General features: G+C 70.9%; 92 protein-coding genes and 3 pseudogenes (2 of these 95 cut by a window edge). 40 read left to right on the top strand and 55 right to left on the bottom strand.

Annotation, left to right across the window (positions count from 1 at the left end; genetic code table 11):
* Positions 1 to 1212: the 3' portion of a TIM-barrel domain-containing protein gene (locus tag AB0M63_RS19100; RefSeq protein WP_366020170.1), read on the top strand. Its footprint begins 804 nt before the window's first position; only the last 1212 of its 2016 coding nucleotides appear in the window; the start codon falls outside the window, past its left edge; the stop codon is at positions 1210 to 1212.
* Between the two features lie 109 nt (positions 1213 to 1321).
* A complete protein-coding gene (locus AB0M63_RS19095; protein WP_366020169.1) occupies positions 1322 to 2797 on the top strand; it encodes a glutamate--cysteine ligase in 1476 nt (491 codons plus the stop codon).
* On the opposite strand, the pseudogene AB0M63_RS19090 reads toward AB0M63_RS19095, so the two are convergent.
* The 10 genes and pseudogenes from AB0M63_RS19090 to xylB all read right to left on the bottom strand — a co-directional run.
* Positions 2763 to 3157, bottom strand: a pseudogene (locus AB0M63_RS19090) (transposase family protein); the annotation flags it as partial. The gene AB0M63_RS19095 and the pseudogene AB0M63_RS19090 sit on opposite strands and share 35 nt — an antisense overlap.
* Positions 3158 to 3394: 237 nt before the next feature.
* The gene (locus AB0M63_RS19085) at positions 3395 to 3913 is read right to left on the bottom strand and encodes a GNAT family N-acetyltransferase (RefSeq protein WP_366020168.1); all 519 of its coding nucleotides are present in this window, start codon (positions 3911 to 3913) and stop codon (positions 3395 to 3397) included.
* A pseudogene (locus AB0M63_RS19080) lies at positions 3910 to 4107 on the bottom strand (IS256 family transposase); the annotation flags it as partial. The gene AB0M63_RS19085 and the pseudogene AB0M63_RS19080, both read right to left, overlap by 4 nt.
* 248 nt (positions 4108 to 4355) lie before the next feature.
* A complete protein-coding gene (locus tag AB0M63_RS19075; protein WP_366020167.1) occupies positions 4356 to 5879 on the bottom strand; it encodes an aldehyde dehydrogenase family protein in 1524 nt (507 codons plus the stop codon).
* A 56-nt stretch (positions 5880 to 5935) separates the two neighbouring features.
* Positions 5936 to 7243, bottom strand: coding sequence for a GAF domain-containing protein (locus tag AB0M63_RS19070; protein WP_366020386.1), 1308 nt, complete (start codon positions 7241 to 7243; stop codon positions 5936 to 5938).
* A gap of 172 nt (positions 7244 to 7415) precedes the next feature.
* Positions 7416 to 8015, bottom strand: coding sequence for an N-acetylmuramoyl-L-alanine amidase (locus AB0M63_RS19065; RefSeq protein WP_355923934.1), 600 nt, complete (start codon positions 8013 to 8015; stop codon positions 7416 to 7418).
* A gap of 18 nt (positions 8016 to 8033) precedes the next feature.
* Positions 8034 to 9047 (bottom strand): acetamidase/formamidase family protein, encoded by a 1014-nt coding sequence (locus tag AB0M63_RS19060; protein ID WP_366020166.1) that lies wholly within the window; start codon positions 9045 to 9047, stop codon positions 8034 to 8036.
* Positions 9044 to 10528 (bottom strand): APC family permease, encoded by a 1485-nt coding sequence (locus AB0M63_RS19055; RefSeq protein WP_366020165.1) that lies wholly within the window; start codon positions 10526 to 10528, stop codon positions 9044 to 9046. Before AB0M63_RS19055 ends, AB0M63_RS19060 begins: the two co-directional genes overlap by 4 nt.
* A gap of 178 nt (positions 10529 to 10706) precedes the next feature.
* Entirely contained in the window at positions 10707 to 11939 is a 1233-nt protein-coding gene (locus AB0M63_RS19050) for an ROK family transcriptional regulator (RefSeq protein WP_366020164.1), read from the bottom strand.
* Between the two features lie 48 nt (positions 11940 to 11987).
* Positions 11988 to 13433, bottom strand: a complete 1446-nt coding sequence (xylB, locus tag AB0M63_RS19045; protein WP_366020163.1) for a xylulokinase — start codon at positions 13431 to 13433, stop codon at positions 11988 to 11990.
* 132 nt (positions 13434 to 13565) lie between these two features.
* Between xylB and xylA the strand changes: the two genes are divergently transcribed.
* Together xylA and AB0M63_RS19035 are read left to right on the top strand one after the other, a co-directional pair.
* Complete coding sequence (gene xylA, locus AB0M63_RS19040; protein ID WP_366020162.1) at positions 13566 to 14732, top strand: xylose isomerase; 1167 nt, start codon at positions 13566 to 13568, stop codon at positions 14730 to 14732.
* 147 nt (positions 14733 to 14879) lie between these two features.
* Positions 14880 to 15314: a hypothetical protein gene (locus AB0M63_RS19035; protein ID WP_355923945.1), complete on the top strand. Its 435-nt coding sequence runs from the start codon at positions 14880 to 14882 to the stop codon at positions 15312 to 15314.
* A 31-nt stretch (positions 15315 to 15345) separates the two neighbouring features.
* On the opposite strand, the gene AB0M63_RS19030 is transcribed toward AB0M63_RS19035, so the two are convergent.
* Together AB0M63_RS19030 and rox are read right to left on the bottom strand one after the other, a co-directional pair.
* Positions 15346 to 16692 carry an esterase-like activity of phytase family protein gene (locus tag AB0M63_RS19030; protein ID WP_366020161.1) on the bottom strand — a complete coding sequence of 449 codons (1347 nt, stop codon included), beginning with the start codon at positions 16690 to 16692 and terminating at the stop codon, positions 15346 to 15348.
* Positions 16693 to 16903: 211 nt separating this feature from the next.
* Positions 16904 to 18328, bottom strand: coding sequence for a rifampin monooxygenase (gene rox / locus AB0M63_RS19025; protein WP_366020385.1), 1425 nt, complete (start codon positions 18326 to 18328; stop codon positions 16904 to 16906).
* 405 nt (positions 18329 to 18733) lie between these two features.
* Here rox and AB0M63_RS19020 point away from each other — a divergent pair, with 405 nt between their 5' ends.
* Complete coding sequence (locus AB0M63_RS19020; RefSeq protein ID WP_366020160.1) at positions 18734 to 19789, top strand: acyl-CoA desaturase; 1056 nt, start codon at positions 18734 to 18736, stop codon at positions 19787 to 19789.
* A 172-nt stretch (positions 19790 to 19961) separates the two neighbouring features.
* A complete protein-coding gene (locus tag AB0M63_RS19015; protein ID WP_355923951.1) occupies positions 19962 to 20144 on the top strand; it encodes a hypothetical protein in 183 nt (60 codons plus the stop codon).
* Positions 20145 to 20255: 111 nt separating this feature from the next.
* Here the strand turns inward: AB0M63_RS19015 and AB0M63_RS19010 are convergent, their stop codons facing one another.
* The 3 genes from AB0M63_RS19010 to AB0M63_RS19000 form a co-directional block, all read right to left on the bottom strand.
* Positions 20256 to 21227, bottom strand: coding sequence for a hypothetical protein (locus tag AB0M63_RS19010; protein WP_355923953.1), 972 nt, complete (start codon positions 21225 to 21227; stop codon positions 20256 to 20258).
* Positions 21228 to 21362: 135 nt separating this feature from the next.
* Positions 21363 to 21659, bottom strand: coding sequence for a hypothetical protein (locus tag AB0M63_RS19005; RefSeq protein ID WP_355923955.1), 297 nt, complete (start codon positions 21657 to 21659; stop codon positions 21363 to 21365).
* 134 nt (positions 21660 to 21793) lie between these two features.
* Positions 21794 to 22318 (bottom strand): PadR family transcriptional regulator, encoded by a 525-nt coding sequence (locus AB0M63_RS19000; protein ID WP_355923957.1) that lies wholly within the window; start codon positions 22316 to 22318, stop codon positions 21794 to 21796.
* 122 nt (positions 22319 to 22440) lie between these two features.
* On the opposite strand from AB0M63_RS19000, the gene AB0M63_RS18995 reads away from it, so the two are divergent.
* The gene (locus tag AB0M63_RS18995) at positions 22441 to 23196 is read left to right on the top strand and encodes an alpha/beta hydrolase (protein ID WP_366020159.1); all 756 of its coding nucleotides are present in this window, start codon (positions 22441 to 22443) and stop codon (positions 23194 to 23196) included.
* 13 nt (positions 23197 to 23209) lie between these two features.
* On the opposite strand, the gene AB0M63_RS18990 is transcribed toward AB0M63_RS18995, so the two are convergent.
* Complete coding sequence (locus AB0M63_RS18990; protein WP_366020158.1) at positions 23210 to 23809, bottom strand: class I SAM-dependent methyltransferase; 600 nt, start codon at positions 23807 to 23809, stop codon at positions 23210 to 23212.
* Positions 23810 to 23961: 152 nt separating this feature from the next.
* Between AB0M63_RS18990 and AB0M63_RS18985 the strand changes: the two genes are divergently transcribed.
* The 5 genes from AB0M63_RS18985 to AB0M63_RS18965 all read left to right on the top strand — a co-directional run bounded on the left by AB0M63_RS18985 (position 23962) and on the right by AB0M63_RS18965 (position 28984).
* Positions 23962 to 24735, top strand: coding sequence for an MHYT domain-containing protein (locus AB0M63_RS18985; protein ID WP_355923963.1), 774 nt, complete (start codon positions 23962 to 23964; stop codon positions 24733 to 24735).
* A 65-nt stretch (positions 24736 to 24800) separates the two neighbouring features.
* Positions 24801 to 27326, top strand: a complete 2526-nt coding sequence (locus tag AB0M63_RS18980) for a nitrate- and nitrite sensing domain-containing protein (RefSeq protein WP_366020157.1) — start codon at positions 24801 to 24803, stop codon at positions 27324 to 27326.
* A complete protein-coding gene (locus tag AB0M63_RS18975) occupies positions 27323 to 27760 on the top strand; it encodes a roadblock/LC7 domain-containing protein (protein WP_355923967.1) in 438 nt (145 codons plus the stop codon). The genes AB0M63_RS18980 and AB0M63_RS18975 overlap by 4 nt, the downstream gene beginning before the upstream one ends.
* A 22-nt stretch (positions 27761 to 27782) precedes the next feature.
* Complete coding sequence (locus AB0M63_RS18970) at positions 27783 to 28196, top strand: DUF742 domain-containing protein (protein ID WP_355923969.1); 414 nt, start codon at positions 27783 to 27785, stop codon at positions 28194 to 28196.
* 182 nt (positions 28197 to 28378) lie between these two features.
* On the top strand, positions 28379 to 28984 hold the full coding sequence (locus tag AB0M63_RS18965; protein WP_355923971.1) for an ATP/GTP-binding protein: 606 nt from the start codon (positions 28379 to 28381) through the stop codon (positions 28982 to 28984).
* A gap of 11 nt (positions 28985 to 28995) precedes the next feature.
* Here the strand turns inward: AB0M63_RS18965 and AB0M63_RS18960 are convergent.
* Positions 28996 to 29206, bottom strand: a pseudogene (locus AB0M63_RS18960) (pyridoxamine 5'-phosphate oxidase family protein); the annotation flags it as partial.
* Positions 29207 to 29298: 92 nt separating this feature from the next.
* Here AB0M63_RS18960 and AB0M63_RS18955 point away from each other — a divergent pair.
* A complete protein-coding gene (locus tag AB0M63_RS18955; protein ID WP_019062680.1) occupies positions 29299 to 29712 on the top strand; it encodes a roadblock/LC7 domain-containing protein in 414 nt (137 codons plus the stop codon).
* 126 nt (positions 29713 to 29838) lie between these two features.
* Complete coding sequence (locus AB0M63_RS18950) at positions 29839 to 30732, top strand: DUF6397 family protein (RefSeq protein WP_366020156.1); 894 nt, start codon at positions 29839 to 29841, stop codon at positions 30730 to 30732.
* 36 nt (positions 30733 to 30768) lie between these two features.
* Here AB0M63_RS18950 and AB0M63_RS18945 read toward each other — a convergent pair whose 3' ends face one another.
* Positions 30769 to 31635 carry an acyl-CoA thioesterase II gene (locus AB0M63_RS18945; protein WP_355923976.1) on the bottom strand — a complete coding sequence of 289 codons (867 nt, stop codon included), beginning with the start codon at positions 31633 to 31635 and terminating at the stop codon, positions 30769 to 30771.
* Positions 31636 to 31654: 19 nt separating this feature from the next.
* Positions 31655 to 34168 carry a DUF3516 domain-containing protein gene (locus AB0M63_RS18940; RefSeq protein WP_366020155.1) on the bottom strand — a complete coding sequence of 838 codons (2514 nt, stop codon included), beginning with the start codon at positions 34166 to 34168 and terminating at the stop codon, positions 31655 to 31657.
* A gap of 145 nt (positions 34169 to 34313) precedes the next feature.
* On the opposite strand from AB0M63_RS18940, the gene AB0M63_RS18935 reads away from it, so the two are divergent.
* Entirely contained in the window at positions 34314 to 35105 is a 792-nt protein-coding gene (locus AB0M63_RS18935; RefSeq protein WP_355923979.1) for a metal-dependent hydrolase, read from the top strand.
* Positions 35106 to 35143: 38 nt separating this feature from the next.
* Here the strand turns inward: AB0M63_RS18935 and AB0M63_RS18930 are convergent, their stop codons facing one another.
* From AB0M63_RS18930 to AB0M63_RS18915, 4 genes are all read right to left on the bottom strand, one after another.
* Entirely contained in the window at positions 35144 to 35413 is a 270-nt protein-coding gene (locus tag AB0M63_RS18930) for a type B 50S ribosomal protein L31 (RefSeq protein ID WP_366020154.1), read from the bottom strand.
* 51 nt (positions 35414 to 35464) lie between these two features.
* Complete coding sequence (locus tag AB0M63_RS18925) at positions 35465 to 35941, bottom strand: DUF5709 domain-containing protein (protein WP_355923983.1); 477 nt, start codon at positions 35939 to 35941, stop codon at positions 35465 to 35467.
* Between the two features lie 450 nt (positions 35942 to 36391).
* Entirely contained in the window at positions 36392 to 38173 is a 1782-nt protein-coding gene (locus tag AB0M63_RS18920; RefSeq protein ID WP_355923985.1) for an ABC transporter ATP-binding protein, read from the bottom strand.
* Complete coding sequence (locus AB0M63_RS18915) at positions 38170 to 40014, bottom strand: ABC transporter ATP-binding protein (RefSeq protein WP_366020153.1); 1845 nt, start codon at positions 40012 to 40014, stop codon at positions 38170 to 38172. Before AB0M63_RS18915 ends, AB0M63_RS18920 begins: the two co-directional genes overlap by 4 nt.
* Positions 40015 to 40208: 194 nt before the next feature.
* Between AB0M63_RS18915 and AB0M63_RS18910 the strand changes: the two genes are divergently transcribed.
* The 3 genes from AB0M63_RS18910 (at position 40209) to AB0M63_RS18900 (ending at position 44149) form a co-directional block, all read left to right on the top strand.
* Positions 40209 to 40964: a L,D-transpeptidase family protein gene (locus AB0M63_RS18910; protein WP_366020152.1), complete on the top strand. Its 756-nt coding sequence runs from the start codon at positions 40209 to 40211 to the stop codon at positions 40962 to 40964.
* Between the two features lie 10 nt (positions 40965 to 40974).
* On the top strand, positions 40975 to 42594 hold the full coding sequence (locus tag AB0M63_RS18905; protein ID WP_366020151.1) for a peptide-N4-asparagine amidase: 1620 nt from the start codon (positions 40975 to 40977) through the stop codon (positions 42592 to 42594).
* Between the two features lie 172 nt (positions 42595 to 42766).
* Positions 42767 to 44149: a cation:dicarboxylase symporter family transporter gene (locus AB0M63_RS18900; RefSeq protein WP_366020150.1), complete on the top strand. Its 1383-nt coding sequence runs from the start codon at positions 42767 to 42769 to the stop codon at positions 44147 to 44149.
* A gap of 65 nt (positions 44150 to 44214) precedes the next feature.
* On the opposite strand, the gene AB0M63_RS18895 is transcribed toward AB0M63_RS18900, so the two are convergent.
* Positions 44215 to 45075, bottom strand: a complete 861-nt coding sequence (locus tag AB0M63_RS18895; protein WP_366020149.1) for an SDR family NAD(P)-dependent oxidoreductase — start codon at positions 45073 to 45075, stop codon at positions 44215 to 44217.
* 59 nt (positions 45076 to 45134) lie between these two features.
* On the opposite strand from AB0M63_RS18895, the gene AB0M63_RS18890 reads away from it, so the two are divergent.
* Positions 45135 to 45794, top strand: coding sequence for a TetR family transcriptional regulator (locus tag AB0M63_RS18890; protein WP_366020148.1), 660 nt, complete (start codon positions 45135 to 45137; stop codon positions 45792 to 45794).
* Between the two features lie 3 nt (positions 45795 to 45797).
* Here AB0M63_RS18890 and AB0M63_RS18885 read toward each other — a convergent pair whose 3' ends face one another.
* Positions 45798 to 46217, bottom strand: coding sequence for a helix-turn-helix domain-containing protein (locus tag AB0M63_RS18885; protein WP_366020147.1), 420 nt, complete (start codon positions 46215 to 46217; stop codon positions 45798 to 45800).
* A 44-nt stretch (positions 46218 to 46261) separates the two neighbouring features.
* Between AB0M63_RS18885 and AB0M63_RS18880 the strand changes: the two genes are divergently transcribed.
* Complete coding sequence (locus tag AB0M63_RS18880; RefSeq protein ID WP_366020146.1) at positions 46262 to 46534, top strand: hypothetical protein; 273 nt, start codon at positions 46262 to 46264, stop codon at positions 46532 to 46534.
* Positions 46535 to 46582: 48 nt separating this feature from the next.
* Here the strand turns inward: AB0M63_RS18880 and AB0M63_RS18875 are convergent, their stop codons facing one another.
* Positions 46583 to 47050, bottom strand: a complete 468-nt coding sequence (locus AB0M63_RS18875; protein WP_355924000.1) for a MarR family transcriptional regulator — start codon at positions 47048 to 47050, stop codon at positions 46583 to 46585.
* Between the two features lie 130 nt (positions 47051 to 47180).
* On the opposite strand from AB0M63_RS18875, the gene AB0M63_RS18870 reads away from it, so the two are divergent.
* Together AB0M63_RS18870 and mltG are read left to right on the top strand one after the other, a co-directional pair.
* Positions 47181 to 48983: an ABC transporter ATP-binding protein gene (locus AB0M63_RS18870; RefSeq protein ID WP_366020145.1), complete on the top strand. Its 1803-nt coding sequence runs from the start codon at positions 47181 to 47183 to the stop codon at positions 48981 to 48983.
* Between the two features lie 43 nt (positions 48984 to 49026).
* Complete coding sequence (gene mltG / locus AB0M63_RS18865) at positions 49027 to 49869, top strand: endolytic transglycosylase MltG (RefSeq protein WP_355924004.1); 843 nt, start codon at positions 49027 to 49029, stop codon at positions 49867 to 49869.
* Between the two features lie 25 nt (positions 49870 to 49894).
* On the opposite strand, the gene AB0M63_RS18860 is transcribed toward mltG, so the two are convergent.
* Entirely contained in the window at positions 49895 to 50971 is a 1077-nt protein-coding gene (locus tag AB0M63_RS18860) for an NAD(P)-binding domain-containing protein (RefSeq protein WP_355924006.1), read from the bottom strand.
* 163 nt (positions 50972 to 51134) lie between these two features.
* Here AB0M63_RS18860 and AB0M63_RS18855 point away from each other — a divergent pair, with 163 nt between their 5' ends.
* Positions 51135 to 51563, top strand: a complete 429-nt coding sequence (locus tag AB0M63_RS18855; RefSeq protein ID WP_355924008.1) for a secondary thiamine-phosphate synthase enzyme YjbQ — start codon at positions 51135 to 51137, stop codon at positions 51561 to 51563.
* A gap of 142 nt (positions 51564 to 51705) precedes the next feature.
* On the opposite strand, the gene AB0M63_RS18850 is transcribed toward AB0M63_RS18855, so the two are convergent.
* Positions 51706 to 52173, bottom strand: coding sequence for a ricin-type beta-trefoil lectin domain protein (locus AB0M63_RS18850; RefSeq protein ID WP_366020144.1), 468 nt, complete (start codon positions 52171 to 52173; stop codon positions 51706 to 51708).
* Between the two features lie 148 nt (positions 52174 to 52321).
* Between AB0M63_RS18850 and AB0M63_RS18845 the strand changes: the two genes are divergently transcribed.
* Positions 52322 to 56101: a hypothetical protein gene (locus AB0M63_RS18845; protein WP_366020143.1), complete on the top strand. Its 3780-nt coding sequence runs from the start codon at positions 52322 to 52324 to the stop codon at positions 56099 to 56101.
* Positions 56102 to 56178: 77 nt separating this feature from the next.
* Here the strand turns inward: AB0M63_RS18845 and AB0M63_RS18840 are convergent, their stop codons facing one another.
* Positions 56179 to 60450 carry a discoidin domain-containing protein gene (locus tag AB0M63_RS18840; protein ID WP_366020142.1) on the bottom strand — a complete coding sequence of 1424 codons (4272 nt, stop codon included), beginning with the start codon at positions 60448 to 60450 and terminating at the stop codon, positions 56179 to 56181.
* A gap of 585 nt (positions 60451 to 61035) precedes the next feature.
* Between AB0M63_RS18840 and AB0M63_RS18835 the strand changes: the two genes are divergently transcribed.
* The 3 genes from AB0M63_RS18835 to AB0M63_RS18825 all read left to right on the top strand — a co-directional run bounded on the left by AB0M63_RS18835 (position 61036) and on the right by AB0M63_RS18825 (position 65296).
* Positions 61036 to 62928: a peptidoglycan recognition family protein gene (locus AB0M63_RS18835; protein WP_366020384.1), complete on the top strand. Its 1893-nt coding sequence runs from the start codon at positions 61036 to 61038 to the stop codon at positions 62926 to 62928.
* A gap of 87 nt (positions 62929 to 63015) precedes the next feature.
* A complete protein-coding gene (locus AB0M63_RS18830) occupies positions 63016 to 63450 on the top strand; it encodes an OsmC family protein (RefSeq protein WP_355901812.1) in 435 nt (144 codons plus the stop codon).
* 106 nt (positions 63451 to 63556) lie between these two features.
* Complete coding sequence (locus tag AB0M63_RS18825; protein WP_366020141.1) at positions 63557 to 65296, top strand: hypothetical protein; 1740 nt, start codon at positions 63557 to 63559, stop codon at positions 65294 to 65296.
* A 70-nt stretch (positions 65297 to 65366) separates the two neighbouring features.
* Here the strand turns inward: AB0M63_RS18825 and AB0M63_RS18820 are convergent, their stop codons facing one another.
* From AB0M63_RS18820 to AB0M63_RS18795, 6 genes are all read right to left on the bottom strand, one after another.
* Complete coding sequence (locus tag AB0M63_RS18820; RefSeq protein WP_355901808.1) at positions 65367 to 66008, bottom strand: cutinase family protein; 642 nt, start codon at positions 66006 to 66008, stop codon at positions 65367 to 65369.
* Between the two features lie 164 nt (positions 66009 to 66172).
* Positions 66173 to 67399, bottom strand: coding sequence for a helix-turn-helix domain-containing protein (locus AB0M63_RS18815; protein WP_355901806.1), 1227 nt, complete (start codon positions 67397 to 67399; stop codon positions 66173 to 66175).
* Positions 67400 to 67521: 122 nt separating this feature from the next.
* Entirely contained in the window at positions 67522 to 68511 is a 990-nt protein-coding gene (locus AB0M63_RS18810; RefSeq protein WP_355901804.1) for an alpha/beta hydrolase family protein, read from the bottom strand.
* Between the two features lie 9 nt (positions 68512 to 68520).
* Positions 68521 to 72459 (bottom strand): acyltransferase domain-containing protein, encoded by a 3939-nt coding sequence (locus AB0M63_RS18805; RefSeq protein ID WP_355901802.1) that lies wholly within the window; start codon positions 72457 to 72459, stop codon positions 68521 to 68523.
* Positions 72456 to 74198, bottom strand: coding sequence for a fatty acyl-AMP ligase (locus AB0M63_RS18800; protein ID WP_355901800.1), 1743 nt, complete (start codon positions 74196 to 74198; stop codon positions 72456 to 72458). Before AB0M63_RS18800 ends, AB0M63_RS18805 begins: the two co-directional genes overlap by 4 nt.
* Before the next feature lie 79 nt (positions 74199 to 74277).
* A complete protein-coding gene (locus tag AB0M63_RS18795; RefSeq protein WP_355901862.1) occupies positions 74278 to 75813 on the bottom strand; it encodes an acyl-CoA carboxylase subunit beta in 1536 nt (511 codons plus the stop codon).
* Between the two features lie 251 nt (positions 75814 to 76064).
* Here AB0M63_RS18795 and AB0M63_RS18790 point away from each other — a divergent pair, with 251 nt between their 5' ends.
* The 4 genes from AB0M63_RS18790 (at position 76065) to AB0M63_RS18775 (ending at position 82075) form a co-directional block, all read left to right on the top strand.
* A complete protein-coding gene (locus tag AB0M63_RS18790) occupies positions 76065 to 77699 on the top strand; it encodes a glycosyl hydrolase family 28 protein (RefSeq protein WP_355901798.1) in 1635 nt (544 codons plus the stop codon).
* A gap of 86 nt (positions 77700 to 77785) precedes the next feature.
* On the top strand, positions 77786 to 78817 hold the full coding sequence (locus AB0M63_RS18785) for a LacI family DNA-binding transcriptional regulator (RefSeq protein ID WP_355901796.1): 1032 nt from the start codon (positions 77786 to 77788) through the stop codon (positions 78815 to 78817).
* 152 nt (positions 78818 to 78969) lie between these two features.
* On the top strand, positions 78970 to 80583 hold the full coding sequence (locus AB0M63_RS18780; protein ID WP_355901794.1) for an alpha-galactosidase: 1614 nt from the start codon (positions 78970 to 78972) through the stop codon (positions 80581 to 80583).
* A gap of 31 nt (positions 80584 to 80614) precedes the next feature.
* Positions 80615 to 82075, top strand: coding sequence for a glycoside hydrolase family 76 protein (locus AB0M63_RS18775; RefSeq protein WP_355901792.1), 1461 nt, complete (start codon positions 80615 to 80617; stop codon positions 82073 to 82075).
* A gap of 7 nt (positions 82076 to 82082) precedes the next feature.
* On the opposite strand, the gene AB0M63_RS18770 is transcribed toward AB0M63_RS18775, so the two are convergent.
* Together AB0M63_RS18770 and AB0M63_RS18765 are read right to left on the bottom strand one after the other, a co-directional pair.
* Positions 82083 to 82982 (bottom strand): amidohydrolase, encoded by a 900-nt coding sequence (locus AB0M63_RS18770; RefSeq protein WP_355901790.1) that lies wholly within the window; start codon positions 82980 to 82982, stop codon positions 82083 to 82085.
* Entirely contained in the window at positions 82979 to 84505 is a 1527-nt protein-coding gene (locus AB0M63_RS18765; protein ID WP_355901789.1) for an aromatic amino acid ammonia-lyase, read from the bottom strand. Before AB0M63_RS18765 ends, AB0M63_RS18770 begins: the two co-directional genes overlap by 4 nt.
* Positions 84506 to 84728: 223 nt before the next feature.
* Between AB0M63_RS18765 and AB0M63_RS18760 the strand changes: the two genes are divergently transcribed.
* On the top strand, positions 84729 to 86213 hold the full coding sequence (locus tag AB0M63_RS18760) for an MFS transporter (RefSeq protein WP_355901860.1): 1485 nt from the start codon (positions 84729 to 84731) through the stop codon (positions 86211 to 86213).
* A 17-nt stretch (positions 86214 to 86230) separates the two neighbouring features.
* Here AB0M63_RS18760 and AB0M63_RS18755 read toward each other — a convergent pair whose 3' ends face one another.
* From AB0M63_RS18755 to AB0M63_RS18735, 5 genes are all read right to left on the bottom strand, one after another.
* Complete coding sequence (locus AB0M63_RS18755; protein ID WP_355901858.1) at positions 86231 to 87874, bottom strand: SpoIIE family protein phosphatase; 1644 nt, start codon at positions 87872 to 87874, stop codon at positions 86231 to 86233.
* Between the two features lie 209 nt (positions 87875 to 88083).
* Positions 88084 to 88764 carry a methyltransferase domain-containing protein gene (locus AB0M63_RS18750; protein ID WP_355901787.1) on the bottom strand — a complete coding sequence of 227 codons (681 nt, stop codon included), beginning with the start codon at positions 88762 to 88764 and terminating at the stop codon, positions 88084 to 88086.
* A 206-nt stretch (positions 88765 to 88970) separates the two neighbouring features.
* Complete coding sequence (locus tag AB0M63_RS18745) at positions 88971 to 91142, bottom strand: hypothetical protein (RefSeq protein ID WP_366020140.1); 2172 nt, start codon at positions 91140 to 91142, stop codon at positions 88971 to 88973.
* A gap of 62 nt (positions 91143 to 91204) precedes the next feature.
* Positions 91205 to 91885, bottom strand: a complete 681-nt coding sequence (locus tag AB0M63_RS18740; protein WP_366020139.1) for an HAD family phosphatase — start codon at positions 91883 to 91885, stop codon at positions 91205 to 91207.
* Between the two features lie 19 nt (positions 91886 to 91904).
* Positions 91905 to 92381, bottom strand: a complete 477-nt coding sequence (locus AB0M63_RS18735) for an Lrp/AsnC family transcriptional regulator (protein WP_366020138.1) — start codon at positions 92379 to 92381, stop codon at positions 91905 to 91907.
* 169 nt (positions 92382 to 92550) lie between these two features.
* Between AB0M63_RS18735 and AB0M63_RS18730 the strand changes: the two genes are divergently transcribed.
* Complete coding sequence (locus tag AB0M63_RS18730; protein WP_366020137.1) at positions 92551 to 94044, top strand: FUSC family protein; 1494 nt, start codon at positions 92551 to 92553, stop codon at positions 94042 to 94044.
* A gap of 199 nt (positions 94045 to 94243) precedes the next feature.
* A complete protein-coding gene (locus tag AB0M63_RS18725) occupies positions 94244 to 95281 on the top strand; it encodes a lactonase family protein (RefSeq protein ID WP_366020136.1) in 1038 nt (345 codons plus the stop codon).
* Between the two features lie 82 nt (positions 95282 to 95363).
* On the opposite strand, the gene AB0M63_RS18720 is transcribed toward AB0M63_RS18725, so the two are convergent.
* The 4 genes from AB0M63_RS18720 to AB0M63_RS18705 form a co-directional block, all read right to left on the bottom strand.
* On the bottom strand, positions 95364 to 96287 hold the full coding sequence (locus tag AB0M63_RS18720; RefSeq protein ID WP_366020135.1) for a hypothetical protein: 924 nt from the start codon (positions 96285 to 96287) through the stop codon (positions 95364 to 95366).
* Positions 96288 to 96382: 95 nt separating this feature from the next.
* The gene (locus AB0M63_RS18715; protein ID WP_366020134.1) at positions 96383 to 97405 is read right to left on the bottom strand and encodes a BadF/BadG/BcrA/BcrD ATPase family protein; all 1023 of its coding nucleotides are present in this window, start codon (positions 97403 to 97405) and stop codon (positions 96383 to 96385) included.
* Entirely contained in the window at positions 97402 to 98079 is a 678-nt protein-coding gene (locus AB0M63_RS18710; protein WP_033278364.1) for a uracil-DNA glycosylase, read from the bottom strand. The genes AB0M63_RS18715 and AB0M63_RS18710 overlap by 4 nt, the downstream gene beginning before the upstream one ends.
* Positions 98080 to 98212: 133 nt before the next feature.
* A complete protein-coding gene (locus tag AB0M63_RS18705; RefSeq protein WP_355901761.1) occupies positions 98213 to 99364 on the bottom strand; it encodes an exo-alpha-sialidase in 1152 nt (383 codons plus the stop codon).
* Positions 99365 to 99579: 215 nt separating this feature from the next.
* Here AB0M63_RS18705 and AB0M63_RS18700 point away from each other — a divergent pair, with 215 nt between their 5' ends.
* Complete coding sequence (locus AB0M63_RS18700) at positions 99580 to 100164, top strand: hypothetical protein (protein ID WP_366020132.1); 585 nt, start codon at positions 99580 to 99582, stop codon at positions 100162 to 100164.
* A gap of 399 nt (positions 100165 to 100563) precedes the next feature.
* On the opposite strand, the gene AB0M63_RS18695 is transcribed toward AB0M63_RS18700, so the two are convergent.
* Complete coding sequence (locus tag AB0M63_RS18695; RefSeq protein ID WP_366020383.1) at positions 100564 to 102549, bottom strand: HEAT repeat domain-containing protein; 1986 nt, start codon at positions 102547 to 102549, stop codon at positions 100564 to 100566.
* Positions 102550 to 102635: 86 nt separating this feature from the next.
* On the bottom strand, positions 102636 to 104303 hold the full coding sequence (locus AB0M63_RS18690; RefSeq protein ID WP_366020131.1) for an acyl-CoA dehydrogenase family protein: 1668 nt from the start codon (positions 104301 to 104303) through the stop codon (positions 102636 to 102638).
* A gap of 74 nt (positions 104304 to 104377) precedes the next feature.
* On the opposite strand from AB0M63_RS18690, the gene AB0M63_RS18685 reads away from it, so the two are divergent.
* The gene (locus AB0M63_RS18685; RefSeq protein ID WP_366020130.1) at positions 104378 to 105133 is read left to right on the top strand and encodes a PaaX family transcriptional regulator C-terminal domain-containing protein; all 756 of its coding nucleotides are present in this window, start codon (positions 104378 to 104380) and stop codon (positions 105131 to 105133) included.
* Positions 105134 to 105173: 40 nt separating this feature from the next.
* Here the strand turns inward: AB0M63_RS18685 and AB0M63_RS18680 are convergent, their stop codons facing one another.
* Positions 105174 to 105968, bottom strand: a complete 795-nt coding sequence (locus tag AB0M63_RS18680) for a pectate lyase (RefSeq protein ID WP_355901757.1) — start codon at positions 105966 to 105968, stop codon at positions 105174 to 105176.
* 253 nt (positions 105969 to 106221) lie between these two features.
* Between AB0M63_RS18680 and AB0M63_RS18675 the strand changes: the two genes are divergently transcribed.
* Together AB0M63_RS18675 and AB0M63_RS18670 are read left to right on the top strand one after the other, a co-directional pair.
* Complete coding sequence (locus AB0M63_RS18675; protein WP_366020129.1) at positions 106222 to 107547, top strand: PHB depolymerase family esterase; 1326 nt, start codon at positions 106222 to 106224, stop codon at positions 107545 to 107547.
* A 130-nt stretch (positions 107548 to 107677) separates the two neighbouring features.
* Positions 107678 to 108904 carry an SGNH/GDSL hydrolase family protein gene (locus AB0M63_RS18670; protein ID WP_366020382.1) on the top strand — a complete coding sequence of 409 codons (1227 nt, stop codon included), beginning with the start codon at positions 107678 to 107680 and terminating at the stop codon, positions 108902 to 108904.
* A 328-nt stretch (positions 108905 to 109232) separates the two neighbouring features.
* Here the strand turns inward: AB0M63_RS18670 and AB0M63_RS18665 are convergent, their stop codons facing one another.
* Both AB0M63_RS18665 and AB0M63_RS18660 read right to left on the bottom strand, forming a co-directional pair.
* Positions 109233 to 110582 (bottom strand): nucleobase:cation symporter-2 family protein, encoded by a 1350-nt coding sequence (locus tag AB0M63_RS18665; RefSeq protein WP_366020128.1) that lies wholly within the window; start codon positions 110580 to 110582, stop codon positions 109233 to 109235.
* A 112-nt stretch (positions 110583 to 110694) separates the two neighbouring features.
* Positions 110695 to 112047, bottom strand: a complete 1353-nt coding sequence (locus tag AB0M63_RS18660; RefSeq protein ID WP_366020127.1) for an FAD-dependent oxidoreductase — start codon at positions 112045 to 112047, stop codon at positions 110695 to 110697.
* 225 nt (positions 112048 to 112272) lie between these two features.
* Here AB0M63_RS18660 and AB0M63_RS18655 point away from each other — a divergent pair, with 225 nt between their 5' ends.
* Positions 112273 to 112746: a DUF6214 family protein gene (locus AB0M63_RS18655; RefSeq protein WP_366020126.1), complete on the top strand. Its 474-nt coding sequence runs from the start codon at positions 112273 to 112275 to the stop codon at positions 112744 to 112746.
* A 33-nt stretch (positions 112747 to 112779) separates the two neighbouring features.
* Here the strand turns inward: AB0M63_RS18655 and AB0M63_RS18650 are convergent, their stop codons facing one another.
* On the bottom strand, positions 112780 to 113526 hold the full coding sequence (locus AB0M63_RS18650; protein WP_366020125.1) for a helix-turn-helix domain-containing protein: 747 nt from the start codon (positions 113524 to 113526) through the stop codon (positions 112780 to 112782).
* Positions 113527 to 113788: 262 nt separating this feature from the next.
* On the opposite strand from AB0M63_RS18650, the gene AB0M63_RS18645 reads away from it, so the two are divergent.
* Positions 113789 to 114037, top strand: coding sequence for a DUF2630 family protein (locus AB0M63_RS18645; protein ID WP_355901750.1), 249 nt, complete (start codon positions 113789 to 113791; stop codon positions 114035 to 114037).
* A gap of 109 nt (positions 114038 to 114146) precedes the next feature.
* Here the strand turns inward: AB0M63_RS18645 and AB0M63_RS18640 are convergent, their stop codons facing one another.
* The 3 genes in view from AB0M63_RS18640 to AB0M63_RS18630 are tightly spaced (at most 49 nt apart) and all read right to left on the bottom strand, a layout consistent with a single transcriptional unit that may run on beyond the window.
* The gene (locus tag AB0M63_RS18640; RefSeq protein WP_366020124.1) at positions 114147 to 114860 is read right to left on the bottom strand and encodes an HAD-IA family hydrolase; all 714 of its coding nucleotides are present in this window, start codon (positions 114858 to 114860) and stop codon (positions 114147 to 114149) included.
* Positions 114857 to 115063 carry a hypothetical protein gene (locus AB0M63_RS18635; protein ID WP_366020399.1) on the bottom strand — a complete coding sequence of 69 codons (207 nt, stop codon included), beginning with the start codon at positions 115061 to 115063 and terminating at the stop codon, positions 114857 to 114859. Before AB0M63_RS18635 ends, AB0M63_RS18640 begins: the two co-directional genes overlap by 4 nt.
* A gap of 49 nt (positions 115064 to 115112) precedes the next feature.
* Positions 115113 to 115343 carry the 3' end of a M56 family metallopeptidase gene (locus AB0M63_RS18630; protein ID WP_355901747.1) on the bottom strand. 705 nt of this gene lie beyond the right edge of the window, so the window shows 231 of its 936 coding nt (coding positions 706-936); its start codon lies beyond the right edge, outside the window; it ends in the stop codon at positions 115113 to 115115.

Raw genomic sequence — 115343 nt, 5'->3', positions numbered from 1 at the left:
GCCTTCGGACCCTGGATCTCCGGCGGCTTCCGCCGGGACAGCGCGGACGAGGTACGCGAGCGGGCCCGCCGTATCCGCGAACTCGACTTTCCCTGCGAGGTGTTGCACATCGACACCTACTGGCAGCGACCCGGCTGCTGGTCGGACATGGAGTGGGACAACGAGGCGTTCCCGGACCCCCGCGGTCTGCTGGCCGAGCTGGCGGCACAGGGCTTCCACGTCTCGCTCTGGATGAACCCGTATCTCAGTGTCGAGAGCCCACACTTCGCCGAGATCGACCGCAACGGCTGGTTCCTGCAAGTCCCTTCGGGAACCACGTGGATCGGGCGGGTGTGGAACGGCGCGCACCCGGACTCGGCCGTCCTCGACCTGACCCATCCCGGCGCCGCCGACTGGTTCCGCGCCCGGGTCCGCCAAGTACTGGCCACCGGGGTGTCGGTCCTGAAGACCGACTTCGGTGAGGCCGTCCCCGTGGCAGCGGTGGCCCACAACGGCATGACCGGCGACCGACTGCACAACCTCTATCCGCTCCTCTTCAACGACCTGGTCGCCGAGGTCACCCAGGAGGTCGCCGGCCACGGCCTGACCTGGGGCCGCTCCACCTGGACCGGCGGCCAGCGACACGGCGCCAAGTGGACCGGAGACCCCAACGCGAGCTGGCAGGACCTGGCCTCGACCCTGCGCGCGGGCCTCTCGCTCTCCTTCTCCGGTCACCCCTTCTGGAGCCATGACATCGGCGGCTTCCACGGCACACCGGACCCCGAACTCTTCGTCCGCTGGGCGCAGTTCGGACTGCTGTCACCCCTCAGCCGGTTCCACGGCATGACGTCCCGGCTGCCCTGGGACTTCGGCGAGGAGGTGTACGCGGCCGTCCTGCACGCGGCCCGGCTGCGTACCGGCCTGCTGCCGTACCTCCACCGGTCCGCCGCCGACGCGGTCCGCACCGGCGAGCCCCTCGCCCGCCCCATGGCTCTGGACCACCCCGACCGCCCGGACGCCCACGCGGCCGACCTCCAGTACCTGCTGGGCCCGGATCTGCTGGTCGCCCCGGTGTACGCGCCCGGTGGCCGCAGGCAGGTGTGGTTCCCGCCGGGGGAGTGGCTGCCGTACGCGGGCTCCGGAGGTCCGATCGACGGCCCCGCCTGGCGTCGGGTCCGCATCCCCCTCACCGCGGCCCCGCTCTGGCTGCGGGCCGCGGCGCACGTTCTGTGAGCGGGGCGTCGCACGCCGGCCCGGGGCTGTGCGCCGACTGTCCGGGGCGCTTCGGAGGTGGGACTCTGGGACGGGAGAGGTATCCGCCGAGGGGACTCGGGAGGGCCAAATGGGACGTGACGTGCCGGCCCTGGTGTTCACGCGGGAGGACCGCCGACGGTTCCGGGACAAGATGCACACCTGCCTCGACGTCCTGGCGCAGATGCTGCGCGAGTCCGGCTTCGAGAGCGAGCGGCCGCAGGTCGGGCTGGAGATCGAGCTCAACCTGGTGGGCGAGGACGGGCTCCCGGTCATGCGGAACACCGAGGTGCTCCAGGCGATCGCCGATCCCGCCTGGTCGAGCGAGCTGGGCCGTTTCAACCTGGAGATCAACATCCCGCCCCGCCGCCTCCTGTCCGGCGGCCCCGGCTCCTGGGAGCAGGAGATCCGCGACGCCCTCAACCACGCCGAGGAACGCGCCTCGGCGGTCGGCGCGCATCTGATCATGGTGGGCATCCTGCCGACGCTGGGCGAGGCGGACGTCGGCGAGACCGCCCTGTCCGGCGATCCGCGCTACCGGCTGCTCAACGAGCAGATCTTCGCGGCCCGCGGCGAGGACCTGCGCATCAAGCTGGACGGCGTGGACCGGCTCGCGATGTACGCCGACGCCATCACCCCCGAGGCCGCCTGCACCAGCACGCAATTCCATCTCCAGGTCGCCCCCAAGGAGTTCGCGGACTACTGGAACGCGGCACAGGCCGTCGCGGGCGTACAGATCGCCCTCGCGGTCAACTCGCCGTTCCTCTTCGGCAGGGAGCTGTGGCGCGAGACCCGTATCCCCCTCTTCGAACAGGCCACCGACTCCCGGCCCCAGGAGATCAAGGCACAAGGGGTACGGCCCCGGGTGTGGTTCGGGGAGCGCTGGATCACCAGCGTCTTCGACCTGTTCGAGGAGAACGTGCGCTATTTCCCCGCGCTCCTGCCGATCTGCGACGAGGAGGACCCGCAGGAGGCGCTCGACGGCGGGGGCGTTCCGGAACTCGGCGAACTGACGCTGCACAACGGCACGATCTACCGCTGGAACCGCCCGATCTACGCCGTCACCGACAGTGGCCCGCACCTGCGCATCGAGAACCGGGTGCTGCCCGCCGGGCCCACAGTGGCCGACATCATCGCCAACGGCGCCTTCTACTACGGCCTGACCCGCGCCCTCGTCGACGAGGACCGCCCCGTGTGGACGCGGATGTCCTTCTCGGTCGCCGAGGAGAACCTGCACACCGCCGCCCATGACGGCATCGACGCCCGCCTGTACTGGCCGGGGGTGGGCGAAGTGCCGGTCACGGAACTGGTGTTGCGGCGGCTGCTGCCCCTCGCCCATCGTGGCCTGGAGCTGGCCGGGATGGACACGGAATGGCGCGAGCCCCTGCTGGGCGTCATCGAGCAGCGGTGTGTCACCGCCCGCAACGGCGCCCTGTGGCAGACGGAGACGGTCCACCACCTGGAGAAGGCGGGCTGCGACCGCCAGGAGGCGCTGCGCCGGATGACGCTGACGTACATGGACTACATGCACCTCAACGCACCCGCGCACACCTGGCCCGTGGACTGATCACCGCCAGGTTGCGTCCAGGGAAGTGGTGTACGGGTTCGACGATCGCGGTGATGCGGTTGGTACTGCAGCAGCTTGCTCAGGAGGCGCCAGCCCTTGAACGTGGCCATGGCCTGCTCGCCAACGCAGCGGATCTTGGCGTTGGTGGTGTCGTGACGTCAATGCCACCGCTTGAGGCGGCGCCCCTTGAAGGGAACTCGGATGTTCCGGGCCGCGCCTTGGTATGCCTTATCGGCGTCAGCCTTGAGGCTGGCCTCGCCGAGGGCCTCGATGATGCCGTGCTCGCGGGCCGCCGCCTTCAGATCGTGCCATCGCACCAGGTAGTGCGGGCGAGGCCCACAGCAATCTCCCGATCGCGTCCCTTGGACTGGTGGGCGGTAAGCCCAGGTATCACCCGGTCGTTTGCGAGCCGGAGTTGTAGACGATTCAGGGCGCGAAGTGGCTTGCGTGTGAGTTGGGTTGTAGCGATTGCTTGAAGAACTGCCTGCATGCCCAGCGCAATCTGCACGATCTCATTGAGGAGCAACGTGCAGATCGCCTCTTGAACCTGACCGACACCTGGCTTGAGTAATAGTCAAGACCTGTGGATCGGTGAAGTTATCGTCTGATGCTCCGGTGCCATCGGATCTCGCTTTCGTGCCATTCGTCGGTCGGCGTGAGCCCGGCGGCAGCGGCGACGGCAGCGGATGCCCGATGCTCGGGGTGGATGTGGGCGATGACGGTGTGCACCGGCTGCCGGCTGAGCCAGTCGACGAGTCCTTGGGCAGCTTCGGTAGCGATGCCTCTTCCCTGCCACGGGGTCCCCACCACCCAGGCGATCTCGGCGATGGGGCCGTGGCCGGAGGGGCTGACCGTCGCCTGGACGGTGCCTGCCAGACAGGATGTCTCACGCAGCAGGATCACCCAGTTCAGCCAGGACACGGCAGGATCGGGCGAGCCTGCCGTCATGCGCTGGTAGCGCGAGCGCAGGGCTTGCGGGGTGTCCGGAGCGCCGCCGATGAAGGTGTGCAGGGCCGAATCGGCCAGCACGGCAGCCATCTCCTCGGCGTGCTCGACGTGCAGCGGCGGCAGGTCCAGCCGCCTGGTGCTGATGGCCTGGGCCGCGAGGGTGCTCACGCCGCGACCGCCTCGGGGCGTTCGACGAGCTGGCCGCGTTCGAAGCGGGCTCCGGCGCGGACGAGGGCGACAAGGTGGGGTGCGTTCACGCCCCGCCACCGATGCTGGGCGGACTCGACGAGCTTGAAGACCATGGCCAGGGCGGCGGTGCGGGAGCCGGCGCCGCGGGTGACCTTGGTCCGCAGCCGGACGGTGCGCAGGCACTGACAGTCCGCCGGGTAACCGGTCCCCTCCACTCTGGGGTGAGCGCGTCGTGCCACCACACGTGTCAGAGGGTTGTCGCCTGCCTCACCCCGGGCGGGAGTCTGGTCCGTGACTGGTCCGGGGGCGGTCCTCGTGCAGGTCGACCATCGACTTGAGGCAGCTTTTTGCTTACCTAGAGTGACTCCGGTGTCGGGTTGCCTGGAGCGCATCGGCGCTTCCAGGCAACCGACTTGAGACTCTAGAAGAACCCAAGTTTCTTCGGACTGTATGAAACAAGAACGTTCTTCGTCTGCTGGTAGTGCTCCAGCATCATCTTGTGGTTCTCCCGGCCGATGCCGGACTGCTTGTAGCCGCCGAACGCCGCGTGCGCGGGGTACGCGTGGTAGCAGTTCGTCCACACCCGGCCCGCCTGGATCGCGCGGCCCGCGCGGTACGCAGTGTTGATGTCCCGGGTCCACACGCCGGCGCCGAGACCGTACAGCGTGTCGTTGGCGACCTTGATCGCGTCGTCGAAGTCGTCGAACGACGTCACCGAGACCACCGGCCCGAAGATCTCCTCCTGGAAGATGCGCATCCGGTTGTCGCCCTCGAAGATCGTCGGCTGGACGTAGTAGCCGCCCTTCAACTCGCCGGCGTAGTCGATGCGTTCGCCGCCCGTGAGGACCTTCGCACCCTCCTGCCGGCCGATGTCCAGATAGGAGAGGATCTTCTCCAACTGGTCGTTGGAGGCCTGGGCGCCGATCATCGTGTCGGTGTCGAGGGGGTGCCCCGGCTTGATCAACTCTGTGCGGGCGACGGCCGCCTGGAGGAAGTCGGAGTAGTGGCCGCGCTGGACGAGCGCCCGGGACGGGCAGGTGCACACCTCGCCCTGGTTGAGCGCGAACATCGTGAAGCCTTCGAGCGCCTTGTCCAGGAAGTCGTCGCGTGCCGCCGACACGTCGTCGAAGAAGATGTTCGGCGACTTGCCGCCCAGTTCCAGCGTGACCGGCTTGATGTTCTCGGAGGCGTACTGCATGATCAACCGCCCCGTGGTGGTCTCGCCGGTGAAGGCGACCTTCGCCACGCGGGGGCTGGACGCCAGCGGCTTGCCCGCCTCCACGCCGAAGCCGTTGACGATGTTCACCACGCCCGGCGGCAGCAGGTCCGCGATCAGGCTCATCCAGTAGTGGATGGACGCCGGGGTCTGCTCGGCGGGCTTGATGACGACCGCGTTGCCCGCCGCGAGAGCCGGGGCCAGCTTCCAAGTCGCCATCAGGATGGGGAAGTTCCACGGGATGATCTGTGCCACGACCCCGAGCGGCTCGTGGAAGTGGTACGCCACCGTGTCGTCGTCCACCTCGCCCAGCGAACCCTCCTGCGCGCGGATCGCCCCCGCGAAGTAGCGGAAGTGGTCGATGGCGAGCGGGATGTCGGCGGCCAGGGTCTCGCGGATCGGCTTGCCGTTCTCCCAGCTCTCCGCGACCGCGAGCGGTTCGAGGTTCGCCTCCATCCGGTCGGCGATCTTGAGCAGGATGTCGGACCGCTCGGTCACCGACGAACGGCCCCAGCCCGGCGCGGCCGCGTGCGCCGCGTCCAGCGCCCGCTCCACGTCCTCCGCGGTGCCGCGCGCGATCTCCGTGAACGGCAGCCCGTTCACCGGGGACGGGTTCTCGAAGTACTGCCCGCGAGCCGGCGGCACGTACTCGCCGCCGATGAAGTGGTCGTAGCGCGACTGGTAGGAGACGATCGCGCCCTCGGTGCCGGGTGCCGTGTAACGGGTCATCCTGGTCTGCCTCCCGGAACAGCGCTGCCCGCCGTTGGACAGCTCTCGGCGCGAGGCTAAGGAGCGGGACGTTGCATCCACGTTGCGTCGCGCCGCGTGTAGTGGAGCGGGGTCCCCGGTGCCGCCAACTCGGACTCCAACGCGGCGAGGCGGGAGCGTACCGGTGCCGTCGGCCGTATCGCCGCGAGCGCCCGCCATACGTCGAGGTCGTCCTCGCCCCACGGCGCGTGCGCCCAGTCCGCCAGCAGGTCTGGATCACGGCGGGCGATCAGCGCCGTACGGAGGCCGTCCGCGAGGCGGGCCCGGAGCCTGATCACCGCCGGGGCCTGCGAACCGGGCAGCAACGGACCCTGGTACGCCGTCGCCGCTCCCGTGATCGCACCCCCTTCCAGCCGCCGCTCGACGATCGCCACATCGGACTCCACCGGCAACGTGAGCCGGTAGGGACGCGAGGCGAGCAGATCGGGCCCCAACAGCCTGCGCAGCCGGGCCAGTTCGGCCCGCAGTGTCACCGGCGGAACCGACTCGTCCTCGTACAGCGCGCACAGCAGCTCGTCGCCGGTCAGCCCTTCGGGATGCCGGGCCAACAGCACCATGATCTCGCTGTGCCGACGGCTCAGCCTCAACTTGCGCCCGTCGAGGCACAGTTGGGCCTCGTCCCGGCCCAGCGCGGTCAGTTCGGGACCGTCGGCGGGTGTCGACTCCGGCGCGAGCAGAGCCAGTTGGGACTCGGCGGCGCGCGCCACCGCCTGGACGAAGCCCAGGCTGTGCGGATGCGCCAGCCCGTCCCCACCGGTGATGTCCACGGCACCGAGCACCCGCCCGGTGCGCGGATCGTGCACCGGAGCCGCCGCGCACGTCCACGGCTGCACCCGCCGGATGAAGTGCTCGGCCGCGAACACCTGCACCGGACGGTCCACCGCGACCGCCGTGCCCGGCGCGTTCGTCCCGACCGCGCTCTCCGCCCAGCGCGCACCCGGCACGAAGTTCATCCGGCCTGCCTTCCGCCGGGTCGCCGGATGCCCCTCGACCCACAACAGCCTGCCCTGCGCGTCGCACACCGCCAGCAGATGCTCGCCGTCCGCCGCGAACGTGCCCACCAACTCCCTGATCAGCGGCATCACCCGGGCCAGCGGATGCGCCGCGCGATGGACACCCAGGTCGCCGTCCGTCAACTCCACGTTCGCCGTGCCCTCGGGGCCGACGCCGGCCCGCGCGGAACGCCGCCAGGAATCGGCCACCACCGACCTCACTGGTCGCGGCACCGTGCCGGCCACGGCGAACGTCTCGTGCGCCCGGCGCAGCACCCGCACCCGCTCGGCAGGGTCGGCCCCCGGCTCCAGGGCCACCCATGGATCGGTCAACTCGGCCTCCCGGAAGGCGATACAGCGGCGCGAGTACCGCGGCACAGCGGTGGCACACCCGCGGTACGGCGGTGAAACGCCTGCGGACATCGTCACTCCGGCGAAGGGTACGGACAACCGTTTCGACCGGGGCGGACCCGAACGATGCCCATCGCGCCCGGGCGGCCCCGGATCAGGCGAAATTGACCATCCTTATGTAGCGAGTCCAGTCCCAGTTCGGCCCGGGATCGGTGTGGTCGGTACCCGGCACCTCGTAGTGCCCGATGATGTGCGCCCGGTCCTTGGGGAGCCCGTACTTCGTGCAGAGCGCCGCCGTGAGTCTGGCCGACTGCTCGTAGAGGGCGTCGGTGAAGTACGCGGGCTGATCCACCCAGCCCTCGTGCTCGATACCGACGCTGCGGGTGTTGTAGTCCCAGTTCCCCGCGTGCCAGGCGATATTGGCCTCCCGGACGCACTGGGCCACATGCCCGTCGGCCGAGCGCACGAGGTAGTGCGCGGAGACCTTCTTCTTCGGGTTCTGGAAGATGGACAGGGTGTCGGCGTACGTCTCCTGGGTGACGTGGATGACCACGTAGTCGACGGGATAGGCGGTGGGGCGGTTGGACGCCGTGTAGTTGGAGGCGCTCGCCGGCTGCCACTCCGCCGACGGGTAGTCGACGGCCTGGGCCTGAGCGTCGGCCTGCGGGGCGGGGAGTAACGCGTAGGGGACGGCGGCGAGGGCGGCGCCCTTCAGCAGCCATCGCCTGCTCGGGAGCGGTCTTGCCCGTTCCATGGTCGGTTGCCTTTCGGTTCAGTGGAGGAGTGCCGCCGCGGTCTCACGCAGACGCGCGTGCAGCCCACGGTGAGTCTCGCGCGCGGGCAGCCACTCTTTGCGGATCTTGGCCACGCAGGTGTAGTTGGTGTCGCACACGTTGGCCAACGGCGATTCCACGGCCTGGGTCGCGAACTGGTAGGCGTCCAGCTCGCTGAACCCGTAGTCGCGCACCAGCCACCGCACCAGATCGAGCTGGGAGATCCGGAACGCGTCCTCCAAGGGGCGCGCCGAACCCGTAGAGATGATGTGCGTGTCCGACTCGATGCGCGGCCAGGGCGTGGCGACGCCCTTGAGCAGCTCCACGATCACCACGGTGTTCATCGCGCACTCGACGGCGACTCCACACGTCTCGCCCTCGCCCTGCCGGGCGTGTCCGTCGCCGAGGCTGAGCAGCGCGCCCTCCACGTTCACCCCGAGATAGCAGGTGACCCCGGCCCGCATCTCGGGCGTGTCCATGTTCCCGCCGTGCGCGTCGGGCACCAGCGCGGAACGCACCTCCAGGTTGGCCGGGGCCACGCCCACGGTGCCGTGCATCGGGTCGAGGGGCAGCTCGACCTCGATGTCACTGTCCCGGGCGCGGAACAACGCCGTGCGGCGGGTCCGGTCCAACTGCCAGATCCACACGGTCTCCGGGAGCGGCGGCTGCAGCGTCGCCGTGGTGTGCGTCGAGGTGAGCGAGCCGAAGAGGGGGACGGTCGTGGAGGCGGCCCAGTCCCGGGCCGGTTCGATCGACACGAAGTGCACGGCGACCGTGTCGCCCGGCTCGGCGCCCTCCACATGGAAGGGGCCGGTCTGCGGGTTGAGGAACGGGAACTCGCACACCTCGGACACCAGGTCCTTCTCGGACCGCACCCGCCCGGCGAAGCAGTCCTCCGTGTACAGGTCGAGAACCGTGCCGGGCGCGATCCGCGCCACGGGCGGGGCACCGCCGAACGTCCAGGCGTACTCGCCCGGTTCGGGCCGCACCGTCAGGATCCGGGGGTCGTTCATGGCTGTGCTGCTCCGTTCTGCGCAAGGCCGGTGGAGGCGGATTCGTCGAGATGGACACGGGCGGTCTCGGCTATTCGCTCGGGGTGGCGGCGTAGCAGAACGAGCAGGACCACGACCCCGGCCGCCATCCAGACGCCGACGACCGGTCCGGCGTACGACACGGGAGCGGTCAGCTCGGTCACGAAGTCGAAGACCGGGAGGCCCGCCGCGGTGAGCAGGGCGGGGACGAACGCGACGATCCCGAGCAGCGGGACCAGCAGGTGGCGTACCGGCTTCAGCAAGTCCCGCCTGCGGCGCAGGAAGTAGCCCGCACAGGCCAGGTTCACGACGATGTAGACGCCGATGACGACTGTGACGATCACCGTGGCCAGCAGGAGGAACGCGGTCACCGGGTCGTAGCCGAAGCCGAGCCCCAGCACGGTCCCGACCGCGACGACGGTCTGCACGGCGATTCCGGCCATGGGGGAGCGGTGGCGCGGGTGAAGGGTGGCGAGTACGCGGGGGAGCACCCGGATGCGGGCCAGGGCGAAGGCCGTGCGTGTCGAGACGGTGGCGCACGCGTTGGCGTTGGCGATCGTCGAGTTGACCACGGCCAGAAACACCAGCACCCAGAACAGTCCGAACGACGCGCGTGCCACCCCCTCCCAGGACGCCGCGCCGGAGGCCCCGAATCCGCTGAAGCGGTCCGGCCCGAAGTACACCGTCATGGCGTACGTCGTCAGCACGTAGAACAGGCCGATCCCCAGGGCCGCGCCGAGCACCGCGCGGTGCATCGTCCGGCGCGGGTCGCGGGTCTCCTCGGCGAGTGGTGCGGCGGCCTCGAACCCGGCGAACGCGAGCACCGTGTACACCGAGCCGGCGAAGACGCCACCGAGACCCGAGTAGTCCTTGGCCGTGTGCGAAGTGCCGAACACCGAGAGGGTGTTGTGCCCACCCGCCTTGCCGATCAGCCACACGGCGAAGACCAGGAAGACCAGGATCTCGAAGACTCCGAGGACCGTGCCGAAGCGGGCCGAGGCGCGCACTCCGAACCAGCCCGCCACGGCGATGACCGCGGCGCCCGCGAGTGCCCACGGCCACCACAGGTTCTCCGGGTACGAGGACCACTCCTGATGCAGGGTGCCCGCCGTGGTGAAGCCGAGTTGCAGGAGCAGCAGCGGCGGGACCAGGGCCTCCACGAAGACATAGCCCCAGCCCACCAGGAAACCGACGGCCGGATGCAGGCCCTGTGCCGCGTAGGTGGCGACCGAGCCGGCGGCGGGCAGTTCCCTGGCCAACTCGGCGACGCACGACGCGGTGAAGAGACAGGCCACCAGCGCGATCAGCACCGACAGCGGCAGGCTGCCGCCCGCGAAGGCCGCGCCCGACGGGATCGACGCGGCGACCGCGGCGGCCGGCGCCATCGCCGTGATGCTCTGGAACAGCACCTCACGCAGCCCGACGGCATCCTGCCGCAGTCCCTGAACCGTCTCCCCCGACACGTGAATCCCCCCTTGTCCACCCGTCCACGCCCGCCCGTCTTCACGACACGACGGCTGCGCCTCGCGTGAATCACGGTACGGCGCTTGCGGGTTGGGCAGTAGAGCGTGGCGTGCTTCCGTGGACTACGGCGAAACTGTGGACAACCCGGCCACTCGGACGAGTGAAGTCGGCTGTGTCTCAGGCCTGTTCGGCCACGATGTCCACAGCACGCTCGGCCACCGAAGCCGGGTCGTCGAGCACGGCCCGCACCACCGAGTGCGCGGCGCCCAGCAGCGGGCCCTCGGGCCCCAGCCGCGACACCGACACCGGACAGGCGGGTCCCGCTGTGCGACGCGCCAACTCGGCTTCCAGCGACGGCAGAAGCCAGGGCGCGAGTCCGGACAGCGCGCCGCCCAGCACCACCAGTCGGGGATCCAGCAGGTTGACCGCGCCGGTCAGCGCGATGCCGAGCGCCGTACCGGCGTCGTACAGGGCACGTCGTACCGCCTCGTCGCCGTCGGCCGCACGGGTCGCGAGCAGCCCGACCCGGTCCGCGCCGGGCTCCAGACCGGCGGCCCGCAGCACCGCCTCTTCACCCGCGTACTGTTCGAGACAGCCGCGCCCGCCGCAGGCGCACTCCGGTCCGTCCGGACGCACCGGCACATGCCCCAACTCGCCCGCGAATCCCCGGGTTCCGCGCAGCAGACCCCCGTCCACCACAACTGCGGCGCCGATGCCGATCTCGGCCGACACATGCAGGAAGTCACGCGGGGTCGTTTCGCCCAGCCAGAGTTCGGCGAGACCGCCGAAGTTGGCCTCGTTGTCGACAGTGGGCGGGAGTTCGGCGGGCAGCAGGGCGCCGAGATCCGTGTCGTGCCAGTCGAGGTTCGGGGCGCGGACGACGGTGCGGCCGTCGCGGGCCACCAGACCGGGCACGGCGACCGCGAGCCCCGCCGGCCACAGGCCTTCCGCGTCCGCTTCGGCGACGACCTGCCGTACCAGCGCGGTGAGTTCGGCGAGTACGGGTTCGGGGGAGCGGCCGCGGTTCACGCCGTGCCGCACCGCCCGGGCCCGTATCTCGCCGCGCAGATCGACCGCGCAGACCGCGAGATGGTCGACCCCGACCTCCGCGCCGATCCCGGCCGGACCGCGCCCGCTGACGGCGAGCGCCGATCCGGGCCGGCCCACCCGGCCGGGCCGCTCGGGGCCCAGCTCTTCGAGGAGGCCCGACCGGATCAGCTCGTCCACCAGTGTCGACACCGCCGCCCGGGTCAGCCCGATGCGCGAGGCGACGGCCGCACGCGAGAGCGGACCCTCGGCGCTCACCGTGTGCATCACCCGGGCGAGGTTGCGGCGGCGCATGCCCTGCTGGGTGTCGGGCAGGGCACGCCCGGGCCCGGCGGGGTGCGCCTCGTGCAGCGGTGCGGTCATGCCTCCCTCAGCCCTCGATCGGTGTGCGTCCGTTCCCCCGGGTGTGTGTCAACGGCTGTCCGTCCCCCGTTCGAGCAGCGGAGCCGCGTCGGAGAGTACCCCGGAGATCCTGGCGAACGTCGTCTCGTCCCGCTCCACGGCGTCCAGCACCGGCCCGGCGGCCGTGTTCCAGCGGCGGGCCACCGCGGCCGGGTCCTCGCCGGTCAGCAGGCCCGCGGCCTGCGCGGCGGCGCCGAGCGCGACCAGTTCCTTCGCCTCGGGCACCTGGACCGGACGCCCCGACAGCCTCCGTACCGTCTCCTGCCAGGCCGTGCCCCGGGCACCCCCGCCGATCAGCAGGAGAGGCGTGGTGCGGTCCGCGTCCGCGTCGAGGACCAGGTCGAGCGCGCCCAGCAGGGCGTGCACGGCACCGTCGTAGGCGGCCTGGAGGAGCTGGCCGCCGGTGGTGTCGTGGCGCAGGCCGTGCAGCAGGCCCGAGGCGTTGGGCAGGTTCGGGGTGCGCTCGCCGTCCAGGTACGGGAGCAGGGTGACCGAGGTGCCCGGTTCCACCGCTTCCCGGTCCAGGCCCAGCAGGGCCGCGATCCGGTCCACGGCGAGGGTGCAGTTCAGGGTGCAGGCCAGGGGCAGCCAGTCGCCGTGCGCGTCGGCGAAGCCCGCCACCGTGCCGGACGGGTCGGCGGGGCGGTGCTTCGACACCGCGTACACCGTGCCCGAGGTGCCGAGGCTGAGCACGGGCGCGCCGGGGCGCAGCCCGAGACCCAGTGCGGCCGCCGCGTTGTCGCCGGTGCCGGGAGCGACCAGGGTGCCCTTGGAGAACGGCAGATCGTGGCAGTCCCGCACGGTCCCGGCCACCTCGCCGGGCCGCACCACCCGGGGCAGCAGCGCCGGGTCGAGCCCGACGTGCCGGAGGATCTCCTCGTCGTACGACTCGGTCGCCGAGGCCCACCAGCCGGTGCCGGAGGCGTCGCCGCGATCGGTGGTGCCCTGCCCGGTGAGCCGCCCGGTGAGGTAGTCGTGGGGGAGACGTACGGCCGCTGTGGCCCGCACCGCCTCCGGCTCGTGCTCGGTGAGCCAGGCCCACTTCGTGACCGTGAAGGAGGCTCCGGGCACGCTGCCGGTGCGCTCCGCCCAGGCCTTCGGGCCGCCCAGTTCCTCGATCAGACGGCGGGCCTGCGGCGCCGAGCGCACGTCGTTCCACAGCAGGGCCGGGCGGACCGGCTCGCCCTGCGCGTCCAGGGTGACCAGGCCGTGCTGCTGACCGCCGATCGACACGGCGGCCGCCTCGTGGGCCGCGTCCCCGCACTGGCGCAGGGCCTCGCACAGGGCGTCCCACCACTGGCGGGGATCGCTCTCCCGGCCCGCCCCCGAGGAGACGGTGTGCGGCGCCTGGCCACTCGCGACGATCCGTCCGGTGGACACGTCGACGACCAGTGCCTTGGTGGACTGGGTGGACGAATCCACGCCGACGACGAGCGGACCCTCGGCTGCTGACATCGGGTTTCTCCCTTGTGTGCGGCATGCGTCTCCGCCCGGAGACACATTGTCCCTTCCCAGAGACGCTCCGGCATACTAATTTGTAAACCGCCATGACGAAATAGTCGGAGCGAAGCAACAAGGAGCCGCGTCATGAACTACCAGCCCACCCCCGAGGACAGGTTCACCTTCGGCCTGTGGACCGTCGGCTGGCAGGGAAGGGACCCGTTCGGCGACGCCACCCGCCGTGCCCTCGACCCCGTCGAGACGGTGCAGCGCCTGTCCGAGCTGGGCGCCCACGGTGTGACCTTCCACGACGACGACCTGATCCCCTTCGGGTCCTCGGACACCGAGCGCGAGTCGCACATCAAGCGCTTCCGCGAGGCCCTCGACGCGACCGGCATGAAGGTGCCGATGGCGACCACCAACCTCTTCACGCACCCGGTCTTCAAGGACGGCGCGTTCACCGCCAACGACCGCGACGTGCGCCGCTACGCCCTGCGCAAGACGATCCGCAACATCGATCTCGCGGTCGAGCTGGGCGCCGAGACCTACGTGGCCTGGGGCGGCCGCGAGGGCGCCGAGTCCGGCGCCGCCAAGGACGTACGCGTTGCTCTCGACCGCATGAAGGAGGCCTTCGACCTCCTCGGTGAGTACGTCACCGAACAGGGCTACAACCTGAAGTTCGCGATCGAGCCCAAGCCGAACGAGCCGCGCGGCGACATCCTGCTCCCCACCGTCGGCCACGCCCTGGCGTTCATCGAGCGCCTGGAGCGCCCGGAGCTCTACGGCGTCAACCCCGAGGTCGGCCACGAGCAGATGGCCGGGCTCAACTTCCCGCACGGCATCGCCCAGGCCCTGTGGGCGGGCAAGCTCTTCCACATCGACCTCAACGGCCAGTCCGGCATCAAGTACGACCAGGACCTGCGCTTCGGCAACGGCGACCTGCGTGCCGCCTTCTGGCTGGTCGACCTCCTGGAGAGCGCCGGTTACGCCGGCCCGAAGCACTTCGACTTCAAGCCCCCGCGCACCGAGGACCTCGACGGCGTGTGGGCGTCGGCAGCCGGCTGCATGCGCAACTACCTGATCCTGAAGGAGCGTTCGGCGGCGTTCCGTGCCGACCCGGTGGTCCAGGAGGCGCTGCGCGCCTCGCGTCTGGACGAACTGGCGCAGCAGACCGCGGCCGACGGCCTCAAGGCGCTGCTCGCCGACCGCTCGGCGTTCGAGGACTTCGACGTGGAGGCGGCCGCCAAGCGAGGGATGGCCTTCGAGCAGCTCGACCAGCTCGCCATGGACCACCTCCTGGGGGCCCGCGGCTGACCGCACGCACGCGTGCGTCACTCAGGTTCCCGACTGTGACCGACTTCCGCGCGGAATGCTCCGGAACCATGCGATCCATGGCATGAGTCCGCATCAACCACCGCGCGGGGGTCGCGTCATGACCGCTACGAGGCGACTCTGGACGGTATGGCCATGCCGCCCGTACCGCCCCGACCGCCCGGCCCACCGGGCGCCACTCCGCCTCAGGGAGGCGGCTTCGGACCACCTCCCGAAGGTTTCGGCCACGCGTCGGGAGGGGGCTACGGGGACTCGGGAGGCGGCTACGGGGAGCATGGACCGCCTCCGCGCAGGCGCCCCCGCCCGCTGTTCGTGCTGCTCGCCGTGATCGTGCTCGCCGGGGCCGTCGTCGCCGTCGCGCTGATGGCCTCCGGGGGACACGACTCACCGGACAAGAAGGCGCCCGCCGGGAGCAGTTCGAGCACGAGCCGGAGCCCGTCCCTCACCCTCCCGACGAAACTCCCCAGCAGCCTGCCGACCAAGCTCCCGACCGCGCTTCCGTCGAACCTGCCGAGCGAGGTGCCCAGCGACATCGAGTCACTGCTCCCCTCCCTGTTCGGCTAGCTGCCCCAGGCGTCGACGGGGCGACGGGCCCTCAGATGCCGTGCGGCAGCTTCAGGTACACCAGGGTCGTCTTGATGCCGCTGTCGATCAGCCGCCCCTGGGCGTCGAACGCGCCCGCGCCGTCCGTCATTCCGAAGTCGTTGTCATTGATCAGGGCGAGCGTGTCGTGGTCCACGCGCGCGACGCCCTCGATCTTCTGCGGCACCCCGGAGACGGTCCCCAGGTCGACGACCAGCTTCTTGGCCAGTACCGGCACACCCGAGGCCGCCGGGTCGTCGAGCTGCTCCAGCGACGGGGACGTCGTGTCGTCGTCGTAGGGGCCGCCGAGGATGTTCGACCTGCGCCCCAGCTCGACCAGTTGGAGCCGGGCCGCCTTGTCGGTCCGCTCCTCGACGAGCAGTCGGTCGCCGCCCACGGCGACCACCGAGGAGATCTTGAGTTCGGAGGTGTCGTCCTCGCTGGGGTCGACCACGTTCACCGGGTCGAACCGGTACGCGTACTCCGCCGTGACCGCCCGCTTCTTCGTCGAGAAGCGCAGCAGACGGGTGTTGAGCGACGCGTCCCCGGCATCCCCGTCCGGCAGCGACAGCGGGCTCTGCAGGGCCATCACCAGGTCACCGCCGGGTAGTTGGGCGAGCCCCTCGAAGCCTCGGTTGATCTTCCGGTGCAGCAGGACGGCCGGCAGCGCCTCCACCACCGGGTAGTCGGTCCCGGTCAGGTGCAGCCCCTTGGGCACGTACCGCGTGAGCACCTTCCCGCGCGCGGAGACGTGCACCAGGCTGGGCCCGTACTCGTCGACGAGCCAGAACGACCCGTCCCCGGCGCGCACGATGCCCTCCGTGTCCAGCCCGTTCGGGTTGTACGACAGCGCCGTCTGCGCGTCGTAGGAGTACGGCGCCTCGTCGCGTCCCTGCTGGTTCGACAGCCCGGTGACGCCCTTCCCGGAGGTCGTGGTGATCGGGATGGCGTCAAGGACCTTGATCGTGTCCCCGGAGACGCGGATTTTCACGATCGCCGGGTCGAAACCGGGCACCGGGAACGTACGGCGCTTCGTCCCGCTCACCTTGATCTGGCCGTTGGGCCCGCGGTCGGTGACGGTCCAGTACTCACCCTTGCGGCCGGCCGGGTAGATGTCGCTGCCGATGCCGCCGAGATCCACTCCCCGGTCGTTGTCCACCGTCCCGGGCAGCAGCGCGTCGCTGAACGCGCCGAGCGGGATGTCGCCGAGCGTCGCCGTGCGCGTGACCTGAGCGGCCTGGCTCCCGGCGGGGGCTCCGGCGGCCGTACCGGACGCCATGAGTGCGACCACCACGGCCAGCGGAACACCTACCGCGACGGGGCGACGGACACGGCGCCGGAAGGGGGCGTGCGGGGACATCGGGCCTCCTGAGGACAAATTCGTTGACAGCGGCCAGAGTTGGGCCCTGTAGGGAACTCCGGTCGACTGCCAGGTGAAGTGAGAGTGTCGGCCGCTCATCGGGAAGGCGCGGCATCTTCGGTCACTCAGGGAGCTCTGCTCCGCTGCGAGAAGCGACGGCCTTCACTTCCGCTCCGCGACCGATCGACTCCCCAGGAAGGCTGTTCGGCGCTCAGCGTGAGGCACCGAACCACTTGGGCAACTGTCCGAGCAGGTCCGCCTGGTCGTCACCGACCCACGCCACGTGGCCGTCCGGCCGTAGGAGCACCGCGGGTACGTCCAACTCCTCGCCGGCGTCTACGACATGGTCGACGCGATCCGCCCAGCCCAACACCGAGAGCCGGCCGGTGTGGTCGAGCAGCAGTCCGCGGCCGCCGTGCATCAGCTCGTAGAGGCGACCTTCTTTCAGCTTCACGTCCCGCAGGCGTCGGCCCAGGAGCTCGTGCCCCTCGCCGAAGTCGTAGCGGATCCCGACCGCGGTGATCATCCCCGTCACGTACCGGTTCACCTCCTCGAAGTCCATCAGCGTGGAGAACAGTTCCCGTAGTGCGGTCGCGCCGGGATCGGTCCCCAGGAGCGTGATCTGCGCGCGCGTGTTGTCGATGACGCGGGCGCCCACCGGATGCCGTTCGGTGTGATAGCTGTCCAACAGCCCTTCCGGAGCCCAGCCGTTGACCGCGGCGGCCAGCTTCCAGCCGAGGTTGAACGCGTCCTGCACGCCGAGGTTGAGCCCCTGCCCGCCGGTCGGCGGATGGATGTGGGCCGCGTCGCCGGCCAGCAGGACCCGGTCGACGCGGTAGCGCTCGGCCTGCCGGGTGGCGTCGCCGAACCGCGACAGCCAGCGCGGCGAGTGCACACCGAAGTCGGTGCCCGCGACGGCCCACAACCGCTGCTTGAAGTCGTCGAGGGTCGGTGCGGCCGCCCGGTCCTCGGCCACGCCGTCGGCGGGCACGACAACGCGATACACGCCGTCCTCGCCGGGGCTGACGCCGAACCGCAGTTGGGTCCTGCGGACCTCCTCGACGACCGCGGCGATCGCCGCGGGATCCTCGGCCACCTCCATTTCCCCGAGCAGTGTCTCGACAGTCGCGGGCTCACCGGGGAAGCCGACGCCGATCAGCTTGCGCACCGCGCTGCGGCCGCCGTCGCAGCCGACGAGGTAGCGGGAGCGCAGGTGCGTGCCGTCCGCGAGTTCCACGGTGACGCCGTCGCCGGTCTGGCTCAGCCCGACAACTTCGCATCCGCGCCGGATCTCGGCCCCGAGTTCGACCGCGCGCTCGTCTAGCAGTCGCTCGGTGACCGGTTGCGGGGTGGCGACGCCGTACGGATGAGCCGTGTCCAACCCGTCCGGCCACGGCTTCATGATGCCGCCGAAGAGACCGCCGGCCTGGAACTTCTCGCTGACCGCGATGAACCGGTCGAGCAGGCCGCGCTGGTCCATGATCTCGACACTCCGCGCGTGCAGACCCTGACCGCGGGACTCCCCGGTCGGTTCGGTCAGCTTCTCCAGCACGACCACGCGCACGTCGTGCAGCCGCAACTCGCAAGCGAGCATCAAACCGGTCGGTCCGCCGCCGACCACGATCACGTCAATCATCAGAACGCCCATCCAACGAGATTGGTTTACGACCACCGACCACCGACCACCGACCACCGACCGGCCGCTCCGCGTGGCCGCGCTTCGCGAAGTTCGCGTTTCCGCAGGTCCTGGCCTCGGTCGGCCATTTTGGAGGACGACCCGGGCCTTGCCGCAAGTCCCCCGCTGCGCTATACGTTGGGTGTGGCAAGGAGTGGACGACCTCCTTGCCATCGTCTTTTCCGGGTGCTTCCCCTCCTCAGGTCGACGCTCCGGGACTGGGTTCGCGACGGTGTCGTCAACCCCCCTGTGAGGGCCCGGCTGACCCCCGTACGGACACGGGGGGTGCCGCCATGGTCGCGACCGGTCACCGATTCGTACGTTTGCTCAGGTCACCCCGTTACCTGAGAGAGCCGGAGACCGGACATGTCCCAGATCACCGCAGTCGTCGGCGCACCTGACCCTGGAGACGCCGTCGTGGCGCCCCCAGGAAGCGAGTTCGCGCCCCTCCTGCGCACGGTCAAGGGCAGAGGACTGCTGGAGCGGCGACGGGCCTGGTACGCACTCTGCGTTTCCGTCAACGCCCTCGCGCTGGCCGGTATCGTCACCGGCGTCGTCCTGATCGGAGACTCCTGGCTGAGCCTGCTCCTCGCCCCGTTGCTGGCCGTGTTCGGCGCCCGGACGGCCTTCATAGGCCATGACGCCGGCCACGCGCAGATCGCGGGCAACCGGGCCGTCAACCGCGTCATCGGCCTGATCCACGGCAACCTGCTCCTGGGGATGAGCTACTCCTGGTGGAACGACAAGCACAACCGCCACCACGCCAACCCCAACCACATCGACAAGGACCCGGACGTGGTCGCCGACATCCTCGTCTTCACCGGCGAGCAGGCCAAGGTCCGTTCGGGATTCCGGCGCTGGCTCACCCGCAACCAGGCCTGGCTGTTCTTCCCGCTCACCCTGCTCGAAGGCATCGCCCTCAAGGTGCACGGTTTTCAGGATCTGCGTCGGCAGCCCCGTCGGGAGCGGGCCGTCGAAGGCGCGCTTCTGGTGAGCCACGTCGTGGCCTACGCGACGCTGCTGCTGACCTCGATGTCCCCGGGGAAGGCCCTCGCGTTCGCCGCGCTGCACCAGGCGCTGTTCGGCCTGCACCTCGGCCTGGCCTTCGCGCCCAACCACAAGGGCATGGAGATGCCCGACCCCGACGGTGAGCGATGGGGTCACCTCCGCCGCCAGGTGCTCACCTCGCGCAACATCCGTGGCGGCGCCCTGACCGACTGGTTCCTCGGCGGCCTCAACTACCAGATCGAACACCACCTCTTCCCGAGCATGCCGCGGCCCAATCTGCGGCTCGCGCAGCCGCTGGTGCGCGCCCACTGTCAGGATGTGGGTATCCCCTTCGTGGAGACCGGCCTCGTCGACTCCTACCGGCAGGCCCTGCGACACCTCCACGAGGTGGGAGAGCCGCTGAGGACGGAGTGACGGAGCAGGCGGAGTATGGCGCGTGACGGACCGGCCGACGGCCGGGTAGCGGTGCTCGGGTACCAGTAGGGGAAGCGCCTCAGGGATGTCTCAGGGTCGCGATCCGGAACCGTGGGAAGCGCGGACCCGTTTTCAGATCAGAGAGCGGCTGCGGCCGCGGAGGAGGCGACATATGTCGAAGAACGCGAAGATCGCCGTAGGAGGTGTGGCAGTCGGACTGATCCTGTTGTTCTGGCTGCCCTGGTGGGTCTCATTCCTGATCGTCGTGGGAGTGCCGACGGCCGCGTATCTCACGCTGGACCCCTCGCAGCGGCGTCGGCTGCGCCGTGTCGCGGGCAAGGAGATCGGCCGCTGACGCACTGACGACCGCTGCGTTCCCGTCCGCCACACAGGAGCAGAGCAGAGCACAGCGCCGTCCGCAGGACTGCCGACGACAGGCCCGCGGACGGCGTCCGACGTCCGGCGCTCAACTCGGCCGTACGGCCATCTTGTCGAGCGCTTCGAGGAGACCGGGCAACTCCGGGCCCCGGCCGACCGGCAGCACCTCGCCGGGCTCCTCGTCGAGCAGGACGAACGCGATGTCGTCGGTCCGGGCCACCATCGACCAACCGGGGCCGTCGGCGCGCAGCGTCCGCGCCTCGCCCGGCGCGAAGGATGATCGGACGCGGCCGAGGGGCGGCGGGCTGTCCACATACGCGCGGAGCTCCGTCAGTACCCGCCGGATCCCGCTGTGGCCCGCCTGCGTGCCTTCCGCGGTGCTGTCCGACGAGGTGTCGCCCGACGACGATCCGTCCGCCTCGCTCTGCACGTCCGCCGCGGTCTCCGAGTCCACCTCGGTCTCCGTGTCGGCGGCGGTCCCTTCGTCGTCGCCGGTGTCGCCGTCGGAGGTGGCCTTGTCCGTCTCGGACGTGTCGCCCGCCCCGTCCTGAGCCGCGAAGACCGAGTCGTCGATCTGCTCCCGCCACAGAGCCCACTGCAGCGCGATCTCGTCGGCACCCAGCCGCCGCTGTGCCGGACCCCAGGTGGTGGTGTCCGGCGGGGCCAGCGGCGGCCGGTCCACGAGATCGGGGTCCGGATCGTGCGGCGCGGGCACATTGGGGGCCGCGACGGCGACCGCGAGCGGCCAGCCCGGCAGGGCCGCGACCACCGTGCGCTCGCTCGGCGACAGGTCGTACTCCATGCCGCAGTCCCAGGACGCAATGGCCACCGCGACCAGCGACACGTCGTCGATGACGACCGTCCACCGCGAACCGTCACCGTCCTGGCCGAGCACCAGGCCGTACCCGTCGGCGAGCGGCGCCATACCGAGCGCCGCGCAGGCCTCCGAATAGTCGTCGCCCAGCACACTCGGGAACTTCGCCGGCGTCAGCAGCACCGCCGTGAGCACATAGAGCGCGTCGTCCTCGGCGGCGACGGCCTCTTCGTCCGTGTCGGCCATCCCAGCCTCCCCATCGTTCATCCAACCGCGCGCACCCTAGTGTGCGCGGAAGCCGCTTGTCACGACTCCCAAGTACACCCGGAGCTGCAGTTTTCCGTCTGGACAGGGCGAAATGACCGCCGGTAACCCGAAGTGTCAGGCCGCGGGGAGCCCGAGAAGGGCGCGGGCCACCGTCCGCGGCGACTCGTCACGCTCCCTGGCGAGCGCCACGACGGCCCGGCACGCCAACTCGCTCACCCCGAAGGACAGCGCCTCCGGCGACACCCATCCCGAGGCTTCCTCGATCCGGTCCTGGTCGTCCTCCGCGCGGGCCGAGACATAGACGGCCGCGGCCTCGAACAAATTGTGCGGGCGTCGTTCCGGGCGGGTGTCCGCCTCCGCGCGCGTGGAGGTGAGAAATCTGGCGAAGGTCTTGCGGGGCCTGTCGAACATGCTGACCACCTTCCCCCTGCGTGGTTTTCTGTCGCCGACCGTCCATCTACTGCTACCCAACGTAGAGTTGGAGTTGCGGCGACATAAGGGGGGCGGCGCGGTGAAGCGCCTCCAGCGACCCGCGCGGGGGTGGGTCAGCCGTCGAGTGAGTCGATCGTGGCCCGAAGCCAGCTCAGTTCGGCCCGGGTCGTGGCCCGCGCGATCGTGAGGATGCCGCGCCGGAAGGGATCGTCCAACTCCTCGGCGCGCAGCGGTCGGTCACCGTCGTAGAAGAAGCTCGCGGGTTCCTCCAGGAAGGCCAGCCGACGCCGTAGCACGGCAGCCTGGGCGCTGGGGTCGTCGAGGTGCCTGAGGAAGGCCAGGACGGTGAACCAGCGGTTCTCATCGGTGATATCGCGCTGAACCGGCTCCGTGAGGCGGTGCCGCAGTTCGCGCCTTCCCTCATCGGTGAGCGTGAGGACGTGACGTGGGGCGGCGACGGCGCCGGGCTCGGTGGTCCGCGCCAGAAGCCCCGCCTTCTCCAGCCGCTTGATCGCGGGATACAGCGTGCCCTCGGCGACGGGCCGCACGTGCCCCGCCAGCGCGGCGATGCGTTTGCGCAGCTCATAGCCGTGCAGCGGGGTGTCGTACAGGAAACCGAGGATGGCGAGCTCCAGCATGCCCGCATTCTGTCGCATCAGCGTTGTACATCAATCCCTTGGTGCATCGTGCACGCAATACATCGGCAGCGATGTACTCTCTTGCGGGTGCTGATCACGGGAACGGCGCCAAGGAGGGTGCAATGAAGCAGGCCGAGTTCGACGACAAGGGGAGCTGCATCCGGTGGACGGAGGTGCCAGGGGTGCAACCCGCGCGTGTGTATGTGCACGGACTGGGATCCATGTCGGCCGTCTACCATGCGCACATCGCGGCCCGCCCCGAACTCGCGGGCCGGCGCAGTCTGTTCGTCGATCTGCCGGGCCACGGCATCAGCGACCGGCCCGAAGGCTTCGGTTACGCCCTTGAAGACCATGCCGACGCCCTGGCAGCCGCTCTGGATGCGGCAGATGTCACTGGTGCGGAGTTGATCGCGCACAGCATGGGTGGCGCCGTCGCCATCGTGCTCGCCCATCGAAGGCCCGACCTCGTCGCCCGGCTGGTCCTCACGGAGGCCAACCTGGACGCCTTTCCGCCTGCTGCGGCGGGCAGCAGTGGAATCGCCTCCTACGAAGAGGAGGAATTCGTCGACGGTGGATACACGCGCGTGCTGGAGAAGGTCGGCCCTCTGTGGGCGGCGACCATGCGATTGGCCGATGCGCGCGCCCTGCACCGCACCGCCGTAGGGCTCCGGCGCGGATCGGAACCCGTGATGCGCGCGATCCTCGAAGGGCTCGCGATCGACCGCGTGTATCTCCAGGGCGAGTCGAGCGGTGAACTCGCGGGCGGCGATGGCCTGGAGGCGGCGGGCGTGCGCGTGGTGACCGTGCGCGGCGCCGGTCACAACGTCATGTTCGACAACCCCGACGCCTTCGTGGCGGCGGTCGAGGGAAACATGTGACCCGCGCGCGGACTCACCCCTGACGCACAGCCAGCGCCAGGAAGCGGGCGTCCTCGTCCGCGTACGACGTCATGCGCCACCCCGAATTGGCCAGCAGGGGACGGAGGTTGGCCTCCGCGCGCAGGTCGTCCGGGGTGAGCTGCCGTCCCTGACGTGCCGCGAGCGCGGCCCGGCCGATCGGGTGGAACAGGGCCAGCGTGCCGCCGGGACGGACTACGCGAGCCAACTCCCGCAGATTCGGCTCCGGTTGGGGCAGGTGTGCGATCAGGCCCGCCGCGAACACGGCGTCGAGCGACTCCGAACGCAACGGCAGCGCGGCGACATCGGCGAGCAGCAGGTACCCCTCACGGTCCCGTCCTGCCCTTACGGCGGCCTCCAGCATGGCCGGGGTCAGATCGGCCCCGACCACCACTCCCGACGGCCCCACGGCGGCATGGAGCGGCGGCAGGGCGCGCCCTGTCCCGCAGCCCGCGTCGAGCACACGGTCTCCCGCGCGCAACGCGAGTTCGGCGACCGCGGCGGCGTAGGCGGGGCCGTCGTCCGGGAAGCGGCTGTCCCAGTCGGCGGCGCGCGCGCCGAAGAACTCCTGGACGTGCGTGTGGTCGTCGCTCATGCTCCGCATGATCCCGCACCGACACGGACGACGTCTCGGCGCACACGTTCGAACGTGACGCGGTCGTTCACGTACCTCTCTGTGTCATATTTCAACACCTTTCGAAATGCGCCCCCTTTGTACGCCCATGCCCCCACTAGCGTCCCCTGGTCATGGGACACCTGGACCACGCCACCTTCGGCTGGCTGACCCCCGTGCTGTCATACGTGATGGCCTGTATGGGCGCCGCACTCGGACTGCGCTGCACCGTCCGCGCGCTCGGTGCCACCGGACGGTCGCGCCGCAACTGGCTCATCACCGCGGCCTCCGCGATCGGCACCGGCATCTGGACCATGCACTTCGTGGCCATGCTCGGCTTCGGAGTCACCGGCACCGACATCCGCTACGACGTGCCGCTCACCGTGCTCAGCCTCCTCGTCGCCATGGTCGTCGTCTGCGCGGGCGTCTTCGCGGTCGGCTACGGCCGCGACCGGACCCGCGCACTCCTCCTCGGCGGCCTCACGACCGGACTGGGCGTCGCGAGCATGCACTACCTGGGCATGGCGGCGATGCACCTGCACGGTGCCGTGAGCTACGACCCGTTGCTGGTCGGACTCTCCGTCCTCATCGCCGTCGTCGCGGCGACCGCGGCCCTGTGGGCGGGCCTCAACATCAAGTCGCCCATCGCGGTGACCGTCGCCTCGCTCGTCATGGGGGCGGCCGTCACCAGCATGCACTACACCGGCATGTTCGCCGTGCGCGTGCACGTCACCCCGTCCGGCGCGGCCCTGCCCGGGGCCACCGCGATGCAGTTCATCTTCCCCCTCGCCGTCGGCCTCGGGTCCTACCTGTTCCTGACCTCGGCGTACGTCGCACTGTCACCGACGACGGGAGAACGCGAGGCGACCGCCTCGGCCCAGCGGCCGGTCGAGAGCGTCGCCCGCTAGCGGTCTGCACCGGACCAGTCACGGTCCGCACGACATGCCCCGAACCACTTCCGAGCGAGGAGGCCATGCGTACCCCCCGTAGGACCCCGAGAGCCGGCGCCGAGACGCCGCCCGTGCGCGGTCGTCGCGCGCACGCCGGACCACCCGCCGAGGAACTCTTCGACGAGCCCCTCGACCCGTCGCCGGACGACATACCCCCGCGCGCGGGGCGATGGCGTATACGTCCGCGCACCGTACGAGCCAAGATCGTCTGCCTGTTGATGGTGCCGGTCGTCTCCCTGCTCGCCCTGTGGGCGTACGCCACCGTCAGCACCGCCCAGGACGTCGCCCGGCTACGGCAGTTGCAGCGGGTGGACTCCGCGGTGCGCACCCCCGTCGCGGCGGCCGTCGCAGCGCTGCAGGCCGAGAGGTCGGCCGCCGTGCGCCATGCCGTCGATCCCGGTGCCGAGCCGAGCGGCGACCTGAAGCAGTTGGCGGCGAACACGGACCGGGCGGTCGCCCGGTTGCGGCTCGGTGACGACAGCACGATCGCCGACGGCGAGGAACTGCCGGCCGGAGTCGCCGGACGCCTGGAGACCTTCGTCACCGGAGTCGAGCAACTGCGGTCGCTGCGGGCCGATGTGCTCGGCCACCGCGCGGGCTGGGACGAGACGTACGGGCAGTACACGAAGGCCATCTCGTCGGCCTTCGCCGTCGGCGGGGCGCTCACCGGCATCCAGGACGCCGAACTCGGATCCGACGCGCGCGTGCTGCTCGAATTCTCCCGGGCCGGCGAGTCGCTGTCCCAGGAGGACGTGGTTCTCGCCGCCGCCCGTCTCGACGGCAGCCTCGACGGGGAGCGGCTGAGGCTGTTCACCGGCGCCGTCGACACCCGCCGTACCCTCACCGACGCCGCGGTCGCCGATCTGCGCGGCTCCGAACACGACGCCTGGCGGAAACTCGCCGACACCAGCGCCTACGCGGCGGTCGGCGCCGTCGAGGACAGGGCCCTCGCCGCGGGCTCCGGTTCCCGGGCGATCTCCGCGGCTCCGGAGACCACCTGGAACAGCGCCCACGCACGCGTGCAGGACGGGATGCGCGCCATCGAGGCCGACGCGGGCAGCGGCGTCGCGGACCGTGCCGATCCGTTCACCCGCGGGCTGCTCACTCCGGCCGGTGCGGCGGTCCTGCTCGGTCTCGCCGCCGTCGTGGCGTCGCTCGTCATCTCGGTCCGTATCGGACGAGGTCTCGTCGTCGAACTGGTGGGTCTGCGCAACGACGCCTTGGGGATCGCCCGCCACAAACTCCCCGAAGCGATGCGGAGACTGCGCGCGGGGGAGGCCATCGACATCAGGGCGGAGGCTCCGCCGGGACCGCCGGCGGAGGACGAGACCGGACAGGTCGCGGAGGCCCTGGGCACCGTGCACCGCGCCGCCCTGCGGGCCGCCGTCGAACGCGCCGAACTCGCCAGCGGCATCTCAGGGGTCTTCGTCAACCTCGCCCGCCGCAGCCAGGTCCTGGTGCACCGTCAACTCAGCCTTCTGGACAGCATGGAGCGCCGCTCCGAGGACCCGAACGAACTGAGCGACCTGTTCCGCCTCGACCACCTCACCACCCGGATGCGACGGCACGCCGAGAGCCTGATCATTCTCTCCGGAGCGGCACCGGGCCGGGCCTGGCGCATGCCTGTCTCCCTGACCAACGTCGTCCGCGCCGCCGTCTCCGAGGTCGAGGACTACGCGCGCGTGGAGGTACGCCAACTCCCCGAGGCCTCCGTGGTCGGCACGGCCGTCGCCGACCTCACGCATCTGCTCGCCGAGATCGTGGAGAACGCCGCCCAGTTCTCGCCGCCGCACACGCGCGTGCGGGTCACCGGCGAACCCGTCGGCAACGGCTATGCCGTCGAGGTCGAGGACCGGGGACTGGGCATGGGCAAGGAGTCCCTGGGCGAAGCGAACCGCCGCATCGAACAGTCCGAGGCCCTCGACCTCTTCGACAGCGACCGGCTCGGCCTCTTCGTGGTCAGCAGGCTCGCGGCCCGCCACGGCATCAAGGTGCACCTGCGGACCTCGCCCTACGGGGGTACGACCGCGGTCGTACTGCTGCCGAAGACACTGCTGCACGGCGGTGCGTCGGAACGTGCTCCCCGCGCGGCGGTGGAGGACGGGGAGCGGGCCGTGGAACGCGAGTACGCGCGTGTGCCCTCCGCCCCCCAGCACCAGGAGTCCGTCCCGTCCTCGGTCGACCGGCCCGCCCTGGCGGCCACTGCACAGGCCGCGGCGGAACGGACGGACGAGACCCCGCCCCCCGGAGTGACCACCTTGCGACTGCACCGCCCTCCCGAGGACACCGAAGGGACCGAAGACAGCGACGACCTCCCGCGCCGGGTACGCCAGGCGAACCTCGCCCCCCAGCTCCGCGAACAGCCCGCCCCGGTACGGGAACAGGCACCGGCCGCCCCACGCGGCGAACACCGCACCCCGGAGGTCGTAAGGGACCGGATGGCGGCCTACCGCGAAGGCTGGACGCGCGGCGGCGGCAGGCACCCAGGCCGTAGTGCCACCCCAGGGCCCGCAACGGGCAGCGACAGCAGCGAAGGAGACCCCGCGTGATCCAGGACCCGAGCATGAGGGCCGCCCAACGGTCCGGTGAACTCGACTGGCTGCTGGACGACTTGGTGCTGCGCGTGGGCGAAGTACGGCATGCCGTGGTGCTGTCCAACGACGGTCTCGCCATCGGTGCGTCGACCGACCTCGAACGCGAGGACGCGGAACACCTCGCCGCCGTCGCCTCCGGATTCAACAGCCTTGCCAAGGGCGCCGGGCGGCACTTCGGCGCCGGGGGAGTCCGGCAGACCATGGTCGAGATGGACGACGGATTCCTCTTCGTGGCAGCCGCCGGAGACGGCTCCTGCCTGGCCGTCCTCACCGCCGTGACCGCCGACATAGGCCTGGTGGCGTACGAGATGGCACGGCTGGTCAAGCGCGTCGGCGAGCACCTCTACACGCCGCCGCGCGTCGGTGCGCGGCCGCCCGCCGCCGGATGAGGCGAGAAAGCGGTCCACCCAGATGACCGAAGACATGACCGGCGCCCAGCACGAGCAGGGCAGCCAGTGGTACGACCAGGAAGCCGGGCCACTCGTCCGCCCCTACGCCATGACGGGCGGACGTACCAAACCAGGCCCTACGGGAGTGCGTTTCGACCTGATCGCGCTCGTCACGCTGGACGCGGGCGCGCCCGGTTTCGACGACGACACCGGGCTCGGGCCGGAACATCGGGCCCTTGTCGACCTGTGCCGCACGGAAACGCAGTCCGTCGCCGAACTCGCCGCCGGAGCGGACCTGCCACTGGGAGTGGTCAGGGTGCTCCTCGGCGACCTCCTGGAACTCGGCTGCGTCACCGTCAGCCGACCGGTGCCGCCCGCGCAGCTACCCGACGAACGGATTCTGCGCGAGGTGATCGAAGGGCTTCGAGCACTGTGACGAAACTTCAGAACCACTCGAACGGCTACGGCACCGCCTTGTGCACCCTTTCGCGCACCGAACGGGCGCGAGGCGGTCACATCGGGCAAATACCGGTACAACTGCCCAGGGCTAGGCCGCACTTGCCAGGATGCACACCTACGGACGTCGAGCGTTGCCGGCACTCCCGAGAGAAGTGATCGATGGTCTCCGAGCACTCCGATGCCGAAGGCGGCGAGACGACCGCCCTGGCATTGAAGATCCTGGTAGCCGGTGGATTCGGCGTGGGCAAGACCACCATGGTGGGCGCGGTCAGCGAGATCAGGCCGCTGCGCACCGAGGAACTGCTGAGCGAGGCCGGTCAGTTGGTGGACGACACCGACGGCGTGGACCAGAAGGTCACGACGACCGTCGCCATGGACTTCGGCCGAATCACCATCAGGTCCGGCCTCTCCCTCTATCTGTTCGGCACACCGGGCCAGGACCGCTTCTGGTTCCTGTGGGACGAACTCTCGCAGGGCGCCCTGGGAGCCGTGGTCCTCGCGGACACCCGGCGGCTTGAGGACTGCTTCCCCGCGGTCGACTACTTCGAGCACCGGCACATCCCTTTCGTGGTGGCCGTCAACTGCTTCGCGGGTGCCCGGAGTTACGGCGCCCGCGACGTCTCCCGCGCGCTGGACCTCGACCAGGGAACGCCGGTGGTTCTCTGCGACGCCCGGGACCGCGACTCGGGGAAGGAGGTGCTGATCCGGCTCGTCGAGTACGCCGGGCGGATGCACACCGCCCGGATGCTCGACTCCGTGGGCTGAGACGCAGTCCTCACTCCGAGGTCGACTCTCCCATCACGGGCCGGATTGCGATCTTTTGGCCGTTTCCTTCGCGGTGTTGTACACCACGTCGTCCCCGTCCGGCAGGAACCGGACCGGGGCGGCACGAGGGCTCCCATCGGTGCGGACGGTCGACAGCGCGCCGGTGCGCGTGCCGTGCGGGACGAACGCCCGCAGTTGTTCGTCGGTCAACTTCTGCGCCATGTCCCTGTCCTCCTTGCCCCCGGCGACCGAGGTGGTGAAGTCTGACGGGAGATCCTCCGGCCAGGGGGAGACGCGACACGGGGAGGCGGAACATGGCGCAGAACCAGGGGCTGAGCTGGCTGCTGGACGATCTGACCGAGCGTGTCGAGCATGTACGGCACGCTCTGGTCCTGTCCAACGACGGCCTGGTGACGGGCGCGAGCACGGGACTGCGCCGTGAGGACGCGGAGCATCTCGCCGCCGTCTCGTCCGGCCTGCACAGCCTGGCCAAGGGCTCGGGACGCCACTTCGGCGCGGGCGGGGTGCGACAGACGATGATCGAGTTCGACGACGCCGTCCTGTTCGTCACCGCTGCCGGCAGCGGTAGCTGTCTGTGCGTCCTCAGCGGCGCGGACGCCGACATCGGCCAGATCGCCTACGAGATGACGCTCCTCGTCAACCGCGTCGGCGAGCACCTCGGCGTGGACGCCCGACAGCCCGAGCGGACCCCTGTCACAGACCTCTGACCTGCGAGTTCTCCTGCCTCCGTGGAGTTATCCACAGGCTTGCCGCGAGATCCGCCGAACCGGCTACGGTTTGTTCATCGCAAGCGCACACAGCGTGAGCAATGAACTCCGCGGGGGAGATCGACCATGGCAGGCAACACCATCACCAAACCGTCCGACGTCTCGTGCACGCCGAGTCGTGCGGCTCGGGAACTGGGGCTCAAGCGAGGCGAGTTCGACCTCGCCGTACACCTCGGACGCATCCGCACCGTGCCGGACGAAGGGGGTGGCGGCCGAAGCGTCGCCCGCGCCGAGATCGACCGGCTGCGCTCCGCGGAGCGGTTCCCGGAATCACTCAGGGAGAGCGTCAGGACCGTGGGCACCACGGACGGCGCGGCCCTCATGGAGGTCACCTCCGCCAGGTTCACCCGCCTCGCCCGGCTGGGACTGGTGGTGCCGGTCAAGTTCTATCTGAACCGCTACCGGGCCGTTGTCTGGCTCTATCTCGCCGAAGAGCTACGGCAGTTCGCCACCGACAAGAACCACACCCGACTGCTCAACGGCCGTACACCCGAAGGGCTGCGGGACCAACTCCAAGCGGGCCTGGACCTGCGGCCCCGCAACTGGCGCGGACGCCATCTGGGATTCCTGCTGCGCGAGGCCGACGGCCCGTGGGAGCGCGCCGGTGCCCTGTCCGCTCTGCTCGACCCGGTCCAGATCGCGGAAATCGTCCAGGACCCCTACGAGCGCGCCCACTTGAACCGCTTCCGGCCCGCGCCGCCCGCCCACGGCGCGCCGGGCTCGCCCGCCGCCCACCTCGCCGAGCGGATCATGACGGCGGACGACCCGGACGAGATCTGCTGGCTGCGGGCGGATCTGACCCAGGTGCTGGACGAGGCGCGCCGCCACCGCCCCGCACCACGACCCGCCTCCGAACCGGCCGTACCACCGCCGGCTCCGAGCGAACACCAGCCGGAGCCGGTGCGGGAGCCCGAGCGATCACGCCGTGTGCTGGGCTGGCTGCGCCGCAGAAACGCGTGAGGTACGGCGGCTCACGCGTCGGCAGCGGTGCCATGACTACAGCGCTCTGAACAGCCCTTCCTGGACGACCGAGACGAGCAGGCGTCCCTCGAGATCGAAGATGCGGCCACGGGCCAGACCGAGGCCGCCGGTCGCGACGGGGGACTCCTGGTCGTACAGGAACCACTCGTCCGCGCGGAACGGCCGGTGGAACCACATGGCGTGGTCCAGCGACGCCATGTCGAAGCTCCTCGGTCCCCACAAGGGCTCGACGGGGATGCGGACGGCGTCCAGGAGCGTCATGTCGCTGGCGTACGTCAGCGCGCAGGTGTGCACCAGCGGATCGTCGCCGAGCGGCCCGACCGCGCGCATCCACACCGCGCTGCGCGGCTCGGCGCCCTTGATCTCCTCGGCGCTCCAGCGCAGCCCGTCGGCGTATCGGATGTCGAAGGGCTGACGGCGTGCCATCCGCTCCAACTGTTCGGGCAGCGCGCCCAGATGGGCCCGGACCTCCTCCGACACCGTCGGCAGGGACTCCGGGTCCGGGACCTCACGCGCCGGCGGCAGTTGGTGCTCGAAAGGACCTTGCTCAGGCTTGTGGAAGGAGGCGGTCAGATTGAAGATCGTGCGGCCCTGCTGCACGGCGGTGACCCGGCGGGTGGTGAACGACCGCCCGTCCCGTACCCGCTCGACCTGGTACACGATCGGCACGCCCGGTCGCCCCGGGCGCAGGAAGTACGCGTGCAGCGAGTGCACCGGCCGGTCGTCCTCCACGGTGCGTCCCGCGGCGACCAGCGCCTGGCCCGCGACCTGGCCGCCGAAGACCCGCTGCAGGGACTCCTGCGGGCTGCGGCCGCGGAAGATGTTGACCTCGATCTGCTCCAGGTCGAGCAGGTCGACGAGCCGCTCCGCCGGGTTCGTCATGGGTGGGTTTCTCCTGTGCTCAGAGCTGGCCGACGTCGGTGACACGGACGACCGCACGGCCCTCCGCGTCGGAGGCCGCGAGATCGATCTCCGCGCTGATGCCCCAGTCATGATCGCCGTTCGGGTCGGCGAAAATCTGCCGAACGCGCCACAGGTTGTGCTGCGGCTCCTCCTCGATGAGCAGCAGCTTGGGCCCGCGGGCGTCGGGTCCGGTGCCGAGGTCCTCGTACTCGTCCCAGTACTTGTCCATCGCCTCGCCCCAGGCATCCGCGTCCCAGCCCGCCTCGGCGTCCAGCTCGCCCAACTCCTCGACATGGTCGAGCGCGGCGAGTTCCACGCGGCGGAACATCGCGTTGCGCACCAGGACCCGGAAGGCACGCGCGTTCGCGGTGACCGGCTTGACCTGGTCGGCCTTCTCCTGGGCCTCCTCGGCGGTCATCTCCGCCGGGTTGGCCAACTGCTCCCACTCGTCCAGCAGACTGGAGTCGACCTGGCGCACCATCTCGCCGAGCCAGGCGATCAGATCCTCCAGGTCCTCGGACTTGAGGTCGTCCGGGACGGTGTGGTCGAGGGCCTTGTAGGCGCCGGCGAGGTAGCGCAGCACGATGCCCTCGGTGCGGGCCAGCTCGTAGTACGAGGTCAACTCCGTGAAGGACATGGCCCGTTCGTACATGTCACGGATCACGGACTTCGGCGACAGCGGGTGGTCGCCGACCCACGGGTGGCTCTTGCGGTACGTGTTGTACGCGTGGAAGAGCAACTCCTCCAGCGGCTTGGGGTAGCTGACGTCCTGGAGGCGCTCCATGCGGTCCTCGTACTCGACGCCGTCCGCCTTCATCGCGGCCACGGCCTCACCGCGCGCCTTGTTCTGCTGGGCGGCCAGGATCTGCCGCGGGTCGTCCAGCGTGGACTCGACGACGGACACCATGTCCAGCGCGTACGACGGCGATTCGGGATCCAGCAGCTCGAACGCGGCGAGCGCGAACGTCGACAGCGGCTGGTTGAGGGCGAAGTCCTGCTGCAGGTCGACCGTGAGACGCACGATGCGGCCCTCGGCGTCCGGAGTGTCGAGCTTCTCGACGATGCCGCCGTCCAGGAGCGAGCGGTAGATGGCGATCGCGCGCCGGATGTGCCGCAACTGCTGCTTGCGCGGCTCGTGGTTGTCCTCCAGGAGATGCCGCATCGCGTCGAAGGCGTTGCCGGGACGCGCGATCACCGACAGCAGCATCGTGTGCGTGACCCGGAAGCGCGAGGTCAAGGGCTCCGGCTCGGAGCCGATGAGCTTCTCGAAGGTGCTGTCCGACCACCCGACGAACCCCTCGGGCGCCTTCTTGCGGACTACCTTCCGGCGCTTCTTCGGGTCGTCGCCCGCCTTGGCGAGCGCCTTCTCGTTCTCCACGACATGTTCCGGGGCCTGGGCGACCACCAGTCCCGCGGTGTCGAAGCCGGCGCGCCCGGCGCGGCCCGCGATCTGGTGGAACTCACGGGCGCGCAGTGTGCGCACTCGGATGCCGTCGTACTTGGCCAGGGCGGTGAACAGCACCGTGCGGATGGGCACGTTGACGCCCACGCCGAGCGTGTCCGTACCGCAGATGACCTTCAACAGGCCCGCCTGCGCGAGCTTCTCCACCAGACGCCGGTACTTGGGCAGCATGCCGGCGTGGTGCACACCGATGCCGTGCCGCACGTAACGGGAGAGATTGCGGCCGAACTTGGTGGTGAAGCGGAAGTTGCCGATCAGATCGGCGATCTGGTCCTTCTCCTCGCGCGAGCACATGTTGATGCTCATCAGCGCCTGCGCCCGCTCCACCGCCTGCGCCTGCGTGAAGTGCACGATGTAGACCGGTGCCTGTTTGGTCTCCAGCAGCTCGGTCAGCGTCTCGGTGAGCGGGGTCAGCTTGTACTCGTAGGACAGCGGCACCGGCCGGGTCGCCGAGCGGACCACCGAAGTGGGGCGCCCAGTGCGCCGGGTGAGGTCCTTCTCGAACATCGCGACATCGCCGAGCGTGGCCGACATCAGGATGAACTGCGCCTGCGGCAGCTCCAGGATCGGGATCTGCCAGGCCCAGCCGCGGTCCGCCTCCGCGTAGAAGTGGAACTCGTCCATCACCACCTGGCCGACGTCCGCGTGCTTGCCGTCGCGCAGCGCGATCGACGCGAGGACCTCCGCGGTGCAGCAGATGATGGGCGCGTCCGAGTTGACGGACGCGTCGCCGGTCAGCATGCCGACGTTCTCGGTGCCGAACATCTTGCACAGCTCGAAGAACTTCTCCGACACCAGCGCCTTGATCGGGGCGGTGTAGAAGGTGACCTCGTCCCGGGCCAGCGCGGCGAAGTGCGCACCGGCGGCGATCATGCTCTTGCCGGAGCCGGTGGGCGTCGACACGATCACGTTGGCACCGGAGACCACCTCGATCAGCGCCTCCTCCTGATGGGGGTAGAGCGTGAGACCGCGCTCCTGGGCCCACGACTCGAAGGCTTCGTAGAGGGCGTCGGGATCTGCGGTCGGCGGCAACTGGTCGATGAGGGTCACGACCCCATCTTGCCTGGCGTCCCGGCCGATGGGGGAATCGGCTGCGGGGACGAAGATCGCTACCGATACGCTGTGCCGCCGACGCGGTGTCAGAGCGAACGGGCAACTGACCGGCGGCACAAGAGGAATGGGGCGGAGAACGGCCATGATGGGACCAGCACACTCACTGTCGGGAGCGGCGGCCTGGCTCGGCGTCGGAGCGGCGACCGCCGCGGCCGGGCATCCGATGCCCTGGCCGGTGGTCCTGGTCGGCGCCCTGATCTGCGCCGGCGCCGCGCTCGCCCCGGACCTCGACCACAAGGCGGCGACCATCTCCCGGGCCTTCGGACCCGTCTCCCGGACCGTGTGCGAGGTCGTCGACAAGCTCTCGTACGCCGTCTACAAGGGGACCAGGAAGCAGGGCGACCCGCGCCGCTCCGGCGGGCACCGGACCCTCACCCACACCTGGCTGTGGGCGGTTCTGATCGGCGCGGGGAGTGCGGGCGTGGCGATCCTGGGCGGTCGCTGGGGAGTGCTGGCGATCCTCTTCGTGCACATGGTGCTGGCCATCGAGGGTCTGCTGTGGCGGGCGGCCCGCGGCTCCAGCAGCGACATCCTGGTGTGGCTGCTGGCGGCGACCAGCGCGTGGATCCTGGCCGGAGTGCTGGACAAGCCGGGCAACGGTTCGGACTGGCTGTTCACGGAGCAGCACCAGTACCTGTGGCTGGGCCTGCCGGTCGTGCTGGGCGCACTGGTGCACGACATCGGGGACGCGCTGACCGTCTCCGGCTGCCCGATCCTGTGGCCGATCCCGTTGGGCCGGAAGCGCTGGTACCCGATCGGGCCGCCGAAGGTGATGCGGTTCCGCGCGGGCAGTTGGATCGAGCTCAAGGTGCTGATGCCGGTGTTCATACTGCTCGGCGGCGTGGGCTGCGCGGCGGCGCTCAACGTGATCTGAGGCCGGGCGTCAGTACCGGCGTCGGCGTGGGCGGCGGCTCACGCCCCGCCGGAACCCTGGCCCGCCCCGCCGCCGAAACGCCGCTCGAACTGGGCGACGCGGCCCTCCGAGTCCACCGTCCGGGCCTTGCCGGTGTAGAAGGGGTGGCTCTCCGAGGAGATCTCCACGTCCACGACCGGGTAGGTCTCGCCGTCGTCCCACTCGATGGTCCGGTCGCTGGTCGCGGTGGACCGGGTCAGGAAGGCGTATCCGGCGGCGCGGTCCCGGAAGACCACGGGGTGGTAGTCGGGCTGCTTGTCCTGCTGCATGGCTGCTCCTTGCGCGGCGGGGGTGTCGGTGACGGCGAGGGGACGGCGAGGTCAGCCGTAGAGGGAGTCCTCGTCCTCGCCGACGATGTGCATCGCGGCCTCCTCGGCGGAGGCGGCGGCACCGTCGATGCCGACGTCCGTGGCGATCAGGGCGCTCTCCTCGTCCTCGTGCGCCCCTTCGTCGGGTGCCACGAGCCGGCCGGAGCGAAGGTCACCGACCTCGATGTCCAGGAGTTCGCCGTCGGTGTCCTCGGAGTCGCCGAGGCCGTCGCCGTCGAACGCGGCGAGATCCGGGTTCTCCTCGGCGAGGCGCTGGTCGAGCGTCTCACCGTGCCGGCGCTCGGCGGCCGTGACATCGGCCCGTTCCACCGCCCAGGGGCGGTCCGGCGGGGACCAGCCGCGGTCGAGGGGGTCCTCGACGCCGTCGGCCACCAGGGTGTCCTCCGCGTCGAGCAGACCCGCGTCGTCCTGCACCTCGGATCCGTCGGGCTGGTAGACGTCGTCTCCCCATCCGTCGACGCTGTTCACGGGTACCTCCAGGTGGTGGGGACCGGCCCGTTCTCACCGCGGTCGGCGGCGGGTCGCCGCTGTGCGGGGCACAGGCGGCGCCCGGCACGAACCTCGTGGTTCCCGGGCACTCCCCGAACCGGTGCCGCTCCCCAGCCTTCCACCCCTTTTCCCCACCGCGCAACGGCACGGGCCCGGGCCGGGGGCGACACGGCCCCGGCCCACCGGCAGTCATCGCCCGCACATCCGCCTCGGCCGGCCGTGCCCCGACAGGGGCGCGGGGAACCGCGCACCGGCCCGCGGGCCGGACACTTCCCTCCCCGGCAAGCCCCCACCGACCCGCGGGCCGATCAGCTGCCTTTCCGATCAGCCCCCACCGGCTTGGAGCCCAGTCACCTCCTCCCGGACCTCCCCCTCACCAGCCCCCAACCAACCCCCGGGCCAGTCACCGCCCCACCGGCGGAGCCCCCCTCACCCGTGCCAGGACCGCCACAGCGCCGCGTACGCGCCCTCCGCCGCGACCAACTCGTCGTGGCTGCCCAGTTCGCTGATGCGGCCGTTCTCGACGACGGCGATGACGTCCGCGTCGTGGGCGGTGTGCAGGCGGTGGGCGATCGCGACGACGGTGCGGCCGTCGAGGACGCGGGCCAGAGAGCGTTCCAGGTGACGGGCCGCGCGGGGGTCGAGGAGCGAGGTCGCCTCGTCCAGGACCAGGGTGTGCGGGTCGGCCAGCACCAGCCGGGCCAGCGCGATCTGCTGGGCCTGGGCCGGGGTGAGCGCGAGCCCGCCCGAGCCGACCTCGGTGTCCAGACCGTCCTCCAGCGCCTGTGCCCACCCGTCCGCGTCGACCGCGCCCAGCGCCGCCCACAGCTCGGCGTCCGCCGCGTCGGTCCGGGCGAGCAGGAGGTTGTCGCGCAGCGAGCCCACGAAGACGTGGTGCTCCTGGTTGACAAGGGCCACATGGGAGCGGACGTGTTCCGCGGTCATCCGGGACAGTTCGGCGCCGCCGAGCGTGATCCGGCCGTCCCGGGGCGCGTAGATACCGGCGAGCAGCCTGCCCAGGGTGGACTTGCCCGCACCCGAAGGGCCGACCAGCGCCAGCCGGGTGCCGGGCGCGACCTCCAGGGACACCTTGCGCAGCACGTCGACGCCCTCGCGGTAGCCGAAGTGCACCCGGTCCGCGTGCACGTCCCGGCCGTCCGGGGACAGGGCGCCGTCCCCGGCGTCGGGCTCGATGTCACGGACGCCGACCAGCCGGGCCAGCGAGACCTGCGCGACCTGGAGCTCGTCGTACCAGCGCAGGATCAGGTTCACCGGGTCGACGAGCATCTGCGCGATGAGCGCGCCCGTCGTCAGCTCACCCACCCCGATCCAGCCCTGGAGGACGAAGACCCCGCCGAGCATCAGGACCGAGCAGAGCACGGTGACATGAGTGACGTTGATGACCGGGAAGAGGACCGACCGCAGCCAGAGCGTGTAGTTCTCCCAGGCGGTCCACTCCTTGACGCGGCGCTCGGAGAGGGCGATGCGCCGGTCGCCGAGGCGGTGGGACTCGACGGTGCGGCCTGCGTCCACGGTCTCGGCGAGGGCCGCGGCCACGGCGGCGTATCCGGCGGCCTCGGAGCGGTAGCCGGCGGGGGCCCGCTTGAAGTACCACCTGCAGCCGACCACCAGCACCGGCACCGCGACCAGCACGGCGGGTGCCAACGGCGGCACGGTCACGACCAGACCGCCGAGCAGCAGCACCGCCCACACCACACCGATCGCCAGTTGCGGTACGGCCTCGCGCATCGCGTTGGCGAGGCGATCGATGTCGGTGGTGATGCGGGAGAGGAGGTCACCGGTGCCCGCCCGTTCGAGGACGCCGGGGGGCAGCCCGACCGACCGTACGAGGAAGTCCTCGCGCAGATCGGCCAGCATCCGCTCGCCGAGCATCGCGCCGCGCAGCCGCACCTGCCGGATGAAGACGGCCTGGACGGCGAGCGCGACCGTGAACACCCCGATGGTCAGGCCGAGATGGAGTTCCCGTGCCCCGTCCGACACCCGCTCGACAAGGTCGCCGAGCAGATAGGGGCCCACCATCGAGGCGATCACGGCGACCGTGTTCACCCCGACGAGGAGGAGGAAGGCGCGGCGATGCCGCTGGAACAGTTCGGACACGTAGGCCCGTACGGTCGCGGGGGCGCCGACCGGCAGGGTGTTGGCCGTGGTCGGGGCCGCCGGGTCGTAGGCCGGGGGCGCCACGCCGATCATGCGCTTTCCTCGATTTCTTCCAGTGCGCTCCGCAGAGCGGCTTCGTCGTCGTCCAGGCCACCTCGGAGAGGAGCCTTGTCGTGATCCGACGAGTCCCGCGGTGCGGACTCGTCCTCCGTCTCGCGGGTCACCACGGCGCGGTAGCGGGGCTCGCCGTGCAGCAGGTCGCGATGGGTGCCGACCGCCACGACCTCGCCCTCGTGCACCAGCACGACCCGGTCCGCGTGGTCCAGGAGCAGGGGCGAGCTGGTGAACACCACCGTGGTCCGGCCCGTCCTCAACTCCCTTACGCCGTCGGCGATCCGGGCCTCGGTGTGGGAGTCGACGGCGGAGGTCGGCTCGTCCAGGACGAGCACCTCCGGGTCCGTGATCAGGGACCGCGCCAGAGCGAGCCGCTGGCGCTGGCCGCCGGAGAGGGAGCGTCCGCGTTCGGTGATGCGGGCGTCCATCGGGTCCTCGGTGTCGAGCGACCCCTGGGCGAGCGCGACCAGCACGTCCCCGCACTGCGCGGCGGCCAGGGCCTCCGCCGCGCCGACCGCGCCCGAGGCGGGCACGTCGAGCAGCTCACGCAGCGAACCGGACAGCAGTACCGGGTCCTTGTCCTGGACGAGGACGGCGGTGCGCGCCGAGTCGAGGGGGAGTTCGTCGAGCGGTACGCCGTCGAGGAGCACGGAGGTGCCCTCCTCGGCGGGGTGTCCGCCGAGGCGTTCCGCCAGCCGCCCGGCCGCGTCCGGGTCACCGCAGACCACTGCGGTGAGCCGGCCGGAGGGAGCGAGCAGACCGGTGTCCGGGTCGTACAGATCCCCGGAGGGCGCCTCGGCGGCGCGCGTCCCCACGGTGTCGGTGACCCGTTCAAGGGAGAGCACGCGGGCGGCGCGTTTCGCCGAGGGACGGGAGAAGGAGTACGCCATGGCGATCTCCTCGAAGTGCCGCAGCGGGTAGGACATGACCATCACCGCGCTGTAGACGGTGACCAGTTCGCCGACGGTGATCCGGCCCTGGCGGGCCAGTTGTACGCCGTGCCAGACGATCGCGATCAGCAGCAGTCCCGGCATCAGCACCTGGACCGCGGAGATGATCGCCCACATCCGGGCACTGCGGACGGCCGCGTGGCGGACCTCCTGCGAGGCACGGCGGTAGCGGTCGAGGAACAGTTCCTCGCCGCCGATGCCGCGCAGCACCCGCAGCCCGGCCACGGTGTCGGAGGCCAGCTCGGTGGCGCGGCCCGCCTTCTCCCGCTGCACATCGGCACGCCGGGTGGCGCGGGGCAGCAGCGGCAGCACGGAGACCGCCAGCAGTGGCACTCCCACGGCGACGACGACACCGAGCGCGGGCTGGTACACGAACAGGCCGACGCACACGATGACGATGGTCAGCGCGGCGGCCAGGAAGCGGGACAGCGCCTCCACGAACCAGCCGATCTTCTCGACGTCGCCCGTGGACACGGCCACGACCTCACCGGCGGCGACCCGCCGGGTCAGCGCCGAGCCGAGGTGGGATGCCTGGCGGGCCAGCAGTTGCTGGACGCGGGCGGCGGCCGTGATCCAGTTGGTGACGGCGGCGCGGTGCAGGAAGGTGTCGCCCACGGCGATGCCCGCCCCGCACAGCGCCATCAGCCCGCCGGTCAGGGCCAGTCGGCTGCCGGAGCGGTCCACCACGGCCTGCACGGCGAACCCCACACAGAACGGCAGCGCGGAGACGGACACGAAGTGCAGCAGCCCCCAGGCCAGGGACTTGAACTGGCCGCCGAGCTGGTTCCGGCCGAGCCACCACAGGAAGCGGGGTCCCGAGCGGGCGTCGGGCACACCCGGGTCGGGATACGGAAGGTCTTGAATCTGCATGACGTCCCAGTGGCTCTTGTCAGGGGGCGGAAGGAACCGCGGAGTGCGGCAACAAACCGTGAAAGGTTCGCGTCGCAGCGTGGTCGGAAGCAAGCGGTTTTCCCTGCCGGGGGCCGGATCCGGCGTTCACCCATCCGTGGTGAGATGTCCGTGACCTCACGTAATGTCATCGAACGTGATGTGAGCATGGGCCGATGCAGAGTGGCGGCACACGACGTGCGATGGTCGCGATGGCGGCTCTTGGTTCCCTCCTGACGATGACGACCCTGTCCGCGTGCGGAGGCGCGCACACAGGACACACCGGTGGCCGCGAGGGGAGGCCGGGACCCTCGGCGACCCACCCGAGAAAGGCCGTCGCCACCCCGGCCCCGACCCGCATCCCGGACGTCGGCGACCGGCTGCACCGCGACATCCCCGCCGACACCCACCAGGTTCTCGCGGTCTACGGCGACGGCAAGGACTCCCCGTACTCCACCGCCGTGCTGTTCACCAAACACGGCTCCACCTGGGACCGGACCCGCAGTTGGCCCGCGCACAACGGCAAGCGGGGCTGGACCCTCGACCACCACCTCGGCGACGAGCGCAGCCCCGTCGGCGTGTTCACACTGACCGCCGCGGGGGGCGTGCTCGACGACCCGGGCGCGGCACTCCCGTACAGCCAGGACGAGTCGTACGAGGCGCCGCGCGACTGGGACGAGTCGCACTGGCACGACTTCGACTATGTCATCGCCATCGACTACAACCGCGTCAAGGGCACTCCGCCCGACGACGCGGAGCAGCCCGAGGGCGAGGAGAAGGGTGGCGGGATCTGGCTGCACCTGGACCACGGCAGCGGTACGTCGGCCTGCGTCAGCCTGCCCAAGGAGGCGATGGAGTACCTGCTGCGCACGCTCGACCCGGCGCGGCATCCGGTGGTGCTGATGGGGGACAGGGCGGATCTCAAGGGGTAGAACACCGCCCATGAGAAGCCGGATAGTCATGTCCATGCTCGCCGGAGCGACCCTCCTGGCGAGCACCCTCCTCGGAGCGAGCCCCGCTCAGGCCACGGACAACTCGGCCCAACGGGCAGACGTCCCAGTCGAGTTCGGCACCGACTGGCACGACCCCCTCACCGCCGCCCCGCCGATCGCCGAACCCACCACCAAGTCCTGCCGAGTCACCCTCGCCGAGGCGCAGTTCAGCGACTTCACCCCGTACCGGGGGACATACACGCCACCCAGGGGCTGCGGGGACCACTGGAGCAAGGTCGTGCTGCGCCTCGACGGCACCGTCAAGGGACGGCAGTACGACCGGCTCGGCTACCTGCACGTCGGAGGGGTCGAGATCCTGCGCACCTCCACACCGGAGCCCTCGCCCGACGGCATCGCCTGGTCCGTCGAGAAGGACGTCACGCGCTACAGCGCCACCTTCCGCGCCGCCCAGGACGTCGAGATGCTCATCGGCAACGTCGTCGACGACACCTACACCGGAGTCATCGGCGTCAAGGCCACGCTGACCTTCTACGAGGGGAGACCCGCGGCGGCGCAGACCCCCGACAGCGTCCTCACCCCCGCCGCCGACTCGACCGTCACCACCCCGCGCAACAGCGAACGCATCGTCGCGGAGGTGTACGCCACCGGATCCGGCGGCGGCTGCGAGGAGTTCTGGTATCTCGCCGTGCCCGACTCGGCGCCGTACTCCTGCCAGGCGGACAAGGGTCCCTACCGCGAGGTGCAGATCAAGGTCGACGGTCAACTCGCGGGAATCGCCGCGCCGTTCCCCAACGTGTGGACCGGCGGCTGGTCCAACCCCTTTCTCTGGTACGTGATTCCGGGCCCCCGTGCCTTCGACGTCAAGCCGATCGAATACGACCTCACGCCGTTCGCCGGGCTCCTCAACGACGGCCGCCCGCACCACATCGACGTCTCCGTCGTGGGTGTGCCCGAGGGGCAGAGCGGTTGGAGCGCGCCGGTGAACGTGCTCGTCTGGCAGGACGCGAAGCGCGCCCACGTCACCGGGAAGCTCACCACCGACCGGGTGGGCGAGGTCGCCAACTCCTCGACGTACACGCCTGGTTCGGAGGAACGCGTGGACACCGACGCGGGCCACCGGCTGACCGTCGCCGGGTACGTCGACACCTCGCACGGGCGGGTGGCCACCACCGTCGACCGCAGGCTCGCGAACACATCCGCGCACCGCTGGACCGACGGCGAGAACATGGACGCGCTCGACGCGAGCTGGACGGACGACGAGTCGGTGACCGTGGACGGGCGCGGGCCGGCCCGGACGACGGCCACGCATCGGACGTACACGATGAAGGGCTCGACGACGATCGGGACGGACGATCGGCTGCGTACCGTTCTCGCGCTGGGCGATCGAGCGGCGGCCCTCGATACGAGGGGCGGGCGGCGGACCGGGTGGTCGCGGCTCGACGACACCTATACCGGGGACGCCACCTACTCGATCAACGTGCCCCGTGATCAGCGGCACGCGGTCGGGACGACGGGCGAGCGCTATCGGCTCCACGGCTCGGGCGGTTGCTACGACCGCGCCCTGACGACCGTGCAGGGAGTGCTCACCGAGGACCGCAGCGGCTGCTGAACTGTCGTGCGTGCGATGCGTCACTGGGTTCGTGATTTACACGGCTGTCACACGGAGGTTTTCCGGGGGATCAACAACGGCTCCAAAGTGATCCACACGGAAGCCGTTTTCCGTATCGCAGAAGTCACCCCACTCGACTCCCGCGATCGACCGTCCCCCTCAAGGAGTGCCCGTGCCGCCGTCCGTCCCGCCCCTGCCGCGACGTGTCGCACGCATACTGCGTACCTCTCTCTTCGCGCAGGTCGCCTGCGCACTCGTCCTCGGAATCCTCGTCGGAAAGCTGTGGCCGGACGTGGCCACGGACCTTCAGCCCCTCGGTGACGGATTCACCCGGCTCATCAAGACGATCATCTCGCCGCTCGTGTTCTGCGTGGTCGTCGTCGGCATCGCCAAGGCCGGTGACCTCAAGGCCTTCGGCCGGATCGGTCTCAAGGCGCTGCTCTGGTTCGAGATCGCCAGCACCGCGGCGCTGATCATCGGCCTCGTCCTCGCCAATGTCGTCCAGCCCGGCTCGGGGATGCATGTCGACCCGTCGACGCTGAGCACCTCGGCGGTGGACGCGAAGACGGGCGGCGGCTCACTGCCGTCGACGACCGAGTTCATCGTCAACGCGCTGCCCACCAGTTTCATCGGCGCCTTCGCCGAGAACTCCCTGCTCCAAGTCCTCATCCTGGCCTGCCTGGTGGGCGCCGCGCTGCTCCACCTCGGCCACACCAAGGTGCCCCAGGTACTGCCCGCGATCGAACAGGCACAGGAGATCATCTTCGCGATCGTCGGCTTCGTCATGCGGCTCGCCCCGCTCGCCGTGTTCGGCGCGATGGCCGTCCTGATCGGCCAGTACGGGCTCGGCGTGATCAAGACCTACGCCAAGCTGATCATCCTCTGCTATGTCGCCGCCGCGCTCTTCGTCGCCCTCCTCGCCGTCGCGCTCCGCATGGTCACCGGGCTCAGCCTCTGGAAGTTCCTCCGCTACATCCGCGAGGAGATGCTCCTCGCCCTCGGCACCGCCTCCACCGAGTCCGTCATGCCGCGCGTGATGCAGAAGCTGCGCAACGCCGGTGCCCGGGACGACGCGGTGGGCCTGGTGCTGCCCACCGGCTACTCCTTCAACCTCGACGGCGCCTCGCTCTACCTCTCCATCGGCACGTTGTTCATCGCCCAGGCCGTCGGCGTCGACCTCAGCCTCGGCCAGCAGATCACCGTGGTCCTGGTGCTGATGCTCACCAGCAAGGGCATGGCCGGCATCCCCGGCTCGGCCTTCCTCGCCCTGTCCGCGACCGCGTCCTCGCTCGGCGCGATCCCGGCCGGAGCGGTGGCCCTGCTCCTCGGCGTGGACCGCATCATGGACTCGATGCGGGTGGTCACCAACCTCCTCGGCAACTGCGTCGCCGTCTTCGCGGTGTCCCGCTGGGAGGGCGCGCTCGACATCGAGCGGGCCAGGAGGGTCCTCGACGGTGAGACCACGGTCGTAGAAGACGATGTGCAGGTGGACGCGGAGGCGGACGCTGAGATCCCCGCACAGCTCGTCAAGGAACCGGCTTCCGAGGCCAGTTGACGTCGGCCCGGGTGGGCCGTGGCTCCTGATCCGTCGGTGCGGTGGGGGAGTCGCGGCCCGATTCGCTATATGTGGTCGACGAGGTCGACCGGGTAGGGCTGGTCGAAGTCGGCCGAGCGGCTGACCCGCTCCCAGGCCGCCGCCTCGTCGAGTTGGGCGCGTGAATAGTCCTGCGCCAGCTCCACGGCGGCGACACCCAGGAGGAGATGGGAGGGCAGCTTCGGCTGCTTGACGATCCGGACCAGGATCTCCCCGGCGCGCCTCGGGTCGCCCGCGGCGGTCACGGTGCTGTCGAAGTGGCGGATCAGCGCGCCCACGGTCTTGTCGTACTCCGGCGCGACGTCGGGGATCCGCATGGAGGGTCCGGCCCAGTCGGTCGCGAAGCCGCTCGGTTCCACGACGAGGTACCGGATGCCGAACGGCGCGGTCTCGGCCGCGAGTACTCGGGTGAAGCCGTCGACCGCGAACTTGGCCGCCTGGTACGACCCGAGTCCGGGATTCCCGCCGACCCGGCCGCCGATGGACGAGAACTGCACGACCGTGCCCGCGCCCTGTGCCTTGAGGAGCGGGAGCGCGGCGGTGGAGACGTTGTAGACGCCCCAGAAGTTGGTGTCGAACTGTCGGCGGAAGTCGTCCTCGGGGGTCGTCTCGACCGGGGAGAGGTTGGCGTACCCGGCGTTGTTGACCACCACGTCGATCCTGCCGAAACGGTCGACTCCCGCCCGCAGGGCCGCTGTCGCGGCCGCGCGGTCGGTGACGTCGAGTGCGAGGGGCAGGACGCGGTCGCCGTACCGCTCCACGAGGTCGTCCAACTGCTCCGGCTTGCGTGCGGTGGCGACGACCTGGTCGTCGGCCTCCAGGGCCGCGACGGTGAGGTCGCGGCCGAAACCGCGGGACGAACCGGTGATGAACCATGTCTGAGTCATGGAGCTAGCAAAACACTGTTTCGTTATTAATGCAACCGCGTTGCGCTATGCTCTGCGTCATGACCACGCCCAGCCCCAGCCCGCAGCGCGCCCGCAGCGCGGCGGCCAAACAGCAGCGCGAGCGGGCGATCCTCGACGCCGCCCGGTCCCTCGGCACCGAACGCAGCGTGCGCGAGGTCACTCTCACGGACATCGCCGCCGCCGTGGGCATGCACAAGTCCGCCATGCTCCGGTACTTCGAGACCCGCGAGCAGATCTTCCTGGCGCTGACCGCAGAAGGCTGGGAGGAGTGGTCGGTGGTGCTCCGTCGGCGGCTGGGTGACCTCGCCGACGGAGACCCCGGCGCGGTCGCGGCCGTCGTCGCGTCGTCGCTCGTCGCGCGGCCGTTCTTCTGCGACCTGCTCGCTCAGGCGCCGTTGAACCTGGAACGCAATGTCTCGCTGGAGACCGTGTACGAGTTCAAGACGGTCGTCCTCGGTGAAGTCGCCGCCGTGGCAGCCGAGTTGTGCCGCCTGCTCGCGATCACCGAGCGTGCGGCCGTGGACGTGATCGCCACGGCCACGAGCATGGCCGGGGCGCTCCTGCAGATGGCCGCCCCGGGTACGCGCCTGCGCACGTTCTACGAGTCCCGTCCCGAGTTGGCGCATGCCCTGGTCGACGTCGAGCCCCAACTGACGCGCATCCTCGCAGCGTTGCTGAACGGGATGCGGTCGCCGTAGGCGTCAACTCCCGGCGGCGGCTGAGTCCATGTGCGCCTGGCCGCGCGTGCTCGCGAAACGGCTGCGGTAGTGCGTCGGCGTGGTGTCCAGCTGGCGGGCGAAGGCGCGGCGGAGGGTCTCGTCGGTGCCGAGCCCGCTGTGGTGCGCCGCGGAGGTGACGCTGTGACCTTCGAGGAGGAGTTGCTGGGCGCGGTCGAGACGGACCCGTTCGACCCAACGGGCCGGTGTGGTGCCGAGTTCGGTGCGGAAGAGCCGCGTCAGGTGCCGCGGACTGACGGCCGCGGTGGCCGCCATCGTGGGCAGGCTGTGGTCGGCGGCCGGGTCGGCCGGCACGGACGCGATCAGCGACCGTAGCGGATCCGTGCGCGGCGGCCGGGTCGAGGTCGCGGCGGAGAACTGCGACTGGCCGCCCGGGCGTTGCATGAAGAGACCAGCTCGCGCGCGATGTCCCTGGCCGCATCGGCGCCATGGCCGTCCTCCATGAGCGCGAGGGCCGGATCGATTCCGGCGCTGATGCCGGCCGAGGTGACGAAGCAGCCGTCGCGGATGTGGAGGGCGTCCGGTTCGACGCGCACCCGGGGGTAGCGGCGGGCCAGGGTCTCCGCCTGCCGCCCGTGGATCGTGGCCGAACGGCCGTCGAGCAGACCGAGTTCGGCGCGGGCGAAGGCACCCGTGCAGACGGACGTGACCCGTGCCGCCCGGTCGGCGAGGGCGCGAAGAACTCGGACTGGCCGGGGTGACGGCTCACGCCTGTCGGTGGTCGGCGCTCATGCGCCCCGGGCCGGACGTCAGCAGGAGTGCCCGTGCGCCTCGTGCGGGCTGGGCGTCCCGTCCACCAGGGTGTCCAGCAAGGTCCGCAGCACCTCGCGCTCCACGTCGGTGAGCGGTGCCAGGATCTCGTCCGCCGCGCTCCGCCGTGCTCCCCGGAGCTCGCTCAGCGCCTTGCGGCCGTCGTCCGTGATCTCGATCCGGATCACCCGCCGGTTGGACGGGTCGGGCACCCGCCGCACCTTTCCGCTCGCCTCCAGGCCGTCGACCAGGGTCGTCACGGCCCGGGGCACCACCTCAAGGCGTTCGGCGAGGTCGGCCATCCTTGGCGGGGAACCGAAGTGCGCGAGGGTGCGCAGCAGGCGGGACTGGGCCGGGGTGATGCCGAGGTCGCGCTGCTCCAGATGGCGCTTCTGGATGCGGTGCACCCTGCGGGTGAGCCGCAGTAGCTGCTCCGCGAGCAGGCCGTCGGAATCGGGGGTGGTCATGCGGGAACAATATCAGGACCTGGTTCATTGTGAGTATAGGTAACAATGAGCTATGCTCCACCAGTCTTCATCGCTCCACGAGTCATCACCGCTCCAACCGTCCTGATCGCCTCACCATCCGTAGGAGACCATGCCCCGCGACGACATCAAATGGACCCCGTCCCCCGGCACCTCGACCGACCAGCCCCGGCAGGTGCGCCGCATCCTCAAGCTCTTCAAGCCCTACCGTGCCCGGCTCACGGTCGTCGGCCTCCTGGTCGGCGCCGCGTCCCTGGTCACCGTGGCGACCCCGTTCCTCCTGAAGGAGACGCTGGATGTCGCCATCCCGCAGGGCCGCACCGGTCTGCTGAGCCTGCTGGCGCTCGGCATGATCCTGAGCGCCGTTCTGACCAGCATCTTCGGTGTACTGCAGACCCTGATCTCCACGACGGTCGGCCAGCGTGTCATGCACGACCTGCGGACGGCGGTCTACGGCCGGCTGCAGCGCATGTCGCTCGCCTTCTTCACCCGGACCCGCACCGGCGAGGTCCAGTCCCGCATAGCCAACGACATCGGCGGCATGCAGGCCACCGTCACCTCCACGGCCACCTCCCTGGTCTCCAACCTGACCAGCGTGGTCGCCACGATCATCGCGATGATCGCCCTGGACTGGCGGCTGACCGTCGTCTCGCTGCTGCTGCTCCCGGTCTTCGTCTGGATCAGCCGCCGGGTCGGCAACGAACGCAAGAAGATCGCCACCCAACGCCAGAAGCAGATGGCCTCGATGGCCGCCACCGTCACCGAGTCGCTGTCCGTCAGCGGCATCCTGCTCGGCCGCACCATGGGCCGCTCCGACTCGCTCACCCGGTCCTTCGCCGAGGAGTCCGAGGGGCTGGTCGACCTGGAGGTCAGGTCGAACATGGCCGGGCGCTGGCGCATGGCCGTCATCTCGATCGTCATGGCGGCGATGCCCGCGGTCATCTACTGGACCGCCGGAATCGCCCTCCAGATGGGCGGCCCGGACGTCTCGATCGGCACCATCGTCGCCTTCGTCTCACTCCAGCAGGGCCTGTTCCGCCCGGCCGTGAGCCTGCTGTCGACCGGCGTCCAGATCCAGACCTCGCTGGCGCTCTTCGCGCGCATCTTCGAGTACCTCGACCTCCCGATCGACATCACCGAGCGCGAGAACGCGGTCCACCTCGACAGCATCAAGGGCGAAGTCGCCTTCCAGGACGTCGAGTTCCACTACGACACCAAGAGCGGCCCCATCCTCGACGGCATCGACATCACCGTCCCGGCCGGCAACAGCCTCGCGATCGTCGGCCCGACCGGCGCCGGAAAGTCGACCCTCGGCTATCTCGTTCCCCGGCTCTACGACGTGACGGGCGGCCGGGTCACCCTCGACGGGGTCGACGTCCGCGACCTGGACTTCGACACGCTCGCGCGTGCCGTCGGCGTGGTCTCCCAGGAGACGTACCTCTTCCACGCCTCGGTCGCCGACAACCTCCGCTTCGCCAAGCCGGACGCCACCGACGAGGAGCTGTACGCCGCGGCGCGGGCGGCGCAGATCCACGAGCACATCGCGGGCCTGCCCGACGGCTACGACACGGTCGTGGGCGAGCGCGGCCACCGGTTCTCCGGAGGCGAGAAGCAGCGGCTGGCCATCGCCCGCACCATCCTGCGCGATCCGCCGGTCCTCATCCTGGACGAGGCGACCAGTGCCCTCGACAACCGCACCGAAGCGGCCGTCCAGGACGCGATCGACGCCCTGTCGGCCAACCGCACCACGGTCACGATCGCCCACCGGCTGTCCACGATCCGCAGCGCGGACCAGATCGTCGTCCTCGATTCGGGGAAGGTGGCGGAGCGCGGCACGCACGAGGAACTGCTCGACCAGGACGGGCGGTACGCGGCCCTCGTACGCCGGGATGCCCAACTGGAACCGACAAGCTGAAGATATGCCGGGTTTGTGACGTTATGCGGGTTACCGTGCCCGCATGCAGATGAACACTCCGCCACGGAGCACGATTCGACTGACCCGCCGGGGCCGGGTCGCCCTCATCGCGACCGGGGCCGTCGTGGCCGGCACCGCCGTGGCGGTGCCGCTGCTGAGCCTGGGGAGCGAGGGGGACACTCGACCCACGTCACTGGTCATCCCGGAGGGCTGGCGTTCCGGACAGATCTACGAAGCTGTCGACAAGGTCCTCGCGCTGCCGGTCGGCACCACGAAGAAGTCGATCGCGAAAGCCGGCCTGAAGCTGCCCAACGACGCGGAGGGCAACCCCGAGGGGTATCTCTTCCCGGCGACGTATCCGCTGAAGGGGAAGGCGACACCCGAGTCGCTGCTGTCCTTCATGGTCAACACCGCGAACCGGAAGTTCAACGGCGCCCCGGTCGCCGCGGGCGCCCAGCGCAACGCGATGAACGTCTACCAGGCGGTCACCATCGCGAGCATCGTGCAGGCCGAGGCAGCGTCCAAGGCCGACATGGGGAAGGTGGCCCGGGTCATCTTCAACCGCCTCGAACGAGGCATGCCCCTCCAGATGGACTCCACCATCAACTACGCGCTCAACCGCGCCACATTGAAGACGACCACGAGCGACACCCGCCTCGACAGCCCTTACAACTCCTACCAGCGCATGGGCCTGCCCCCGACCCCGATCGACAACCCGGGCGAGGACGCGATGCGCGCCGCGATCAACCCGCCCCCGGGCGACTGGCTCTACTTCGTCACGGTCAAGCCCGGCGACACCCGCTTCGCGGCCACGTACGAGGAACACCAGCGCAATGTCGCCGAGTTCAACGCGGCCCAGAAGAAGAGCGCGTCGCCTGCGAAGTGACCGGCCCGGGGCGAGGAAGGTGAGGTCAGGCGGCGACCGGCTCCCCGGCCAGCAACCGCCTGATGTCCCGTACCGCCGCGCGTCCCGCCCGGTTCGCGCCGATCGTGCTGGCCGACGGGCCGTAGCCGACCAGATGGACGCGCGGGTCCGCGGTCACCCGGGTGCCGTCGAGGCGGATGCCGCCGCCCGGGCCGCGTAGCTTCAAAGGGGCCAGGTGGTCGATCGCGGCGCGGAAGCCGGTTGCCCACAGGATGACATCGGCGTCCACCCGCCGGCCGTCGTCCCAGGCCACACCGTCGGGGGTGATCCGGTCGAACATCGGCTGCCGGTCCAGGACGCCGTCCGCGAGGGCTTGGCGGATCGCGTCGTTGAGGGGCAGACCGGTCACGGAGACGACGCTCTTCGGGGGCAGCCCCTGCCGTACCCGTTCCTCCACCAGCGCGACGGCCGCACGTCCCAGGTCCTCGGTGAAGGGGCCCTCGCGGAAGACCGGCGGACGCCGGGTCACCCAGGTCGTCGACGCCGCGTACGGGGCCAGTTCCATCAGGTGCTGGGTGCCGGAGGCGCCGCCGCCCACCACGACCACCCGCAGCCCGGTGAACTCCTCGGGCCCGGGGTACTGCGCGGTGTGCAACTGCCGCCCCCGGAACGTCTCCTGACCCGGATAGCGCGGCCAGAACGGCCGGTCCCAGGTGCCGGTCGCGTTGATCAGCGCCCGCGTCGACCAGGTGCCGTCGGACGTCTCGACGAGCAGCCGCCCGCCCTCGCCCTCCCGGACCGCCTTCACGTCCACCGGACGCCGTACCCGAAGGTCGAAGGCCCGCTCGTAGGCGGCGAAGTAATCGGCGATCACCTCGGCGGACGGGCGGGCAGGATCGGCGTCGCTGAGTTCCATGCCCGGCAGCGCGTGCATCCCGTGCACCTTGCCGTACGTCAGCGACGGCCACCGGAACTGCCAGGCGCCGCCCGGCGCGGGCGCGTGGTCCAGCACCACGAAGTCGCGCTCCGGCTGGAAACCGGTGCGCCGCAGGTGATAGGCGCCGGCCAGTCCTGCCTGTCCGGCGCCTATGACGACCACGTCGACCTCACGGGTATTGTTCACGACTGTTCGAACAGCACCGGGGGCGTCGATCTTCCCGCGCGCTCGGCGCCCGCTGCCCGCGCCGATGTCACAAACCTCCCGACCTCGCTGACGTCGACGGCCTTCAGAAGCGGCGGGCCGGAGGTGAACGTGGGCAACCCGGCGCATGGGTCAGGATGGGAGCATGTCAGCAGCCTTCACCACCCGCGTTCTGCACGTCGCCACCGGCTCCCGGGAGCGGGTCATGGATCTGACCCGCGACTGCGAGGCCTTTCTGCGGGAGGCGGCGGCCGGCCGTGACGGCCTCCTCAACGTCTTCGTCCCGCATGCCACCGCGGGCGTCGCGATCCTCGAAACGGGCGCCGGCAGCGACGACGACCTCCTCGCCGCCCTGCACACCCTCCTCCCCGCCGACGACCGCTGGCAGCACCGCCACGGCAGCCCCGGACACGGCCGCGACCACGTCCTCCCGGCCCTCGTCCCGCCGCACGCGACCCTGCCGGTGCTGGGCGGGCGGCTGGAGCTCGGGACCTGGCAGTCCGTGTGTCTCGTCGACACGAACAGGGACAACGCCGACCGGCAGGTCCGGCTCACCTTTCTCGCGGGCTCTTGACCTCTTCGGGTGACAGCGGTCCGTTCGGCCCCTGACCTCGTACGCGGTGCGCGAGTCTCGTCGCGTGTGCGACCGACGTGAGTACCGTGCGCGAACGACCGTGGCCCGGTCCGGCACCTCATGTGCCGGACCGGGCCACCGCTCAGAAGTCCCAGCTCTGGCTCCTCGCCCCGTTGCAGCTCCAGCTCACCAGGAGCTGGCCGTTCTCAGGCCGGCCGCCCAGGATGTCGAGGCACTTGCCGTTCATCCGGCTGCGGATCTCGCTGCCGTTGCGGAACCACATCTGGTTGCTGCCGCCGGTGCAGTCCCACAGGCTCACCGAGCCCTGGTCGCTGCGGTTGAAGCCGTAGATCTCCAGGCACTTGCCGTTCATGCCGGAGCGGATCTGCTCACCGTCCCAGCGCCACTGCTGGTTGGTGTCGCCGTGGCAGTCCCACGTCACGGTGGAGGCGCCGTTCTCCTGATGGAAGCCGAAGACGTCGGCGCACCTTCCGTTCAGGTTGGACTTGAGCAGCGGTGCCGCGGCGTGTGCCGGCAGTGCCGTCACGACGGCGCCGATCGTGAGCCCGATCGCCGCCAGCAGCGGCACCAGTTGTTTCAGAGCCCTCATGTTGTCCCTCCGTATGGTCGGTGCGCGGTTGCGCTGACTCATGGCTATCCGGCGCGGGTTGTCCGGCGCCGGGCCGTCGACGCCGGACATCAACAGCCGGACAACCAGGGCGCGTCGGGGCCTTGGAAAGGCTCGGGAGGGGAACCGCGTGCCACGTGCCGAACGTCCGCTTGACCTGGACAGCGGTCCGCTGACGAGCTTCGCGGCCGACCTGCGGCGACTGCGTGAGAAGGCGGGCGGGCCGCCGTACCGCACCATGGCGAAGACGGCGCACTATTCGTCCACGACGCTGTCCGACGCGGCCGGCGGGCGCACGTTTCCGAGCCTGAGCGTCACGCTCGCGTACGTCGAGGCGTGCCAGGGCGACCGCCGCGTGTGGGAGTCCCGTTGGCACACGACCGCCGCCGAGATCGCCGCGAGTGCGCAGGACGAGGGGCCCGGGGAAACCAGCGGGACGTGCACGCCGTACGCCGGGCTCTCGGCGTTCCAACCGGAGGACGCCGACCGGTTCTTCGGGCGCGAGCGGCTGACCGACGAGGTGCTCGCGAGAGTGCGTGACCGCCGGTTCCTCGCCGTCTTCGGGCCGTCCGGATCGGGGAAGTCCTCGCTGCTGCGGGCAGGGCTCGTCGCCCGTGCGCGGGCAGCCGGCCGGCCGGTGATGCTCCTCACGCCGGGCCCCCACCCCCTGGAGGAGTGCGCCGTCCGGCTGGCCGCGATGACGGGCGAGGCGCCCGGCGCCCTCGTCGCCGAACTGCGCGACGATCCCGAGGCGTTGCACCTGCGGATCCGGCAGGCCGTGATCGATCGCGCACCGGACGTCGACACCCTCATCGTGGCCGACCAGTTCGAGGAGGTCTTCACCCTCTGCCGCGACCGGGACGAACGCGACGCGTTCATCGCCCAGTTGATCGCCGCCACCACCGCGCCGACCAGCCGGACCCGGGTGGTGCTCGGCGTGCGCGCCGATTTCTACGGCCACTGCGTCCAGGAACCCCGGCTGGTCGAGGCGATGCGCGACGCGCAGCTCGCCGTGGGCCCCATGAGCAGCCAGGAACTGCGCGAGGCGATCACCCGGCCGGCCCGACTCGCCGGCTGCACGGTGACCGGTCCACTGCTGGCGGCGGTGGTCGCGGACGCGACCGGTCAGCCGGGCGCGCTGCCCCTGGTCTCGCACGCGATGGTGGAGACCTGGCGCCGCCGCAGCGGCAACCGCCTCACGCTGGACGGATACCTGGCGGCCGGCGGCATCCAGCACGCGCTCGCGCGGACCGCCGAGACCGCCTACCGGGAGTTGACGCCGGTGCGCCAGGAACTCGCCAGATCGCTGTTCCTCCGGCTGACGGCACTCGGCGACGGCACCGAGGACACCAGACGCCGCGTCACCCCGGACGAGCTGGACCCGGGCCCCGACACCGCCTTCGTGCTCGAACACCTCGCCCGGCAACGGCTGGTGACGCTGGACGAGAGATACGTCGAGATCACCCACGAGGCGATCATCCGGTGCTGGCCGAGGCTGCGCGGCTGGCTGACCGAGGACCGCGAGCGGCTGCTCCTGCACCGGCAGCTCACCGAGGCCACCGCCGACTGGCAGGCGCACGACCGCGATCCGCACGCCCTGTGGCGGGGTGCCCGCCTCGCCGCCGCACTGGACCTGGCCGCCGCGGACGGCGGCCGACTGACGTCCAGGGAACGGAGTTTCCTCGACGCGAGCAGCGACGCACAGGCCGGCGAAATGGCGGCGGTCAGACGGCGGACCGTCCGACTGCGCCAACTGGTCACGCTGCTCACCGTGTTGGTGATCACCGCCGTCGCCACCGGCGTACTGGCCGTCGACTCGCGCGACGCGGCCGTCCAGCAGCGCAACGTGGCCGTCGCGCGCAAGGTCGCCACGGACGCGACCGAGCTACGGCAGCAGAACCCGGCGCTGGCCGCACAGTTGAACCTGGCCGCGTACCGGCTGGCGCCCACGGCCGACGTCCGCGATCAGCTCATGAACACCTTCGCGACGCCGTACACGAGCCGCCTCACCGGCCACACCTCCGACGTTGTCTCGATCTCCTTCGCCCCGCGCGGCAGGGTCCTGGCCACCGCGAGCTGGGACCACACGGTCCGGATCTGGGACGTCAACAACCCGCACCGCCCGGCCCAGTTGGCGGTCCTCAAGCAGCCGTGGCGACTGTGGTCGGTCGCGTTCGGGCAGGGCGGCCGCGTGCTGGCGACGGCGAGCGAACGGTCGGTGCGGCTGTGGGACGTGACCGACCGACGGGCGCCCGTCGCGCTGAGCACGCTGCCGGAGGTGTCCGCCGCGCCGACGTGGGTGGCGTTCCGGCCCGACGGCGACATCGTCGCCACCGGCCACACCGACGGGGCGACACGGCTGTGGAACGTGCGGGATCCCCGGCGGCCTCGGCGACTTGCCACCCTCAACGGCCATGCCCGCGCGGTGACTTCGGCGGCCTTCAGCCCGGACGGCCGTACGCTCGCGACGACCGGCGACACCACCGCCAGGCTGTGGGACGTCACCGATCCCGCGACTCCGCGCCTGCTCGACGTGCTGCGCGGACACACCGACACGGTGACCTCGGTGGCGTTCGGCCCGGACGGCCGGACCGTGGCGACCGGCAGTTGGGACCACACCGCACGGATCTGGCAGGTCGGTGGCGGCCCTCGGAGGCGACGACCGACCGTCGTGTCCGGCCATACGGCGATCGTCTGGTCGGTCGCGTTCAGCCCCGACGGACGCACTCTCGTCTCGGTCGGCGGGTCCACCCTGTTCTGGGACGTCACCGAACCGGACCGCCCGAGGCGCGTCAGCGCGCTTCCCGGTGGGGCCTACCAGGCCGCGTTCAGCCCGGACGGCCGGGTGCTCGCCGACGCCGACCGGTTGTTGGACCTGCGGGACCTGTCCCTGGGGACCCACGACGACGTCGTCACGTCCCTCGCGTTCGCCCCTGGCGGCCAGATGCTCGCCAGCGCCGGCTGGGACGGCACCGCACGGCTGTGGCAGGTCGCCGGCGGCCGGGCCCTGTGGCCGTTGGCGGTCCTGCGCGGGCACACCGGGTTCGTCCGGTCCGTGGCCTTCAGCCCGGACGGGCGCACCCTCGTCACCGCGAGCGAGGACACCACCGTCCGCGTCTGGGACGTGACCGCACCACGCAGACCGCGCCTCAGATCCGTCCTCCGCTGCGAAGCCGGTGAGGTCGCGGGGGCCCGCTTCGGGCCCGGCGGCCGACTGCTGGTCGTGTGGGCGCAGCACGGGGCCGGACTGTGGGACCTGGCCGACCCCGGCCGCCCCCGCCCACTGAGCCGGCTCGCCGACGGCGGACCGGAGGTCACCATGGCGTCGTTCCGGCCCGACGGCCGCACGCTGGTGACGAGCACGGGCAACGTCGGCTCCCTGCGGTTCTGGGACATCGGGCAATCGCGCGAACCCCGCGAACTCCCTTCCCCGTTGCGGTCCTTCCCCCTCACCGACGGCATGTTCAGCCCCGACAACCGCCACCTGGCAGCGGTCCACCGCCCCGACCGGACGGTCTGGCTGATCGACATCGGCGACCTCGGCCGCCCGCCGAAGGCGGCGCGGCTCCGGGCGTCCGGCTCCTGGCTCTACGCACTGGCCTTCTCCGAGGACGGCCGCCGACTGGCCGCCGGAGCCGCCGACGGCAAGGCCCTGCTGTGGACCGTAGGCGCTACGACCGCTCCCGCCATCCTCTCGGGCCACGCGAACCCGGTACCGGCCGTGGCGTTCGGCCCGCACGGCGACACCCTGGCCACCGGCGGCAACGACTTCACGATCCGCCTGTGGGACATCCACCTGGACCGGGTCGCCGCCCGCATCTGCGACAGCGCGTACCCGAGGATCACCAGAGCCGAATGGGCTCGCTACTTCACGGGGACGGACTTCGACCCGCCCTGTCCCGCCGTGTGACAGTGCCGGCGTCGCAGCGGAAGCGGGGCCGCCCCGACGATCGAGGACGGCCCCGCTTCATGTCGTGCTCCCGGGAGTTACTGGACGTTGATCGTGAAGGTGGACGTGGTGTTGCGGATGTCCTGGGCGTTGCCGCTCATCCGCAGGTTGACGAAGGTGGCCGAGCCGACGGCCGGTCCCTGACCGGGTTCGGGCAACTCGTTGGCCCAGATGCCGAATCCGGACTTGGCGTCGAACGCGTCCCCGCTCTTCTTGGAGTTGGTGATGGAGATGTCGGTGAAGATCGTGTCCTTCACCGGGAACTGCGGTTGTCCGCCTACGTAGTTGGTCTGGAACATCACTCCTCCGTAGGTGGAGTCGTCGATGTCCACGTCGTTGACCCGGATGCCCTGGAAGACCTTCGAGGCCGAGAACGCCCAGATGGCGGGGAAGACCTGCGAGCCCCAGAAGTGGCCGCCGGTTCTGTCCAGGGAGACGTTCTCGATCGTCGTCGGATCGGTCCCGAAGCCGTTCATCGGGTAGCCGAAGTCCAGCGAGGAGATGGTGATGCCGGAGTAGACCAGGGTGTCGGCGACGCGGATGTTGCGGAAGGTGTTGTCGAAGCCGCCGTAGACGGCGATACCGGCCGCACGCCAGGTGAGGGTCGACGTCAGGTTCTCGTAGAGGTTGTTCTTCTCGTCGGCGCCGCCCGCGTCGATCGCCGAGAAGAGCGCGAAGCTGTCGTCGCCCGTGGCCCGGGCGTCGTTGTTGACCACGTGGTTGTCCGTGGAGCCGTTCGTCATGTTGATGCCGTCGGCGAATGTGTCCCGGATGCGGGAGTTCTTGATGGTCATGCTGTCGGTGTTGGCGCCCCAGTAGAGGCACACCATGTGCTCGACCCAGATGTCGTCGATGGTGATGCCCGAGACGTTGGAGAAGTCGAACACCTTGCCCGGACCGTCGATCCGGGACGTGTAGTTGCCGAAGTAGGCGAACCCGGTGAACGACGAGCCGTTGGCGGTCGCCTCGGCCCGGAAGCCGATGTCGGTGTTCTCCTGCGAGGCTGGCGCGTGGAAGCGGGTGAACCACGACCCGGCTCCCAGGACCTTGACCGCCTTGCCGTAGACCTGGAACTTGCTTGAGGTCTCGTAGTCACCGGCGGGCAGGTAGACACCGACGAGCTTGCCCGTGGTGTCCATGCGGACCTTGTCGAGCGCGTTCTGCACGTCCTGCTGGGAGAAGCCGGCCGGGACCGTGTAGGCGGCCGGGTCCGGGTTGGGGACGGCCGTCGCCTGTTCGAGGTTGATGAAGTCGACGGCGTAGGTGGAGGTGTTGGCCGCGTCCTTCTGGAGGCGGATCTTGGAGCCGGCCGGGACGGTCCTGCCGAGAAGGACGTTCGCCTCGTCGTAGATGTGACGCGGGGCTCCGGCGCTCGGGGAGTTGCCGGGCGCGGTCTCGTTGCCGTACAGCCAGGCGTACTTGGAGGTGAGGTCGATGGCCTTGAGGAACTGGCCGTCGACGTAGATGTCGAGTGTGGTGTCGGTGCCGTCGGGGATCTCGAAGCGGGTGACCAGGGTGTCGGTCGCCGCGCGGGTGGTCCATTCGACGTACTGGCCCGTCGAGTTGAGGGTCACCGCCTTGCGGCCGCTGGCCTCGCCGGCGATGTCGCCGATCGTGCGGTTGGGGCCGACGACCTTCGCGCCGCCGCCTACCGTGCCGTCCTCTGCCTCGTACATGTCGTAGGGCATGTCGGCGCCGCGGCCGACGAACAGGGCTTGCGCGGTGGTGTTGTTGGTCCGTTTGACCGGCAGTTCGTTGGCGTCGTCCGCGATGACCGTCTTGACGGTGTACTTGCCGTTGGCGGCCGTCCATGAGCCGAGGCTGACGGGAGCGGTCGTCTGGCCGGAGGCGATGGTGCCGCTGTAGGAACCGGTGAGTGTCTTGACGGTCGCGCCGTTGGAGTCCAGGAGCGTGAGAGTGACGCCGTGGGTGCCGGAGGCCGAGTCCGTCGTCCCCTGGTTCTTGATGGCCACGGTGAAGGTGACGTTGTCGCCCGCCGAGGCACTGGACGGGGTCCAGGCGACCGGTGCGGCGACCAGGTCGGAGCTGGAGACCGGCTTGACGACGAGGGCGTCGGAGCGGGTGAAGACGTTGTTCGCCTCGTTCTGCTCGATGACCTTGTTCGACGGGTCCACCTCGGCGCCGACCGGGTAACTGCCCGCGTCCCGGGCGCCGATGCTCGCGGTGACGGTTGTCGAGGCGCCGGCCGCGAGGACCGGGACGTCGGCGGTGGCGGCCTTGGTGCCGCCGAGCGTGAAGTTCAGGTCGGTGGCCTTGGACGCCTTGCTGCCGCTGTTGGTGACGGTCGCCGTCAGGCTGATGGCGTCCGACTCGACCGGTGCGGCGGGGGAGTTGGTGATGCCGGTGACCTTGAGATCCGGGTTGGCGGCCGGGGTGCCGATCACCTGGAGCTCGGCCACTTGCGCGCCCGGGGCTCCGGTGTTGGAGGCGAACTTGAGCTGGATGTCGGCCGCCGCGCCGGAGACCGGGATGGTCACCGTGTTGCCGCTCGACGGGTTGAACGTGTAGTCCTTCGCCGCGGCGAGACTCGTGAACGCGGTCGCGTCCTGGTCGCGGCCGAGCACCTGGATGTTCTGGGTGCGCGTGGACCAGGCGGCGTCAGGGTTGAGCTTGACGACGACCTGGCTCAGGTCGGCGTTGGCACCCAGCTTGGTGGTGAGGGTGGCCGGGTAGGCGCCTCCCCCGCTCTCCCAATAGGTGCTCACCTGGCCGTCGTTGGCGTTCGCGGCGACATAGGTGAAGGTGTACGAGGAGGCCTCGATGGGCTTGCCCTGGGCGAGGTCGGATCCGGAACCGTTGCCGGCCCGGGTGACGCTGTTGCTCGCCACCGACACGTTCCCGGCGGCGTCCTCGGCCTTCACGTAGTAGGTGACCGTGGCCGTCGGCGACGGGGTGTCGGTGTACGAAGTGACGTCACCGGCAACGGACTTGACGAGCTGGTCGTTGGCGTACACGTCGTAGCCGGTCACCTGGACGTTGTCGCTCGACGCCTGCCAGGTGAGCTTCACGTCGCTGCCCGACTGCGTGTAGGCGAGGTTGCCCGGCGCGGTCGGGGCCTGGGTGTCGCCGCTCGCTCCCTTGCGGGTGACGCTGTTGCTGTTGGCGGAGACATTGCCCGCCGCGTCCTTGGCCCGCACGAAGTAGGTGATGTCGCTGCCGGCCGGCTGGGTGTCCGTGTAGGTCAGGACGTTCCCGGCGACGCTCGCCCTCAACTGCCCGTTGGCGTAGACGTCGTAGCCGGTGACGGCCGTGTCGTCGGTGGCCGCGCTCCACGTCAGCTTGATCTGACCGGTGGCCGGCTCGGTGTAGGCCAGATTGGCCGGTGCGGTGGGTGCCTGGGCGTCGCCGGTCGCCGGGCCGTAGACCTCCAGCTCGGACGCCTGCCCGGCGGGCCAGCCGGTGTTGGCGGTGAACAGCGCGCGCACGTACCGCGTGGTGGTCGTGTCGAAGCTGATGGTCGCCGACTGGTCGGTGGAACTGTCGAAGGTGTACGCCTTCGAGGCCGTCAGGTCGGTGAAGTTCTGGTTGTCGGTCGAGCCCTGGACCTTGAAGGTCTGACTGCGGCTCGGCCAGCCACTGGGGAGCCGCAGCGCCACCTGGTTGACCTTCACCGACGAGCCGAGATCGACCTGGAGCCACTGCGGGAAGGCGTTGTTGGTGCTCTCCCAGTAGGTGTCGCGGTTGCCGTCACCGGCGTTGGCCGCGCCGTAGACATCGGCGTGCCCGCTCTCGCTGAAAGGCTTGCCCTGGGCGAGGTTGGGGGTCGAGGCGGCGGTCGTGAGGACCTGCATCTCGCCGAGCTGGGCGGTGCCGGCGACCGAGTTGGCGCTGAAGTCGGCCCGGACGTACCGGGCGAGGGTCGCGGGGACCGAGATCTTCACCGTGTTGTCGTCGCCGGGGCTGAAGACGTACTGCGTCGACGACTTGAGGGTGGCGAAGCTCTTTCCGTCGGCGCTGCCCTGCAGCGCCAGCGTCTGCTTGCGGGTCTGCCAGCCCTCGGGCAGCCGCAGCACGACCTGACGGACGCGCTTGCTCCGCCCGAGGTCGGTCTGGACCCACTGGGCGGACTTCTTTCCGGCCTGCCAGTAGGTGTCGAGGTCGCCGTCCGTGATGTTCGCGGCGGCATGCGTGCCACGGGTGCTGCCGGCCGAAGTCCTGGCGTCGGCGGCGGCGTTGGGGCCACCGGCCGCGTGCGCGGCGACGGCGGGCAGGCCCAGCACCATGACGGCGGAGGCGAGTGCGGCGGTCGCTGCGCGCCGCCCGGGGGATCTCTGCTTGTGACGAGTCATGCGAGGTCGCTTCCTGCGGAGGCTCGCGCGCCGGTGGGGCGGCGAGGGCGGCTCATTCCTGGCGGAGTGGTGCAGAAAGGTGCAGGACGATCAAGGTGAGGCAGGATTTTGCGTTGATTCATCGAAATATTGCAGAGCTGGATGGGATGGTCTACGGCTTGAGCGACACAATTTTCACCAGAAGCGCCCATGACCGGGTAGTGGCGGGGTGTGCGCTTCTTCTGAACCGTTGAGACGCGACCGCAAGTGGGCGCAAGTCGCGCAAATTCTTGCGCGATCTGACTGCGGATTTCGTCGCGTGTGGGAGGTGCAGCCCCTGCGAGTGCGTTCCTGATGTGTCGTCAGTGAGCTTGCGTCCAGGGCCCGTTGGGAGATCCGCAGATGGGCCCCAACTCCGTTGCCCCGCACGGGTTTTACCGGACCTTGGGCGACACGCCCGGACCGGACGTCGACGTGACCGGGGTGAGTGGCAACCTGGGGGAGATCTCGACTCGTGTGTCGGTCGGGGGAGTTGTGAACCATCGGGACAACACGTACAAGGGACATGCCTTGCAGCAATCCTCAAGCAGAAGATCCCCCCGGAGACTGTTGGCCGGAATCCTCGCCGGCGGCACCGTGGCCGCGGGATGTTTCGCCGTTCTGCCGTCGACGGCACAGGCGGCCCAGACCCCCGCCGCCGACCGGCAGTCCTCCTTCGCCGACGCGGCGAAGGAGTTCGGCGTACCGCTGCCCGTACTCCTGGCCGTGTCGTACCAGGAGTCCCAGTGGGACGACCACGACGGGCAGTACAACACCTCCGGCGGATACGGCCCGATGAACCTGACGGACGTCACCGCCACGATGGTGTCGGGTGGTGCGGCGGGCGCCGCGGGCCGTGGTGACCTCGCCGAGCTGACCTCGGACCCGGCCCTGCACACCCTTGACGCGGCGGCCGAACTCACCCACATCTCCGCGGCGAAGCTGCGCACCGACGACCGCGCGAACATCCGGGCCGGTGCCGCGCTACTCGCCTCGTACCAGCGGGAGTTGACGAAGGAGAAGACTGCCGGCACGACGTCCGGCGATCCTGCCGACTGGTACGGGGCGGTCGCCAAGTACAGCCAGTCCTCGGACCGGAAGGCCGCGCAGCTCTTCGCCGACCGGGTCTTCAAGACCGTTTCCTCGGGCGCCGCTCGCACCACCGTCGACGGACAGCGCGTCCGCCTCGCGGCGCAGCGGGCGGTCCATCCCGAGACGCAGCAGTTGTCCGAACTGAAGCTGAAGACCGCCGCGACGGCCACCGACACGGAGTGCCCGCCCACGGTGGACTGCACGTTCCTCGCCGCGGCCGCCTCCAACGGGCAGGTCGCGGGCCGGCCGGGCGACGGTGTGCAGATCAAGTACATCGTGCTGCACGACACCGAGTCGTCGTACGACTCAGCGATCAAGATCTTCCAGACGGCCGGTTCCGGCGACTCGGCGCACTACGTCATGCGGGCCTCGGACGGGGCCGTGACCCAGATGACGCCCACCAAGGACATCGCGTTCCACGCCGGCAACTACTGGTTCAACATGCACTCGATCGGCATCGAGCACGAGGGCTATGCCGCGCACGGGGCCACCTGGTACTCGCAGACGCAGTACCAGGCGACGGCCGACCTGGTGAAGTACCTCGCCGCGAGGTTCGACATCCCGCTCGACCGCGAGCACATCATCGGCCACGACAACGTGCCCGGCCCGCAGGACAGTTACATCACCGGCATGCACTGGGACCCCGGCCCCTACTGGGACTGGACGGCCTTCATGAGCATGGTCGCCCCGGCGCGGACGGCCCGTGCGCAGAGCGCCGCCCGGCACACCCCGACGGTGGGCTCGGCGGTCACCATCAGCCCCAGGTTCTCCACCAACCAGCAGACCGTCCAGGTCTGTCCGGCCGACGACCCCACGGGCGCCACCACCGCGTGCACCGACCAGACCGAGCCGTCGAACTTCCTGCCCGTGCGCACCGCCCCCAGCGCTGACGCGCCCCTGTTCGCCGACCCCGCCATCCACCCCGGCGCGAGCGCGGGCACCGACTCCATCCACGACTGGGGCAGCACCGTCGCGGCGGGCCAGCAGTTCGTGGTCGCCGACGTCCAGGGCGACTGGACCGCCATCTGGTTCAGCGGCGCGAAGGTGTGGTTCTACAACCCCGGCGGCGTCAACACCTGCGCCGCGCCCGGTGTCACCGTCGTGCACTCCGGTGACCAGGCCGCGACCCTGTACGGCTCCGGCTACCCGCAGGCGTCGGAGTACCCGTCCGGCCTGTCCCCGTCCACGCAGAAGCCCCTGACCCTCTACACCTTCCCGGCGGGCCAGGCCTACGTGGCCACCCAACCGCCGGTCAGCGCCGACGACTTCTTCGTCTCGGGCGACACCTATGTCACCGGCGCGGCCAAGTACTACACCATCCAGTACAACCACCGGGTCGTCCTGGTCGACGCCTCACAGGTCTCCTGAACAGGCCGGTGCGGGCAGCACGGTCACGTCCTGCCCGCACCGGACGACGACGGGCGTCCGGTGGGGCTCTCTGGGAAGATCGCCACCATGAGCGAAAACTCCCTGCGCCTCGTCACCGTCGACCGCACCGGCCCCGGCCGGTTCACCGCGACCAACGCCCGCGGCGGCACCGTCGACTTCGGCACCGCGTCCGAGGGCTCCACCGAGTTCACCCCCGTCGAGCTGCTGCTCGCCGCGATCGGGGGGTGCACCGCGGCCGACGTCGACGTCGCCACCACCCGGCACACGGAGCCGGACGGGTTCACCGTCACCGTGACCGGCAACAAGGTCACCGACGAACTCGGCAACCGCCTGACCGACCTGGCGGTCACCTTCGCCGTGACCTTCCCGGACGGCGAGGCCGGGGACCGGGCCCGCGCCATCCTGCCCCGGGCGGTCACCGTCTCCCACGACCGGCTGTGCACCGTCAGCCGCACGATCGAGACCGGCACACCCGTCACCGCGACGATCAAGGACGCCTGACCCCACCGGTCCGTTCTCTGCGGGCCGATGACAAGGCGTTCACCGGGCGCTGCGTTCTTGTGAGCACCACCTGAACCGGTGGCCCCGACCGCCCTACGGTCCGGCCATGAAGACGAGTCGCAGCACAGGACGGACCACAGGACGGACAAGGACATGGCGCGGTGCCGCGCTCGCGGCGCTGCTGACCGCGGGCGCGCTCACCGCCGCCGCCCCACAGGCACAGGGCGAGAGCGCGCGCAGCGAGACCCCGGTGGCGTCGACGCACCCCGCCGACGGCGTGGTCGAGTCGCTGGTGCGGGTGAAGGTGCCGCTGCCGCAGTCGTTCGGCGCCCGCCCGGCGGCGTGCGACTGGCTGTCGTACCTCCGCTACCGCTCCGCCGACGGGCCGGGCGCCTCGGCCGACGCCGACCGGATCCTGGTGGCGCAGCCCGGCATCCTGGAGGGGGCCGGCGCGTTCGACAGCGTCGCCCGCGACACGGTCGCCCAGGCCGCCACGCAGGGACGGCACATCGAGTTCTGGGCCCTGGACCGGCGCTCCAACTGCCTTGAGGATCCGACCGGTATCGCCTCCGGCGACCAGCACACGGCCGTCGACTACTACTACCGGGGCAAGGCCGTCGGCGGCCGGACCTTCGCCGGGTTCGTCGGCAACGACCAGCTCGGCTGGATGGCGAAGCTCGGCATCGAGCAGACCGTACGGGACGAATACGACCTCCTCGTCGCCGAGTTGCCCGACCAGGGGCTGCGCAAGCGCAAGCTGCTGTGCGGCGGACACTCGCTCGGCGGCGTCATCACCGGGTACTTCGCGGCGGCCGACTTCGACGGCAACCCGGCCACCACCGCGGATGCCGGGCAGAACCAGTGCGCCGGGTACTTCGCCCTCGACACGACGATCTCCACCTCGCTCGCGGACCTCAGCGGCAGCATCCCGGACGACACCAACCTGCCCGACATCGGGCTCGGTTACGGCGTCGTGCAGGCCGGCCTCGACAGTGGAGTGCTGCCGCGCTCGCTGTCCGCGCCGGTGCTGCTCAACCCCGAGACCATGACCCTGCTCGCCATCGCCGGCCTGGGGGCCGTGAAGGACCCGGACGGTGAGGCGGACCTGCCCGCCTATCTCCCCTCCAACGTCAACATCGAGGCCACCAACCGCTTCCTGTTCTCCAAGGACACCGCCACGTTCCTCACCGGCTCGCCCGCGGTGAAGGACTTCCGGCTCACGAACGACGCGGTGCTCGGCGCGCTGATGGACGACAACTCCGTGCCGCTGGCCTTCCTGCAGAGCAGTGTCGGCTTCTTCGACGGCGGGCCGATCACCGACAAGAACTTCCCGGCAGCCAACGGGAGTTCGGATCAGCCGCAGCTCTTCGGTGTCGAGTACAAAGCGATTCCCGCACAGCCCCACGGCCCGCTCTACACCTGGCGGAACTACGACCGGGTGGGCGACGCCGACGACCCCGGGTACCGGTCGGCCGACGGCACCCCGTTCACCAACGCCTCCAAGGAGGTCACCGACATCCACGAGCTGGCCCGCAGCATGGGGGAACAGCCGCTGGACTTCACCGAGCAGTACTTCCCGACCAAGCTGGTCACCGACATCGAGCTGGCCACCTCCCCGCAGGTGAAGCAACTCGTCGTCCACCCGGAGGGGTTGACGGCCAACCCGACGCTCACCGTGCTCGCGGGCGACGGACTGCTCGCCGGCCACATCCCCGCCGACCTGCACCCCGTGATCGCCCCCGGCTACCAGCACCTCGACGTCCTGACCGCCGCCCCCGTCCAGAACGACGGCCGGCCCGAGACCGTCTCCACCAGCCTCGCGGGATTCGCCGCAGCACCCAAGTAACCCTTTGCGTAAGCCGGTAGGGCCCGGGAGGATCAACTCCCGGGCCCTACCGCGCTGGTGCTGCTATGGCTCAGACCTTGCCCGCGGCGAAGGTGGCCGCCGCGTCGGCGTCGGAGGTGTAGCCGAGGTGTGCCAGGACGTCGGTCCCGCCGTTCTGGCAGATGGGGTCACCGTTGGCGCAGAAGTCGATGGTGCGGCTCTGGTAGGTGCCGGTGACGCTCTTGCCGAGGGCCCGGATCGGGTTGCCGAACAGCAGCACCGCGGCGACCCGGGGCGCGAGCGCGTCGGGGATGGTCGCCACGATCGGGCTGCCGACCACCGCGCCGTCGCTGCTGATCCCGATGGAGTTGTCGACGACGTTCGCGCCCTGCGAATAGCCGACGAGAATGAAACGCTGATTCGGGCAGGCGGCCGCCTGCGCGTTCACGTGGTTCACCACGTCGGCGTTCCCTGTCGCGGCGGACGTCAGGGAAAGGTCGGCGGGATAGTTCACCGCGTAGCTGGAGAGGCTCTTTCCGGTGATTTTCTTCTGGAGTGCGGAGAACACCGGGTCGCCGACGATCAGACCGAGCGTGCCAGGCTCGAAGGTGCCGCGAGCCGCCACGACGTCGAGATCCGAGCAGGTGGCGGCCGACGCGGCGGGTGCGGAGAGGGTGGCGAGCCCGGCCCCGCCCGCCAAGGAGAGCGCGGCGAGACATAAGCGAATACGCATGGGAATCCTTTGAGGGTGGGGCGCATGTGAAGCGCCTGTGGAAAGGACATCCCGAAGGTATTCGCGTTGTTCTACCGAGTGTTATGGACGGGAATTCAGAAACCGTCCCTGTTTTTGTCGGCTCGTGAGTCGCGGTCGTCAGTCGCGATCGTGAGTCGTGGTCGTCAGTCGTGGTCGCTCTCGCGCGACGCCGCCGAGCGCAGGGCGAGAATCAGGTCCAGACGGGTGCCGGGGTCGTGGAGTGAGTCCCCGAAGAGCTTCTCCAGCTGACGCAGGCGATAGCGGACCGTCTGGGGGTGGATGTGGAGCAGGGCCGCGACATCGGGCACGTTGCTGCCGCTGAGCAGCCACGCGAGCAACGTCTCGGCCAGGCGCGGGCGTTGGCCCTCCGATGCGGCCTCCAGCGGGGCGAGGACCCGGGCCTCCAACTGGGCGAGCAGCGGCTCGTCGCCGTACAGCAGCAGCGTCGACAGATGGTCGGCGCACAGCACCACCCCCTGCCGGGGCAGCACCCCGCGCCCCATCAGGCCCAGCGCCCGGGTCGCCCACCGCAACGACCGCGCGGCCTCGGTGACCGGGACCGTAGGACCGATCGCCACTGGACGGCCGCCCAGGCCGAGGACGAAGGAACGGCCACCGAACCGGCCGTAGCCCTCGGGATCCGGCACCAGCACGCGCGGCGGCCGCGACGCCATGTCGGCCAGCGCGCCCGGCAGGGCGGGCGCCCGGTCCTCCGTGCGAGGGTCGGCGGGACCCGCCAGCGCGACGACCGCGACCCGCGAGGGCACCCGCCACCGGGCACCGTGCGCGAGGTCCTGTACCGCCTCCAGGGACACCGGTCCCTCGCCGAGCAGCAGATCGAGGAGCCGCCGGCGCCGCCGCTCCACCTCGTCCGTGCTGCGGGACTGCGCCTCCGCGTACCCTGCCGCCGCCGCCTCCGCGACCTCGTGCACGGTCCGGAACGCCAGCTCTCCCAGCGTGGCCACGACCGCCGAATCCAGGCCGAGTTCCTCCGCCGTCCGGCCCATCAGCCGCCAGGCGTGCAACCCGCCCACCCGTAACGCGGACTGCAGCGCGTCCAGGCTGCGGCCTTTCAGCGCCTCGCCGCGCCCGAGTTCCTGGTAGTACGTCGCCGCCATCGCGGCACTCTGGCCGTGCGGGTCCGCGATGTGGTCGACGAACAGCGTGAGCGCCTGCACCACCCCGGCCCTGAGATTGTCGCGCTCGGTCTCGTCGGCCAGCCGCGCGTACTCGGGGACCTCACTGCGGACCACCTCCTCCACCTCGTCGGAGACGGCGGCGAGTTGGGCGCGCAGCAGCTCGGCGAGCTCGGGCGGAACCAGAGCGGTCCCGGGCTCGGTGGGTACTCCGCGCGGGGTGGGGACAGCCACGACGGACACTCCTTTCCCCCGGAGGCGGCTCGCCCACAGGCTGTTGCCCGTGGGACGAGGGGGACGTCCTGTGTTGGACGGTCGTCCCCTGCGCTCCGTTCCGTGCCCCGGCTGCACCGACATCACTCCGGTAGCCCCAGCGCACCGGCGAGCATCGGCCACGAGGCGGTGAACTCCCCTTTCCAGTAGGCCCAACTGTGTCCGCCGCCCGAGTAGAAGTGCGTGGTGACCGGAATGCCGAGCAGCGCGAGAACGCCCGTGAAACTGTGCGCGGAGGGCCACAGCAGACTCTCCAGCGCCTCCGGCAGCCAGTCGCCCGAACCTCCTGCCACCCCACTGCCGTTGGACACGTACAGCGGCGTCCCGCGCAGCCCCCCGGCCTGGGCCCGCGGATTGAACGCCCGCCAAGTCAGCGCGTCCAGCAGGGGGTTGCCCCAGAGGGACGTCGTCACCAGGCTCTCCCGGGCCACGATGGCGTCCACCAGCGAGGGCACACCGGGGGCCGTGGTGTCGAGGATGCCGCTGTAGGACGCGGCGGCGGTGAACGCGCCCGGGTGGCGGGCCGCGTGCGCCATCGCGCCGTAGCCCCCGGTGGACACCCCGGCGACGGCCCGTACACCGGACGCCCGGTAGTCGCGGGCGAGCAGCGCCGGGACCTCCTGGAGCTGGAAGGTCTCGTAGTCGGGGCCGGAGCGCCAGGCGCTGGGGATGCCGGTGGGTCCCGCGTCCGGCATCGCCACGATCAGGTCGCGGCCCTCGGTGAAGGCCTCGATGTCCGTCTCCCGGGTCCAGGACGTGTAGTCGTCGTGCGCGCCGTGCAGCAGATACAGCACGGGGTACGTCCGGCTCGGCTGCGCGGCGAAGTCCGACGGCAGGATCAGCCGCACCGGCGCGCTGCGGCCCAGAGCGGGGGAGGACACGGACACGTCGAAGGTGCGCGCCGAGATCTGGGTCGCGGCCCGCGCGTGGCCGGTGGAGACCGTGGCACCGAACAGGACGGCCAGCCCCGTGGCCGCCGCCGCTCTGGCGACGGTACGGCGGGACACGGCGGCGGGAGGGTACTGCGGCTCGGCGGTGCTGGGGGACGTTCCGGCAGGGTGGTGGCAGGGCATGGCGGCTCCTCAGTCCGGTCCGGCGGGACCGCCCGGTGAGGCGAGCACCCGCCGCAGATGGGCGGCGATCTCGTCGACGTACGGAGGGTCGAGCAGTGAGAGGTGGTGCCCCGCCACCGGTACGACCGTCAGCCGGGGGCACACCTCGTCCCAGCCGAGCGCGTCGTCGTCGCGTTCGTACGCCGGGTCACGCACGGTGTGCGGTGCCGGTTCGGTGGCCCGGTACAGGACCACCCGGCCCTCGTACCGGCCCGGCTGGTGTGCCTCGCCGATCCTCAGGTCCAGATAGGAGGCACGCTGGTGCTCCAGCGCGGCGGGCGGCACCCGCACGGCCTCGCGCAAGGCGCCCAGCACGAGGTCGATGCGCTCGTGGTCGTCGTCCAGCGCCACGAGATCGTCGTAGGGCAGGGGAAGTTGGACGCCGTAGGTGTCGGCGATGTGCCGGGCGAAGCCCATGAGGTGGGTGCGGACGCGATCCGGGTGGGGGAGGGGGCGTACGGAGTCGATGAGCGCGACGAGTTCGACATCCCGGCCGGACGCGGTGAGCTGTCGTGCCGTCTCCTGGGCGACGAACCCGCCGAAGGACCAACCGCCCAGCAGATACGGCCCGTCGGGGTGAGCGGCGGTGATCGCCTCGGCGTAACGGCGGGCCTTCTCGGACACGGTACGGGCGTCCTCGATCCGGTCAAGTCCGTGCACCGGCCTGTCCTCACCCAGGTTCCCGGCGAGTGCGCGGTAGACGTCGGAGGATCCGCCGGCGGCGTGGAAGAGGAAGAGCGGAGGCTGTGTGCCGCCCGCGTGCAGGAGGCGTGGCGTGGTGGTCAACCGGCTCACGCGGTCGGCCAGTTCGGCGACCGTGGTGGCGTCGAACAGCTCGCGCAGATGCAGTTCGACGCCGAAGTCGCGTTCCAGGGCAGTACGGATGCGGACCGCCATGAGGGAGTCCAGGCCGAGGTCGGCCAGTGCCGTGGCGGGGGTGATCCGGGCCGCGGGATGACCGGTCACGGTGGCGATGTGCCGGCTGAGGCGGGCGGTCACCGCGTCTCCCGCGTCCGGCGCCGGCTCCGCCCACTCGCGTGCGGCCGTCGTCGCGGCCGGAGTTCGCCCGTCGGTCCACCAGTGCCGGACGTGCCGCCAGCGCGGGACCGGGAGATCGATGACCCGGCCGGACGGCAGCGGCAGGTCCAGCCCCGCCGCGTACAGAGCCCCCAACTCCCCTAGGAACGCGGCCGATCCGGCGGCGTCGCGGCGCAGTGTGCCGACGGTGAGTGCGCCGGCCACGGTGTCCGCGACGGACCGGGCCAGGACCGGATGCGGCGAGATCTCCACAAAGGCGGTGTGGCCGTCGGCCGCCGCAGCGGCGAGGGCCCGGTCCAGACGCACCGGCCGCCGCAGGTTGGCGGCCCAGTGCTCGGCGTCGAACTCGCCTACTCCGCGCGGGTCGTCGAGGACGGTGGAGTAGACCGGGATGCGCGGAGCCCGGCCCCGCACGTCCGCGAGCGCCTCGGTGAGTTCCGGCAGCAGCGGGTCCACCTGCGCCGAGTGCCCGGCGCCGACGACCCGCATGGCCCGGGCGGCCCGCCCCCGCTCCTCGAAGCGGCGCACCAGCCGGGCCACGGCCATCTCGTCACCGGTGACGACCTTCTGCCGGGGCGAGGAGTGGACGGCGACCTGAACCCCCGGGAAGTCCCGCTCCAGGGTGGGCAGTTCGCCGTCCTCCAGGTCGACGACAGCCATCGCGCCACCCTGCAACCGCCCGAGCAGCCGCGCCCGTACGGCGACGACCCGGGCCGCGTCCGCCACGTCCAGCGCGCCCGCGCAGACGGCGGCGGCCACCTCACCCAGGGAGTGACCGATCACGGCGACCGGCTCGACGCCGTAGGACCGCCAGAGCTCGGCGAGTGCCAACTGGACGCCGAACAGGACGGGTTGCGAGACGTCGAGACGGTCGAGATCCCCGGCGGAGGTCAGGTGCTCGTGCAGGGAGAAGCCGAACGAGTCGGCCAGCCGTGCGTCGAGCTTCTCCACGGCGGCGGCGAAGGCCGGTTCCTCCAGGAGGAGTTGACGCCCCATGCCGGCCCACTGGCTGCCGTACCCGGAGAACACCCAGACCGGGCCGCGTCCCACAAGATCGCGGTCGCCGGTCAGCACGCGCGTGTCCGGCCCGCCCTGCCCCAACACGCCCAGCGCATCGGCCAGTTCACCGACGTCGTGGGCGACGACGGCCGCGCGCACGGGCCCGCGTCCGGCCCGTCCGGCGAGCGTGCGGGCCACATCGGCGGGGCGGGCGGTGCTGCCTTCGGGGGTGCGGAGCCATGCGGCGAGGCGGGAAGCCGTGTCGCGGACGCGCTCGGTGTCGACGTCGGAGAGGAGATGGAGGTGGGCGACGGGTTCGTCGACCGGGACGACGGCGGGGCGCCATTCCTCCAGTACGGCATGGGCGTTGGTGCCGCCGAACCCGAAGCCCGAGACACCGGCGGTGGCCGTGCCGCCGTAGCGGGGCCATGGTTCGGGCTCGGTGACCACGCGCAGCCGTTGGTCCGCGAGGGTGCCGCCGTGCAGCGACGGCGGGACGAGGTCGTGGTGGAGGGCGAGGACCGTCTTCACCAGGCCGGCGAGACCGGCCGCGGACTCCAGATGGCCGAGGTTCCCCTTCACCGAGCCGAGCAGCAACGGCTGTTCGGGGTCACGGCCCGCGCCCAGCACCGCGCCGAGCGCGCCCGCCTCGATCGGGTCACCGAGCGGGGTGCCGGTGCCGTGCGCCTCCACGTGGTCGATGTGCGCGGGGGAGAGCCCGGCCCGCGCGTACGCGGTGGTCAACAGGGCTTGCTGCGCCACCGGGTTGGGGGCGAGCAGGCCGTTGGAACGGCCGTCGGAGTTGACGGCGGTCGCGCGGACGACCGCGAGGACCCGGTCGCCGTCCCGCTCCGCGTCGGACAGCCGCTTCAGCAGCACCGCCGCGCAGCCCTCGCCGCGGCCGATGCCGTCGGCCGCCGTGGCGAAGGGTTTGCAGCGGCCGTCCGGCGCGAGCGCCCCCGCGCGTGCGAAGGCGACGCCGACGACGGGCGAGAGCAGGATGTTGACCCCGGCGGCGATCGCGGTGTCGGTCTCGCCGTCGCGCAGACTGACGCAGGCCTGGTGCAGGGCGACCAGGGAGGACGAACAGGCCGTGTCCACCGCCATGGTGGGGCCGCGGGTGTCCAGGACGTACGCCAGCCGGCCCGCCGTCACGCTGAGGGCAGCGCCGGCCGGGGCCCAGGGGTCGACGGCGTGCGCGTCGGCGCCGGTGAGCTGTCCGTACTCCGGGGCCGAGACGCCGACGTAGATGCCGGTGGCCGTGCCCGCGAGGGCGGCGGCGGGAACGGCCGCGTGGTCGAGGGTCTCCCGGACGACCTCCAGGAGGACGCGTTGCTGGGGGTCCATCACCGCGGCCTCGCGCGGGGTGATGCGGAAGAAGTCGGCGTCGAACCCGGCGATGTCGTCCAAGTAGCCGCCGTACAAAGGAGTTTCAGGAGGTGGGAACGCCGTGAAGTCCCCCCATCTGTTCTCGGGGACGCGGCCGATCGCGTCGACGCCGTCGATGAGCAGCCGCCAGTAGTCGGCCGGACCGCGCACCCCGCCCGGCAGCCGGCAGCCGACCCCGATGACCGCGACGGGCTCGCCGGGAGCCACCGGAGTGGGGTCCTGCCGAGCGGCACGCGTGGTCGTACCGCACACGTGCTCCACCAGCGCGTCCACGGTCGGCGCCTCCCAGAGCAGGGTCGCCGGCCACTCGTGCCCGGTCAGCAGCGACAACTCGCCCGCCAGCACGACCGCGTCCCGCGAGGACATGCCGAGGTCGGCCAGCGGCCGGTCCATGGGGAGGTCGGCGACCGGGGTGCCCTGCCACCCGGCGACCCGTTCCGCGATCCGGCGGCGCAGCAGCGCTCTCTCGTCGGCGGCCGTCATACCGCGCTCTCCGCCGCGTAGGCGCCCTCCAGATAGCGGGCGCGGGTCAGCGCCCGCGAGACCTTTCCGCTGGAGGTGCGGGGCACGGCGCCCGGCGCGACCAGGACGACGTCGGCCAGGCGCAGTCCGTGCCGGGCGGAGACGGCCGCGCGCACGGCCCGGGTCAAGGCCGGTACGTCGATGTCGGGCAGGCGGACGGTCCGCGCGTGCTCGGCCACGACCACCACCCGCTCACCCGCGCCGCCCGGCACCCCGAACGCCGCGAGCCGGTCCCGCCGTACGGCCTCGTGCGCGTCCTGCGCGGTGGCCTCCACGTCCTGCGGGTAGTGGTTGCGGCCGTCGACGACGATGAGGTCCTTGAGCCGCCCGGTGACGATCAACTGCCCGTCCAGGACGGTCCCGAGGTCGCCGGTGCGCAGCCAGTCGCCCGGCGCCTCCTCGCCGAGCGAGGCACGGAACACGCGCCGGGTCTGCGCCAGGTTGTTCCAGTAGCCGCGCCCCGTGTTCGGACCCTGCACCCAGATCTCCCCGACCTCGCCCTCGGCCAGCACGGCGCGGCCGACCGGATCGACGATCCGCACCCGCTGCCCCACCGGTGTCCCGCACCCCGCAAGGAGCACGGCCCGGGGGTCCTCGGGCCGCGCGGGCAGCGCCTTCCCGGCGGCCAGCGCGTCCCGGTCGAGGGCGAACCGGCCCAGCGGCCGGCCGGGTCGGGCGGCACTGACGAACACGGTCGCCTCGGCGAGCCCGTACGACGGACAGTGGACCTCCGTCGCCAAGCCCTGCGCGGCGAACGCGGCGTGGAACCGGTCGACGGTGCCGGGCCGGACGGGCTCGCTGCCGTTGATCAGCGCCGCGATCCCGTCCAGCCGCAGCCCCTCTTTCTGCGCCCCGGTGACGGCGGAGGCGCAGTAGTCGTAGGCGAAGTTGGGCGCGGCGCTCAGCGCGCGCGGATGCGCGGCCAACAGCCTTAGCCAGCGCGCCGGTTCGTGCAGGAACGCGGTCGGGTCCATGAGGACCGACAGCAGCCCCCGGACGACGGGGGCCGCGACGCTCAGCACCAACCCCATGTCGTGGTACAGCGGCAACCAGCCCACACAGGTCACCTGGTGCGCGTCGGCGCCGTAGGCGGCGAGCGCCTGGCGGGCGTTGGCGACGACATTGGCGTGGGTGATCTCCACGCCCGCCGGAGCCCGGGTGGACCCGGACGTGTACTGGAGGTAGGCCGTCGCGGCCGAATCGGGCTCAGGCGCCTGCCAGTTGAGGCCGGCCGAGTCCGGAACGCGGTCCGCCGCGAGGACCGGCACCCGCGCCCGCTCGCAGAAGTCGGTCACCTCCGCGAGGGCGCGTCCGGTGGTCATCACGACCGAGGGGCGCGCATCGGCCAGCACCCCGACGAGCCGGTCGCCGTGCCCCGGCAGACCGGGCGGATACAGCGGTACGGCGACCATGCCGGCGGTCAGCGCGGCCAGGAAACCGGTGATGTAGTCCGTCCCCTGCGGGCACAACAGGGCGACTCGTGCACCGGGTTCGGCCTGCTGCGTGAGCCGGGCGGCCAGCGCTCGCACGCGCACGTCCAGGCGCTGCCAGGTCAGAGTGCGGTGCACACCGCGGGAGTCGGGGGCGGGGTGGTCGACGAACGTGAACGCCCGGCGGTCCGGGGCGGTTTCGGCCCAGTGCCGCACGTACTCGGGCAGAGTCCGGTACGCGGGCGCGAGCGGGGGGCGGCGGCTGTCCATCGGCGTGGCTCCTCACATCGCGGTACATCGCGGTGTCGGCTGACGAGGGCGAACAGGGCGAAGAGAGTCAACAGGGCGGTCAGAGCGGGATGTTGCCGTGCCGTCGCTCCGGCATCGGGGCCCGCTTGCCGCGCAGCGCGCGCAGGGCACGGGCGACATGGACGCGGGTGTCGCGCGGGGCGATCACGTCGTCGACGTACCCGCGTTCGGCGGCCGGGTACGGCGTCCCGTGCGTGCTCTCGTACGTGGCGACCAGGTCGGCCCGCAACGCCTCGGGGTCGTCCGCCGCGGCGAGTTCGCGCCGGTGCAGCACACCCACGGCGCCCTCCGCTCCCATCACGGCGATACGGGCCGTGGGCCAGGCGAGGTTGAGGTCGGCGCCGAGGTGCTTGGAGCCCATCACCGCGTACCCGCCGCCGTACGCCTTGCGCACGACGACGGTGACCTTCGGGACGGTCGCCTCGGCGTACGCGTACAGGAGTTTGGCGCCGCGCCGGATGATGCCGCCCCGCTCCTGGCGGACGCCGGAGAGATAGCCGGGGACGTCGGCGAAGGTCAGCAGCGGGATGCCGAACGCGTCGCAGAACCGTACGAACCGCGCGGCCTTCTCGGAGGCGTCGATGTCCAGGACACCGGCCGAGTGCAGCGGCTGGTTGGCGACGACCCCGACGCTGGCGCCCTCGACCCGGGCCAGCGCGCAGATGATGTTCGGCGCGAACAGCTCCTGGACGTGCAGGAGTTCACCGTCGTCGACGACGGCGCGCAGGATGTCCCGCATGTCGTAGGCCTGGCCGAGCCGGTCCGGCACGATCTCGTCCAGCGGGGTGCCGTCGGCGACGGCACCGGGCGCGTACTCGGGCGGCCGGTCCAGGTTGTTGGCGGGAAGATACGACAGCAGGTCGCGTACGGTGTCGAGCGCGTCCTCCTCGTCGGCGGCGAGGAAGTGGGCGTTCCCGTTCACGGAGTTGCTGGTGCGGGCGCCGCCCAGGTCTTCGGCGGTGGTGCGCTCGCCGGTGACCGCCTCGATGACGTCGGGACCGGTGACGAACATGTGCGAGGCGCCGTCCACCATCACGGTGAAGTCGGTGATCGCGGGGGAGTAGGCGGCCCCGCCCGCACACGGACCCAGCACGACGGAGATCTGCGGGATCACCCCGGACGCCTTCACATTGCGGCGCACCAACTCGGCATACAGAGCGAGCGAGTTGACGCCCTCCTGGATGCGGGCGCCGCCCGAGTCGTTGAGGCCGACCACCGGGCACCCGGTCTTCAGGGCGAGTTCCATGAGGGCCACGGTCTTCTCGCCGAACGCCTCGCCCATGCTGCCGCCGAAGACCGTGGAGTCCTGCGCGAACACACAGACCGGGCGTCCGTCGACCGTGCCGTATCCGGTGACGACCCCGTCGCCGTAAGGGCGTCGGGCCCCGTCCCCGACGGCTCTGGCCCGTACGAACCCGCCCGTCTCCGCGAACGAGCCCGCGTCCAGCAGCCGTTCGATCCGCTCCCGTGCGCCGAGCGCCCCGCGTCTTCTGGGCGCGGCCGTGACCACCGCCCGTGCCCGACGGTGCTCCAGGTCGGCGATACGTCCGGCGGTGCGGTCCGCCGCGGGTGTCACTGCCGTCAGGGATGTCGTCGCCTCTAGCGTCACAGCCACCTCCGAAGTGGTTCTCGAATATGGCAGCGATTCGGGAGCGGACCGGGGGATCGCCGTTCTGTTTGCGGGAGTTGAGTCCCGGGCGACGGAGGTTCGTCCTGAGATGACAAGGGAGGGGCAAGGGATGGGCGCTATGGTGGTCCAGACCACTGACATCGTCATGTGCGGTGGAAACGTTGTCATACGGGAGGACGCACCGGATGGGATCACGATTGAGCACGAACGCTGTCGACAGAGGCGGCCGCCGCCTCAGGCGCGGCCTGGCCCTCGGGCTGACCGCACTCCTGCTCGGCCTCGCGGCACTGCTGGGAGTCCCGCACTCCGCGCAGGCCGCGGCCGGGACCGTGACGGCGTACCCGGTCCCGTCCATCTATCCGGCGTCCACCGACTACCGGTTGACCGTCAACGGAACGGCCGTACCCGTCACCAAGTACACCGGATACGACATCGCCCAACTCGCCCTGGGCACCGGCACGGCGACCATCTCCGTCACCAAGGTCAACAACACGGCCATCGGCGCCTACAGCATCAGCCCGCAGAAGCTCGGCATCACCGGGACCGTCAGCGGTCCCACCCTGACCTTCACCGTCCAGAACGACGAGTACCTCATCGTCAAGCTCGACGGCCGCCCCAACCTGGTCATCGCCGCCGACCCGGCCGAGACCGACCGCCCGGCGACCGGCGGCACCGGGATCTTCAACGTGCAGAGCGCGCCCTACTCGGCCCAGCCGAACACCGGCGCCTACACCACGACGGCCTTCCAGAACGCGCTCAACGACGCCGCCGCGTACGGCTCGGCGAACGGCACCCAGGGCATCGTGTACGTCCCGGCCGGCGTCTACACCCTGGGCAACCTCTACCTCCGCAGCAACCTCGCCCTCTATCTCGCACCGGGCGCGGTGCTCCGCTACACGGGGGACGCCGCCCACTATGTGGTGAACGGCCACAAGACCTCGCAGGGCCGCGACCTCACCTGGTTCATCTCCACCCGCTACTCGTCCTCGAACATCAAGATCTACGGCCGCGGCATCATCGACGGCAACGGCAAGGCCGCGCTCGCGCCCTCCAACCTCGGCGTGAACCTGCTCGCCCCGATCTACACGAGCGGCTTCACGGTCGACGGCATCACCTTCCGGGAGTCCAGCAGCTGGGCGGTCATCCCGCTGCGCTCCTCGGACCTGGCCTTCCGGAACATCAAGATCTTCAACAGATTCGACATGGGCGAGAACGACGGCATCGACGTCATGGAGTCCACGAACGTCACCGTCGACCACGCCATGGGCATCGGACTCGACGACCCGTTCAGCACCAAGACCTGGCCGGCCGGCGCCGACATCTACAAGACCGTCCCCGGCACCCCCCGGCCGCTCGACAACGTCACCTTCAACGACCTTGTCTCCTGGACCTATTGCTACGGCGTCAAGGTCGGCCAGGGCGTCTACGAGTCGCAGAACAAGGTCACCTTCCAGCATGTCGTCGTCTACGACGCGGCGGTCGGCATCGGCGTCCACCACAAGTACGGCACGGCGAGCGCGACGAACCTCAAGTTCGACGACATCGACATCGAACGGCTCAGCTTCAGCAACGACGGCAACCGGACCTGGCTCGCCATGATGACCGGCAACACGGCGGGCATCGGCCCGGTCACCGGCGTCACGATCTCCAACGTCCGGGTCCGCGACGCCGGTACGACCGCCGCGCGGATCAACGGCCTTCCCGGCGCGCCCATTTCGGGCGTCGCCCTGAGCCATATCGTGATGCCGGGTACCACGACCGGAGCGACCACCCTGACCCAGGCCGGCCTCACCAACCTCTCGGACTACGGCAGCCTCACGATCACACCCTGATCGCCGCCTACCGGCCGGGACCCGCAACCGTATCCTGGGGGCGGTCCCGGCCCCGGTACGCGACGGAAGGGTGGTCTACGACCCACGTGAGCAGTCGTTCCCCGCACCGCCAGAGCACCAGGCCCACGATGCGCGATGTCGCGGAGCGGGCGGGAGTCGCCGTCGTCACCGTCTCCCGTGTCGTCAACGGCAGCGGAACGGTCCGCGAGGAGACGGCCGAGCGGGTCAACGCGGCGATCAGCGCCATCGGTTACCAGCGCAACGAGATCGCGCGCTCACTGCGTCCCGGACAGAACTCGATGACCATCGGACTGCTGCTCGGCGACCTCACCAACCCGTTCTACGCCTCCCTGGCCAAAGCCGCCGTCGAAGTCGCCAACCAGGCAGGCTACGCAGTGCTGTTGAGCACGGCCGACGAGGACCCGGAGGTCGAACGCCGGGCCGTCGGCGAGCTCATCGGGCGCCGGGTCGCCGGGCTCATCATCGTCCCCGACCAGGGCGACCACGCCTTCCTCGACGAGATCAACGGCCACGACCACGTGCCCATCGTCTTCGTGGACCGGCCGGCCACCGGCGCCGAGGCCGATGTCGTCCTCGTCGACAACGAGGACGGCGGACACAAGGCCACCCGGCACCTCATCGACCAGGGCCACCGCCGAATCGCGATCCTCGTCGCCCCCTCGTACTACAGCACCGGCCGCCGCCTGCGCGGCTACCGCAAGGCACTGCGCCGCAGCGGTATCGAGGCCGACAAGGACCTCGTCGTCACCCTGCGCCGCGGCACCACCGAGGAGGCGACTGCCGCCACCCGCACCCTGCTCACCTCCGCGAACCCGCCCACCGCGGTCTTCGCCACCACGGGCTTCCTCACCGAGGGGGTGCTGCGGGCCTGCCGCGACCTCCAAGTCGCCGTCGCGGTCGTGGGGTTCGACGACTTCAAGCTCGCCGACATGCTCCCCACGCCGGTCACGGTGGTCACCTCCGACACCGAGGAACTCGGCCGCCGGGCCGCCCACATCCTGCTGGACCGCATCGACGGCGACGATTCCCCCGCCGGCCGCACCGTCCTCCCGGTCGAGCTGATCGCACGCGGGACCGGCGAGATCGCGCACCCGTGAGCCGTCAACGGCTGGGACAGCGCCGGTAGTTCACTCCACGACGTCATGGTCCGGACCATTGACGGCGGCGCTCGGCTGGTGGACTCTTCTCGATGGATACGTTTCCAATGGTGAGTCGTCCGGCCCCACACGGCGAAGCAGGAGACCTCGACATGACCGTCCCGTCCCCCTTCAAGAGACGTCTGAGCGCAGCCCTTTCGATGGTGCTGCTGCTGGCCCTCGTCCCGGCCCTGCTGGTGCTGCGCGCCGCACCGCCGGCGCAGGCCCTCGACAACGGCCTGGCCAAGACACCTCCGATGGGCTGGAACGACTGGAACGCCTTCGGCTGCAACGTCACGGAGCAACTCGTCGAGCAGACCGCCGACTACCTGGTTTCCTCCGGTCTCAAGGACGCCGGTTACCAGTACGTCAACATCGACGACTGCTGGATGACCTCGGCCCGCAACTCGGCGGGCCAACTGGTCCCGGACCCGGTCAAGTTCCCCGACGGCATCAGCGGCACCGCCGCCTACGTGCACGCCAAGGGCCTCAAGCTCGGCATCTACGAGAGCGCCGGCACCGCCACCTGCGCGGGCTACCCCGGCAGCCTGGGCCATGAGCAGACGGACGCCAACAGCTTCGCAGCCTGGGGTGTCGACTACCTCAAGTACGACAACTGCAACCACCAGAACGTGCCCGACCAGCAGCGCTACACCGCGATGCGCGACGCCCTCGCCAACACCGGCCGCCCGATCGTCTACAGCCTCTGCAACTGGGGCCTCGCCGACGTGTGGACCTGGGGCGCGGGCGTCGGCAACAGCTGGCGCACCACCGACGACATCAACGTCAACTTCTCCACCGTGGTGTCGATCTACAAGGCCAACGTCAAACTCGCCCCGTACGCCAAGCCGGGCGCCTGGAACGACCCCGACATGCTCGAAGTCGGCAACGGCATGTCCTTCACCGAGGACCGCTCCCACTTCAGCCTCTGGTCGGAGATGGCCGCACCCCTGATCGCCGGCACCGACCTGCGCAAGGCCTCGGCCGCCACCCTCTCCCTCTACGGCAACAAGGACGTCATCGCCGTGGACCAGGACTCCCTGGGCAAGCAGGGCACCGAGATCTCCAACTCGGGTGGTCTGCACGTCCTTTCCAAGCCCCTCGCCAACGGCGACGTGTCGGTGGTCCTCTTCAACGAGAACTCCTCCGCAGCCACCATCACCACCTCCGCGACGGCGGCCGGCCTCCCCTCGGCGTCCTCGTACCGGCTCAACAACCTCTGGTCGCACGTGATCAGCAGCACCACCGGCGCCATCTCGGCGAGCGTCCCCGGCCACGGCTCCGTGATGTACCGGGTCTCCGCCGGCAGCGGCACCAGCGTCGGCACCACCCACCCGCTCATCGGCGCCTCCTCCAACCGCTGCCTCGACGCCTACGACAACCAGACCACCCCCGGCACCAAGATCGAGATCTGGGACTGCGGCGGCGGCGCCAACCAGGCCGTGACCATCACGGCGGCGGGTGAACTCCGGCTCTACGGCGGCACCCAGTGCCTGGACGCCTACGACAACCAGACCGCCAACGGCACCAAGGTGGAGCTCTACACCTGTAGCGGCGGCGCCAACCAGAAGTGGAGCCTCAACCCCGACGGCACCATCACCGGCACCCAGTCGGGCCGCTGCCTCGACGTCACCGGCGGTGACCAGGCGGCCGGCAACGTCAACGGCGTGGCGCTGGAGCTCTGGTCCTGCAACGGCGGTGCCAATCAGCAGTGGCGCCTGGGCTGACCGTCCGCATCCCCTCACCCACGGAGCCGGTATGAACCCAACAGCACGGCGTATCAGGCGAGTCGGGACCGGCCTGATCGCCGCCCTGGCCCTGTCCGTGCCGGTCGCCGGAGACGTCGCGAACGCCGCCCCTCTGGCCACGGTCTGCAACAAGTACTGCGACGCCCGCGATCCGGCCCTGTCCCCGGGGGACCGCCAACCGGTCTCGGCGACCATCTACTCCCGCACGATCGCCCTGCACTTCGACGACTCCGACGCGATGGGCTGGGCCTCGGTCACGGGCGGCAGCCCCGGTGACGAGGTCTGGCTCGACCGCTCCTTCGACGGCGGCCGCACCTGGAGCTCCGGCAGCAGGCTCGGCGACACCACCATCCCCGCGGGGCAAGGAGGTTGGCGCACTCTGATGTACAACGTCGACGACTGGAACGCCCTCGGCGTCGGCGCCCTGCGCGCGTGCGGCAAGGCCGGTGACCGGGCCGAGATCGCCTGTACGTCGTGGGCCAGGACGACGTGGAACGCGGGCAGCCGCCCGACCGCCGCGGCCACCGCGCTGATGCAGTCGTACAACCTGGGCACCGGCCTCTTCGACACCACCGGTTGGTGGAACTCCGCCAACGCCCTGACCGCCCTCGTCGACAACATCCGCGTTACCGGAATGGGCAGCTACAAGTACGCCATCGCCACCACCTACGACCGCAACCTCTCGGCCCAGGGCGGCAACTTCACCAACGACTACATCGACGACACCGGCTGGTGGGGCCTGGCCTGGGTCGACGCCTACGACCTCACCGGAGACAGCCGCTACCTCAACACCGCCCGCGCGGACGCCGATTACATGGCCCGGTACTGGGACTCGACCTGCGGTGGCGGCGTGTGGTGGAGCACCGCCAGGACCTACAAGAACGCGATCGCCAACTCCCTCTACCTGGAGCTGAACGCGGCCCTGCACAACCGCATCGCGGGCGACACGGCCTACCTCGGCCGGGCCAATGCCGAGTGGTCGTGGTTCAAGGGCACCGGGATGATCAACGGTTCCCATCTGGTGAACGACGGTATCGACCTTGCCACTTGTGGCAACAACGGCGACACCACCTGGTCGTACAACCAGGGCGTGCTGCTCGGCGGCCTGTCGGAGCTGTACCGGGCGACCGGTGACTCCGCCCTCCTCACCACCGGCCGCCAGATCGGCGACGCCTCGACCACGTCAACGGCGCTCAACTCCGGCGGAATCCTCCGGGAGCCGTGCGAGACGAGTGGCTGCGACGGTGACGCCACGTCGTTCAAGGGTGCGTACATCCGGGGGCTGAGTGCCTTCAACTCCCGTCTGTCCGACCGTCCTTACACCACCTACATCAAACGACAGGCAGACACCGCCTATGCGAGCGACCGCAACTCCCTTGATGCGTACGGGCTGCACTGGGCCGGCCCGGTGGACTCCACTGACGCGGCCCGGCAGCAGAGCGCGCTCGACCTGATGAACGCGGCCAACTGACGTACCGTCACCCCTTGCCGGTCAGCAACCGCCGGGGATTGGCGATGCGGAAGGCATACGCGGCGGCTCCGCCCAGCCCGTGGCCGGGGTGGCTCGGCGGCTCCGCGTACGGCCGGTCCGAGCCCTGGACCACCGCGTTCACGCCGAGGGCCCGCACGATGGCCTCGACGGCGGTCGGTCCGTACGACGAGGTCTCGACGAAGACACCCAGATCGGCCTCGCCCGGTCCGCCGCCCCGGGCGGCCAGTCGCTCCCCGTGCAGCGGGGCGAGGCCGGCGAGCAGCGCGAAGCACACCCGCAGATGCGGGTGGCGCGGGCGGCCGAAGGCGCGGAAGGCGTACCAGGCGGCGTGCATCTGCTGGACGTACGGCACCATCGCGGGCCACCAGCCAGGGTCCGCCGAGGAGCCCACCGCGGGCCCCGGGTGGACGAAGAGCGGCAGATCGCGTTCTTCGAGCAGATCGAGGAGCGGGGCGCAGTGGGCATAACCGGTCGCGTCGGCAAGGGAGTTGGCGGGCAGTTGGAGTCCGGCGAAGCCGCGGTCGAGGTCCTTGGCGGTGGTGGCGGCGTCGATGTCCCGTACGCAGGCCGCAGCCCAGGCCCCGAACGGCTCGGGCAGCGCCGCCGCGCCGTCGTGATACGCGTCGAGCAGGGGCCGGGCCTCGGCCGCGGGCAGCCACTCCACACCGATCGGCGCGGACAGCGAGACGAGGGCCCGGCCCAGGCCGTCGGCGGCGGCGAGGTCCGCGCGCAGGGCGATGTCGTGGTCGGCGGGCCGTATCCCGAAGGGCGGCTCACCGTCCAGGAACAGCGTCCAGCCGTCCAGGAACGGCGGTTCGCGGCGGGCGCGCAGAGCCGCCACCAGCGACGGGGTCCACAGATGCTGGTGTACGTCGACGTTGGTCATGTCGTGTCTCCCGCCAAGGCGTTCAGGGTGCTGCGGACGTCGTCGGATCCCAGGATGTCGCGGCTGATCGTCTCCACGTCCACGCCGTGGGGCCGGTCGTCGTCGAGCCTGGGCACGGCCTTCCGGATCGCGCGGTGCAGGTACTCCGGCCCCCGCCCCAGCGCGGCCGGTGCCGCCAGATCCACCGCCTGCGCGGCCACCACCGCCTCCACGGCGAGGAGTTGGCGCAGCCGCCCGAGCATCGTGGTCAACCGGCGTGCGCCGAGCGCCGCGTTGGTCGAGTCGTCCTCGACGGAGTCCGCGCCCTGCCGGGGGTCGGTGCACACCGGCGTGGACAGCATGCGGACCTCGGCGACCAGCGCCTGCGCGGTCTTGACCAGCGGCGCGAAGCCGGAGCGCTCCGGGCCGTACGGGGAGAGGTTCGCGGGCAGCCCGCTGACGGCCGGGGCGAGGAGTCTGCGCATGCGTTCGGCGGAGATCGCGGCCGTCTGCGTCAGGGCCAGCGCGAGGGTGTCGTAGGCGAGGGCCAGGCCGGAGGTATGGAAGTTGCCGGAGGACAGGATCTCGCCGGTGCCCGGCAGCACCACAGGGTTGTCGCCGCAGCCGTTCAGCTCGGGACGCAGCGCGCCGTCCGCGAAGTCGAGGGCCGCGTACCCCGCACCGTGCACCTGGGCGGCACAGCGCAGGCTGACCGGGTCCTGGACCCGGCGGGCGTTACTGGGATCGCCCAGGTCACCGCCGTCCAGCAGGGCGAGCAGTTCGGCCGCCGCGCGGGACTGTCCGGGGGCCGGGCGCAAGGCCAGCACTCGCGGGTCGAGCGGGCTGGTGTTGGCCCGGAAGCCCTCGTAGGTCAGTGCCGTGACCGCCTGCGCCAGGGCGAGGACCGCGCCCGCCTCGTGCAGGGCGAGCGCGCCGACGCCGGCCGCCAACGGGCTTGCGCTGCACAGCACATGGCCGTCCTTGGGACCGAGCCGGGCCGGGGTCAGACCGGCCCGGCGCAGAGCGGTGGCGCCGTCGAGCACCTCACCGCCGTACTCGGCGCTCCCCTCGCCGATGACGACCAGACCGGCATGCGCCATCTGGCACAGGTCGGAGGCGCCGATGGACCCCACCTCGGGGATCACCGGATGCACCCGCGCGTTGAGCAGGGCCACCAGAAGTCGCGGGATCCGCGGCGACACCCCGCTGCCACCGCCCGCGAGGCCGTTGACCCGGGCGAGCAGGGCCGCCCGTACGACCGGAATCGGCAGCGGATCGCCGACCGCGTTCGCCCGCCCCCGCACCGTGCGGACGCTGAACGCGTCGAGTTCCGCACGGGGAAGCGCGTACGGGGAGCGGGCGCCGAGCCCCGTCGTCAGACCGTACGTCGGCACCTGCCGGTCGACGACGTCGTCCACGACGGCCCGTTCGTCCGCGAGGCGCGACAACACCCCGTCGCCCAGGGCGACTTGGGCACCCTGGTGGGCGACGGCGACGACATCGCCGTAGGACAGCGTCCGTCCGTCGACGACGACCTTGGTCACCAAAGGTTTCTCCCCATGTCCTGTCATGTGTGAACCTAGCGCGCGGGCCCGTGATGATCGAGTGGTGAGGACCATGGGCCGGGCGTACGGTCGAACGGTGAGCATCCGGTGGACGCCTCCGTCCGCCGACGTCTCGTGAGTGCGACCCGACATGAGCAGCAGCCCCCAGCAGACCTCCGCGGAGCAGACCACCACCCGGGAGACGGGCGGTGGCGGAAGCACCATGGCGCTGCTGGTCATCGCGTCCTGCCAGTTGATGGTGGTCCTCGACATCACCATCGTGAACATCGCGCTCCCACACATCCAGAGCTCGCTGGGCTTCTCCACCACCAGCCTGGCCTGGGTCGTCAACGCCTACACCCTCACCTTCGGCGGTCTGCTGCTGCTCGGCGGACGGGCCGGCGACATCCTGGGCCGGCGGCGGGTGTTCGTGTTCGGCGTGCTGCTCTTCGTGCTGGCCTCGCTGCTCGGCGGGCTCTCCCAGAACTCCGGTGAACTCCTCGCCGCACGCGCCCTCCAGGGCGTCGGCGGTGCCATCGCCTCCCCGACCTCGCTCGCCCTGATCAGCACGACGTTCCGCGAAGGCCCGGAACGCAACCGGGCGTTCGGGGTGTTCGCCGGTGTCTCGGCCGGTGGAGGGGCGATCGGTCTGCTGATGGGCGGGATCCTCGTCGAATGGCTCAACTGGCGGTGGGTGCTCTTCGTCAACGTGCCCATCGGACTGCTCATCGTCCTCGCCACCCCGCGCTGGATCCGCGAGTCCGAACGCCATGCGGGCCACTTCGACATCACCGGAGCGCTCACCTCGACCGTGGGCATGGTGCTGCTGGTGTACGGCTTCATCCGGGCCGCGCAGGAGGGCTGGCGGGACTGGCTCACCCTGGCCTCGTTCGGCGCGGCCGTCATCGTCCTCGCCCTGTTCGTGCTGGTCGAGCGGCGCTCCCGGCAGCCGATCACCCCGCTGCACATGTTCCGCGACCGGAACCGGGCCGGGACCTACGGCATCATGCTCTGTCTCGCCGCCGCGATCTTCGGCATGTTCTTCTTCCTCACGCTCTTCGTGCAGGATGTGCTGGGCTTCAGCCCGCTGGAGGCCGGCTTCGCCTTCCTGCCCGTCAGCGCGGTCATCGCGGTCGGCGCCGGTCTGGCCTCACGGTTCCTGCCGACCTACGGGCCCAAGCCGTTCATGGTGGTGGGCGCGATCCTCGCGGCGGCGGGCCTGTCCTGGCTGACGCTCACGGACGTCGACTCCACCTACCTGGGCAGCGTGCTCGGCCCGATGCTGGTGTTCAGCCTCGGCATGGGCATGGAGTTCGTCTCGCTGACCCTGATGGCGCTCTCCGACGTCCCCGTCCAGGAGACCGGCGCGGCCTCCGGACTCCTCAACGCCATGCAGCAGGTGGGCGGTTCGCTCGGACTGTCCATCCTGGTCACCATGTTCGGCACCGCCAGCAGGAACGAGGCCAAGGACCAGATCCCCGCCTTCCTGGCCCAGGCCACCCCGGCCGAACGCATCCGCTTCCAGCGCACCGGGCAGCTCCCGGGCACCTGGGGCGACCACGTCCTCACCGCCGGCGCGTCGGCCGCCTTCGTCATGGCCGCGATCTTCACGGTGGTCGCCGCGCTGATCGCGGTGGTCGTGATCCAGGTGCGCCCCTCCGACCTGGAACGCCTCAAGGGCGGCACCGGTGCGGCTGGTCCGATGTGAAAAAGCACGGAGCGGAGTCACGTCCCGCTGTGCTCGGCCCGTGCCTTCGGGATCCGCTGCTCGAACCAGACGACCTTGCCGGTGCTCAGCCGCGTCGCACCCCAGCGCAGGGCGAGCCGGTCGACCAGGAACAGCCCGCGTCCGTCCTCGTCGCTCGGCGCCGCCTCCCGCATCCGGGGTACCTGGGGCGAGTCGTCGGTCACCTCGCAGCGCAGCACGTCGGTGCGCAGCAGCCGTAGGGAGATCGGACGTGAGGCGTACCGCACGGCGTTCGTGACGACCTCGCTGACCATGAGTTCCGTGGTGTCGAGCAGGTCGTCCAGGCCCCAGCGGCGCAGCACCCTGCGGGTGAGTCGGCGGGCCTGGCCCGCGGTGAGCGGGTGGGGGGCGAGGTGCCAGTAGCCGACGCTGTCCGGGGGGAAGCCCTCGAAGCGGGCGGTGAGCAGGGCGATGTCGTCGTCGCGGGGCCCCGGCGCCAGCGCGGCGAGGATCCGGTCGCACAGCCGCTCCAGCGACGAGAGGCGCTGTCGGTGCGGGGTGGACTGGAGATGGGTGCGCAGGGCCTCCACGCCCGTCCCCACGTCCGTGTCGCGGGACTCGACCAGGCCGTCGGTGTACAGCACCAGGGTGGTGCCGGTGGGCGCAGGCATCTCCACGGACTCGAAGACGACTCCGCCGACCCCGATCGGGGCACCCGGCGGCACCCGCAGGACCTCCGCGTGACCGTTCGGGCGCACCAGCACCGCGGGCGGGTGGCCGGCGTTGGCCATGAGGAGGCGGTGCGAGATGGGGTCGTAGATCGCGTACAGGCAGGTCGCGATGTGGTCACTGCCGAGCCGCTGGGCCTGTTCGTCGAGGTGGTGCAGCACCTCGTGCGGGGGCAGGTCGAGACCGGCGAGGGTCTGCACGATGGTGCGGAGCTGGCCCATGATCGCGGCCGAGGTCATGGAGTGGCCCATGACGTCGCCGACGATCAGCGCGACCCGGTTTCCCGACAGCGGTATCGCGTCGTACCAGTCGCCGCCGACCTGCGCCGTCTTGGAGGCGGGCAGATAGCGGCTGGCCAGTTGCACGCCGGTCGGCTCGGGCAGCGACGAGGGGAGCATGGTGTGCTGGAGCGTGTCCGCGACGGAGGCCTCGTGGCCGTACATCACCGCTTTCTGGACGCCGATCGCAGTGTGGGTGGCGAGCTGGGAGGCGACGAGCAGGTCGTCACCGGTGAACGCGGACCGGTCGGGGCGGCGCAGCAGGACGACGGTGCCCATGACGTGGTGGCGGCCGTGCAGCGGTGCGATGATCAGCCGGCGGCCCGGCGGCAGCGTCCCCGGCGCGCTCGCCGCGGGACCGAGCAGCTCGGTAACCGCGGGGCCGATGCCCGACGCGTCGCCGAAGGCCGGCTGCCCGCTCAGCAGCAGCCGCGAGAGCCGGCCGGTGACCATTGGCTGCACCCGCTCGGTCACGTCCGCGTACTCGGCGTGCGGCATCAGCAACGCCGACCTCGCCTCCGGCGCCCGGTCGATGCTGTGCAACTGCAGCACGACGGGTGCGGCCGACTTCTCGTCCCCTACGGGCAGCGGGTCGTGCAGGTGGATGACGATCGCGTCGGCGAAGGCGGGCACCGCCGCCCACCGCAGTTCCCGCAGTGTCTCGTCCAGGTCCATCCCGCGGGCGATCCGCCGGGTGGCCACGTCCAGGTACTGGAGCCGGTCGGTCTGCGACACGGACGCCGGCCGGGTGAGGGGCACCGGCCCGCTCGACGAGGTGCCTCGCCGGGCGGTTCCGGCGGGGCCGTCACGGGGGCTGTGCTGCTCCGTCACGCTTCGTCCCGTCCACTGGTGCGGCCCGAGGCCGCGGTGTCGGTGCTACGGCCTCAGTCGCGCCGTCTGCAGCAGAGGAAGACCTGTTCCTCGGGCGGGACGTCGGCGACCGCCGGGGCGTAGGTGTACGAGGTCTCCTTGACGATCTCGAAGCCCGCGGAGTCCAGGATCCTGCGCAGGTCGTCGAGGAGATAGCCGGAGACCCGGATCGTGTTGCCGAGGAAGGGGATCTCGAAGTCGTCCACATGGGCCTCCACCATCGACAGGGCGAACAGGCCGCCCGGAGTCAGGAGGTGGTGGATCGTGCGCAGCGCGAGGGGGATCTCCGGGCGCGGCAGCATCAGCAGGGAGAAGAACGCGGCGACACCGTCGAAGCGGCCCAGGTCACGGGGACCGCCCGGGCGCAGGTCGGCGAGATCGAGCTGATGGAACGTGGCGGCGGGCACGTACTCCCGGGCCAGCTCCACCATCCGCCCCGACAGATCCACGCCCACGACCTCGAAACCGGCGTCCGCGAGCTGCCGGGCGGTCGGCACACCCGTGCCGCAGCCGAGGTCCAGCACACGCGAGCGCGGATCGAGGGACTCGACCAGCCAGTCACCGGCGGCGACCTGGCCCTCCTTGTGCGGGAAGGCCTCGTCGTACCGGTCCCCGATGGCATCGAAGGCCTCGGCCTGACCTGAGCGGTCGAGCCGCAGGCTGTCGTAGCCGGTCCCGTCCTTCGCTCTGCTCACTGCGGTGGCCTTTCGGTGACCTTTCATCCACGCATAGAGGATTGTCCCACAAGTAGGGAAAGCGGGGTTTAGGTGGGGAAACGCCGTGAGGGGCGCCCTGGGGCACCCCTCACGGAACGTCGAGGGCGAGGAAGGCGAACGGACTGGTTACAGGAAAGTGTGAGAAGGAAGCCCGTTCATGGCCTCGCCACGGCCGACGGTAGCAGTCAGGCGGGGATCAGGTCGCGCAGGTTTTCCGGGGTGACGATCCGCGAACCCTCGGGCAGCCCGTCCGGGCGGCGCAGCCCGATGTAGGTCACCGGACCGTCGGGGACCGTCTCGCCGTCCCACAGGGTCACCGTGGTCGCCTCCCCGGCCATCAGACCGACGAGATGGCGCACGGTGAGCTGCTCGCGCTCGACGATGCCGCGCAGCAGGGTCGCGACCGTGACCCGGTTCTCCTCCACGCGGTTCGCGGACGGGCTGCCCTTGAGGTACAGGTGCAGCCACTTCGCCCGCCAACGGCCGTCCTCCCCGCGCAGGAACACCAACGGCAGCGCGACCCGCCCCGCACCGCGCAGCTCCGACTTCAACCGCACGGTACGCGGCTCGAAGGGCCGGCCCCGCTGCTCGCCCTCGCGCAGCATGAACCCGAAGAACGACTCCTCGACCTCCTCGAAGTCCTCGCCCGCGAAGATGTTGACCTGCGGCACGACGAACGCCCCGCGTACGGCGCCCAGCCGCAGGTCGATGAACTCCGAGGCCCCGTCCGGCGCTTCGGTGATGTCACCGGAGTGCTCGCCCTCGACCTCGGTGAGCGAGGTGTACGACAACCAGGTGTTCGTCGAGTAGTCGGCGTTCAGCAGCAACGCCGACAGGTCGAAATCGGTACGCTGCTCGGTCTCCTTCCAGTACACGAAGAAGCGCAGCAACTCGCCCTCCACCGGCGACACGGACCCGCGCGGCAGCACCCCGAGCCCGGCCGCCGTCGCCTTCCCGCTCAACGGCAGTGCCACGTCCAGCATGTCCGGATCGACCAACAGCCGCTCCGGGCAAGGCAGTCGACGCCGTGTCTCGTCGTCGATCGCCGCGATCAGCCGCGCCCGCTCCGCCGGCCCTACGACCGACCGCTCGTCGTCGGTCACCCAGGCACGGCCGCGCCGGTTCACGAACACCCGCAACTCCCCGGTCTCCCGGGCCCGGTTGTGCAGATGCTCGCGCACCGACAGCGCCACCCGGCCCGACACCTCGGGCACGACCTGTTCGGCGGCGGCCACCACGGCGTCCCGCTCCTCCTGCGTGAGCGCGGTGCGCAGCAGCCGGTCCAGCGCACGGAACAGCTTGCCGGGCGCCGACTTCAGCAGCTCGACGGCGCCCAACACGTCGTTCACCGCGAGGAGTTCCTCGACCCGGCCCTCGAACGACGGCGCCTTCCGCTCGCCCCGCGCGACCGCGAACACCTCGGCGGCGTGCGGCCATTGGGGGTACTCGTGCGGGTGCAGCCGCTCACCGAGCCGCTTCCACTCCTCGCGATGTACGGCCACGTCGGCGAGCTTCGCGGGCGACGCGGCGACCACGGCGTCCAGGCCGGCGAGCAGCGCCCGCCGCACCGGACGGGACAGCGACCGGAAACGGGTCGCCTCCGCCAGCGTCACATCGCCGTCCGACAACGCGCAGGCCAGCCGCAGCACATCGGTCACTGTGTCCAGCAGCGGCGCCGAACCGGCCGTCAACCGGGCCTGGTTGACGATCGCCCGGTTCTCCCGGACCGGGATCGCCTCGGGCTGCGGCCCGTCGACGCACCGCTCGGCGAGCGCCCGCAGGTCCCGCCGGTGCTCCTCGCCGAGCGGAGTGTCACTGCCCGCCAACGCCAGGTACAGGGCGGTGAGTTCGTCGGCCAGGTCACCGCCCGCGTGCAGCACGGTGATCCGGTCGCCCGCGGTCGCGATCAACTCGTCCTGGGCGGCGAGCATGTCCGCGTACGTGTGCTGGTACCTGCCGTAGGCCGGCAGGCTGAGCAGGTTGACCACCCCGGTCCGCAGCTGGTCGAGCGTTCCGGCGCGGGTCTTCTCGTCGCAGAGCGCATCGGCGACGCACGACATCCAGAAGTCCACGGTGTCCGGCACGCCGGCCGGAAAATTGATGAAGTAGACGTTGTGCCGGACGTGATCGCCGACCAGCTCGCGCACGGTGCTCAGGGTGCGTCCGGCGATCCGTACGACCGTCTCCTCGGACAGCCCCGACAGCCGCTCCAGCAGCTCCGCGGAGAGCTTGAAGCCCACGGACAGCAGCACGGCGTCCAACTGCCGTGCGGCGGTGGCGCCTTCACCCACGGGACCCGTGGGCGTGGGGACGCGGAGCGTGTGCCGGATGACCAGCGGTTCGAGTCGGTCGATCATTCCGGCATGGTCCCAGAACCGACCAAGCGGGCGCATTCGGGTTTTACGGCCCGGGAGTCGCGTCAGCCGGCCAGCCAGTCGTACGCCCCCTGCGCGCTGAACTCCGCCTGCCCGCCCCGCACCAGCAGCCCCGCCGCGGCGAACTCGGGGGCGTCGGCCTGCGCGGCCACATACGGGATCGCGATGCAGCGCATCCCGGCCGCACGCGCCGCCGCCGCGCCCGGAGCCGCGTCCTCCAGGACCACACAGTCGGCCGGAGCCGTCCCGAGCCTGCGCGCGGCCTCCAGGAAGACGTCCGGCGCGGGCTTGCCCCGCGCCACCTCGTCCGCCGAGACCACGGTCCGAAGCCACGCGTCGAGTCCGGTCCCCGCCAGGATCGCCCCGATGGCCTCCGGCGAGGAACCCGAGGCCACCGCCATCGGCACACCCTCGGCCGCCAGCAGCTCCACGAACTTCCGCATCTCGGGATATACACGCGTGGCCGTCCGGGCCAGCGCCAGATAGCGGCGGTTCGTCTCCGCGAGCAAGTCCTCCAGCGGCGCCGTGAGCCCGTGGCGCTCCTTTAGGAGGGCAAGAGTCTCCTGGGTGCTGATGCCGACGAAGCGCTCGTGCTGGACCCAGGTGAAGTCCGGAACGCCGTGCTCGGCGAGGGTCTGCCGGGTGGCTTCGTAGTAGTTCGGCTCGCTGTCCACGAGTGTTCCGTCGAGATCGAAGATGACCGAGAGGCCGCCGAGATTGCTCATGTGCTCAGGATGCCAAGGGTCACTTCACGGCCGCGCGGCCGACCGCCTCCACCAGCGGCAGCAGCCGGTGCGGCACGCGCTCGCGCAGCGCCATCTCGGTGCGGGTGCGGACCACTCCCGGCAGGCTGATGAGCCGCTGGATCACATCCTCCAGGTGGCCGTTGTCCCGTGCCACGACCCGGGTGAGCAGATCCCCGCCGCCCGTGATCGAGAACGCCTCGACGATCTCCGGCACGGCGGCCAGCGCGTCCCCCACCTCGTCGAGATGCCCCTGCGTGACCTCGATGTGCACGAACGCGAGCACCGGGTGGCCGAGCGCGGCGGGGGAGAGGAAGGGGCCCGTACCGGTGATCACCCCGTCCCGCTCCAGCCGGTCGAGCCGGGCCTGGAGCGTGCCCCGGGCGACGCCGAGCAGCCGTGCGTACTCGCGCACGCTGGTACGCGGCTGCTCCAGGAGCAGCCTCAGGATGCGGGTGTCGAGTTCGTCCACGCTCATGGGCAACGACTGTACCAATGGCCCTGTTCCACCTAGCTGTGCCAATGGCCCAGTGATTCGTGAGCCACTTGAGCCAGTCGCTCCGATGATGCTGTGATGGGCCGGTCGATGGCGCTGCGGACCTCCGCGGCGCCTTTTTCGTGCGGGTGTGCGCAGGGGGCGGGAAACAGTGCTGAAGAGGGTGTTCGTGGCTCCGGACCCGGGGCGGACGCGGCTGCGGTTCGCCGGTCGGGCCGTCCTCGGCATCGGTCTCGCGGTCGTCGTCTGCGGGCTGACCGGACAGTCCCTCGCGGGCGCCGTCACCGGCGGTCTCGCCGCGCTGCTCGCCCTGTTCACGGTCACGGACGCCACGGTGCGCGGGCAGGCCGTCACCACCGCGTTGCTGCCCTGCGCGGGCCTGCCGGTGCTCACCGCCGCGGCCGCACTGCACGACCACCCCGTCGCACGGGACCTCACCTTCCTCGCCGTGGTCGGCGCGGGCGTCTACGTCCGTCGTTGGGGACCACGCGGCCACAGCCTCGGCGTGTTCGCGTTCATGACCTTCTTCGTGGCGCAGTTCCTGCACGCGACCACCGCCCAACTGCCCGCGCTCTACGCCGCCGTGGTCCTGTCCGTCCTCACCGCGGCGGCGGTGCGTTTCGGCCTGTGGTGCTACGAGCGCCGACAGCCCCCGCCCGTCGTACCCGTCCCGCCGGCCGGCCGCGGTCTGGCCCGGGTGACCACACGGCAGGCCGTCCAGGCGACCGCGGGCGCCGGATTCGCGCTCGTGGTGGGCCAGTTGGTGTCCGGGCAGCGCTGGTACTGGGCCGTCGGCGCCACCTGGTGGATCTTCGTCAACACCGCCTCGCGCGGCGAGACCGTGGTCCGCGGCTTCCGCCGCGTCCTCGGCACGGTCCTGGGCGTCGGACTCGGCCTGCTGATCGCCGTACCGCTCCACGGCGCGACCGTCCCCACCGCGATTCTGGTCGCGGCCTGCGTCTTCACGATCTTCTACTCGGCCGCCGTCTCCTACACCTGGATGATGCTCGCGGTGACCCTCATGGCCGAACTGCTCTACGGCCTCCTGGGCGTCCTGAATCCGGGCCTGCTGGCGCTGCGGTTCGCGGAGACCGGAGTCGGCGCGCTCGGTGCCGTACTGGCCGTCCTCCTCGTGCTCCCGGTGACCACCCACACCACCACGGACGCCTGGATCCAACGCGCCCTGCACTGCGTCCACACCTGCACCGCCGAGGCCACGGCCCGCCTCGCCGGCTCCACCACGGCCGACCCCGCCGCACGCGTCGCCGAACTCGAACAACTCCTGGCCCGGGTACGGCAGTCCGTAGCCCCCCTCGTACACCCGCTGAACCCCGCCCTCGGCCGCAAACGCCGCGCCCACCGAGTCCTCGCCCTCCTCGACGCCTGCGCCCACGAGATCCGCGGCCTCACCACCGTGACCACCGACCCGGAGGCCTCCCACGACACCCGCCTGTCCGCCGCCTGCCGCCGCGTGGAGACAGCGGTGGAGGCACTCACCGAGGGCGACGGGGCGCACCTCACGACCACTGCGACCCGACCGCCTGCGGAACCCGCACTGGCTCATCTCCATGGTGTGGAACGGGCCTTGGCGGAGCTTGCGGAGCCGTTGCGTGCGCGGTCGGGGTCGCGGCTTGTGGGGGCTTGAGCGGAGGTGGTCGGGCGGGTTGGGGGTTTCGCTGAGGCTCGGCCCCCTGCGCTGCCCCACCTCCATGGCTTGGAACCGGCTCTGGTGGAGCTTGCCGAGCCGTCGCGGGCGAGAGTGACCAAGTAGCCGCTTTGGTCTAGACCGTTCGTGATCGACTGCTACCGTCACTCCGGACAGCGCAGACCGAGAGGGGACAGCGGTGACAGACGGCGGCAGGCGTGAACGGCGGGCCTTCATCGGGTCGTTCACGGCGGCGGGCGGACCGGGTGTCGTCGCGGCGACGGTGGATGCGGGCAGCGGTGCGCTGACCGTCCTGGGCAGCGTCGACGGCGTCCCCGATCCCTCGTACCTGGCCCTGGCTCCTGACGGGGACACCCTCTACTCGGTCAGTGAGACGGCCGAGGGCGCGGTGGCCGCCTTCCGCGTCAACGGGGACAAGCCCGAGCTGCTCGGGGCGCCGGTGGGCGTCGGTGGTGCGGGACCGACGTACCTGAGCCTGTTCGCGGGACACGTCCTGACCGCCGACTACGGCTCCGGCACCGTCACCGCCGTTCCGGTCCGCCCGGACGGCACGCTGGCCGACCGCCCCTCCGGACAGCTGCGGCACATCGGCTCGGGACCGCACGAACTGCGCCAGCGGGGCCCGCACGCCCACCAGATCCAGCCCGACCCGAGTGGCAGCTGGGCCGTCAGCGTCGACCTCGGCACCGACTCCGTGCGGGTCTGCACGCTGGCCGACGGCCGCCCCGTACTCCACCGCGAGATCGCCCTCCGGCCCGGCTCGGGCCCCCGTCACCTGGCCTTCCACCCGGACGGTGGTCATGCCTACGTCCTCAACGAACTCACTCCGACCGTCACCGTCTGCCGCTGGGACGCCGAGAACGGCTCACTGAAGCCGCTGACCGAGACATCGGTACTGCCCGGCGCCCCGGCCGGCGACGCCGCCTACCCCTCGGGCATCGTGGCCTCACCGGACGGCCGTTTCGTCTGGACGGCGACCCGGGGCGAGGACGTCCTGTCCGTGCTCGCCGTCGAGGGGGAGGGGCTGCGCCTGGTCGGGACGGTGCCCTGCGGGGGCCACTGGCCGCGCGCGATCACCGAGGCCGGCGGCCGTCTGTACGTGGCGAACGAGCGGTCCGGCGACGTGACCTGGTTCGCCGTCGACCCCGCCACCGGCGTACCTCGGCGCGGCGGCTCGATCGAGGTGAGTGCGGCGTCCTGCGTGGTGTTCGGCTGAGCCCTCGTCGACATGCCGAAGGGCCCGCTCCCGCGTGAGGAGGGGCCCTGTCGGCGCTACGGCGTTACGTGTACGGGGTGGGTCAGCGAACCGGCGCGCCCTGCGGCTGCGGCGGGGCGATACCCAGCGCCGTCGTGTACTTGGCGAGGGCCAGCTTGCCGATCGCCGGGTACGGGCCGAGCGCCTCGGCGGCGGCACAGCCCGCCTCGGCGGCGGCCGCCTGGAGCAGCTCCGGGTCGATCTCGGGGCCGATCAGATAGGGCGCCAGAGCGAGTTGCTGCGAGCCCGAACCCCGCAACTGCTCGGCGATGGCCGCGATCGAACCGTCCTGGTCCAGGGCCGCCGCCATCACCGGCACGGCGAGGCGCGCGGAGAGCAGCATCCCGGTGATCCCGGCCGCCTGCACGGCCTCCTCGCCACCCACCGAGGCCAGGACGATGCCGTCCGCGGCGGTGGCCACGTTGAACAGCCTGGCGCGGTCGGCACGGGCCAGACCGGCCTCGGAGAGGCGCACATGCAGTGCCTCGGCGAGCAGCGGGTGCGGGCCGAGGACATCGGTCAGGTCGGCCGCGACCCGGCTGTCCATGACCGCCTGGCGGACCTGGCGCAGCAGCGCGCTGTCCGGACCGGCGAGTAGCGGCACCACGACAGCCACGGGACCGTCGGGCTCCTTGACGTCGGCACCGGCGGCCCTGGCCTGCTCGAAGCGGGCGGTGCGCTCCTCGGCGGCGTGCGCGAGCACGGACGTCAGCGTGGGGAACTCGGCGTCGTCCCCGTCGAGGTAACCGATGCGCCCGTCGAGACCGGGCAGCTCGGAGCGGGCGATGCTCACGACCTCCTCGGCGAGGCTGCGCGTGGCGGCGCTGGGCGTACCCGGCACGGCGAGGACGAACGCGGGCGCGCCCTCGGGAGCCGCCAGCGGCTCGGGTCGGCGGTGCCGCCCGGGCTGGCGAGGTCGCGGCATTCGTACTGGCAGGCCGGACGCGGGCCCAGTGGGGGAGCTCATGGCGACGCATGTTACTGGCTTCCTGGGCTCCCCTGTTCGGGGAGGGTGCAGGTGAGCGGTATCCGTCCTGTTTTGTCTGATGAGTTACGTACGGATCAGAACTGATCACCCCGTCCCCCGGCGGTCACCACACGCACCATCACGTCGTCACCCGGCAGTGTGAGGACGCCCGCCGCGAGATCGCGCGCGATCCGCACCGCGCCGTCCAGCGGATCACCCTCCGCCGCAACCCGCCGCGCGTGCGGCAGCCGCTTCGCCAACTCCTCGTGCAGGGGTACGAGGAGGGGGTCGCCCATCTTGAAGAGCCCACCGGTGAGAGCGACATGGGGCTCGCCGACGGGCGGGCAGACCGCGACGACGGACTCGGCCATGCACCGCGCGGCGGCGCACAGGATGCCGTCGGCCACCGGGTCGTCCGGGGCGCACGCGGCGACATGGGGCGCGAACGACGCGAGTACGGCGGGACGGTCCGGCCGCGGATACAGCTTGCCCGGCAACCCCGGCATCGCCCCGAACTGCTCCTCGGCACAACTCAGCAGCGCACCGGAGCCGCCCTCCCGCCCGTCGTACGCACGCAGCGCCGCCTCCAGCCCCGCCCGCCCGATCCAGGCCCCGCCACCACAGTCACCCAGCAGATGCCCCCAGCCGTCGGCCCGCCGCCAGCCGATCAGATCCGTACCGATCGCGATGAGCCCGGTACCGGCGGCAACCACGGCACCGGGCCGGGCCCCGAGGGCGCCCGCATAGGCGGTGACGGCATCGGCGACGAGCGCGACCGTCTGCACCCCGAACTCCCGCGCCAGCGCTCCCGGCAACTCGGCCCGCAACCCGTCACCGAGGGTCGCGAGACCGGCGGCCCCGATCACAGCCGTACCCAGCCCGCCCACCTCGTCCGCACCGGCCAGGGCGCGCACCATGGGCACCAGTTGCTCCATGAGATGCCCGGCGTCGATCCCCCGAGCACCGGTCCGAACAGGCTCTCCCGACGAGAGCGGACCGGACACCGGACGACCGGCCCCGCCTACGACGACACGGAGCCCTGAACCTCCGGAGTCCACGGCGAGAAACCCGCCGACGGCATCCGCCACCCCGTCCGCACCGGCCTCCGGCACGGTCACGGCAGGCGCCAGTCCACCGGTTGTCCTCCCTGCCGGACCAGCAGGTCGTTGGCGCGGCTGAAGGGGCGGGAGCCGAAGAAGCCGCGGTCGGCCGACATCGGAGAGGGGTGGGAGGACTCCACCGAGGGCAGGTCGCCCAGCAGAGGGCGCAGGTTGCGGGCGTCGCGGCCCCACAGGATCGACACCAGCGGCTTGCCGCGCGCGGCCAGCGCCCGTATCGCCTGCTCGGTGACCTCTTCCCAGCCCTTGCCGCGATGGGCCGCGGGACTCCGCGGAGCCGTGGTGAGCGCCCTGTTGAGCAGCAGCACCCCCTGCTGGCTCCACGGCGTCAGATCGCCGTTGGACGGCTGGGGCAGCCCCAGGTCCGTGTTGAGCTCCCGGTAGATGTTGAGCAGGCTCGGCGGCAGCGGACGTACCTCGGGGGCCACCGAGAAGGACAGCCCTACCGCGTGCCCCGGGGTCGGATACGGATCCTGTCCGACGATCAGGACGCGGACGTCGTCGAAGGGCTGCTGGAAGGCGCGCAGGACATTGGGTCCGGCCGGTAGATAGGTCCGCCCGGCGGCGATCTCCGCGCGCAGGAACTCCCCCATCCCGGCGACGCGTCCGGCCACGGGTTCCAGAGCTTTCGCCCAGCCCGGTTCGACGATCTCATGCAACGGTCGTGGTGCCACGGGCGTCACCCTACTGCCGCACAGGGCCCGGCGATCAACCGGAGGGCCGAGCCCGACCGAGAACGACCGAACCGTCGAAGGCTCTGAACGAAGCCTGCCCGCACGGGAGTTCCGGTTCCGGCGGCGCCCGCCCTCATGCGAGGACCGCGGCGCGCACGCACAGCACGTCCGGGAGATGGGACGCCAACTGCCGCCAGCTGTCGCCGTCGTCGTCCGACGCGAACACCTCGCCGTTGCGATTGCCGAAGTACACGCCCGCCGGGTCCGCGCCGTCCGTGCACATCGCGTCGCGCAACACCGTGCCGTAATGGTCCTCGGACGGCAGGCCCGCCGTCAGCGGCTCCCAGCTCCGGCCCGCGTCCGCCGTACGGAAGACCCGGCAACGGTGCTCGGCGGGCACCCGGTCGGAGTCGGCGTTGATCGGGAACACATACGCCGTGTCGCCACGGTGCGGATGGGCCGCCGCCGCGAAGCCGAACGTGGACGGCAGTCCTTCGCCGATGTCCGTCCAGTGCGCGCCCGCGTCGTCGCTGCGGTACACCCCCCAGTGGTTCTGCAGATACAGCCGGTCCGGGGTCGCCGCGTCCTGGGCGACCTTGTGCACGCACTGGCCGAACTCCGGGTTCGGATCCGGCAGGAACACCGCCGAGACACCGGAGTTGGACGGCTCCCAGCTCGCGCCCCCGTCGCTCGTGCGGAACACACCGGCCGTCGACACGGCGACCGTCACGGCCCGCGGGTCGCGCTCGTCGGTGAGGACCGTGTGCAGTCCCTCTCCGCCACCGCCCGGCACCCACCGTGAGCGGGTGGGGTGTTCCCAGAGCGGGCGGACGAGCTCGAAGCTCTCGCCGCGGTCCTCGGAGCGGAACAACGCGGCCGGTTCCGTCCCCGCGTACACCACGTCCGGTTCCGCGGCCGCCGGGTGCAGTTGCCACACCCGCTCCAGTGAAGCACCCGTGTCCTTGGGGAACTTGACCGCCGGCCGCGCGGGCTCGGCCCAGGTGCGGCCCAGGTCGTCGGAGTGGAACACGGACGGACCCCAGTGCGCGCTGTCGCCACCGGCCAGCAGTCTCGGCGTGGGGCCCCGTGTGTCGACGGCGACCGAATACAGCGCCTGCGCGTTGAAGTACGGACTCTCGTCGAACTCCCAGACGCCACCCCGCCTGCGCCCGATGAACAGGCCTTTTCGCGTACCCACCGCGAGCAGCACCTCAGTCATGCCGATCACCTCCACCGCGTTTTTGGCGACTTCGCCCCTCTCCCTGGCCAGTTTGCACCCCGCCACTGACAGTGGCCCCCGGAATCGCCATCACCCCAGGTCAGGACGCCGGACCCGGTCGGTGTGGGTGGTTTTGCGATAGCCCCGTACCCAGCGCCTGCGCGAGCCCGGGCAGCCATGGGAACGCCGGCTCGGGGTATTCGTCGTGAGCATCGGGGAGACGTCTCCCGTATGGGAAGGCGGTTCGGCGTGTCAGTGCGTTCATGAGGAGGATGCCTTCGATGGCGTTCCGAGGTCCGAAGGTGTGGCTGTGGCGGTGGCGGCGCAATCCGCTCAAGCGCCGTGCCGATGCGGTGGAGTCGTGGATCGTGCTCGGCGCCTGGCTGATCACTGTCCTCGCCGGTGTGCTCGCCGGTCTGACGGCGACGAGGTCCGTCGAACACGAGCTGGCCCAGGAACGTGTCGACTGGAAACCCGTGGTGGCCCTGGTGACCCAGGACGCGCCCGGCCCTTCCCCGGCCAACTCCAGCCGGACGAACAGCGAGATGGTCTGGGCGAAGGTCCGCTGGACGGCCACGGACGGCTCCTCGCACACCGGCCAGATACGTGTCCCCTCCGGCAGCGAACTGGGCACCCCGGTGACCGTCTGGACCGACCCGCAGGGCCACCTGGTCACCAAGCCCGCCACCCCCTCACAGGCCCAACTGCGCGCCACACTCATCGGCACCCTCCTGGGCGTCGGCGCGGCGGCCGTCCCCTTCGTCGGCGCCCGCGCCCTCCGCATCCGCCTGGAACGCCGACGCATGGACCAGTGGGACGAGGAGTGGGCACGCTTCGGCCCACTGTGGGGCCGCAAGACGGGCTGAGCGCGCTGACCGGACGGGGTGCCACTGGCCTGCAGCCGGGGACACCTACCGACTCTGACCGGCCCGTACCTTTCGGCACGGCCCGGCTGTCGTGCCTGCCGGCTCGCGCCAACGGGGGCTGAGTGGCGGGCCGTGCGCCCTGTCTCGGCCGAGCGCCCCGGTCTGTCGCCGCATGCCGTGTCCTGGCTGTGCCCGTCACACGGACCCCACCGGGTCTCGCCAGTCGGCACCTGTCGGCACACCCCCAGCGATCGCTTGTCCTCCGGCGCGTCCCGACTGCCGTGCCTACCGGCACACCCGAACCGGGGTCGAGGGGCGGGCTGACCGCCCTGCCACGGCTGACCGCCCCCGACCCGTTGCAGCCAGATGCCGGGCCGTCGCCGTACCCGCCACCCACACCTACCGGGCAACACCCGCCCACACCTTCCGGCACACCCCCAACAACCGCTCATCCTCCAGCAGATCCCCGCCACCATGCCCACCCGCACGCACCAAATGCCGCCGCGGAGCCGCGAGTTCCGCCTCCACCAGGTCCCGCAACGGCGCCCCGGCCGCCCCCATGTCGAGCAGACACGCAGCGACGGTGCCCCGCACCCGCGGATGCTCCGTCCAGACTGAGCGCAGCACCGGAACCACCCTCTCCACCTCCCCGGCGACCCGCCACAACGCACATGCGCCCACGGTCCGCTCCCACTCGCACCCCGCCGCGATCATCCGCGACAACCCCGGTGACGCAGCCGCAGCAGACGACCCCAGCCGCGCCACCACCTCTGCGGCGGCCCGCCGCCGGACCGCATCCACACTCTCCAACTCCCGTACCAACACCGGAAGTACGGCCGCCGCATCCCCCTCCGCCGACCACAACGCACCGGCGGCCACAGCCGCACACTCGGACTCCAGCAGCCCCCGCAGCACCGGTACGACCTCGGCCGTACCGTCCCCGAACGCGTCGAGCGCGCGAACCGCCGACTCCACGATCCGGTGCCTGGACCGCACCCCGTCCGGCATCCCGCGCAACAGCCGCAACACCTCCGGCACGGCCTCCCGGTCGGCGAGCGCGGTCAGCGCCGACAGGAGCGGTACGGCACAGTCGAACGTCTCGGGGGAGTCGAGGGGCACCCGGCCGAGCCGGTGTCGTAGCGCCGGGGCGAGTGGTGCGGCGGACCGGCCGAGGTGGACGATCACCTGCCCCAGATCGTCGGGCACCACCGGCAGTGACAGCACCTGGGCCAGCACCGCCGTCGCCCGCGGATCGCCGCTGCGGGCAAGGGCCTTGAGCGGACCGCCCAGGGTCGGCGGCGCCCCATGCCCCCAACGCCGCACCCACAAGTCCGGGCGTGCGCTCACCAGCGCGTGGAGGTGATCGGCGGCAGGCGCGGCCAGATGGAAGAGATCCCCCAGGACGGACACCGCGGCATCGCGCAACAGGTCGGCCTCCGCGCCCAGTTGCTCACCGATCAGCTCGACGGACGCCGAGTGGTCGCCCCGCCACTCGCGGAACAGCGCCGCCGACAGCCACACACCGTTGCAACGGTCGGCCGGGTCCGGACTGGTCAACTGCCCTTCCAGCAGGGCGATCCGGTCCGTCAGTCGCCCACCGAGCGCGGTGTGCAGCGTACGCATCAGCTGCGCGCCCTCCTCGTCCGAGGGCCGCAGTCGCCCTAACCGCCCGGCGAGCGTGTCCCGGTCCAGGTGGCCCGACCGGCGGCGCTCGGACCGCTCCCCGAGGAGTCCGACGACGGTCGGCACCAGGTCGGCGGGAAGGAGATCCGGCGCGCAGCCCGCGAGTTGGCCGAGCGCGGCAAGCCGTAGCCCGGGATCGTACGGCGGAGTGCCGAGCGCCAGCAGGATGTCCAGCACCTCGCCGGCGTGGGCCGGGTGCCGTCGTACGAACAGGCCGAGGCTCTCGACGAGGGCGAGCAGCACCCGGTCGTCGCGTTCCACCGTGATCCGCTGCCGCAACAGGCCGAGCACGCGCGCGGGTTGGTCCAGGAACTGGACCAGCGCTTCCGCAGCCGCCCGGCGCACATCGGGATCCCGGTCCCCGACGAGCCCGGCGAAGACCTCGGCCCCCGCGCGGACGGCGGCGTCCGCGCTCTCCCGGAGCCCGTGTCCCTGGCCGATGCTGATCAGGAGTTCCACCAACTCGCCCCGCTCCGCGACCTCTTCGCAGGCGATCAGCGCGCACAGAAACGGAACGCAGGCGAGCGTCGAGTCGTACACGATCCCCTGGTGGTGCACCACGCCGTACATCCCGTCGAGCGCGCCCGCCCGCTCGACGGGGTCCGTGGCGGCCAGTCCCCTGAGCAGTCCGGGCACGTCCGCCGCACTGCCGCACGCATGCCGCAGTGTGGCCCAGTCGACCTCGTCGATCCCCGTGAACACGTTGTCCTCCCCCAGACGAAGTGCCAACGATCACGAGTCTGCACCACGCCACTGACAACGAAGCGGAACCGAGAGGTGGCCGAGGGTCAGTCCCCTTCGGGCAGGGCGCGGGCCAGGATCGTGTCGAGGCCGGCGGAGTCGGGAAGGGTGCCGAAGGCGTGCCCCCAGTCGCCGCCCAGCCGGCTCGCGCAGAAGGCGTCGGCGACCGCGGCGGGGGCGTGCCGTACGAGGAGGGAGGCCTGGAGCGTGAGGGCCATGTGTTCCACCAGGCGGCGGGCGCCCGTCTCGGTGGCCTCGCCCAACAGGATCCTGAGGCGGGTCACGGCGGCGTCCAGGCGGGTGTCCGCGCCCTGGGCGAGGGCGAGTTCGGCGAACAGGGCCTCCGCCGTGCCGGGGTCCCTGGTCAACGCCCGCATCACATCAAGGGCGTTGACGTTCCCCGAGCCCTCCCAGATGGAGAGGAGGGGAGCCTCGCGGTAGTGGCGGGGCATGCCCGAGTCCTCCACGTACCCGTTGCCGCCGAGGCACTCCAGGGCCTCCGCCGTGAAGGCCGGGCCGCGCTTGGTGACCCAGTACTTGCCCACGGCGGTGGCGATCCGGCGGAACGCCGACTCGGCCTCGTCCCCGCGCACCGCACGGTCGGCCGCGCCCGCCAGCCGCAGCGTGAGGGTCGTGGCGGCCTCCGACTCCAGCGCCAGATCGGCCAACACATTGCGCATCAAGGGCTGTTCGAGCAGCCGCGCGCCGAACGCGGACCGGTACCGCACATGATGACCCGCCTCGACGAGCGTCTTGCGCATCAGAGTCGCCGACATCATCACGCAGTCCAGGCGCGTGCAGTTGACCATCTCGATGATGGTCTTGACGCCGCGTCCCTCGGGGCCGACCAGCCAGGCGACGGTCCCGTCGAACTCGGGTTCCGAGGACGCGTTGGACCGGTTGCCCAGCTTGTCCTTCAGCCGCTGGATACGGAACACGTTGCGGCTGCCGTCGGGCAGCACGCGCGGCACCAGGAAGCACGACAGCCCGCCCGGAGCCTGCGCCAGGACGAGGAACACGTCGCACATCGGCGCCGACGTGAACCACTTGTGCCCGCGCAGTGTGTACACACCGGGCTCGGCGGTGGGGGTGGCCGCCGTGGTGTTCGTACGGACGTCGGAGCCGCCCTGCTTCTCGGTCATCCCCATCCCGGCCAGCAGCCCGCGCTTCTCGGTCGGCACGCGGAGGACCGGGTCGTACACGCGGCTGGTCAGCAACGGCTCGTAGACAGCGGCCAGTTCGGGCTGGGCGCGCAGGGCGGGGACGGCGGCGTACGTCATCGACGTCGGGCAGCCGTGGCCGGCGTCGGTGTGTCCCCACACCAGTCCGCGCGCGGTACGGGCCACATGCGCGCCGGGGCGCTCGTCCGCCCAGGGCGCGCCGGCCAGCCCCTCGGCGACGGCGACCCCCATCAGCCGATCCCAGCTCGGGTGGAACTCGACCTCGTCGACCCGATTGCCGTACCGGTCGTGGGTGCGCAGCACCGGCTCGTGCCGGTTGGCCTGCTCACCCCACTCCTGCGCCTCCTCGCTCCCCGCCGCCAGACCGAGCCGCCGCACATCCTCCTCGGCCCACCCGGCGCCCTCCCTGCGCAGCCCCTCCAGCAGGGCCGCGTCCTCGGAGGCGTCGTACGGGGTCAGGGGCGGGGGCTGATTGGTGACGTCGTGCGTGGCGTCCGGCGGGTACGGCGGTATGTGCGCGAGTGTCTGGGCCATACGGGTAGTGTTGCACTTATGCTTCGGTTGCAGCAATGATGTAACACGAGAACCGCCACGTAGAGTACGAGGCCATGCGGATGAACGTGTCAGAAGGGCCCGGCGAGGTGGAGCTGCGCCCGTTGTCCGCGCGGTCGGTCGTCCTCAGCCTCCTGCTGGGCACGCATCCGCCCGAGCTGCCCGTACGGGATCTGCTCCGCGCCGTCGAGCCGCTCGGCGTCGCCGGATCCACCCTGCGGGCCGCCCTCAGCCGGATGGTTGCCGCCGGGGACCTGCTGAGCACGGACGCGGTCTACCGGCTCAGCGACCGCCTGCTGGAACGCCAGCGCCGCCAGGACATCGCCGTCCACCCGGAGACCCGGCCGTGGGACGGCGACTGGGAGATGACCGTCGTCACCGCGACCGGCCGAGGCCCCGCCGAACGCGCGGAACTCCGCGGCGAGTTGACCGCACTCCGCCTCGCCGAACTCCGCGAGGGAGTCTGGCTCCGCCCGGCCAATCTGCTACGGCCCCGACCGGACGAACTCGGCGCGGTCGCCCGGCATTTCACCACCCGGCCCGAGGAGCCCGCCCGTCAACTGGCCATGGACCTGTGGCCACTTGAGGTCTGGGCGAAGACGGCCGAGACGCTGCTCGCCAGGATCACCGCCACCGCAGACTCTCCGGCCGACCGTTTCACCGTACTGGCCGCCGCCGTACGCCACTTGCTCGCCGACCCGGTCCTGCCCCCCGAACTCCTGCCCGCCGACTGGCCGGGCCCCGCCCTGCGCACCGCATACACGCGCCGCCGACGGGAGTTGACCGCGACCGTGCTGGGAAACCGGGCATGACCCGAGTGAGCCCGGCGCGGCCGCAGTCACCGCCGGAGGCTCACTTGTACGTGATGTCCGAGGAGGCGTACTTGCAGTAAGTGGCGTCCGGGCCGGTGCCGTTGGTCGGCGGCTCCGCGCCCGTGTTGTTCCCGATGTACTTCTGACAGGGGATCATCTTCTTGCTGGTGTCCCCGACGATCGTGATGGCCTTCAGGGTCGCGCTGTCACCGTAGTTGGTGTTGATGCCGACGATCCTGCTGCCCTTGTAGGTCGCCTCGATGGTGTTGAGGTTGATCGTGCGCTTGTACTGCGTCTTGCAGTTGCCGCACGAGCGGACGAAGGTGCCGAAGGTCTGCGCCGCGAAGTTGGAGATGTTCAGCGTTCCGGCGCCGTTGAACTGGAACACCTTGTCGCTGGCCTCCTTCGCGCCACCGCCGTTGACGGTGTACACGTTGGACGACGAGGAGCCGAGGAACGTCGCCGCGTCCTCGCCGACGTCCTCCCACCACACGTTTTGTAGTGTGCAACTGCCCAGACAGTGGATGCCGTCGGCGGCGGGGGAGCCGATGATGACGTTCTTGACGACGGCGCCGGGGGCCAGTTCCAGGATGGGGCCCTGGTCCTCGTCCTGGCTGCCCGTGCCCAGGTCGCCACTGCCGTACAGGCGCAGCATCCCGTAGTCCTTGGTGCCCGAGACCGAGATGGTCGAGGTGACCGCCTGGCTGCCGCTCGCGGTGGGCCAGGTGGCGGCGCTGGCCGGCGACAGGGCACCGGATGTCATAAGCATGCCAAGCGAGAGGCCGAAGGCCGCCGCCGCGCCGGTGAGCACGCGTGGCCGTAAGGAAGAAGTCATGTCCCGATTCCTTCTCCGAGGTCGTTGTCGCCGGATTGTGGGTTGGTCTTCTACGTGAACGATGTGTGTGGCGACGGACGCCGTGGTCACACATCTGAACGGAACGTAGGGTGCAAGCGCTTTCTAGTCAACGCTTCGCGCCGAAACTATTCGGAGTGTGGGAGCGCTTCCAAGGCGCTCATGTCCATGTCACGATGCCGATGGTCCGCCCCGAACGATGCCGCACGAGCCGCGATCTGGAAGGGACGAAGACGTGCGCCCCACAGCCGACAACACCCTCAAGTCCGCCGCGAAACCGCCGCGTTCGCTGCTCCTGGCCCTCTTCGGAGCACTGGTGCCGCTACTCGCCGCCCTGACGCTGGTTGCACCTCCGGCCGCCGCCCGCGCCGAGGCCGTCCCCACCGCGACCCTCACCGAGGTCACCGGCTTCGGCACCAACCCCAGCAACCTGCAGATGTACGTGTACGTCCCGGCCGCAGTCACCGCACACCCGGCGGTCGTGGTGGCCGTGCACTACTGCGGGGGATCCGGCCCGGCGATGTACTCCGGCACCGAATACGCCTCGCTGGCCGACCAGTTGGGCTTCATCGTCGTCTACCCGTCGGTCACCCGAGCCAGCAAGTGCTTCGACGTCTCCTCGCCGCAGGCCCTGCACCACGACGGCGGCAGTGACCCGGTCGGCATCAAGTCCATGGTCGACTGGGTGAAGAGCACCTATTCCGCCGACCCGAGCCGCGTCTTCGCCACCGGCATCTCCTCCGGCGCGATGATGACGAACGTCCTGCTCGGCGACTACCCCGACGTGTTCGCGGCCGGCGCCGCCTTCGCCGGTGTGCCCTTCGGCTGCTTCGCCACCACCGACGGCTCCGAGTGGAACACCGCCTGCGCGAACGGCACCGTCACCCATACCCCCCAGGAATGGGGCGACCTGGTGCGCGGCGCCTACCCCGGCTACACCGGTGCCCGCCCCCGTATGCAGTTGTGGCACGGCACCGCCGACGCGACGCTCTTCTACCCCAACTTCGGGGAGGAGATCAAGCAGTGGACGAACGTGCTGGGCGTCAGCCAGACCCCGGCCGCCACCGACTCCCCGGTGAGCGGCTGGACCCGCACCCGCTACGGCGCCACCGGTGACCAAGCCCCTGTCGAGGCGATCAGCCTCCAGGGCGTCACCCACAACCTCTACACGTACGGCATGGGCGCCCGCGTCCTCACCTTCTTCGGCCTCACCGGCGGCGGCACCACACCCCCACCGTCCACCGGTCCCTGCAAAGTGACGGTCACGACCAGCGCCTGGAACACCGGCCTCACCGCCTCCGTGACGATCACCAACACCGCCACGACCACGGTCAACGGCTGGCAGCTCGGCTTCACCCTGCCCACCGGCCAGACCATCACCAACGGCTGGGGCGCGACGTACACACCGGCCTCCGGCGCGGTGACGGCCACCAACGTGTCGTACGACGGCACGATCGCCCCGAACGCGAGCGTGACCATCGGCTACCAGGCGAACCACACCGGCAACAGCGCGTCGCCCACCGCCTACACGCTCAACGGGACATCCTGCACGGTCGGTTGATCCACCTCGGGGTGCGTGCCCGTATCGCCTCCGGCACGCACCCTGCCCCAACTCCCCTCAGAGGAAGGCAGGTTCTGTGCAGCCAACGAGACGGACCGCGATCGCCGCGACGACAACGGCGCTGTCGGCGCTGGTCGCCACCAACTCGGCACACGCGGAAGGGAGTTCGACGCACTCCACCGCGCACTGGGTGCACACCTGGACGGCGATGCCCCAACTCACCGAACCCGCCAACCTGCCGCCCGCCCCCTTCACCGGGACCGGCTCGGTCCTGGTCGACACCACCCTGCGACAGACACTCCGCATCACGACCGGCGGCCGTACCCTGCGGCTGCGCTTCTCCAACGCCTACGGCGACACCCCGCTCCCGCTCACCGCGGTGACGGTGGCGCTCCCCGTCGACGGCAAGCCGGGAGCGAGCGCGATCGTGCCCGGCAGCGGCAGGCCGGTCACCTTCGCCGGACGCGCGTCGGCGACCGTCCCGGTCGGCGCCCAACTGGTCTCCGACCCAGTGGACTTGGACCTGCCCGCCGCGTCCGTCCTGACCGTGACGACCTACCTGGCGGCCGGCCAGCCCTCGCTCGCGCTCACCTCGCACCCGGGTTCCCGCACGACGTCGTATCTCCGGACCGGAGACCACACCAAGGACGAGGACCTGCCCGGAGCGACCCCGGTCGACCACTGGTACCTGCTGAGCGACGTCGAGGTCCTCGCCCCGCGCGACACCACCGCCGTGGCGATCCTGGGCGACTCGCTCACCGACGGCCGAGGCTCCACGACCAACGCCAACGACCGCTGGCCCGACCAGCTCTACGACCGCCTCCGCGCCCACCCCGCCACCGCCGCCGTGTCGATCCTGAACCAGGCCGCCGGCGGCAACCGCGTCCTCAACGACGGCCTCGGCCCCAATGTCCTCGCCCGCCTCGACCGCGACGTCCTGACCCGCAGCGGAGTCACCCGCCTCATCGTCTTCGAGGGCGTCAACGACATCGGCACCGCCGAGGCGACCCCGGCCGCCCAACACCGGCTCGCCGAAGACCTGTTGGCCGCCTACGACCAGATCGTCGTCCGCGCCCACGCCCAGGGCATCCGCGTCTACGGTGCCACCCTGCTCCCCTTCGGCGGCAACACCTACGACGACCCGGCGGGCGAACGCGAGTCCTGCCGCCAGGTGGTCAACACCTGGATCCGGACGAGCGGCCACTTCGACGCGGTCCTCGACTTCGACCGCGCCGTACGCGACCCTGCCGATCCGCGCCGACTGCTGGAGTCCCTCCAGGTGGGCGACTGGCTGCATCTCAACCCGAAGGGGTACGGGGTACTGGCGGCGACGGTCCCCGCCGGGCTGCTGCGGTAGGCCTCTCCGGCGGCTCATGCCCCAGCCGTCGACCATGCAGCGCTGCTTCTCTGCGGCCCGATCCGCCGGACAGGTCCTCGCCATCCGGCTCCGAACGTGAGCTCCTACGCGACCCACTAGTAGACGCCGTGGCTCTGGCGACGGGCGCCGCTGACGAGAGCGGCAAGGTCACGCAACTTGGGGCCCTCGGCCTCCGCGAGTGCGGTGGACAGGACGGGCGAGATCGCGAAGACGACACAACCGCCCTCGTCCTCGCCGGCACCGAGGAGTGAGTCGAAGCTGCCGTCGGCAAGAAGGTATTCCCACTTGACTGATCGGCGGACAAGGCCTAGGCGACCGACTCCTTCGCGGCAGCCGTGGTGGTGGATGAACCGCCCTTCGTCGGAAAGTGGTTGAAGACCAGGTTCAGCACGATCGCCGTCAGGCACCCCGCGCTGATCCCGCTGTTCATCACCGTCTGGAACCAGTCGGGGAACCGCGCGTACACCGTCGGCACCCCGACCGGCAGCATGCCAACGGCCACCGAGACGGCGACGACGGTGAGGTTGTGGTTGTCCTTGAAGTCGACCTTGGTCAGGGTGCGGATGCCGCTCGCGGCGACCGTGCCGAACATGACCAGGCCCGCGCCGCCGAGCACCGGCGCCGGTATCGCCGCGACGACCGCGCCCAGCTTGGGCAGCAGGCCGAGGACGACGAGGATGCCACCGGCGACCGCGACGACCCAGCGGCTGCGCACCCGGGTCATCCCGACGAGGCCGACGTTCTGGGCGTACGCCGTGTACGGGAAGGTGTTGAAGACACCACCGAGGACGGTGGAGAGGCCGTCGGCGCGCAGGCCGTCGGCGAGGGAGCGCGGCTCGATCCTGCGGTCGGTCATCTCGCCCACCGCGATCAGGTCACCGGTCGTCTCGGTCATCGTCACCAGCGCCACCACCAGCATCGACACGATCGCCGAGGCATGGAAGGTGGGCGTACCGAAGTGGAACGGCGTGCTGATCCCGACCCAGTCGGCGTCCCCGACCCCGCCGAAGTCCGTGAACCCGAACGCCACCGCGGCCACGAGCCCCACGGCCATACCGATCAGCACCGCGATCCGGCTCAGGAACGCCGGCGCGAACCGCTGCACACCCAGGACGACCACGAGGACGAAGGCCGCGAGAGCGAGGTTCTTCGGCTCGCCGAAGTCCTTCGCGCCCTGGCCGCCCGCCGCCCAGTTGCCCGCCGCCGGCAGCAGCGAGAGACCGATGATCAGGATCACCGTGCCGGTGACCAACGGGGGGAAGAAGCGCAGCAGTTGGCCGAAGACGGGCGCGAGCAGCGCGATGGCCAGCCCGGCGATGATCACGGACCCGTAGATCGCGGGCAGTCCGCCGCCCGTCGTACCGATGAGCACCATCGGCGACACGGCCGCGAACGTACAGCCCTGCATGATCGGCAGCCGCACCCCGAACCGCCAGAAGCCGACGCACTGGATGAGCGTCGCGATACCGCACACCAGCAGATCCGCGGTGATCAGATACGCCAGATCGGCGGCCGACAGCTTCATCGCCCCGCCGACGATCAGCGGCACCGCCACCGCGCCCGCGTACATCGCGAGCACGTGCTGAAGCCCGAAGGCGGCCAACTGCCGTACGGGCGGGACCTCGTCGACGGGATGTACGGGTGTGGTGGTGGCCATGGGCACTCCTGAGCGGCGGAGGGGGACGAACATGCGAACAGCACGAGACCGTAAGCGCCTTGAACAGTTTGTTGATGTCTGTGGTGTTGCCGCTGTGTGTCATGCCCTTCCGCTATGTGCGCGACCCACGTATCGCCGCCAGCAGAGCCGCCCAGTCGGGCAGTTTCACCACACCACCCCGCCCGAGTGAGGCCCCCAGCGCCGCCTCGGCCCGTTCGATGGCCTCCCACCCGGCCCACTCGACCGGCTCGATCCCCTCGGCACGCAGCGCGTCGAGGGGGTCCTCGGGCGCGTCCCGTCGTACGAGCATGGAGGCGTCCTCCAGCAGAGACGTCACCGTCTCCTTGGCGTCCGGGCGGTTGGTTCCGATGACTCCCGTCGGGCCGCGCTTGATCCAGCCGGCCACGTACTCGCCGGGCACGGTCCTGCCCTCGCGGATGACGCGGCCCGCCCGATGCGGCACGGTGCCGAGATCGGCGTCGAACGGCAGCCCGTCCAATGGCACCCCGCGATATCCCACCGAGCGCAGCACCAACTGCGCCTCGATGTCCTCGAATTGACCGGTGCCGGTAACTCCGCTCCGGCCGTCCGGCGCGGTGCGTTCGAAGCGCACGGCGCCCACGCGCCTCCCGTCGGCGAGGAGTTCGACGGGACGGAGGAAGAAGCGGAGCCGGATACGGCGTGGGGCGCCCGAGGGAGGCAGCGCGGCCCAGTCGCGCAGCGTCTCCACATTGCGGCGCTGGGCCGCGGGCAGCGCCGAGGGGTCGAGACAGTCCGGGTCGAGCGCCAACTCGGCCGGATCCACGGTTACTTCGGTGTCCGGCAGGTTGCCCAGTTCGCGCAGCTCCTTGGTGGTGAAGCGGGCCTGCGAGGGACCGCGCCGGCCCACCATGTGGACGTCCGTCACACCGCTCGCGGCCAGCGCGGTGAGCGCCGCCTGGGGCATGTCGGTACGGCTCAGCTCGGCCGCGCCGCGCGCCAGCATCCGCGTGACGTCCACCGCGACATTGCCCAGGCCGATCACGACGGCCGAGCGAGCCCCGAGCACGAAACCGTCGGCGGTGGAGTCCGGGTGCGCGCTGTACCAGGACACGAACTCGGTCGCCGACCAACTGCCCGGCAGCTCCTCGCCTGGAATCCCCAGATGGCGGTCGGTGGCCGCGCCCACGCAGTACACGACCGCGTCGTACAGCTCCCGCAGCCGGGCGGCCGTCAGCCCGCCGGGCCCCGGCCCCACCCGCACCCCGCCGAGGAACCGCACCCGCTCGTGCTCCAGGACCGTGCGCAGATTGTTCTGCAGGGACTTGATCTTCTCGTGGTCGGGCGCCACGCCGTAGCGCACCAGACCGTAGGGGCACGGCAGCCGGTCCAGCACGTCGACCAGCACTCCGGGCTCCTGCTGGACCAGGCTCTGGGCGGTGTAGACCCCGCTCGGTCCGGAACCTACGACGGCGACACGCAGCACGGCGGAACTCCTAACCCGTGAGGCACACAGGAGATCGCAGAATCGCCAGACCACTGACAGCTCCAGGATCGCACCACCGGCGCTCCGCTGACAGGGTGCCGTGCGGGCCGGTCCACGGTGGGCGCGCGTGTCCGTTCGTATGGAATGTGATCATGCGGTTACGTTGCGTGTGTGCTAGAAGCATCCTTTCTTAATCTTTCCGATCGCTGCCCGGCGGACGGTGCGGTGTCCGTGTGGCCCGCGTGGGAAGTGCAGGAGCACGACGGGACCACCTCGTGGTTCCACGTCCGGCTGGCCTTCACCGACGGTGCCCGGGTCGACGCACTCGCCGTGGTGTCCGAGCAGAACGTCTCCGTCGAGGACGTACGGGCCCAACCGGCCCTGTCCCTCGACGACTTGACGGTCCTCGCCGACTGGATCGAGGGGCCGCTGTTCGAGGCGTGCGGACTGGAACCGGAGGCGGCGGAAGGGGAGGAGGGGGTGGAGCCGGGCGGTGCGCGCCGGGCCCGTCCGGCCTGGCCGCGCGGCATCGAGGGTCGCTGGCTGGTCGCCCAGGAGTATCGAGCCGCGCAGGAGGAGGGCGTCGATCCCGTCCTCGCGGTGATGTGTGCGACCGGGCACAGCCGGCGCCGGTCGCTGCGGCTCATCTCGCAGGCGCGCGACGCGGGGTATCTGACGCCACGTCATGCGCGGCGCTGAGCAGGCCTGTCAGGCGATCAGGGGATCAAACGTTCAGGCGTTGGTGGGCAGGGTGGGGTGGTCGTCACCGGGTCTGACGGTCGCGGAACTGCCGTTGCGGGCCGTGGAGTTGTCCTCGTCCGCCGCCCGGTCTTCGGTCTCGAAGAACCGTGACAGGTCATTGTCGGCCACCCCGCCCGGCGCACCGGGATTCCGCGGAGCCCCCAACTCCCGGTCGAGACCGTACCTTTTGAACAGTTCGGAGCGCAGTACCGGAATCGGCATCGGCACCCCCGGCACCAGCGCCGCGTAGACCGCGCCCATGAGCAGCGCCCGCAGCATCGGGTAGTCGGACGGGACGTTTCCCGACCCGTACCGCGCGATGGTCTCCCCGAGCAGCTCGGACAGGCGCCGCTGCTCCGGACACTGCACGAAACCCTCGCCCTGGAGGAGCCCCGCCATGTGCTGGCGCATCAGCACGGGCCGGTCGTGGGCGAGGCCCAGGATCGCGTCTATGGCCCGCGCCATCCGCTCCCGACCGTCGTCGGTCCGGGGCTCGCACTCCAGGGCCTCTTCCAGGGTGCGGTGCATCAGCCGGTGCACCGCGGACTGTACGAGCTGGCGTTTTCCGGGGAAGTAGTACGACACCAGGCCCCGCGCCGAGCCGGCCCGGTCCGCGATGTCGCCCAAGGTCGTGGCCTCGTATCCGCGCTCACCGACCAGTTCGAGGGCCGCCAGCAGGAGCCGCTCCCGGGAACGCCGTCGCAACTCTTCATTGACCGAGGCGCTGCGCGGGGACATGCTGTAACTCCTGCGTTGACTGGCTATCAGCCAACTATACTCAGGGCGTCCGGGTCCCCCGTCGTGGGGGCCTGGCCAATGCTGCCGTCCGTCTGGGGCGACGCGGGGGATCGTCTCAGGCGGGCGGCTCCTTTTTCACCCAATGGTTTCCTCGGGCGACCTTTGACCCGTCCTTCGGCGTCTCCTTCCCGCACATCTGTCGCACGGCTTGTGAACCGTCCCTAGAGTGGGCACGGGTGTCGAGCCGAGGAGGAGCACGGGCATGGAGCAGGACCAGCAGATCTTCGCGCGGATCAACGAGATGGTCGACGACGAGCGCAAGCTCCGGGAGGCCCTCGCGTCCGGCACGATCGACAGCACCACGGAACATCAGCGACTCGGCCAACTGGAACGCGAACTCGACCAGTGCTGGGACCTGTTGAGGCAGCGCCGCGCCAAGGTCGAGTTCGGGGAGAACCCGGACGACGCGCGAGTGCGGCCGGAGTCCGAGGTGGAGGGGTATCAGGGGTGAGGCGATCGGTGCGGGCGCTTCAGGCCTCCGACTAGGAGTCGAGCGCAACCTCGCCGGGGTCGGCCGAGGCAGGCCCGCCGACGCCGCGGACCGATGGGCCGGGGTTGTCTCAGCCCCGCTCCTGAAGCCCGCCCGGCCCGACCAGCTCAAGCACCGGCCGCAGGCTGTCCGGCCGCTCCGCGACCGGCCGGTGGTCCACGAAGTGCACCCCGCACCCCAGGGCCGCCGCCCCGCCGTCCGCCCGCCGTTCGTCGCCGACCATCAGCACGTCCTCCGGGTCGACGCCGAGGGCCTCGCAGGCGACGGCGAACAGGCGTGAGTCCGGTTTCTGGATGCCGTGTTCGTACGACAGGACGTACGCGTCCACGTAGGGGGCGAGGCCATGTTCGCGGAACACCGGCCGCAGATCCCAGCCGATGTTGCTGACCACACCCACACCGATCCCGCGCTCGCGCAGAGTCCGCAGAACGTCCTCCGTGTCCGGGTACGGCGTCCAGGCGGCCGGCGCCATGTGTCGGTCGTACAGCGCGTCGTACAACGCCGGGTCGGGGAGCGGGACTTGGCGGGCGACGCCGGTGTAAGCGGCCCGGTGCAGCGCGGCACTCTCGTCCCGCGCCGCCCACGCCTCGGCGAACTCCTCGGGCAGCCGCTCGGGTTGCGCCCCACCCGGCATCGCCCCCGCCGACTCCAGCGCCCGCGCCGCCTCGGCCAACTCCGGCTCGGACAGCGTGATCCCGGTGTCGCGCAGCACGGCACGGAGCCAGGACTCGGTGGACTCGATGCGGAAGAGGGTTCCGGAGAAGTCGAAGAGGACGGCGTTCATGTGGTGATCTTACGCGGCGATGTTCCACTCGGCCGGTAGAGCAGTCCCGCATGCTGTTGTCCTCCGGGCACAAGGCGCACGGTCAGCGGGTCCCAGACCCAGTCCGTCAGCGGACGCCACTCGACGGCGACCAGGGTGAGGAGCACCGCCGAGCACAGCGCCGGGGAGACGGCGGCGCGCCGGGCGTTCGGGGGTGTGCCCATGGAACGATCCACGTCGACCCACGGTGTGCGGGCGAACCTCGGCCGCTCCTCAGCCGAGCGCCCGTAACCCGGGTACGAACGCCACCAGTACCGGCACCACCGGCACCAGCGCCGCCGTCGCGGTCAGGCCCAGGCGGCGCATCGCAGTGAGCCGGTCCGGGGGAGTGAGCAACCGGTGCACCCGCTGCGGGACATGGGCCTGCGGGGTGGGGCACGGGCCGAACACCCCACGGTCCTCGTTGAGTTCGACCAGCGCGAGGGCCGTGGTCAGCCGGCCGAA

The organism is Streptomyces sp. NPDC051576, from assembly GCF_040681835.1.
GTDB lineage: Bacteria > Actinomycetota > Actinomycetes > Streptomycetales > Streptomycetaceae > Streptomyces.
This window is presented reverse-complemented; position numbering and strand designations above follow the sequence as displayed.

Coding starts and splice junctions, on each gene's coding strand:
- AB0M63_RS19095 (WP_366020169.1), top strand. CDS start 1,322: ATGGGACGTGACGTGCCGGCCCTGGTGTTCACGCGGGAGGACCGCCGA.
- AB0M63_RS19075 (WP_366020167.1), bottom strand. CDS start 5,879: ATGACCCGTTACACGGCACCCGGCACCGAGGGCGCGATCGTCTCCTAC.
- AB0M63_RS19065 (WP_355923934.1), bottom strand. CDS start 8,015: ATGGAACGGGCAAGACCGCTCCCGAGCAGGCGATGGCTGCTGAAGGGC.
- AB0M63_RS19060 (WP_366020166.1), bottom strand. CDS start 9,047: ATGAACGACCCCCGGATCCTGACGGTGCGGCCCGAACCGGGCGAGTAC.
- AB0M63_RS19050 (WP_366020164.1), bottom strand. CDS start 11,939: ATGACCGCACCGCTGCACGAGGCGCACCCCGCCGGGCCCGGGCGTGCC.
- xylB (WP_366020163.1), bottom strand. CDS start 13,433: ATGTCAGCAGCCGAGGGTCCGCTCGTCGTCGGCGTGGATTCGTCCACC.
- xylA (WP_366020162.1), top strand. CDS start 13,566: ATGAACTACCAGCCCACCCCCGAGGACAGGTTCACCTTCGGCCTGTGG.
- AB0M63_RS19035 (WP_355923945.1), top strand. CDS start 14,880: ATGGCCATGCCGCCCGTACCGCCCCGACCGCCCGGCCCACCGGGCGCC.
- AB0M63_RS19030 (WP_366020161.1), bottom strand. CDS start 16,692: ATGTCCCCGCACGCCCCCTTCCGGCGCCGTGTCCGTCGCCCCGTCGCG.
- rox (WP_366020385.1), bottom strand. CDS start 18,328: ATGATTGACGTGATCGTGGTCGGCGGCGGACCGACCGGTTTGATGCTC.
- AB0M63_RS19020 (WP_366020160.1), top strand. CDS start 18,734: ATGTCCCAGATCACCGCAGTCGTCGGCGCACCTGACCCTGGAGACGCC.
- AB0M63_RS19015 (WP_355923951.1), top strand. CDS start 19,962: ATGTCGAAGAACGCGAAGATCGCCGTAGGAGGTGTGGCAGTCGGACTG.
- AB0M63_RS19010 (WP_355923953.1), bottom strand. CDS start 21,227: ATGGCCGACACGGACGAAGAGGCCGTCGCCGCCGAGGACGACGCGCTC.
- AB0M63_RS19005 (WP_355923955.1), bottom strand. CDS start 21,659: ATGTTCGACAGGCCCCGCAAGACCTTCGCCAGATTTCTCACCTCCACG.
- AB0M63_RS19000 (WP_355923957.1), bottom strand. CDS start 22,318: ATGCTGGAGCTCGCCATCCTCGGTTTCCTGTACGACACCCCGCTGCAC.
- AB0M63_RS18995 (WP_366020159.1), top strand. CDS start 22,441: ATGAAGCAGGCCGAGTTCGACGACAAGGGGAGCTGCATCCGGTGGACG.
- AB0M63_RS18990 (WP_366020158.1), bottom strand. CDS start 23,809: ATGAGCGACGACCACACGCACGTCCAGGAGTTCTTCGGCGCGCGCGCC.
- AB0M63_RS18985 (WP_355923963.1), top strand. CDS start 23,962: ATGGGACACCTGGACCACGCCACCTTCGGCTGGCTGACCCCCGTGCTG.
- AB0M63_RS18980 (WP_366020157.1), top strand. CDS start 24,801: ATGCGTACCCCCCGTAGGACCCCGAGAGCCGGCGCCGAGACGCCGCCC.
- AB0M63_RS18970 (WP_355923969.1), top strand. CDS start 27,783: ATGACCGAAGACATGACCGGCGCCCAGCACGAGCAGGGCAGCCAGTGG.
- AB0M63_RS18965 (WP_355923971.1), top strand. CDS start 28,379: ATGGTCTCCGAGCACTCCGATGCCGAAGGCGGCGAGACGACCGCCCTG.
- AB0M63_RS18955 (WP_019062680.1), top strand. CDS start 29,299: ATGGCGCAGAACCAGGGGCTGAGCTGGCTGCTGGACGATCTGACCGAG.
- AB0M63_RS18950 (WP_366020156.1), top strand. CDS start 29,839: ATGGCAGGCAACACCATCACCAAACCGTCCGACGTCTCGTGCACGCCG.
- AB0M63_RS18945 (WP_355923976.1), bottom strand. CDS start 31,635: ATGACGAACCCGGCGGAGCGGCTCGTCGACCTGCTCGACCTGGAGCAG.
- AB0M63_RS18935 (WP_355923979.1), top strand. CDS start 34,314: ATGATGGGACCAGCACACTCACTGTCGGGAGCGGCGGCCTGGCTCGGC.
- AB0M63_RS18930 (WP_366020154.1), bottom strand. CDS start 35,413: ATGCAGCAGGACAAGCAGCCCGACTACCACCCCGTGGTCTTCCGGGAC.
- AB0M63_RS18920 (WP_355923985.1), bottom strand. CDS start 38,173: ATGATCGGCGTGGCGCCCCCGGCCTACGACCCGGCGGCCCCGACCACG.
- AB0M63_RS18915 (WP_366020153.1), bottom strand. CDS start 40,014: ATGCAGATTCAAGACCTTCCGTATCCCGACCCGGGTGTGCCCGACGCC.
- AB0M63_RS18910 (WP_366020152.1), top strand. CDS start 40,209: ATGCAGAGTGGCGGCACACGACGTGCGATGGTCGCGATGGCGGCTCTT.
- AB0M63_RS18905 (WP_366020151.1), top strand. CDS start 40,975: ATGAGAAGCCGGATAGTCATGTCCATGCTCGCCGGAGCGACCCTCCTG.
- AB0M63_RS18895 (WP_366020149.1), bottom strand. CDS start 45,075: ATGACTCAGACATGGTTCATCACCGGTTCGTCCCGCGGTTTCGGCCGC.
- AB0M63_RS18890 (WP_366020148.1), top strand. CDS start 45,135: ATGACCACGCCCAGCCCCAGCCCGCAGCGCGCCCGCAGCGCGGCGGCC.
- AB0M63_RS18885 (WP_366020147.1), bottom strand. CDS start 46,217: ATGCAACGCCCGGGCGGCCAGTCGCAGTTCTCCGCCGCGACCTCGACC.
- AB0M63_RS18880 (WP_366020146.1), top strand. CDS start 46,262: ATGGCCGTCCTCCATGAGCGCGAGGGCCGGATCGATTCCGGCGCTGAT.
- AB0M63_RS18875 (WP_355924000.1), bottom strand. CDS start 47,050: ATGACCACCCCCGATTCCGACGGCCTGCTCGCGGAGCAGCTACTGCGG.
- AB0M63_RS18870 (WP_366020145.1), top strand. CDS start 47,181: ATGCCCCGCGACGACATCAAATGGACCCCGTCCCCCGGCACCTCGACC.
- mltG (WP_355924004.1), top strand. CDS start 49,027: ATGCAGATGAACACTCCGCCACGGAGCACGATTCGACTGACCCGCCGG.
- AB0M63_RS18855 (WP_355924008.1), top strand. CDS start 51,135: ATGTCAGCAGCCTTCACCACCCGCGTTCTGCACGTCGCCACCGGCTCC.
- AB0M63_RS18850 (WP_366020144.1), bottom strand. CDS start 52,173: ATGAGGGCTCTGAAACAACTGGTGCCGCTGCTGGCGGCGATCGGGCTC.
- AB0M63_RS18840 (WP_366020142.1), bottom strand. CDS start 60,450: ATGACTCGTCACAAGCAGAGATCCCCCGGGCGGCGCGCAGCGACCGCC.
- AB0M63_RS18830 (WP_355901812.1), top strand. CDS start 63,016: ATGAGCGAAAACTCCCTGCGCCTCGTCACCGTCGACCGCACCGGCCCC.
- AB0M63_RS18825 (WP_366020141.1), top strand. CDS start 63,557: ATGAAGACGAGTCGCAGCACAGGACGGACCACAGGACGGACAAGGACA.
- AB0M63_RS18820 (WP_355901808.1), bottom strand. CDS start 66,008: ATGCGTATTCGCTTATGTCTCGCCGCGCTCTCCTTGGCGGGCGGGGCC.
- AB0M63_RS18810 (WP_355901804.1), bottom strand. CDS start 68,511: ATGCCCTGCCACCACCCTGCCGGAACGTCCCCCAGCACCGCCGAGCCG.
- AB0M63_RS18805 (WP_355901802.1), bottom strand. CDS start 72,459: ATGACGGCCGCCGACGAGAGAGCGCTGCTGCGCCGCCGGATCGCGGAA.
- AB0M63_RS18800 (WP_355901800.1), bottom strand. CDS start 74,198: ATGGACAGCCGCCGCCCCCCGCTCGCGCCCGCGTACCGGACTCTGCCC.
- AB0M63_RS18780 (WP_355901794.1), top strand. CDS start 78,970: ATGACCGTCCCGTCCCCCTTCAAGAGACGTCTGAGCGCAGCCCTTTCG.
- AB0M63_RS18775 (WP_355901792.1), top strand. CDS start 80,615: ATGAACCCAACAGCACGGCGTATCAGGCGAGTCGGGACCGGCCTGATC.
- AB0M63_RS18770 (WP_355901790.1), bottom strand. CDS start 82,982: ATGACCAACGTCGACGTACACCAGCATCTGTGGACCCCGTCGCTGGTG.
- AB0M63_RS18760 (WP_355901860.1), top strand. CDS start 84,729: ATGGCGCTGCTGGTCATCGCGTCCTGCCAGTTGATGGTGGTCCTCGAC.
- AB0M63_RS18755 (WP_355901858.1), bottom strand. CDS start 87,874: ATGGACCTGGACGAGACACTGCGGGAACTGCGGTGGGCGGCGGTGCCC.
- AB0M63_RS18745 (WP_366020140.1), bottom strand. CDS start 91,142: ATGATCGACCGACTCGAACCGCTGGTCATCCGGCACACGCTCCGCGTC.
- AB0M63_RS18740 (WP_366020139.1), bottom strand. CDS start 91,885: ATGAGCAATCTCGGCGGCCTCTCGGTCATCTTCGATCTCGACGGAACA.
- AB0M63_RS18735 (WP_366020138.1), bottom strand. CDS start 92,381: ATGAGCGTGGACGAACTCGACACCCGCATCCTGAGGCTGCTCCTGGAG.
- AB0M63_RS18720 (WP_366020135.1), bottom strand. CDS start 96,287: ATGAGCTCCCCCACTGGGCCCGCGTCCGGCCTGCCAGTACGAATGCCG.
- AB0M63_RS18700 (WP_366020132.1), top strand. CDS start 99,580: ATGGCGTTCCGAGGTCCGAAGGTGTGGCTGTGGCGGTGGCGGCGCAAT.
- AB0M63_RS18690 (WP_366020131.1), bottom strand. CDS start 104,303: ATGGCCCAGACACTCGCGCACATACCGCCGTACCCGCCGGACGCCACG.
- AB0M63_RS18685 (WP_366020130.1), top strand. CDS start 104,378: ATGCGGATGAACGTGTCAGAAGGGCCCGGCGAGGTGGAGCTGCGCCCG.
- AB0M63_RS18680 (WP_355901757.1), bottom strand. CDS start 105,968: ATGACTTCTTCCTTACGGCCACGCGTGCTCACCGGCGCGGCGGCGGCC.
- AB0M63_RS18665 (WP_366020128.1), bottom strand. CDS start 110,582: ATGGCCACCACCACACCCGTACATCCCGTCGACGAGGTCCCGCCCGTA.
- AB0M63_RS18650 (WP_366020125.1), bottom strand. CDS start 113,526: ATGTCCCCGCGCAGCGCCTCGGTCAATGAAGAGTTGCGACGGCGTTCC.
- AB0M63_RS18645 (WP_355901750.1), top strand. CDS start 113,789: ATGGAGCAGGACCAGCAGATCTTCGCGCGGATCAACGAGATGGTCGAC.
- AB0M63_RS18640 (WP_366020124.1), bottom strand. CDS start 114,860: ATGAACGCCGTCCTCTTCGACTTCTCCGGAACCCTCTTCCGCATCGAG.
- AB0M63_RS18635 (WP_366020399.1), bottom strand. CDS start 115,063: ATGGGCACACCCCCGAACGCCCGGCGCGCCGCCGTCTCCCCGGCGCTG.